Below are 115,008 nucleotides of genomic sequence, written 5' to 3' on the forward strand. Positions count from 1 at the left end.
CCCCCCCCGCCCCCCCCCCCCCCCCGCCCCCCGCGCGGCGCCCCCCCCCCCCCCGGGCGGCCCGCCCCCCCCCCACGCTGGTGACGTGTGGGGTCAGCGACCGATGGCGGCGGCCATCACGCGGACCGCGGAGATCAGGCCGTCGATCAGCTGACCCTGCCGGATCGAGCTGAGCGCGGCGGTGACGCCGAGCTGGCAGACGCGATCGTTCGCGCGGTCGGCCACCTCGTGGCCGGAGCGGACCTCGATCGCCTTCTCGTTGGGCGAGACGGCGATGAGCACCGAACGGGCCGCCTCGGGAGTCGAGGGGAAGAGCTGGTCCGCGCCCGCGGCCGTGTCGGCGCCGAGATCGCCGACGAAGACGTTGAAGCGCACCTTGGTCGCCCTGGTCGCCTCGGTCAGCACGTTGTCCATGGCGAGCCGCTCTTCATCGCTGAATGGGGCTTCCTTGAAGACATCGCCTGCCTCGTGCACACCGGACACGCGTCCGCTGCTGGTGAGGGCGTACCCGTGCGGGAGGTCGGCCTCGACCACCGCGGGCCAATTAGAACTTGCCACTTGCCCGGCCTCCGATCAGCTCAACCTGGGCGGATTCGATAGCCGCATGGCTGCCATGCGACTCAGCGGTGTGGTGGCCGTGTCCGGTCACCTCGTCGGTAGCACTCCACAGCACCGGCGCCGCGGTCCACTTCTGTCCCAGTTCGAAGTGAACCGGCTTCTCGCCGGGCAGCGGCTTACCGAGAAACGACAATCCGGCGATCGCCGCGTAGATCACCAGCGGGATGCCGACGAAGATCAGCACTGTCTCGAGAATGCTCACGGCCTTACGGTAGACGATGCTGTGTAGTAGACGCTCGACCGGTCGTCCACTCGCACCATGTCGAAACCCGGCCGCGGCATCCCGTTCACCGCGCGAGCCGGGATCAGACCAGCCAGGCCGCCGTGTCGGGCGGCAGGTGCCCGCTCGTCAGCGGCGCGCTGGCCAAGAGCAGCTCGCCGGGCGGCAGCGGGATCGGCGCCGTGCTCGCGTTGAGCACGCAGACCAGCCCGCCGGGCCTGCGGAAGGCGAGACATCCGGCGGGGCTGCCGTACCACTCGATCCGTGGCCCCGCGAATTCCGGTCGCAGACCGCGCAATTGGATCGCCATCCGGTACAGCGAGAGGGTCGATCCGACGTCCTCCAGCTGCGCCTCCACGCTCAGCGCGGCCCACTCCGGCGGGATCGGCAGCCACGACTCGCCCGCGGTGAACCCGAACGGCGGCCGCTCGCCCTCCCACGGGATCGGCACCCGGCAGCCGTCGCGCCCGCGTTCGGTGTGCCCCGACCGCTCCCACATCGGGTCCTGCAAAACGTCCTCGGGCAGATCGTCCACGTTGGGCAGGCCGAGTTCGCCGCCGTTGTAGACGAACACCGAGCCGGGCAGTGCCAGCTCGACCAGGATCATCGCCCTGGCCCGCGCCAATCCGGCCGCGCCGCCGCCGTAGCGGGTGACTTCGCGTTCGACGTCGTGGTTGGACAACGTCCAGGTGGGCGTGGCGCCGACCGGGGCGACAGCGGCCAGCGAGTTGTCGATGGCGTGGCGCACCGCGTCGGCGGTGAACGCGGTCTCGGCCAGCCGGAAGTTGAAGGCCAGGTGCAGTTCGTCGGATCGCACGTACTCGCCGAAGCGGGTGTTGTCGTCGACCCAGACCTCGCCGATGGACACCGCGTGCGGGTATTCGTCGATCACCTTGCGAATGCGCCGGTGGATGTCGTGCACGCCGGGGTTGTTGAAGCGCGGGTCGGCGTCGTCGTGGATCAGCATCTCGGTGGACACGGTCTCCATGTCCGGCAGCCCGGGCGGTTTGGCCATGCCGTGCGCCACGTCGATACGGAACCCGTCGACCCCGCGGTCGAGCCAGAAGCGCAGCGTGTGCTCGAAATCCGCGACGACCTCGGGGTTTTCCCAGTTCAGGTCGGGCTGCTCGGGTGCGAAAAGGTGCAGGTACCACTGGCCGGGCGTGCCGTCGGGCTCGGTGACCCTGGTCCAGGCGGGGCCGCGGAAGATGCTCGGCCAGTTGTTGGGCGGTTCGTCGCCGTTGGGCCCGCGCCCGTCGCGGAAGATGTAGCGGGCCCGTTCCGGGCTGCCCGGCGCGGCGGTCAGCGCCGCTTGGAACCAGAGGTGCTCTCGGCTGGTGTGGTTCGGCACCAGATCCATGGTGACCTTGAGTCGCCGGGCGTGCGCCTCGGCGAGGAGCTGGTCGAAGGCGGCCATGCCACCGAAGAGGGCGTCGATGTCACGCGGGTCGGCGACGTCGTAGCCACCGTCGGCCATCGGCGAGCGCATCACCGGGCAGATCCACAGCGCGTCGACGCCGAGCAGTTCCAGATAGCCGAGCTTCTCGCGGACGCCACCTAGATCACCGATGCCGTCGCCGTCGGAATCGGCGAAGGAACGCGGGTAGACCTGGTAGAACACGGCGGATCGCCACCACTCTCGGCCGCTGCGATCCGCCGGCGCCTGCGCGGCAGGTGTAGCTGTCACGTTCGTAATAGTGCCAAAGCGATGTGGCGAATTCCCCTCGGGCGAGGACATATCCCACCATCTGGCAAATTCACAGCGAATAATTCGCGGCCCGCCGGGTCGGCGCCGCGCCTCACATCGGCGCGTTCACCAGCGAGTACGCCGCCATCTGCAGGTAGTCGAGCAGCTCCTTGCGGCGCTGGTCGTCGAGGACGTCCGGCTCGATCTCGGCGACCGCGATCCGCATGCAGCGCAGCCAGGCGTCGCGTTCCAGCGGGCCGATGGTGAACGGCATGTGCCGCATGCGCAGCCGCGGGTGGCCGCGTTCGTCGGAATAGGTGCGCGGACCGCCCCAGTACTGCTCGAGGAACATCCGCAGCCTCCGCTCCGCGGGGCCGAGGTCCTCCTCCGGATAGAGCGGGCGCAGGATCTCGTCGGCGGCCACCTCGCGATAGAACACCGCCACGATCCGCCGGAAGGTCTCCGCGCCGCCGACCGCCTCGTAGAACGACGTCGTGGTCTGCTCGCCCGAACTCATCAGGTCCTCTCGATTGGTCGAATCCCGCACTCCATTGTGCCCGTCGCGGAGCGGGAGGCCACGGCAGGACGGACCGAGCGACGGCGGTCCAGATAGCGGAGCGGCGGCTCTTCAGCGGCAGTTAACCCAACATTGTGCGAAATCACCGTGCAATGAGGCGTGTTCCATGGTCATATTGGTGGCAGTCTCCGCGGGAGATACCACATGATCTTGAAGCTGACGAAATCGGGGCCACCCACATGAAGCAGCGGCACGGCCGGTCACACGAGGCCAGGACCCACCGACAACTCCAGCCCGCCGACGTCCACAATCGTGGGTCGGGGGCTACTCCGCTGCACATCTTGTCCGACCATCATCCGGGGACACCGCATCGCCCCGGTGAGGCTCCTCATCGCGTCGATTACGGCCACCACCTCACGCCGGTCCAGTCCGAGACCGCCAACTGGTTGAAGCGCCGGGTGTTGCTTCTGAACGCCACCTACGAGCCGCTCACCGCGCTGTCCGCCCGCCGTGCCGTCGTCCTGCTCATCTGCGACAAAGCCGACGCCGTGCACCACAATCCCGAAGGACCGGTCGTCCATTCCGCCGGGGCCGAGGTAGCCGTTCCCTCCGTTATCCGACTGCGCACCTATGTGCGCGTCCCCTATCGCGCCCGTGTCCCGATGACCAGGGCCGCGCTCATGCATCGCGACCGCTATCGCTGCGGCTACTGCGGCGGCAAGGCCGAGACCATCGACCACGTCATCCCGCGCAGCCGCGGCGGCGAGCATTCGTGGGAGAACTGCGTGGCCAGCTGCGCGCCGTGCAACCACCGCAAAGCGGACAAGTTGCTCAGCGAGCTGGGCTGGACGCTGCGGTCGCCGTTGATCTCCCCGAAAGGGCCGCACTGGCGGCTGCTGTCCACGACCTCGGACCTGGATCCGATCTGGTTGCAGTACCTCGGCGAGGGCGCGGCCTGAGGTTCAGCCGTACTCGATGACGAGCGTCGCCCAGGTTCCGGGTTCGAGCGCCTCGAAGACATGCGGCGCGTCGCCCGGGTACGCGATGTAGTCGCCCGGTCCCAGCTCCACCGGAGCCTCGATCGGTCCCACCAGCGCCCGGCCCGTCGCCAGCAGCACGTGTTCGACGACGCCGGGGATGTGCGGGTCCGATTCCCGGGGGTGGCCGGGTTCGGCGGTGATCCGGAACAAGTCGCGGCGCGCGTTCGGCATACCGGACGCGAGCAGCGTGGCACGGTATTCCGACTGCTCGGCCGCAACGACCGGACCCTCGCCTGCGCGGATCACCTGAACGGCGGGCCGCGGCGGGTCGAGCAGCCGGGAGAACGGCATGTCCAGCGCCACGCACAGCGCCCACAGCGTCTCCAGGCTCGGGTTTCCGCTCCCCGATTCCAGTTGCGACAGCGTCGATTTCGCGATGCCCGCCCGGTTGGCCACCTCGCTGAGGGAGAGCCCGGCGCGGGTGCGCTCGCGGCGCAGCGAGGCGGCGATCACCGCCTGCGGCGTCGCCGTCGTCGTGTGGTTCCGCGCCATTCCCAGCTCCCGTCGAGTCCGAACCGCCCAACAGAAAACCATATTGACGAACCGGCCTGCCATGTTCACTATAAGCTACATGCGTTCGATATGGCGAACACTGGACCGGGAGACGTTGTCCGGCATCGCGGCGGTCTGCCTCGCGGTCGGCGTCATCGGCGTGTCCTACGGTACGACCGCGGTGGCCGCGGGTTTCCCGGTGTGGTTGCCGGTCCTGCTCGGCACCGTGGTGCTCGCGGGCGGCGCGGAATTCCTGTTCATCGGCATCGTCGCCGCCGGAGGTAGTCCGATCGCCGCCACACTGGCCGGGCTGCTGGTCAATGCGAGACATCTGCCCTACGGGTTGTCGGTGCCCGACGTCGTCGGCACCGGATGGCGGCGTCTGATCGGCGTGCACGTCATGAACGACGAGGCGGTCGCGATGGCGCTCGCCGAATCCGCGCCAGACCGCCGCCGCGCCGTCTACTGGGCCTGCGGACTCGGCGTCCTGCTCGCCTGGCCGGGCGGCGCGGCGCTCGGCGCGCTCATCGGCACGGTGGTGCCCGACACCTCGGTGTTCGGCTTGGACGCGGTGTTTCCGGCTGTGCTGCTGGCGTTGGTCGTTCCCGCGCTGCGCGATCGAACCACGTTCGGCGCGGTCTGCGTCGGCACGGCCGTCGCGGTGCTCAGCGCGCCGTTCCTGCCCGCGGGGCTGCCGGTGCTGCTCGCCCTCTCCGGTGTGCTCTTCGCCGCGATCGCGCTGGGACGCACCGCGCGGGACGTGCACGGACCTACGAGCAACGGGCACGGTGTCGTCACCGACAGCTTCGGTGCCCATGGTCGACGCACTGCGAGCGACGACCGGCTCTCCGCGACCGACGCGAGCGGTGCGACAGGCGACTCCGTGCACGACGCCGGCACAGTGCCGGACAACACTGCCCGCGAATCCTGTGACTGCGGACCGGGGGAATCCCGATGATGCTGGCCGCCGGAGTGATCGCCCTCGCCGCGGGAACCTACGCGTTCCGCTGGGCCGGGCCCACGCTGCGCAGCCGTGTGCGCTTTCCGGAGCGCGCCCGCCAGCTGCTCGAGATCGGAGCGGTCGTCCTGCTCGCCGCGCTGGTCGCCGTCACGACCTTGCCGATCGGCACCGGGGACGTCGGCGTCGCGCTGCCCGCCGGGGTGGTCGCGGGCGGGTTCCTCGCGTGGCGGCGCAGTCCACTGCTGATCGTCATCCTGGCGGCCGCGGCGACAACCGCCGTGCTACGGCTCATCGGGGTGCCCTGACACCAGTCGCCCGTCGATGGCCGCTCGTCGCCAGTTGGCGGTCGGCGGTCGCGCGGTCGCCAGTCGCGCACTCGGCGGTCGGCACTCGGCGGTCGGCGGTCGGCGGTCGGCGGTCGGCGGTCAGCACTCGGCGGTCAGCACTCGGCGGTCAGCAGTCAGCAGTCAGCGACGAGGACGCCGCGGTTCGCGGATGCTCGGAAGCCCCTCGCGCGGCGGGTTCAACTGGGCAGCAGCGGGATGCTGCCCGCGCGGCGACGGGCGACCGAACCGTAGCGGGCGTCGAGACGCAGCCAGGTGGGTGTCGCGCGCACGCGCACGATCTCGGCGGGCGAGATGAGGCGGGACTCGGCCTTGTCACCGGAGTGCGGGATGAAATCCATTGCGGTGAGCGCGAAGACGACGCGCATCGGCACCTCCACCGCGGTGTCGGCGGCCGAGACGGTGAGCACGGTCTGGTCGAGCAGCGAGGCGGGCGGCCCGTGCTGGCTGCCGTGTTCCTTGGCCAATGCCGCACCGCGCTCGGCCAATTCGACGAGAGTGCGTGCTGGCACATCGTCGACGTGCGCGAATCCGTCGACCGGCGGTAGCGCACCGCGCCACGCCGAGTCCATCGAGTACCCCAGGTCGATCGGGCTGCCCGTCGTCAGTCCCGCCAGCACCAGATCGGCGCCGACCGTCACATCGTCCACGCCGAGTTCGGCGACCACCGTCCGCACCGCGAGCGCCTCGAAACCCGTAGCCACCCATGCGGATACGTAGCGTTCGCCGCGACGGCGCAGCCGCACCACCGCAGCGGGGTCCAGCCGCACCGCCCTGCTCAGGAAGGTGGCCAGATTCTCGCGCTCGGCCGGATCGGAAACGTGCAGCACGCGCTGCTCAGCCATCACAACCGTTCTGTCGTCAGAGGACCGGCGCTCAGCACGCCGCGGTCACTTGTCCATCCACTCGGCGAGGTACGCACGCTCCGGGTCGGTGAGACGACGCAGACGCTGGGTGTCGATGTCGAACGCGGCGAGCTGGGTGGTGGCGAGCACCGCGGGCGGCGAATCCGGCGCCGCGCCGTTGGCCCGCACTTCGTAGCCGACCGTGAAATCGACTGCCCGCAACTGCTCGATCCACATCGCGATGTCGAGCGGGGTGTCCTCGTGGCGCAGCTGTCCGCGATAGCGCACGTGTAGGTCGGCGAGGACACAACCGGTCCGCAGCGACACGGTCGGGCGGCCGTCGTCGAACAGCCACGGGATACGCGCCTCTTCCAGCAACGTCACCATTCGAGCGTGGTTGACGTGCTGGAACACGTCCATGTCGGACCACCGGATCTCGACCTTGGCGTGAAAACGCTTGGGCAGTAGCACGGAACTACCGTGAGCCTTCCGGTCACCGTTCAACGAATTCGTCACTGCGTGGTACCTCCGGTGGACGCCCAGTCACCCACCAGGACGCACACGCTGCGGCGCCGCAACAGGCAGACGAGGCGAGATCGTGGGTCTGGAAAATCCGACAAACTCCGACACTGCGACCCGGGGCGCGCCCGGACCGAGACCGATCTTCGACAACCAGTATCGCAATCTCGGCCGGACGAGTCCTGCCGGGGGAGGTCGGCGGGGTCTCACCGTCTCGGTGCAAACCCCGCCGTGCGCCATCGTCTACGCAGCGGAGGGACTCCTAGCGCGGCACCTCCGACTGCGCGCCGACACCGCTGACCATGCTGCGCACCTGCCGCGCCGCCACCGACAGCGTCGCCAGGTCGTGCGCGCCGGATTCGAACAGTTCCGCCAGCGCCGCCCGCGCACGACCCAGCCTGGACTGATTCTTCGATTCCCAGTAGGCGATCTTCTCGTCGGCGGTCTCCTCCGGTTCACCGGCGGACAGCACGTCCAGGGTGAGCGAGCGCAGCGAACCGTACATGTCGTCGCGCAACGCCAGCCTGGCCAGCGCGTGCCAGCGGTCGCCGCGCTCCAGATGACTCACCGCCTGGAGCAGCCAATCGATCTTGAGGTGGTCGTTCAGCGCGTAGTACAGCGCGCCGACCTCCTCGCCGTCGCGGTCGGTGATGTCGGCGATGTCGAGCACGTCGAGCAGCGGGAACATGTTGAGCAGGTCGAACACCTCGGTGGCCAGGTCGGTCGGCGCGCCGCGCGCGATCAACTCGGCGGACTGATCGGTCAGCGTCGCGACGTGGTGGCCGCGCAACCAGCCGGGCACCTTCGAGGACAGCTCGCGCACGCCCCGGCTGTACCGGTTGATCTCGGCGCCGACCGCGATCGGCTGCGGGCGGTTGCTGAGCAGCCATCGCGAGGCCCGGTCGAGGGTGCGCTTGGTCTCCAGCTCCATTTCGTCGCGCACCGAGATGGGGACGTCGGCCGAGCGGATCCGCGCCCACATGGTGTGCAGGTCGAAGATCTCGGCGGACGCGGCGAAAGCGCGCACCGCGTCGACGGTGGTCGCCCCCACTTCTTCGGTCAGCCGGAACACGTAACTGATTCCGCCGTAGTCGACCACCTCGTTGGCGATCATGGTGGTGACGATCTCCCGGCGCAGCCGGTGCTTCTTGATGGCGCCGCCGAAAAGGGTCCGCAGCGGCGTCGGGAAGTACTCCGGCAGCTGGGCCGCGAAGTAGGCCATATCCGGCAGGTCCGAGTCGAGCAGATCGACTTTGAGCGAAAGCTTCACGTGCGCCATGAGATTGGCCAGTTCCGGCGAGCACAGGCCACCGCCGTCCTCTTGCCGCCGTTTCATCTCCGCGTCGGAGGGCAGCGCCTCGAGCTCGCGATCCAGGCCGCGGCGCTGTTCCAGTTCGTCGACGAGCCGCATGTTGACGTTCATCATGCGCGGCGCCTCGAAGCGCGACATGCCCATCAGGAAGTTCTGGGAAACGTTGTCCCGCAACACCATCCTGGCGACCTCGTCGGTCATCGACGCCAGCAGCGGATTGCGCTCCTCCTCGGGCAGCAGCCCCCCGCTGACCACGCCGTCGAGCAGGACCTTGATGTTGACCTCGTGGTCGGAGCAGTCGACGCCCGCGGAGTTGTCCAGCGCGTCGGTGTTCATCTTGCCGCCGGTGCGGGTGAACTCGATGCGACCGAGCGCGGTGGCGCCGAGGTTGCCGCCCTCGCCGATCACCTTGACCCGCAACTGGTTTCCGTTGACGCGCACCGCGTCGTTGGACTTGTCGCCGACGTCGGCGTTGGATTCGGTGCTCGCCTTGATGTAGGTGCCGATGCCGCCGTTCCACAGCAGTTGCGCGGGCGCGAGCAGGATCGCGCGCACCAGCTCCGGCGGCGCAAGCGACTCGACCTCGTCGCCGAGGCCGAGCGCTGCCCGCGCCTGCGGGCTGATCGGAACGGACTTCACCGTGCGATCCCAGACGCCGCCGCCCGCGCTGATCAGTGAAGCGTCGTAATCCGCCCACGAGGACCGCGGCAAGGCGAACATGCGCTGGCGCTCCCGGTACGACCGCGCCGCGTCCGGATTCGGATCGAGGAAGATGTGCCGGTGGTCGAACGCCGCGACCAGGCGGATGTGCTCGGAGAGCAGCATGCCGTTGCCGAACACGTCGCCGCTCATGTCGCCGATCCCGACCACGGTGAAATCCTCGGTCTGGGTATCGATCTCCATCTCGCGGAAATGGCGCTTCACGCTTTCCCACGCGCCCTTGGCGGTGATGCCCATGGCCTTGTGGTCGTAGCCCGCGGAGCCGCCGGAGGCGAACGCGTCGCCGAGCCAGAATCCGTAGCGCTGGGCCACGTCGTTGGCGATGTCGGAGAAGGTCGCGGTGCCCTTGTCGGCGGCGACGACGAGGTAGGTGTCGTCGCCGTCGCGACGGATCACCCGGGCGGGCGGCAGCACCCGGCCGGTGGCCAGGTCGACATTGTCGGTGAGGTCGAGCAGGCCGGAGATGAAGGTGCGGTAGCAGGCGACGCCTTCGGCGCCGAGCGCCTGCCGGTCGGCGACCGGATCGCCGGTCGCGGCAGGCGGCTGCTTCACCACGAATCCGCCCTTGGCGCCGACCGGGACGATCACCGCGTTCTTCACCGCCTGCGCCTTCACCAGGCCCAGGATCTCGGTGCGGAAATCCTCGAGGCGGTCCGACCAGCGCAGGCCGCCGCGCGCCACCGGGCCGAAGCGCAGGTGCACGCCCTCGACCCGGGGCGAGTACACGAAGATCTCGAATTGTGGTCGCGGCTTGGGTAGTTCGGCGATCTCACGCGGCTCGACCTTCATCGAGACGAAGTCGCGCGACATGCCATCGGCGTCGGTCACATAGTAGTTGGTGCGCAACGTCGCCTTGACCAGGCCGAGGATGGCGCGCAGGATGCGGTCGGCGTCCAGGCTCACCACCTCGTCGATGCGCGCGCGCAGCTGGGTCCCCAGTTCCGCGGCGTACTCGGCCGAGACGGTATCCGGATCGAAGCGCGCGGTGAACAGGTCGACGAACAACCGCGCCACGTCCGGAGAGGTCAGCAGCACCCGGGCGATGTTGGCCTGACTGTACGGAAAACCGGCCTGCTGAAGGTATTTCGCGTAGGTGCGCAGGATCGACACCGCGCGCCACGGCAGCCGCGCCCGCAGTACGAGTTCGTTGAGTCCGTCGGCCTCGGCGCGGCCGTACCAGACCGCCTCGAAGGCATCGATGAAGCGTTCCCGCAGCCCGCGCACCTCCGCCTCCAGCGCGTCGGCCCGCGCCGGGGACTCCAGCAGTTCCGCGTCCAGGTCCCGGTCCAGGGAGCTGCGCAGCAGTTCGGGGCGGGCCACCAGGCCGAAATCGTAGATCCAGCGCTCCACGCTCGGGCCGCCGGGAACGGTCGGCTCCAGCAGGATCTGATAGGGCCGCTCGTCGACCACCTCGACACCGAGGCTCTGCAGCACAGGAAGCACCTGGCTCAGCGAAATGCCGGTGCCACCGATGTAGAGGGTGAAGCGCCACGAGCCGGGCTCCGATTCCGGCTTGCGGTAGAGGTGCTGAGCGATGGCCCCCTCGGCCAAGCGCTCCAGCCTGCCGATGTCGCGCAGGGCCCGGCCCGGGCTGAAGTCCTGCTTGTACCCCTCGGGGAAGGCGGCCGAGTAGCGCTGCACCACGGCGGGGTCGAGCACCGTCGAGGTGCTCACCTCGTCGTTGAGATGGTCGTCCCAGGTGTTGCTCGCCTCGGCGAGCAGGCGCTGGATGCGCAACCGGTTGGCTTCGGAGGTGTCGGCGACGGCGGGCTCCTCGTCGGGCACGGCGGGCGCGGTGAACTCGACATCGGGCATCCGCACGGTGAAATACACACTGGCGAGCTCGCTTTCGCTCACCCGCGCGGAGTAGTCGATGGAGACGCCGCCCAGTTCGCGAACCAGGATCTCCTGCATTTCCAGCCGCACCCGGGTGGTGTAGCGATCACGCGGCAGGTACACCATGCAGGCCACGAACCGGCCGTAGGTGTCCTGGCGCAAGAACAGGCGGACCTGGCGGCGCAGTCCCACATTGAGCACGGCGCTGGCGGTGCGCCGCATGGTCTCGGTGTCGGAGGAGAACAGCTCGGTGCGCGGGAAGCTCTGGATGACCTCGAGCATGGCCTGGCCGGAGAAGGAGTCCAGGTCGAAACCACTCTCCTCGATCACCGCGCGCACCCGGCGACCGATCATCGGGATGTCGAGCACGTTCTCGTGCATCGCCGTCACGGTGAACACGCCGATGAACAGGTGCTCGCCGATGATCGCTCCGGACGCGTCGAAATCGGCGACGCCGACGAAATACGGGTACACCGAGCGGTGCACGGTGGCGGGCACCAGTCCCTGGATCAGCGTCAGCAGCGGGCGATCGGCGCCGTTGACCGGGACACGGAAATCGGTGCCGACGTCCGGGCGCAGCACGCCGAGGCAGGTGCCGGGCAGCGGATTCGACACCGTCTTCTCGCCCTCGGTGCTGAGGCGGTAGCGGGCGTAGCCGAGCACCGTGAAATTACCCTCGCCGAGCCAGCCCAGCAGATTGGCGCAGTCGACCAGATCGGTCGCGGGGAACGGCGCGATGCCGGATTTCGCCGCCTTTTCCAGATCGTCGGCCAAGGCGCTCTGAACGGTCCTGATGGCCTCGGTGTCACCGATGACCTGCCGGACGTCGGCGACCACGTCCGGCATGGAGTCTTCGATGCGCTCGAGCTGACTGCGGCTGGTCGACGGATGCAGTTGCAGGTGCATCCACGACTCGCGCAGCGGCATCGAGCCGTTGGCGTCGACCTCGTGCGGCACCGCCCTGGTCAGCCGGCCGTCGGCGTCGCGCTCCACCTCGAAGATCGGATGGATGACCTCGCTGACGCTCACTCCGGTCCGGCTCAGCGACGAGGTGATCGATTCGACCAGCAGCGGCATGTCGTCGGTCACGACCTGGACTGCGGCGCCCAGCCCTGACCCGTCGTCCGGGTGATAGACCCGGACCAGGGCGCGACCGGTCTGGCGCGTCAAGGCCAATTCCAGGTGCCGCCGGAAAATCTGGGTGATGCCAGTGATCGCACAGTCCACATCGCCCGTGTCGACGTGGCGGAAATACGCCTCCTCGAGGATAGCGAGATCACCGCGCAGCGACTGCGGCAAACTCGCGACCCACGACGCACCGGACAATTCGGACGAGACCGTCATTTTTTCGCCAACTCCCTCGGATTCGGTTCCGCAACAAAGTGACGCCGGTCCGAGGGTAACTGTGCCGTGCTGACGCGCGGGTGAATTCCCTTCCAATTGCAGGGTGTTCACCGATACCGTGCGTTCGCCGCTGAATTGCCGAGGTCGATGATCTCGGCACAGCACCCGATCGGACCGGCAACGTCACGTAGACGCGATCGCGGTGGGAAGGACCCATTGCCCGGACAGCGCCTGCGCATGCACGGTTCCCACCCTATACGCGCCGGCGGTGGAAGTCCGCCTGAAACGGCGCATAGTCGCAGCAGAGACGAAAGTAAACGCAGCCGGTTTCGCGGGCGAGAGGGAGCGGACCGAATTTCCTTCGAGTGCGCGCGCCCCCGCGCCTTATTACTCCGCAGTTTCTTCGACGAAGAGGCCGTGCGACGGGGCGATGCGCGATGATCGCCCCGTCGACGGGAATTGCTCAGTCGCGGGTGAGCTTGCGGTGCGTCACCCGGTGCGGGCGGGCCGCTTCCGGGCCGAGGCGCTCGATCTTGTTGGCCTCGTACGCCTCGAAGTTGCCCTCGAACCAGAACCACTTGGCCTCGTTGTCCGAATCGCCCTCCCACGCCAGGATGTGCGTGCAGGTGCGGTCAAGGAACCAGCGGTCGTGGGAGATGACCACGGCGCAGCCGGGGAACTGTTCCAGCGCGTGCTCCAGCGAGCCGAGGGTTTCCACGTCGAGGTCGTTGGTCGGCTCGTCGAGCAGGATCAGGTTGCCACCCTGCTTGAGGGTCATCGCCAGGTTCAGGCGGTTGCGCTCACCACCGGAGAGCACGCCCGCGGGCTTCTGCTGATCCGGGCCCTTGAAGCCGAACGCGCTCACGTACGCGCGCGAGGGCATCTCCTGGCTGCCAACCTGGATGAAGTCCAAGCCCTCGGAGACCACCTGCCACACGTTCTTCGTCGGGTCGATGCCCGCGCGGTTCTGGTCGACGTAGCTCAGCTCGACCGTCTCGCCGACCTTCACCTCACCGCTGTCGGGCTGCTCGAGTCCGACGATGGTCTTGAACAGGGTGGTCTTACCGACACCATTCGGACCGATGACGCCGACAATGCCGTTGCGCGGCAAGGTGAACGACAGATCCTTGATGAGCTGGCGATCGCCGAAACCCTTGTCCAAGTGCGAGACCTCGACGACCACGTTGCCCAGACGGGGACCATGCGGAATCTGGATCTCCTCGAAATCCAACTTCCGCATCTTCTCGGCCTCGGCCGCCATCTCCTCGTACCTGCCGAGGCGCGCCTTGTTCTTGGCCTGGCGAGCCTTGGCGCCGGACCGCACCCAGGCGAGCTCTTCCTTCAGCCGCTTCTGCAGCTTCTGGTCCTTCTTGCCCTGCACCTCCAGGCGCTCCGCCTTCTTCTCCAGGTACACGGAGTAGTTGCCCTCGTAGCCGTGGGCCCGGCCGCGGTCGAGCTCGAGGATCCAGCCCGCGACGTTGTCCAGGAAGTACCGGTCGTGGGTGACGGCGAGCACCGCGCCCGGGTACTGGCCCAGGTGCTGCTCGAGCCACAGCACCGACTCGGCGTCGAGGTGGTTGGTCGGCTCGTCGAGCAGCAGCAGGTCGGGCTTGCTCAGCAGCAGCTTGCACAGCGCGACCCGGCGGCGCTCACCACCGGAGAGGTTGGTGACCGGCTCGTCCGGCGGCGGGCAGCGCAGCGCGTCCATGGCCTGCTCGAGCTGGGAGTCCACGTCCCACGCGTCGGCGTGGTCCAGGTACTCCTGGAGCTTGCCCATCTCGTCCATGAGCTCGTCGGAGTAATCGGTGGCCATGAGCTCGGCGATCTCGTTGAAGCGATCGAGCTTCACCTTGATCTCGCCGAGGCCCTCCTCGACGTTGCCGCGCACGGTCTTCTCCTCGTTCAGCGGCGGCTCCTGCTGGAGGATGCCGACCGTCGCGCCCGGCGCGAGGAACGCGTCGCCGTTGTTCGGCTGGTCCAGTCCGGCCATGATCTTCAGCACGCTGGATTTACCGGCGCCGTTCGGGCCGACGACGCCGATCTTGGCGCCGGGAAGGAAGTTCAAGGTGACATCGTCGAGCACGACTTTGTCGCCGTGCGCCTTGCGAACCTTCTTCATTTGGTAGATGAACTCAGCCATACGCGGAAGCCTATCGGTCTCGGGAACAGTGGAACGAAGCAGAGCCACTCACGGCACGCGGGCATCCTCGCGCCGGATTCACCGTGCTCGCGCCCGACGTTCTACGGGCGGGATCAGGCGTCGACGGGCTCGGGTGCGGCGCTTCCGGAAGGTGCGGAAGCCACAATCGCGGCACTCTCCCCCAATTCCTCGCCGACGCGTGCACGGTCTTCAGCGCTGGATCCGACACAAGTATTCCGCATCAGCGCGCCGGGCCCGCCTCCGGTCTCCGATCGGCGGCTGACGCGGGCCGTGCAGCGGGACAGATCGGGGCCGACCGCGGTGGCCCGCATCTCCAGATCGCGCCGCTCGACGCCGTCCTTGGTCCGGTACTCGTGCGAACGCAACTGCCCGTAGACGAGCACCGGGTCGCCGCGCCGCAGCGATGCGTCCACGCCGCCGACCAGGCGACGCCAGCAGGTCACCGTAAGGAAGAGCGTCCCGTTGTCGCACCATTCCCCCGTCGTGAAGTCCAGCCTGCGCGAGTTGCTGGCCATCCGGAAGGTCAGCACCTGTTCGCCGTTGCTCAGGTCCCGCTTGACCGGCTGGGTCACCACGGTACCGACCACCGTCGCCATCGCTTCGTACATGATCACGCCCCTTCACCTGTCGGACCCGGTGCGGATGCTCCGGGTGTCTCCTCCCCCTCCGCGAGGGCGTATCCAGCCTCGCCCGGACACGGGGTGTGAAGGAACCCCCGGTTTCGCGCCTGTGGACAACTCACCCGTATGTGGACATCCGGCGCTTCGCTCGTGCCGAACCGATACCGGCTACCCGCCCGCGCCGACCACCACGGACCCGCGCAACGGCAGATCCACCACGCTCGTCCCCGCGTGCACGGCGAACGCGCCCGGCTCGGTACGCCAGCCCCCGTCCCAGTGCGCGAACACCCTCGGCGGCAAGTCGATTCGCACCGGAACCGACGCTCCCGCAGGTGCGGCCACGGCGGCGAACCCCGCCAGCCACCGCACGGGCCGCTCGATCGCAGAATCGGGACGGGACAGATACACCTGGACCACCTGTTTCCCGGCCCGCGCTCCGGTGTTGTGGGCGGTGAGCGTCACCGTCACCGTCCCGTCCCGCTCCGGCGCGGACACCACGAGATCGGCGAGTTCCCAAGTGCTGTAACCGAGTCCGTGGCCGAACGGGTAGGCCGGGGTCAGGCCGGCGCGCAACCAGGCGCGGTAGCCGATGTGGATGCCTTCGCTGTAGCGCAGTACCCCGTCTTCCGGCGTGGTCGAGAGCACGGGCACGTCGGCCTCGGTGGCGGGCCAGGTGGTGGGCAGCCTGCCGCCCGGTTCGGTCCGGCCGAGCAGCACGTCGGCCAGCGCGTGGCCCGATTCCTGGCCGCCGAACCAGGTGAGCAACACCGCCGACACCTCGTCGCGCCACGGCAGCAGCACCGGTCCGCCGGAATTCACCACCACCACGGTGCGCGGGTTGGCCCGCGCCACCGCGCGCACCAGCTCGTCCTGCGCGCCGGGCAGCACGAGGGTACTGCGGTCGTAACCCTCGCTCTCGGTCTGCGAGCCGGTGCCGACCACCACGACGGCGGTGTCGGCGGCGCCGGCGAGAGCGGCCGCATCGGCGATCGCGTCCGCTGGATCGGTGTGCGCTGCCTCGGTGCCCAGCGTGATCGCGACCAGACCCGCTGCCGCGGCGTCGTTTTCGAGCAGCTGGCGCACGGTGACGGGGAGCGGCCGTTCGCGGTCGACGGCTATCGGCACCGCGGCGACATCCGGGCTGAACAGCGCGGCGCCGAGGATTTCGCCGCTGCCGCCGAGCACGGTGTCGATGACCGTGTCGCCGTCGATCTCCATGTGTATCCGCCCCACCCCGGCGACGCCGAGCCGTATCGCGGCGGGCTCGTCGGGGCCAGGCCGGTACATCGTGCTCAGCTCGAGCGTGGCCGCATCGGCGGGCACCGTGCCGAGGTAGACCAGCTGCGCCGCGTACCGCTGTTCGCTCAGCAGCTCGCCGCCGTCTGCGTCGAGGAAGCGGGCGCGCAACCCGGGTTCGCCGGTCTGCGGATCGGTCATCGATCCCAGCGGGAGCGCGTGGATTCCGGTCTGGACGGGCACGCCGGGATGCACGGTGACGGACGCGTCCGGCAGCGCGGCGCGCAGCCCGTCCACCGGACCGATCACCTCGGCGGGGACCACCGTCGCGCTGCCGCCGCCCTGCGTGCGCGGCCGGATCGCGGGCTCACCGATCACGGCGATCGAGCCGGGACCCGAGCTCGGCCAAGGCAATTCACCGCTGTTGCGCAGCAGCACCGTGCCCGCCGCCGCGACTTCGCGGGCGATCTCGCGCCCCTCACGGTCCGAGACGTCCGCGGCCTGCGACCGATCCGGTATCGAATCCGGTTCCCGCACAGGGACATTTCGCACGGCGACACCTCCGTGCGACGCCACCGCGGCGGTGTCGAAACCGTTGTCGCGCAAGGCGGAATCCGACAGATCGAGCGCGCCGACCCGCTGCGCCAGCCGCAGCAGGCGCAGCACCTTCACATCGATAGCGGCTTCCGGCACCGCACCGGAGCGCACCGCGGCGACGAGTTGCTCGCCCCACGGCCCCACCGGGCCAGGCATCACCAGATCCTGGTCGGCCTTGGCCGCGGCCTCGGTGCTGCGCACCGCCATCCAGTCCGACACCGTCACGCCGTCGAAATCCCATGAGGTGCGCAACGGCGTTGTCAGCAGCGGGTTCTCCGACATGGTGATGCCGCGAACCGAGTTGTACGCCGACATCACCAGCCACGCGCCCGCCCGCACCGCCGCCTCGAACGGCGCGAGATACAGCTCGTGCAGCGCGCGATCGTCCAGCTCGACGTCGGCGGTGTAGCGCTCGGTCTCGAAGTCGTTGGCCACGTAGTGTTTCGGCGTCGCGGCGACGCGATGCTCCTGCACCGCGCGCACATAGGCCGCGGCCAGTTCGCCGGTCAGCAGCGGGTCTTCGGAGTACGCCTCGAAATGCCTGCCGCCCAAGGGACTGCGCTGCAGGTTGATCGTCGGACCGAGCACCACGTCGACGCCCTTGCGCCTGGCTTCGCTCGCCGACACGGCGCCGTAACGGCGGGCCAGATCCAGATCCCAGGTCGCCGCGAGCGCTGTCGCCGAGGGGAGGTTGAGCGAAGGGTAGCGCTCGTCCCAGGCCGGGCCGCGCACGCCCGAAGGTCCGTCGGAGAGCATCATCGACCGCAGCCCGATCGCGGGCTCCGCCACGGTCGACCAGAGGTCGGCGCCGGTCAGCAGCCGCACCTTCTGTTCCAGGGTCAACGCGCCGACCAGCGCGCGCAGGGCTTCGTCCACCGTGTCGAGCATCAGCGCTCCTCCTCGGATCGTCGGCCGGGTTCACCTGCACCTCGCGCCAAATCTACGCGTCGGTTCCGCGGGCGACCCGGCTTCGCGACACCGCGCGAAGGTCGGCTCAGAGGGCGGCGAGGTCGGTGTTTGCGCCGCAGAGCACGACGACCGGCCGTTCTCCCGGCACGGGCGTGTACGCGCCGCTCATGATCGCGGCCAGCGCGCTCGCGCCCGCCAGCTCGACGACGATCCGGAATTCACGCCACAGGTACTCGCGTGCCGCGGCGATCGCCTCCTCGGTGACCAGCAGCGAGGGCACGTCGTGGCGTCGCGCGATATCGAGGGCGATCTCGCCGACCCTGGTCGCGCCGAGCGCGTCGAGACCGATGCCAGGCCTGCCGACATCCACCGGCCGGTTGGCCAGCAGCGCGGCGTGCAGTGCAGGCATACCGATCGGTTCGACGCCGACCACCTGCTGGCGGCGCCCGATCGCCGCCGCGATTCCGCCGACCAGTCCGCCGCCGCCGACCGCGACCAGCACCGGCGGTTTGCCGCGCACCTGGTCCTCGAGTTCCAGACCGACGACTCCGGCGCCCGCGACCACCGCGGGCAGGTCGTAGGCGTGCAGCTGCAACGCACCGCGCTCGGCCGCCAGCTCGGTGGCGTAGCGGGCCGCCTCCGCGTATGTCGTTCCGTGCCAGAGCACCTCGGCGCCGTGCGACCACATCGCGGCCACTTTCGTGTGCGGCGCGGACTCGGGAACGACCACGGTGCACGCCTTGCCGAGCCAGGCTGCCGCCAGCGCGGCGGCGATCCCCGCGTTGCCCGCCGACGCGATGATCACCTGATCGGTCCGCGTCGTCGCGGAGAGCAGCGCGTTGAGACAGCCGCGCACCTTGAAAGTGCCGCCGTGCTGGAGGTATTCGAGTTTCAGCGTGACCGGGACCGGACCGTCGGGCCCGGCCACCGAGGTGTGGAAGACCGGCGTCTTCCTGATCCGTCCCGTCAACCGGCGCCGCGCCGCGCGGACATCGGAGCGATACACCTGCCTGCAGTGCTCGGCGACGGCCACGCCGCCCCCGTCGTTCTCGCTAGAACTCAAGACCGCACTCCGCGGTCGCACGGCCGGGGCAGACCCGGCGGCGCGGCCTCACTCACTTGCGCACCTCTCCGTCACGTTTCGCCAGTTCGGCGAACATGGCGTTGTGGGCGGCCAGATCCGCGTCGTGGTCGCGGTCGGCGGCGCGGTCGATGCGCTTGGCCATCCGTTCGTCGCTCCGCGACCACTGGATGAGCAGCGCCAGCATCACCACGACCAACGGCACTTCACCGCTCGCCCAGGCAAGGCTACCGCCGGTGCGCTGATCACCGAGCAGGTCGCTGTTCCAGCCAAGGTCGAGACTGCGGAAGAACCAGCCACCCATGACCGTCGTCATGCTCATCAGCGCGACGCCGAAGAACGCGTGGAAGGGCAGCGAGCCGAACACCATGCCCAGCTTGGTGAGCGGTTCCACCTGGCGCGGTTTGGGATCGATGCCGATCACCACCCAGTAGAACAGGTAGCCGCTGAGCAGGAAGTGGATGTTCATCAGCAGATGGACGGCGTGCGAATCGACGAAGGTGTCGTAGATGCCGCCCATGTACAGCGCGTAGAAGCCGGCGACGAAGATCACCGACGCGATGATCGGATGGGTCAGGAAGCGCGACACCGGATTGTGCACGGCGGCCAGAATCCATTCCCGTGGACCGGGCGCGCCGGTGCGTCCTGCGGGCGGCAGCGCGCGCAACGACAACGTCACCGCGCCGCCGAGCGCCAACAGAATCGGCGCGAGCATGGACAGCGCCATGTGCTGGCCCATGTGCACGCTGAACACCGCGGGCGAATACCGCCCGACTCCCGATGACGTCGCGAGCAGCAGCAACGCGCAGCCGGACAGCCATGCGACAGTCCTGCCGACCGGCCACGAATCACCGCGCGAGCGCAGTCGGCGCACGCCGAGCAGATACAGCACCGCGAGCACGATCGCCGCCGTGCCGAAGATCAGATCGAAGCGCCAGTCGAACAGCAGCCGCGCGACCGTCGGCGGGCCCGCGAGGTCGTAGCCGAGTTCCACCTCGGCGGGCGACGGCACCGTCTTGGGCGGTGGCGGCGGCGTGCGGCCGAGCCCAACCGCCAAACCCATGGTCGCCGCGAACACCAGCGCCTCGACCGCGCCGAAACGAATCAGCGCGGCGCGGTCGCTCGGGTCCGCCGCGAGCGCGGGCACGGCGGCGCGGCGCTGGAGCCAACCGACGACGCCGAGCACGAGCAACGCCGCCGCTTTCGCCAGCACCAAACGCCCGTAGGTGCTGGTGAACAGCTCGTCGAGGGGCACACGCACCCACGAGTTGATCACGCCGCTGACGCCGATCACCACGAACGCGAGCGTCGCGGTGAGCGAGAACCTGCGGACGGCGACGTCGGTGTGCGCGCCGCCGCGCAGCGCGTGCGCGAGCACGGCGAACAGACCGCCGACCCACACCGCCGCCGACACCAGGTGCAGGATCAGGCTGTTGGTCGCGACGTCGTGCGAGCCGCCGGAGGACGAATGCCCGGTCAGCGCGAGCGGCATCATGGTCATGATCGCGCCGCCCAACAGCAGCGGCGTCCAGCCCCAGCGCAGCGCGAGACGGCAGCCGATCGCCACGATCAGCGCGAAGATCACCGTGGTGCGCCACGCCCCGGCCAGCTCCACCTGCCCGATCGCCCGCCACAGCTGTTCCGGACGCCAGACGTCGGAGACGGGCTGGCCGGTGGTGTCCGACACCGTCAGCGGGACGAGCAGCGCGGCGCAGCAGGCCGAGAGCACCGCGAAATTCGAGGCTCGCCGCACCGCGCGATAGCCGCCGACGTCGAGCAGTCCGTCCGCCTGCGGCGGCACCAGGAAGGCGGCGAACAGCAGCGAGCCGACGGTCAGCGCCGCGGCGAGATCGGACAGCGCGCGGAGGGCGGGCAGCCCGTAGGTGGTCAGCGGCCCCGGATCCGGAATGCCGAGCAGGCTCAGCGCCTGCGCCGCGGACAGGCCGACCACCAGCGCCGCGACGACGGCGGCGACGGCCCCTGCGAACACGGTCACTACGGCGGAGCTGCCCGTGGCACCCGACCGCTGGACGTCCGGCTCAGCGGGTGCGAGGGGCGTGTCCTGCGGTGACGACATACGACTCAGCGTAGTTGTCTCCATCGGGCGCGAGCGGGCCGGGCTCGAGCGGAGTTCGGCGGGAATGCACCGGGCCCGTATAAGGTAGGCGCGAATCACGGAGGTGGGATGTCGGTCGTGCTGATTGCCGTGGTGGCGCTCTTCTTCGCCGCCATGGGCGTTTTGGGACTGCTTCGCCCTAGCAGGCTGGCCGACACGGTCGGACTGCTCGCCGATCGGGCCGACGCGCACGCCGAAGTCCGCGCGGTCTACGGCGGCTTCGGCATCGCCGTGGCGGTGGTCCTCGGATTGGCCGCCGCCGACGTCGGCGATCTCAGATTCGGGGTGTGCGTCGCGGTGGCCGCCGCGCTGGGCGGGATGGCGTTCGGCCGGATCTGGTCGTCGTTCACCGAGCGCGCGTCCGCCTTCTACCCGGTGTGGTTCTACTTCGTCGTCGAAGTGACCTTGGCCACCATGCTCACCCTTGCTGTCCTGTTCGACTAGGTGAACGGAATGTTGCTGACGCTAAGAAGCTAGTATTTGGACAGTCGGTATACTTTCCGCGCTGGACAGCACGGCCGATATCGGCCATGGTGGAAACCGCTGCCTCCGTAGCTCAGTTGGATAGAGCAAGGGCCTTCTAATCCCTAGGTCGCAGGTTCGATTCCTGCCGGGGGCGCCAATGGACTCGACCCGTTTCCGCAGGTCGAGCCGGTACCCATATAACTACCCCTTTGCGGAATCACCGAAACCCCAGGTCGCACATCGGCGGCTTGGGGTGCCGGGGTCGGCGGGCGAGAACCACTACGGCACCGGACGATGCGCGGTGACCAGGTTCATCAGCGAGGGCACGAATCCGCTGCCCGACGGTCCCGGCCAGCCGAGAGAGAACAGATAGTCGATCATCTCCGTGCGGTCCGCAGACCAGCCACGCCGATCGAACCACTGTGCGGCATCGCTGCGCGGCCCGTGATAGATGAGGCCCGAATACTCCGCCATCACGTGGCGGGCCGCATTCCGATCGGTCGCCGCCACGTGTCGAGACGGATCCATCGTCTCCATCTGTTCCAGCGCGACGGAACTTCCTGGCGCCGCCAGCCGGTCGATGGCGTCGAACAATCTGTTCTGTTCGTCGGGGGAAAGGTAGACGAGCAGCCCCTCGACGATCCAGGCCGAGGGGCGCGCCGAGTCGAAGCCCTCGGCGCACAGTGCACTCGCCCAGTCCTCGCGCAGGTCGACCGCGAGTTCGTGGCGCCGCGCGCGCGGCTGGATGCAGTGCTCGGCGAGCACCTCGGCCTTGAATTCCAGCACTTGCGGGCGGTCGAGTTCGTAGACAGCGGCGTCGTCCGGCCAGGGCAGCCGGTACGCCCGCGAATCCAGTCCGGCCGCGAGGATGACCACCTGCCGCACTCCGGCGTCGAGGGCTGCCTGCACGAAATCATCGAAATATCTCGTGCGACCGGCCTGGTAGTCCTGAAAAGATGTTCCGAAGTCGGCCGAGCTCAATACATTGCCGCATTCGTCAGCGGAATCGAACAGGGCTTCCCATTCGCCGCCCGCCGCGCGGCAGAACAATTCGGCGATTCGATCGATCGCCATCGGCTCGGGTCGCCGCGCCGCCAGGCCGCGTGCGGCCGCGACGAACAAGGCGGTAGTACCGACACCTGTCTTGATATCCCACGAGTCGTTCTCGGTACGCACATGCCGACCGTACGCGAATGCGGTGGGGCCGGGAAGCCGGTCGCCCGACCTCCCGGCCCCGTTGTGCCGATGTCAATTACCCGGCGGATCTACGCGCATTCCGCGACGACCAGGCTGCAAGGCCCATCCGTTACCCGCGTATCGGCATGCCGCAGACCCGCTTCGGCGAGCAGTCCGGCCACGTGGGATTCCTTTCGCTCCGTTCCCGGATACCTGGACAGCAGGATCACATCCAGCAGTTTCGCGTAGTGGGGCACGTTGAGCTGTTCGGGAATCACCGCATCGAAGATGAGCAACCTGCTGCGCTCTCCCATGGCCTTGCGCACGTTCGTAAGGATCGACACCACGTCCTTGTCGTTCCAGTCGTGCAACACCCTCGACAGAATATAGATGTCAGCTCCGGGCGGAATTTCCGCGAAGAAATCTCCGGGCATGAATTGCACCCGTTCGGCTACTCCCGAATCACGCAGGCGCTCCGAGGCCGCCGCGAGTACCGCGGGCTGATCGAAGATGGCCGCCTCGACCTCCGGGTAGCTCTTCAACAGCATTTCGACCAGATAGCCTGCTCCGCCGCCGACATCGATGACCGATCGAACGTCGGTGAAATCGTAAGAACGCAGCGCGGATTCATTCATCTGCCGCGCCATACCGCCCATTGCCCGGTTGAAGATCAGACCGAGTTCCGTGTGTTCGGCGATGTACGAGTACCAATCCGTCCCGTGCAGGTGCTCGAAGGCCGGACGGCCGCTCTTCATCGACGGCAGGAACTGCGAACCCGCGATCACCGTCGCCGGGTGTCCGTACATGATGGCCAGGTCACGCAGCGAGCCCTCGGCGCTCGTGCGCAAAGTGTCCGACATATCGTTGGCGCCGAACACATTCGGTTCGACTTCCGTGAAGACGCCGAGGCTGGCCAGCATGGACAGCGCCCGGTAGAGCGCCGACGAATCGGATCCGGTGGCCTCGGCGAGTTCGTCGACCGTCTTCGGAGAATCGGCGACGAGGTCGGCCAGCCCGAGCTCGGCCGCGACGGCGAGCATCGGTCCTATGACGACCCCGCCGTACAGGATCGTAGCCATTTTCAGATTGGCGGATTCTCGATCGACAGTTGCTGTTTCGGTATTCACCGGCGACATTTTGCCTCCATTCGAGCAGTTCTCGACAGCGCCGTACCGACCGTACGCGAGTGCGGAAAGGTCGGGAAGCCGGTCGCCCCGGCCTCCCGACCCCGCCTTATCTATATCGCGTCTATCGAACGCTCACGCGAACTTCCCTTCGAAATCGCACGGACCGCGTCGCGCGCAGGCCCGGCCACCAGGCCGCGTTTCCGACGAGAACGGTGAGCGAAGGAACCAGCAGCGGCGACATCACGAATGCCGACAGAATGACGCCGAGCGTCACCGCGAAGCCGAGCTGAGTCATATAGGCGACACCGGCGCCGAGTAGCGCCGCGAAAGTGCCGCCGAGAATCAAACCCGCCGCGGCAACCGACGGGCCACCGTGTGTCACCGCGCGTTCGGCGGCCTGCCGCGGATTTACGCCGCGTACGACCTCCTCACGCAACCTGGAAATGATCAGAATGTTGTAGTCGGTGCCGATCGCCACCACGAACAGATAGAGCGTGATCGGCAGTGTGAAGTTCACGCCCGCCTTTCCCTGTATCTCGGTGACCAGAAATACGGTTGCCCCCATGGTGGCGAGGAAGGTGAGACCGACCGCCACCGTGAGATACAGCGGCGCGATCACACCGCGCAGCAGAATCACCAGGATCAGCAGAATGAAAGCCAAGGTGATCGGAAATATGAGAAGGAGATCTCGGTCGTTGACCGCCCGGATATCGGCGTACAGGGCCGTCGGACCGCCGACCAATATCTCCGTTCCCGGTGCGGCGAGCGCATGCGCGCGATCCCGCAGCGGTTCGATCACGTCCAGCGCGCTCTCGGTGTACGGACTGTCCTTCAGCAGCAGAGCGATCTGTGCCGTCGTCCCGTCCGCACTCGGCTGTCCGGCCGCACCGGATGCCGACGGCATGATTCCGTCGATCCCCGGCACGGACTTCAGCTCATCGGCAATGCGCGCGACCTCGGCCGGTTCGATCGGAGCGCCGTTCGTCGAGTGCACGTAGACGAGCGTCGGGCTGATGGCGCCGGCCGGGAAACCGTCCTGCAAATCCTTGAACCCGTTCGCCGATTCGGTGTCGCCCGGCAGCTGGCTGAACTGATCGAAATCGAGCTTGTAGCCGAACATGCCGAGCGCGAGGACGACGAGCACGCCGCCCGCCGCCGTCGCGACCAGGGCCGGCCTGCGCCCGACCAGACCACCGATCCGCGCGAAGGCGGTGCGCGAAGGCTGCTTGCGCCAGGACTTCGACGGCCAGAACACTCTCGGGCCCATCAGGGCGACGATCGCCGGCACGAGGGTCAGCGACGCGAGAGCCATGATCGTCACGGCAACGGCCAGACCTGGGCCGAAACCGCGAAGCAAGCCGAACGAGGCCAGTAGCAGGGCCAAGAACGTCACCACGATCGCGGCCACCGCCGAGGTGACCACCTCCGCCACTCGCCGCAGCGCTTGTTCCAACGCCGCCCGCGGCGACATGCCGTCGCGAAGCAGTTCGCGATAGCGGAACAGGAGGAAGAGGATGTAGTCGGTGCCGATACCGAACAGCACGACGGTGAGCATGACCTGCAGCGACTGATCGACCCGCAGCCCCGAGGCCTGCGCGACCAGCGCGATGGCTCCGGGCGCCATCATCGTTACCAAGCCGACCGCGAGGATCGGCAGCAACGCGGCGAGCGGACTGCGGTAGATCAGCAGCAAGAGGACGATGACGAGCAACACCGTCGCGGCGCCGACGACCGCATACGCTCTCGCGTACGCCTCCTGGTTGTCGACCACAAGCGCCGGGTCGCCGGTGAGCTCCATCTTCAGGCCACTGTCCGCGAGGGTCGTCGTGCCGGTGTCCCGGATCGCCTCGACCGCGTCGAGAACTCCCTCGTCGGTCACTCGACCGCGGAACTGCACTCCCACCAATTGCACCTGCTGATTCGGTGACAGCTGCTGCGGGCCGGTGACCACCCCGGTGAGGTGGTCGATCGCCGCCGCGTTCAGGCGGTCGGCCAAGCCCTGCACCCGCTGCTGGTCCTCGGCCGTCAGCGGGGCTCTGTCCGCGCGCCGCACCACGATGGTGCCGGTGGCGTCGTCGGACCCCGTGAAGGTCTTCTTCGCCAGTTCCTGCGCCTGCACCGACTCGTATTCGTTGGGCAGAAAGTCGGTTTGCTCGTAATTGACGACGCTGGTGAGCGGCGGCGCGAACAGGATGATGGCAACCGCGGCGATCAGCCAGGCGCCGATGACCTTCCACGGATTGTGTACGACAAACCTGGCCAGTTTCTCGAACATGGGTTCTCCAACTCAGTCACGAGTCTTGCGCCGGAACGCCGTCACGGCCCACAGGTATCCGCCGACGCCGATGCCGAGGCACCAGGCCACCGCGGAGATGCCGTGGGTTCCGATCTGACTACCGGTGAGCAGCCCGCGCAGGGTCTCGGTGATGGGGGTGAAGGGTTGGTATTTCGCGAATTGACTGACGCCGGCTGGCATTGCGTCGGTCGGCACGAAGGCGCTGCTGATGAACGGCAGGAATTGGATGATCATCGGGGTGTTGCTCGCGGTTTCCGGATTGCCCGCCACCAGCCCGAGCGCGACCGCCACCCAGGTGAGCGCCACCGTGAGCAGCGCGAGTAACCCGAATGCCGCGGCCCATTCGACGGCGTCGGCCGAGGGACGGAAGCCGAGCAGCAACGTCACGCCGATGACTGCCAGCACGCTGAGCAGCGTCTGGATGACGGTGCCGGTGGCCTGTCCGACGAGCAGGGAAGGATGGAAGATATCCATGCTGCGGAATCTGTTGACGATTCCCTTGGTCATATCGACGCTGATGGCGACCGACGCGACCATGCCGCCGGACGCGACGGCCATCAGGAAGATGCCCGGGGCAAGGTAATCGATGTATTTCGCGTCGGGCCCGAGGCCTGCCGCGATCGATTTCCCGAATACGCCGTTGAACAGCAGCAGGATGAGAACCGGAACGATCAGAATGCTGAGAGTCATCGACGGGTAGCGCCGCGCGTGAACCAGGTTGCGGCGCACCATCGTGAACGAATCCCTGGTGGTGTAGGGGATGACGCTCATCGGGAGGGCTCCAATTCGTTGACTGCGGTGGTGGTCGTGTGACCGGTCAGAGCGAGGAAGACATCGTCGAGGTCGGGTTCGTGTACGGAAAGTCCCTCGACAGGGACTTGCGCCCGGTCGAGGCGGTCGAGCACCTCGCGCAGCGATCCGACTTGGCCGTCGCTCGGCACCCGCAGGGTGAGCCCGTCGCCGTTGCGGAACGCCTTGTCCAGTACCCGGGTGGCGGATTCGAGGGCGGCCGCTTCCGCGAAATCGAGGCGGATATAACCACCGGGCACCAGGCGTTTGAGGTGGGCGGGGCTGCCTTGCGCGACGATCTTGCCGTGATCGAGCAGCGCGATGTGATCGGCGAGTTCGTCGGCCTCGTCCAGGTACTGGGTGGTCAGGAAGACGGTGACGCCGTCCACGACCTGATCGCGGACGATGTTCCAGACGGCGTGGCGGCTGCGCGGATCCAACCCGGTGGTCGGCTCGTCCAGGAAGATGATGCGTGGCTGGCCCAGCAGCGTCATCGCCAGATCGAGCCGTCTGGTCATCCCGCCGGAGTAGGTCGACACGGGCTTGCCCGCCGCGTCGACCAGGTCGAACTTCTCCAGCAATTCGGCTGCGCGACGCCGGCTTTCGCGGCGATCGAGGTGGTACAGGTCGCCCATCATGAGCAGGTTCTCGGTGCCCGTCAGCAGTTCGTCCACCGCGGAGAACTGACCGGTGACGCCGATGGACGCGCGAACCATCGCGGGCTCGGTCGCCAAGTCGTGTCCGGCCACCACGATCTCGCCGCTGTCGGCGGCCGTCAGCGTGGACAGAATCTGCACGGTGGTGGTCTTGCCTGCGCCGTTCGGACCGAGCAGCGAGAAGACGGTGCCTTCCGGGATGATCAGGTCGATGCCGTCGAGAACCTTCTTGTCGCCATAGGATTTGCGCAGCCTGTCGACCCTGATCGCGATTTCGGTCATATCGACTCCTTCGGAGCTCTAGTTCACTGGGAACCCGCCGTCGCCGAACGACGGACGGTGATGTCGCCACGACCGCTTCGCGCCCGCAGCTCCGCGGTCTCGTCGGATGGCTCGGGATTTTCGACGTTGTCCAGCGCGTTGCGCACGCTGCCGAATTTCGTGCGCAGGTCCAGCAGCACCGCGGTGCCCTTGCGGACGCCCACCTCGAGATCGCCGAGGGCGCACGCCAATGCCACCGAGCCACGGGTTATCTCGCCGATGCGTACGTCTCCGTTGGCGGTCCTGACATCGACTCCCGACCCGGCCTTTCCGACGGTGATGCTTCCGTTGGCCGACTTGAGCCGGAGATCACCGGTGACCGAACCGATTACGGTGTCGCCGTTGGAGTGTTTGATCTCCGCGGGTCCGTCGACTTCCCGGAGCCGCACTTCGCCGGATCCCATGGTTATCTCGACCTTGCCGACGGCCCGCTCCACCGCGATCACCCCCATGGCATTGGTCAACTGCAATTCAGCGGAGTGGTCCAGCTCGATATCGCCAAGGGCGGTTTTGAATCGGCACTCGCCGAGGCGACCGACGGTGCGGAACGTGCCCATCGCCGTATCTCCCCGGACGTCCGATCCAGCGGGCAGCTCGATGACGACGTCGACCGAACCGTGGTTACCCGCGGGGCCGTACGGCTTCCAGCGGAACTGCTTCGGCGCCTTCACCCGCAACCGGCCGTTGGAATACTCGACACGGGTGAGCTCGGCCGCCTTCACATCGGATTCGTTCGCCTCGTTGCTCGGATGAACCTCGACAATGGTGTCCACTCGGTCGCCGGCGACGATTCGGGTGTCACCGACGGACAGCTCGATGGTGACCGAAATCGGTTCCGGTGTTTCGAATTTTGGCATGGCTCCGCCCTCCCTCGAATATGGCTCGACATCCCCTCGGCGAGAATGCGCAGTGCGATCGGCGCTAACGCGCCCATCCGGTGTGGCGGTCCCCCCGCGGGGATAATCGCCGAGTCACGTGAACGGCTCCGCCATTGGCCGATTCGAGCGCCGCAGCGACCGCTCGAACCAGCCAGGCATTGACCGAAAGGCCCTCCATGGCAGCCGCGTCCTCGGCACGAGCCTTCAGCTGATCGGGCAGCCGGAGGTTGATCCGCGCGGTGCCGCCACTGTCGTCGATGATCGGTACGGCAGGGGCGGGCAGGTTTTCGACGCCCGGCTCCATCTCGTACGACTGCTCCAACGGCGCGGGAGTCACGACGAACCGCGGGTCGACGCCGCTCAGCCGCAACTCGACCGACCCCGGCGCCATGCTGCGGGTGATCTCGTCGGCCGCATTGGACAGCACGTTCAACAGGGTCAGCCGCACCGCCGACTCGAGCGAGCCGAGCAGGCGCCCGGCTACGGCTTGTGCCTGGTCACCACCTGCCTCTACCGCAACCGTCAGCTCGTGACGGAGGCTTTCGATGTACGGCCTCAGATCCATGGCACTACTATGGCACCATTTTGGCTCAGCCACAACCACCATTGGCACATGTTGGCACCATTGACGCCTTCGTGGCTCACCTGTCCTCGACGCGGCGGAGTTCGCGGTCCAACAGCGCGCCGATCACTTCGATCGCCGACGGCGTGAGCATGTCGCCGTGCGTCACCGCGACCTCGCACTCGCGCACCTCGCCGCCCACCAACGGGCGCCAATGCTCGGCGAAAGAAGCCCGCGGCTCCTCGGTCGCGGTGAACAGGACCGCGTCGCCACGCAGCGGCGAGGGCGCGAACCGCTTCAGCAGTTCGACGTTCTCCACCACCAGTTCCGCGGCCCGGCCGACCATCGACGTGAATTCGGACCAGTTCTCCGAGCCGGAGACGATCCGGGTCAGCTCGTCCTCGACGGTCTCCTTGCGCAAATCCGCCTTGTCGGCGTAATAGGTGCTCGGAGCGCTGTCGAGAATGCCGATCACGCCGACGTCGTACCCTCGCTTCTCCAGTTCGACAGCGACGGCGTGAGCCAGCGTCCCGCCGAAGGAGTAGCCGGCCAGATGGAACGTCCCGCCCGGCTGAATCGACAAGATCTGCTCGACGTAGTCGTCGACCATCTCCGCGAGCGATTCGGGGCGGCCGGCCAATTCCTTGCAACCGCGGGCCTGGATGCCGTACATCGGCCGGTCGTGCACATGGTCGGCGAAACCCATATAGGGCCAGCTGAAACCGAAAGCCGGATGGATCCACCACAGCGGCGCAGCGGCGCCGTCTTCGCGAATCGGCAACACGACGGCGTACGGGTCGGCGCCGAATACGCTGTCCGATCCGGTGGCCAACCGGTCGGCGAGGTCTGCAACGGTCGGTGACTGGAATATCGCGCGCAGCGGCAACCGGACACCGAGCCGTGCGTGAAGCCGGCTCAGCAGCCGGATCGCGCGCAGTGAATGGCCACCGATCGCGAAGAAGTCGTCGTGGATGCCCACTCGATCCGCACCGAGCGCCTCGGCGAACAGTTCGGTGAGCGTCCGCTCGACCGCGGTGCGCGGCGCGACGTACCGGGCGCCGAGGAACTCTGGGACCGGCAAAGCGCGCCGATCCAGCTTGCCCGTCGCCCCCAGCGGCAGCCGATCCAGCACCGTGATCGACGCGGGCACCATGTGCTCCGGCAACCGCTCCGCGACGAGCCGCCTCAGTTCGCGGGGGTCCAATGCCGAATTCGCCTGCTGGATTTCGGTATTCGGGCTGCCGGCCTCGGGCCGCGCAGCGGGCACCACATATCCGAGCAGGTGAGTGCCGGAACCGGCCTGGTCGCCGCGCACTACGGCGGCGGCTTGCGCCACTCCGGGGCAGGCCAGCAACGCGGTCTCCACCTCCGCGAGCTCGATCCGGATCCCCCGCAGCTTCACCTGATCATCGGCGCGACCCAGATACACCAGCACGCCATCGGCATTCCAGCGGGCCAGATCCCCGGTCCGGTACATCCGCGCGCCAGGGAGCCCGAACGGATCGGCCACGAAGCGCGATGCGGTCAACTCCGCCCGGCCGTGATAGCCGCGCGCGATCGAACCGCCCACGTACAGCTCCCCGATAGCCCCGACCGGAGCCGGCACGAGTCCGGACGCCAGCACATAGGTGTGCATGTTCGCGATCGGCCTGCCGATCGGGACACCGCCGGAGCCGGTACCGCCCTCCACACCGGGCAGCACGGTGGCGTGGAAACTCTCGGTCTGTCCGTAGGTGCTCACGACCCGCGCCGCGGGCCAGATCTCACCGATCCGCCGCACCAGCGACCGGGTCAAGCGATCACCGCCGAAGACGAAGGTTTCGACTTCGACATCCGCCGACACCTGATCCAGCGTCTCGGCGAACACGGTCGGCACGGTGTAGACGACGCCGCCCGGCCACGCGTCCAGCTCGCCGAGCGCCAGCACGTCCCGCACCACGTCGACGCATCCGCCCACCGACAGCGTGGCGAAGAATTCGAACACCGAGATGTCGAAGTTGATCGAGGTGCCTGCCAGCGTCCGCGACCCCTGGTCCATGCCGACGGCGCCCATCATCGCGAACACGCTGTTGACCACACATCCGTGCGTGACGGCAACGCCTTTGGGCACGCCCGTCGAACCGGACGTGTACATCACGTACGCCAGGTTCTCCGCCCGCAACGGAAGCGGATCCACGTCCACGTGCCGTGCGTAGACCTCGGAATCCTCTGCATCGACCCGGACGATCGGCACCCCGACCGAACACAGCCGGCCTGCGGAATCACCGTCCGCCAGAATCAGCACCGGATCGGCGTCGGCCACCATGAATTGGATTCGATCCGCAGGATAGCCCGGATCGATCGGCATGTACGCCGCCCCCGACTTCAAAACGCCGAGTAGCACCGCGACCAGATCGATCGACCGCGATACGGCCACGCCGACCAGCGTCTCAGGACCTGCGCCCCGCTCGCGCAACGAGCGCGCCAACCGGTCGGAGGAGACATGCAATTCGGCGTAGGTCATCACCTGGTCCGCGCAGACCACCGCCATCGCATCCGGGGTTCGAACCGCTTGCCGGGCAACGAGTTCCGGCACCGTCGCCACGCCGACCGGAGCCGCGGTGCTGTTGCGGTCCGCCAATTGCACATGCTCGGCGACCTCGAGGACATCGATCACACCGGCCCGGATCCACGGGTCGCGCACCACCTGCTCCAATACCCGCGCGAACCGAGCGGCGAGCTGTGCGGCGGCATCCGCGTCGAATACGGTGCGCTGGTATTGCAGGGCCAGCTGCAGATGCGGATCGCCGAACGCCAATACCGTCAGCGGGTAGTGGTTGCCGGAGACCGGCCGGAAGCCGACGACCGCGACGTCGTCCGCCACGCCTGCCTCGAGCAGCCCGATCCGATCGATCGGGTAGGACTCGAAGACGACGAGCGTGTCGAACAGCGTGGCTATGCCGGTGGCTCGCTGAATCTCGGCCAGGCCGTGGTGGTGATGATCGAGCAACGCCGCCTGACGGCGCTGCAGGTCGGCCAGCAGTTCGGCGAAGGACTGACCGGGCGTGAGCCGGACGCGCACCGGCAGGGTGTTGATGAACAGTCCGACCATGGAGTCGACGCCGGCCACCGCGGGCGGACGACCCGACACCGTCGCGCCGAACAGGACGTCGTCGCGGCCGGTCAACCGATTCAGCAGCACCGCCCAGGCGCCTTGGACCAGGGTGTTCATCGTGACGCCAAGCTCCGCCGCGACCCGGCCCACCGCCCTGGCCACCGCGCCGGGCAGTTCGACATCGATCTGGGCGAAGCCGTCGCCGGTGGCCGCGGCGCTCTGCGGCCCGGCCAGCAGGGTCGGGTCCTCGACCCCGTCCAGTTCCGCGGCCCAGGCCCGCGCTGCGGTGGCGGCGTCCTGCCGCGACAGCCACACCAGGAAATCCCGGTAGTCACCGGCCGATTCGCCGGTCACCGAATCGTCGTCCCGGTACAGCCGGAAGAGATCGCGCAGCAGCAGCGGAATGGACCATCCGTCGAACAGCGCGTGATGGGCGGTGAGCAGCAGATCCGATCGGCCATGGCCGCGATGGACCAGCGCCAACCGCAGCAGCGGCGCGACAGCGCTGTCGAAGTGGGCCTGCTGATCCTCGATCAGGAAACCTTCGTACGCCGCGTCCGGCATCCGGCTCAGATCGATCTCCTGCCACGGCAGCTCTACTCGGTCCAGCACGACCTGCACCTGTTCGCCGGACGCGGTGTCCGCGAAGGCGACTCGCAGATTCGAGTGCCGCTCGAGCAGGCGGCGGCCCGCCGCCCGCATCCGCGCGGGATCCACCTGTCCTTCCAGGTGCAGGATCAGCTGCAGGTGGTACGCGTCGAATCCGGATCCGGCGAGCATCGTGTGGAAGAGCAGCCCGGACTGCATGGGCGGCAGGGGCCAGATGTCGGTGACGGTTCGATAGCGACGTTCCAATTCGTCGACATCGTGCTGGGTCAGCGCGACCAGCGGCACATCCGACGGCGTCAACCCGCCCGCCGTAGCCGCGCCTGCGTGCTTGGCGATGGCGGTCAGCGCTGCGCACCACAGGTCCGCCAGTTCTTGTACGTCATCGCGGCTGATCACCTGCCCCGCGAAACCGAACGTCGCGTGCAACCGCGGGCCGGATGCGGTGTCGACGGCGACCACGCCGATTTCCACGGTCGACATCAGCGGCATCTCCGCGTCGAGCTCCGGACCGGCGTCGATCGTGTCGGCGGCCCTTGCCCAACCGGACGCCCGCGCCTCCTTGGGCAGATCGGCGCTGGAATACCGGCCCAGATAGTTGAACCCGATCTGCCCTGTCGACCCTTCGCGCAGCACCGCGGCGGTCTCCGGATTCAGGTAGCGCAGCACACCGAATCCGATGCCGCGGTCCGGCACCGAAAGCAGCTGCTCCTTCACCGCCTTCACCGCGGATCCAGCCGCCACTCCCCCGGCGAACGCGTCGTCCACATCGCAGCCGGCCATATCGATGGGGACGGGATACATGCTGGTGAACCAGCCGACGGTGCGCGAGAGATCGGCCCCGGGCAGCACGTCCTCCTCCCTGCCGTGCCCCTCCAGCCGGACCACCAAAGACGAAGCGGCACAACCGCGGCGGTCGCGCCAGCGGGCGACGGCCAGTGCCAGAGCGGCCAGCAGACCGTCATCGATCCCGCAGCGGAACACCCGCGGTACCGCGGTCAGCACCGCGGCGGTCGCCGATTCGGGCAGCTGGACCTGCAGCATCTCCAGGCTCGAGTACACATCCACCGACGGATTCAGCGGTCGCACACCCAACAGCGGATCCGGTGTGGTCACGATCGAACGCCACAGCTCTAGTTCGGCGACTCGGCCGGCCGACGTCGCGACATCGACCATGCCGTGCGCCCACCGGCGCAGCGAGGTGCCGACCGGGGGCAGCGCCACCGCCTCGCCCGCGTGCACCTGCCGCCACGCCGCGGCCAGATCCGAGAGCAGAATCCGCAGCGAGACGCCGTCCACCACCAAGTGGTGCAGCACGATCGCCAATCGGCCCGCCGCCTCGGCGCCCGCCTCGAACCAGACGAACTGCGCCATGATCCCGGCAGCCGGATCCAACCGCCCCGCCGCCGCGTTCAGCTCCGCGGTCGCCACCGCCGGATCCCATGGCTCCGGGCAGGGAACTCGGTGCAGCAGATCCGCGGCGGACACCGCGCCCGGCGGCGGCACCGACAGCACGTCCGTCTCGAGCCGCGCCCGCAGCGCGTCGTGGTGATCCAGCACCGCGTCGAGCGTGGCGATCAGCTCGGCGGCGTCGACGCCGGACGGCAACTCGAGCACTTCGGTCATCGAGAACCGGCCGAAGCGATCACCGGAGGCCACCAGCCAATGGGCCATGGGCGGCAGCGGAATCGAGCCGACACCGCCGCCGTCCAGCTCCTCGAGCACCGGTCTGCGGTCGTCGGTTCCCGCGTCGAGGGTCGCGGCCAGTTCGGCCACCGTCCGGTACTCGAAGATCTGGCGCGGCGTCAGCTTCAGCATGCGTTCGCGCGCCCGCGCGACCACCTGAATCGATCGGATGCTGTCGCCGCCGATCGAGAAGAAGTCGTCCAGGACGCCGACCCGGTCCAGGCCGAGGATCTCGGCGAACAGTTCGGCGAGAAGATGCTCGGTCGCGGTACGCGGCGGCTCGTACCGGCCGCCCGCGAACTCCGGCGCGGGCAACGCGCGCCGATCCAATTTCCCTGTCGTGCCGAGTGGCAGCTGGTCCAGCACCATGACCGAGCTCGGCACCATGTACTCCGGCAGCCGCCCCGCGACGAACCGCCGCAGCTCGCGCACGTCGAGTCCGAGATCGACGCCCCGTTCGCCCGAGCCGCTCGGCACGACGTACCCGACGAGCTGGGCGCCCATGCCGTCGCGGCCGGGCTGCACGACGGCGGCAGCCTGCGCGACACCGGGATACGCCGCCAGGGCGGCTTCGATCTCGGCCGGCTCGATTCGGAATCCGCGCAACTTCACCTGATCATCGACGCGGCCCAAATACTCCAGGGCGCCATCGAATCGCCAGCGCACCAGGTCCCCGGTCCGATACATCCGCGAGCCCGGCCGCCCGAACGGATCGGCCACGAACCGGGCAGCGGTCAAACCCGCTCGGCCGCGATAGCCACGGGCGATCGCGCCACCGACGTAGAGCTCGCCCACCACTCCCACCGGCACCGGCATCAATCCGGCCCCGAGAACGTAGGCGCGCATGTTCGCGATCGGCCCGCCGATGGGCACTCCACCGTCCCCGGTCGCCGCGAAATCCGATGCGCTGCCGCCGGGCGCGTAGGCGGTGGCATAGAAGCTTTCGCACTGCCCGTACGGGTTGACGATCCGCGCGTCGGGCCAGACTTCGCCGATCCGCCGCACCAGCGACCACGCCAGCCGGTCGCCACCGAAGACGAAGGCGTCCGCGGTGACCCGCCCGGCCGCGTGTTCCAGGGTCTTCGCGAAAACCGTCGGCACGCCGGAGATCACACCGCCGGTCCAGGAGTCGCGTTCACCGAGAACCAGTACGTCTCTGACGATCTCGACGCAGGCGCCGACCGAGAGCGCGGTGAAGATCTCGATGACCGATACATCGAAATTCACCGACGTACCGGCGAGCATCCGGGAATCGGCGCGCATGCCGAGCACATCCACCATGCCGAGCACGCCGTTCACCACGCAGCCGTGGCTGACGGCCACGCCCTTGGGCACGCCGGTCGACCCCGAGGTGTACATGACGTACGCCAGGTTCTCGGCCCGCAACGGCACACGATCACCACCGGCGGAATCCGGCAGCTCGGCGTCGACGATGCGAACCGTCGCCACATCCACGGCGGGCAGCCGGTCGATCGACTCCGCGTCCGTGAGAATCAGCACCGGATCGGCATCGGCGACCATGAAGGCGATCCGATCGGTCGGATACCCTGGGTCGATCGGCACATAGCCCGCGCCGGACTTCAGCACACCCAGCAGCACGACCACGAGATCGACCGTCCGCGACACCGCGACGCCGACCAGCGTTTCCGGTCCGGCTCCGCGTCCGGTCAGCCAGTGCGCCAACCGGTCCGACGCGCTCTCCAGCTCCGCGTAGCTGAGCCTACGGCCCGCGCACTCCACCGCGACGGCGTCGGGCGTTCGATTCGCCTGGTGGGCAACCAGTTTCGGTACGGCGTCAATCGTTCTGGCCACCGCGGCGCCGTTGAACTCGGTCATCAAACGGGAATGCTCGGCGGCGTCGAGCACGTCGATCACGCCGACTTGGAGCGCGGGATTCTCCACCATCCGCGTCAGTACCCGCAGGAACCGGGCGGCCAGGAGCTCGACCGATCCGTGGTCGAAAAGGTCGGTCGCGTATTCGATGCTGCCGAGCACGCCGTCCCCGGCCGGATCCTCGATCAGGTTGAACAGCAGGTCGAATTTCGCCGTGCCGGTCGAGTCGAAGTGGGGCGTGACGGTGATCCCGGAGCCGAGCGTGTCGAGCTCCGGCCACACATTGTTCTGCCACGCGAGCATCACCTGGAACAGCGCGTGGTACGAGGTGGAGCGTTCCGGGTTCAGCAATTCGACGAGCCGCTCGAACGGCGCATCCTGATTGTCGTATGCCAGCAGGGTTTTCGCTTTCACCTGACTCAGCAGCGCATCGAACGACGGATTGTCCGACAGATCAACCCGCAGCACCCAGGTGTTGACGAAGAAGCCCACCACGTCCGCCAGCGAGTCGTCCAGGCGACCCGCGATCGGCGATCCGATCGGGATGTCGTCACCGCAGCCGATCCGGTGCAGCAGCACCGCGAGCGCGGATTGCAGCACCATCGCCGCCGTCGCGCCCTTCCGCAGCGCGAGGTCGTCGATCGCGGCGTAGAGCCCGGGGTCGACGGAGAAATCGACGACGTCGCCCCGATGGCTCGCGGTCCGGGGTCGCGGCCGGTCCGTCGGCAGCGCCAACTGCTCCGGCAGCCCGGCCAACTCCTGACGCCAATGCGAAACCTGCTGCGCCAGCACACTTGCCGGATCCGATTCGCTCCCGAGCAACTCCGCCTGCCACAGCGTGTAGTCCACGTACTGCACTGGCAGCGGCGTCCATTTCGGTTCCCGGCGGCGCGATCTGGCCCGATAGGCCGTTGCCAGGTCTCGCGCCAACGGCGCCATCGATGCGCCGTCCGCCGCGATGTGGTGCACGAGCAGCACCAGCAGCCATTCGTCGTCACCGCAGCGAAGGATGGTGCAGCGCACCGGTATCTCGGCAGCCAGGTCGAAACAGTACGACACCTGGTCGTCCACCACGGCGGGTACGTCGGCCGCATCGACCGCGAGCACCGCGACCTCGCACACCGCCTCGGTGGCGGGCAGCACCCGCTGGAACGGAACGCCGTCCTCCTCCACGAACACCGTTCGCAAACTCTCGTGCCGGACGACGAGATCGCGGACCGCGGCGACCAGCGCGTCCGCGTCGACCGGACCCGACAGCCCGAGCACCAGCGGCACGTTGTAGGTCGCCGACGCGCCCTCGAACCGGGACCAGAACCACAACCGGCGTTGGGCGAACGACAACGGGATCCGGTCCGGCCGCGGCATCGGAGCCAGCACGGGGCGCACCACCGCGGCGCTGTCGAGTCGTTCGATCAGCTCGGCGACCGTCGGCGCCTCGAAGACCGTCCGGATCGGCACCTCGACGCCGAGCACCGCGCGGATCCGGCTCACCAGCCGGGTGGCCAGCAGCGAATGCCCGCCGAGAGCGAAGAACCCATCGTCGATACCGACTCGCTGCACGCCGAGCACCTCGGCGAAAAGGTCCGCCACTGTCTCCTCGTGCCGAGTCCGGGGCGCGCGATAGGCCGCTTCCGACTCGAAATCCGGTGCGGGCAGCGCGGCGCGGTCCAGCTTCCCGTTGGGCGTCAACGGGATTCGGTCCACCGCGACCAAGGCCGCGGGCATCAGCTGCGCGGGCAGCTCGCGCGCCAGCGCCCGGCGCAGCCGGTGCACGTCGAGCGTCGCGTCGCGAGCCTGCACCACGTAGCCGACCAGCCGTTGGTCGCCGGGCCGGTGCTCGCGCACGGTCACGGCCGCGGCGGCCACCTGCCGCCGACGCAGCAGCGCCGCCTCGATCTCACCTGGCTCGACCCGGATTCCGTGCAGCTTGATCTGGTCGTCGACCCGGCCTTGATATTCGATCGTCCTGTCGGTCCGCCAGCGCGCGAGATCACCGGTGCGATACATCCGATCGCCCGCGTGGCCGTACGGATCGGCGACGAACCGTTGCGCGGTCAAGGCCGGATACCCGGCGTAGCCGCGGCCGACGCCGGGACCCGCGATGTAGAGCTCGCCGACGACGCCGCGCGGCACCGGGCGCAGGTCCGCGCCGAGCACGTGCAGGCGCGTGTTCGCGATCGGGGTGCCGAGCGGCACTGGCTGCCGCCGGTACCGCTCGCGGTCGGCGTCGAGCCAATGGAACGCGGCCACGTCCGCTGTCTCGGTGGGTCCGTAGCCATTGGCGAATCGCGGACCACCGCCGTCGAACCCGGCGAGGTTCTCGATCGATATCGGTTCGCCGCCGAGGACGACCGCGTCCAGTCGTGCCAGCACGGCCGCGGTGTCGGCCTCGACGAGCGCGCCGAACGCCCTGGTGGAGATCCAGGTGACGGCCACCCGGTGGGTGGCGAGCTGACGGACGATCCGTGCCGGGTCGAAGTGCGGATCGGCCAGGAGGATCGGCCGTCCGGTCAGCAGCGCCACCCAGATGTTCTTCTGGGTCGTGTCGAAGCTCGGTGAGGAGGCGATGAACATCGCGCCGTCGCCGATGTCTCCCAGTTCCCGCTGGTACCAGCCCAGCGTGTTGGCGAAGCCCTCGGCATGCACCGCGGTGGGCTTCGGTCGGCCGGTGGACCCGGAGGTGAAGATGACATAGGCGAGCCGCTGTTTCGGCAGGGCTGACATTTGCGGCAGAGCGGTCGCCTGCGGCGACGGCGCGGTGCCGGGCTCGTCGATGACAAACGTCGGCAGCTCGACGGAGTGCGTCCGCGCCCATTCCCGGACGGTCACCACGCACCGTGCGCCGCTGTCGGCGATCATGCCCATGATGCGGTCGACGGGGTGGGCCGGATCGATGGGCGCGTACGCCGCACCCGTGCGCCAGGTCGCGAGCACCGCGACTACATACCAGACCGAGCGCGGAATGATCAGCGCCACAACCGTTTCCACGCCAACGCCGAGGTCGGCGAGTTGGCGGGCGAGCAGATCCGCCGCCTGGTCGAGCGCACCGCGATCGAGCTCTGCGTCCGGCGCGATGACCGCCGGTTCGCGGGGGGCGGTGCGGGCCTGGTTCGCCACCTGCTCGACGAAATCGAATCCGGGTTCCGGGGTCACCGGGCCCTTGCCGAGCGCGAGGAGTTCCGCTCGTTCCACGCCGACCAGCACGTCGAGCGCATCGACCGAGAGGCGGGGCCGCAGCGCCGCCTGCCGCAGCAGCTCGACGAAACGAGCCGCCATGAGCTCGACGGTTTCGCGATCGAACAGATCGGTGGAGTATTCGACAAACCCGCTCCAGCCCGCGCCGGCCGTGCCGTCGGCAACGGGGGCGTCGAGGATGCCGAAGAACAGGTCGAACCGCGCGGTCCGGGTGGAGACCGGCAGCCATTCCGCGCGCAGGCCCGCGAAATCGGTGACCGGCAGCGTGTTGTTCTCGAAGGTCAGCGCGACTTGGAAGAACGGGTGACGCGCGGTGGATCGGGGCGGGTTGAGCAATTCCACCAGCAATTCGAACGGCACGTCTTGATTCGAATAGGCCGCCAGCGCTTTGGTTTTCACCTGGGCCAGTACGTCGGCGAACGAGGCGCCCGCGCGCAGGGAGGTCCGCAGCACCCAGGTGTTGACGAAGACGCCGACCAGATCCGCCAACGCCTCATCGGTGCGACCCGCGATCGGCGACCCGATCGCAATATCCTCACCCGCACCCAACCGATACAACAACACCGCCAACCCCGCCTGCAAAACCATCGACACCGTCACCCCCTCCCGACGCGCCAACCCCTCCACCGACACCCGCGTCTCCCCACCCACCAAGAACTCCACCAACCCACCCCGATGACTCGCGACGCGGGGGCGGGTGCGGTCCGTCGGCAGCGCCAACTGTTCCGGCAGCCCGGCCAACTCGTGCCGCCAGTACGAAACCTGTTCGGCCAGAAGGCTCGTCGGGTTCGACACCGGCCCGAGCAGCTCCGCCTGCCACAGCGTGTAGTCCACGTATTGCGCCGGCAGCGGCGTCCACTGCGGATCTTCTCCCCTTGACCGGGCGGTGTATGCCGTGACCAGGTCGCGCAGCAGCGGCGCGAGCGACCAGCCGTCCGCGGCGATGTGGTGGACGACCAGCATCAGCACACTCTGGTCCGGCCCGGCCCGGAGGATCCGGGCCTGAATCGGGATCTCGGTGGCCAACTCGAATTCGCACTGCGCCGCCTCGGCCGCCGCCGCGGGCACCTCGCCGGCCGAAACGTCGATCACCGGTACGGTGACCGATACCCGCGCACTGTCGAGCACCAGCTGCTCCGGCGTCCCCGCGGATTCGACGAATACCGTGCGCAGACTCTCGTGCCTGCCCACCACGTCGCCGACCGCGGCGGCCAGCGCGGCGGAGTCGAGCGCACCGGTCAACCGCACCGCCAACGGAATGTTGTAGGTCGCCGACGCGCCCGCCAACCGGTGGAGGAACCACAACCGACGCTGCGCGTACGACAACGGAACCCGATCGGGGCGCCGCCGCGCGACCAGCGCCGGACGCACGGCAAGGCCGTCGTCCAGACGCGGCGCCAATTCCCGCGGCGTCGGCGCCTCGAATACCGTGCGAATCGGGACCTCGACGCCGAGCGCGGCGCGGATCCGGCTGACGAGCCTGGTCGCCAGCAACGAGTGCCCGCCCAACTCGAAGAAGCCATCATCGATACCGACCCGGTCGATGCCGAGAACGTCGGCGAACAGCTCGGTCAGCACCCGTTCGCGGTCGGTGCGTGCGGCGCGATACCGCGCACCGGAAACGAACGCCGGATCGGGCAGCGCCGCCCGATTCAGTTTTCCGTTCGGCGTCAGCGGCAACTCGTCGATCACCACGATGGCCGCTGGCACCATGTAATCGGGCAACCGCTCGGCGAGCAGCCTGCGCATATCCGCGACGAGCAGCGCTGCCTGTGGATTGTTCGCGTATCTGGACGCCTCGTCGAGTCGCGACGACGGCCGGTACAAGCCCGACGGCCGGTGTCCTTCGGCAAGCGACGGATGGACGAAGACCGCCTCCATCCTGCCGCGCCGCGCCGACCAGGTGACCGCGGTGGCGAACCCGGACAGCTCGCCGAGGATGTGCAGGTCCTCGGGCAGCAGGCCGACGCCGGACGGGCGCTGGCCGACATGCCCGAGCCGCACTTCGCCGCCGACGAGCCCGTGTTCTTCGACCGGGAAGCGGCCCGCCCTGAGCCGGTCGACGGCGAGCACCTCATCGATGAGCCCGATGTGCGGAATGTTCGTGACGCGGACCGCGCCGCCTCGGCGCTGTGGCAGCAGCGCCGCCAGCGCGTCGTAGCCGATGAATTCGATCGCATCGATATCCGTGAGAGTCAGCACCGGCGCCGGCCCCTTGTGCAGCGCGACGTCGTAGCGGTACTTCGACATCTCGTTGACCGACAGCCCCCGCTTGAGTTCGATGTCGACAGCCGCAATACCGCCCAGTTCGTCGGCCAACGCCAGGAAATACTCCGGCGCCAGCAGGAGCTCTTGCTCGGCGAGCATGCCGCGGCGGACCAGATCCTTGATCTTGGCGACGTCCTCGCTCGCCTGACCCGCGAGCACCGTGCCGGTGGTGAACTCCTCCAGCAGATCGCGGTTGCGTACATCCCCGACGAAAAGCACGCCACCGGGTGCGAGCAGCCGCAGCGCTCCTTCGACGACCCGGCGCAGGTACGTCTGGCCGGGGAAGTACTGGACGACCGAATTCAGTACGACCGCATCGAAATACGCCTCCGGCAGGCCCGCCAGGTCGTCGGCCGAACGGACGCTCGTTCTGACCCTGTCGGCGTACTCGGCGGCCGACTCCCGCAGTCCCGCCTCCAATTGCGCGATCGTCGCCGCGGAGAAGTCCGACGCCCAGTACTCGTCGCAGTCCACAGCCAGCCGGGACAGCAGCAATCCGGTTCCGACACCGAGTTCGAGCACCCGCTTCGGGCGCAGTTCGCGGAGCCGCTCCACGGCCGCGTCCCGCCACTCGCGCATGTGCTCGATCGGGATGGGCAGCCCGGTGTAACTGCTCTTCCAGATGCCGAAGTCGTCGCCGAAGACGACATCCGACGTGTCGTTCGAATACAGATCGTCGTAGACCCTGCGCCACTGGCCGACCAGTTCGTCCTCACCGCCGGTGGTACTCGCCGCGGAGTCGACCACCACGTACCCGATCAACTGCTTGCCTGCCGAGGCGTCCGACAGTTCGCGCGCGGCGACCGCCGCTTGCCGCACTGCCGGATGCGCCGCCAGCACCGCTTGGACCTCGCCCGGCTCCACCCGGAACCCGCGGATCTTCACCTGTTCGTCGACCCGGCCGCCGTATTCGAGCAACCCATCGGACGTCCATCGCGCGACGTCGCCGGTTCGGTAGAGACGACCGCCCGCGCCCGACGGATCGAACGGGTCGGCGACGAATCGTGACGCCGTCAGTTCCGGTCGACGGTGGTAGCCCCGCGCGACCTGGACGCCGGCCAGATACAGCTCACCGGTCACACCCGTCGGCACCGGCCGCAGCCGTGCGTCCAGCACATAGGCCCGGCAGTTGCCGATCGGCCGTCCGATCGGAATGGCGGTTGGGATCTCTGCCTCGGCGGGGATGGAGAATTCGGTGAAGTAGACGGTGGCCTCGGTCGGGCCGTAGCCGTTGACGACGCGGATGCCGGGAACGGCCGCGCGCGTCCGTTCGATCGTCGCCGCGGTCAGCGGTTCACCGATGAAAACGATCGTGTCGGCGGTGATCTCGGTATCGGGTCGCTCGAGCACGCCGCCGAAGGCGGACGGCACCGTGCTGACGACGTCCCCGTGCCAGTGCCCGCGCTCGGCGATGGCCAGCACGTCACGGACCAGCTCCACCACGCCGCCCGCGCAGAGGGTGCCGAAGATTTCGAGGACGGAGACGTCGAACGCGGTCGAGGTGCTCGCCAGCACCCGCCGCCGACCGCTGCCGAGCACCGAACCCGCGACGCCGACCAGGTTGACGACGTTGCGATGGGTGACCGCAACGCCTTTGGGCGTCCCGGTGGAGCCGGAGGTGTAGATCAGATACGCGAGGTTGTCCTCGTGCAACGTGCGGACCTGACCGGGAGCATTGTCCGCGTCATCGGCCTCCGCACCGTCCAGCAGCACACACGGGGTTCCGGTATCGGGCAGCACCGGCGCGGTCCCGGAATCGGCGACGATCACGGCGGGTCCGGCGTCGCGGAGCACGAACGCCAGCCGTTCCTTCGGGTAGGTGATGTCGATCGGCAGGTAGACGCCGCCGGCCTTCAGCACGCCGACCAGCGCGACGATCAGCTGCACCGACCGCGGCAGCGCCACCGCGACGACCCGGTCCGGTCCGACGCCCCTGGCGCGCAATGTTCGAGCGATCGCCTCGGCGCGGGCGTCGAGTGTCGTATACGTCAGCTGCTCCGCGTCCGCGACCAGCGCGATGTCCTCCGGTGCGCGCCGGACCTGTTCCTCGATCAGCTCGACGAGCGTGACTCCCACCGGCACAACAGCATCGGTCGCGTTCCAGTCCCGCAGAATGCGGCGGCGTTCGTCCGCCTCCAGCACGTCCACGTCGCCGACGCAGGTGTCCGGTGCCACGGCGAGCTGATGCAGCAGCCGGGTATAGCGGCGCGCGAGCAGCTCCACGGTTCGCCGGTCGAAGAGATCGGTCGCGTATTCGATCAGCCCCTCGTAGCCCGCCTCGCCGGCACCGGTGACGCCCGGGATATCGAAGAAATTGAGGAACAGATCGAATCGAGAGGCTCCGGTCGAAACCGGAATCCATTCGACGTCCACCCCCGGAAACATCAGGGCGGGAAACTTGTTGTTCTGGAAGACCAGCGCCACCTGGAACAGCGGATGGTGCGCCGGGGAGCGCGCCGGATTGAGCAATTCCACCAGCAATTCGAACGGCGCGTCCTGGTTCGAATAGGCCGCGAGCGCCTTCTCCTTCACCCGTGCCAGCACCTGGGTGAAAGTATCGTCCGGTCCTACCGCCGTTCGCAAAACCCAAGTGTTGACAAAGAACCCGACCAGATCCGCCAACGCCTCATCGGTACGACCCGCGATCGGCGACCCGATCGCAATATCCTCACCCGCACCCAACCGATACAACAACACCGCCAACCCCGCCTGCAAAACCATCGACACCGTCACCCCCTCCCGACGCGCCAACCCCTCCACCGACACCCGCGTCTCCCCACCCACCAAGAACTCCACCAACCCACCCCGATGACTCGCCACCCGCGGCCGTTGCCGATCGATCGGCAGCACCGTCAGCTCCGGCAGGCCCGCCAATTCCCCTCGCCAATAGTCCAATTGGCTCGCCAGGACACTCCCCGGATCCGACTCGTCCCCCAGCAATTCCAGCTGCCACAGCGTGTAATCCACGTACTGCACCGGCAGCTCCGGCCACCCGGGCGCCTCCCCCCTCCGGCGGGCCGCGTACGCCATCGCAAGATCCTGCGCCAACGGCACCATGGAGGCGCCGTCCGCGGCGATATGGTGCACCACGAGCACCAGGACCTGTTCGTCGTCGCCGCAGCGCAGCACGGACGCGCGCACCGGGATCTCGGTGGACAGCTCGAAGCAGTACGACACCTGGTCGTCCACGACTTTCTGCAGATCCGCCGAGTCCACAGCGAGCACAGGAACCGGACACGCCGCCTCGCTCACCGGCAGCACCCGCTGATACGGAATTCCGTCGGACTCAACGAAAATCGTCCGCAAACTGGCGTGCCTAGCCACCACGTCGCCGATCGCCGCCACCAGCGCGGACACGTTCACGACACCCGACAACCGCAAGACCAGCGGGATGTTGTACGTCGCGGACGGCCCTTCGAACCGATACAGGAACCACAAACGGCGCTGTGCGAACGACAACGGAATCACGTACTTCTCCTATACCTCTGAGGCATCGTCATCTCGGCACAATGCGCACAGTTCACTGAATTCTCGGGTCGATCGACGACAGCGGGAGCTCCGGATCTTCCGCGTACCGCCGCAGCGCGTTCGCCAGCCGGTCGACGATCAGCCCGATCGTCGCGGCGTCGTACTTTTCCGGATCGAAACGGACGTCGCCGCCGATTCCGGCGGGCAGGCCGCCGGAGGTGAAACGCTCGGACAAACGGAAGGTCAGATCCCCGAGAATCTCCGTCGGCAGTTCACCGGCATGCTGCGAAATCTCGAGCACATCGAGCGGAACGGACGAACTCGAGGCGAGCTCGTTGCGCCAGACGAGGGTCGCCGGGAGTCTCAGCACTCCCGGGCCGGGTCGCATCGCGGCGGCAACGTCCTCGAAGGGAACATCCTGATGCGCGAGGCCCTCGACGCATTCCTCGCGGATCCGGATCGCCAGCTCCAGGAACGTGGGGTCACCGCGCAGGTCGAGACCGGTGACCGCGGTATTGGCGAACAACCCGACGAGCTCGGCCGCGGCGGCGTCGGTCCGGCCCGCGACCCGATACCCGACGACGATCTCCTTGCCGTCGTGCAGCGCCGACAGCAGCGCCGCCACACCCGCCTGCACCACGGTGAATACGGTCAGGCCGTGATCGGCGGCCAGTCGCCGGATCGCGAGTTGTACTGAAACGGGCCATGCCACAGCGAATTCGGCAGGCGTCCGAGCGTCGCCTCGGTCGGCGACGAACACGTGCCGCAGATCGGCGAGCCGGCTCAGCCAGTATCCGGATTGGGCCGCCAGCCCGCTGCCGGGGTCGGCCGGGTCACCGAGCTCCGCGCGGCGCGACAGCTGCCAATCGATGTACCGCATCGGCGGTGCGGCCCAATGCGGTGCCGCACCACCCCGCCGGGCTTCGTAGGCGGCGCAGATATCCCGCGCGAGCACCGACCTCGACCAGTCATCGCAGAGGATGGGGTGCATGGCGAAGACCACGGCGTGCGACTGCGTGCCGAGCCGGTAGATCGCTGCCCGGACAGCGATTTCGGCGGCCGGATCGAACGGTCGCCCGACGACCTCTGCCCTGTGATCATCGAGCCGCCGCTCATCCCAGTCCGCCGCATCCACCACCGCGCTCTCGAAACGCGCTGCGACAGCGGCGATCACCACCTGACGCGGCTCGTCGACGGGCCCGGCGAAAATCGTCCGCAGCGCCTCGTGGCGGCCGACCGTGTCCCGCAATGCCGCCTGCAATGCCGCGATGTCGGCGGCACCGTCGAAGCGAATTGTCAGCGCCTGGTTGTGCACACCGGACGGCCCCGCCGCCCGCAGCGCCCGCCACGCTCGTCGCTGCAGCGGCGAGAGCGGAATTTCGGCCGGGCGCGGCGGTCGCGGCCGGTGCCGCGGTCGCGGCCGGTCCGCGATGATCGCGGCCAGCGCACCGATCGTCGGTGCGCGGAAGAATTGCTGCACGGTGATTTCGGTACCGAACGCCGAATTCACCGCGGCCACCGCCGACACCGCAGCCACCGAATCCCCGCCCGACGCGAAGAACGAGTCGTGCACACCCACTCGCGGCAGGTCGAGAACGCGGGCGAAGACGCGTTCCAGCGCTTCCTCGTCCGGCGTCACCGGCGACCGGTACTCCGATCCGCCGCGCTCCTGCGGCGCGGGCAGCCGCCGGGCGTCGAGCTTGCCGTTGATGGTCAACGGCAATTCGGGCAGGACGACGATGGCCGCGGGGACCATGTACCTCGGCAATCGGTCGGCCAAATGCCCGCGCAACACGTCCGGCTCGGCGACCGCGCCGACGGCGCTGGTCACATAGCCGACGAGGCGCTTGTCGCCCGGCCGGTCCTGCCGGACCACGACCACCGCGTCGGCCACCGAGGGATGCCCGGCCAGACCCGCCTCCACTTCACCGATCTCGATGCGGAACCCGCGAATCTTCACCTGGTGGTCGACGCGTCCTTCGAACTCCAGTTCACCGTCGCCGTTGCGGCGTACGAGATCACCGGTCCGGTACAGCCGCTCGCCGAGGCCGAAGGGATTGGCGACGAACCTCGACGCGGTCAGCGCCCGCCTGCCCCAATATCCCAGCGCGACATTGGGGCCCGCCACGTACAGCTCGCCGATCTCCCCGTCCGGCACCGGGCGCAGCCGATCGTCGAGCACCATCACCCGCGCGCCCGCCACCTCCGAGCCGATCGATGGCTTTCGCCGCGGATCGGTCAGCGGACGACTCATCGCCGTGTAGAAGGTCTCCGTCTGCCCGTAGGCGTTGATCACCGTGCGATCGCCCAGCCAGCGAGCGGCCAATGCCGGTGGCAGCGCCTCACCGGCGGTGAACACCCAGCGCACCGACGCGACGTCGCGCGGCGACAGCATGCCCAGCGCGGACGGCGTCTGGCACAGCACGGTCACCCGCTCCGAGACGAGCAGCCGGATGAGATCCCGCGGCGAACGGACCACCGCATCGGAGGCGACCACCAGGCGTCCGCCGTGCAGCAGCGCGCCGCACATCTCCCACACCGAAACGTCGAAACCGTACGAATGCGTTTGCGCCCACACCTGATCCGCGGTGAGGACAGGGCGGGCGCGGTCGTCCATGCCCAGGAATAGCTGGGTCACGCTCCCATGGGTGATCGCCACGCCTTTCGGTGTGCCGGTGGTGCCCGAGGTGTACAGGATGTAGGCGATCGACGCGGGTGACACGCGCGGCAGCTCGGCGACGGGCGCGTCATCGGTACCGGTGATGTCGAGAACCGGCGCCGCCGAGCCCAGCGACCGTTGCACCGCGACCGCCCGCGCGAGGTGATCGGCGGTGGTCAGCACCGCCGCCGGGCGTGCGTCCGAGAGCACAAGGCCGACACGTCCGTCCGGATGCGCTACATCGATCGGGGCATATGCCGCACCGGTTTTCAACACCGCGAAGATCCCGATGATCGCCTGGGCCGATCGCGGCGCCAGCACGGCGACGATGTCGCCCGCGCCGACGCCGTTCCGGATCAACAGCCCGGCGAGCCGGCCGGTGACCTCGTCGAGCTCCCGATAGGTCCACGAACGTCCCTCGAAGACGACGGCCGTGGCCTCGGGTGACCGCCGGACCTGAGCCGCGAAAAGTTCCGGTATCGCGTCCTGCTCGGCTACCGCGTCGGATGCGGGGTGACTCACGCGAACGCCCTCCCGATCGGGATCGCATCGTGCGAGCCGTACCGGTCCAACCGGAACTCCTGGCCCTCGTCGACCGCGAAGACGGTCCGCCCGATAACGGCCTCCGTCGGCCCGTAGTGGTTGTAGACCGACGTCGCCGGGAACAGCCGCCGCAGGGTCGCCACGTGGTGCGCGCGCAGCGTCTCGCCGCCTACCAGGAAGGCGCGCGGACCGGTCCGCTCGCGCGGATCTCCCGATGCCGATGCCATCGCCTCGATGTGGGAGGGCGTGAGCCGCACCAGATCCAGGTCGGTCTTCCGCATCAGATCGACCAGTTCGCCGACCTCGGTATCCCGATCGGCGATGGTCAGCCGACCGCCCGTGATCAGGGGCAGCAGCAGGCTCGCATAGGAGAAGTCGAAGGCGAGCGAACTGTGCGCCAGCGCGGATACCGGCCCCTCCAGTGCGAGCACGCCGCGCAGGCGGTCGAGGTAATTGGCCAGCGCGCCGAACGACACCATCACGCCCTTGGGCGCGCCGGTCGACCCGGAGGTGTAGATGAGGTACGCCAGATTCGCGGGAAAGACGCGCGGCTCGGCCAGCGCCGCGCCTTCCGCCGCGAGGTCCGCCCAATTCTCCTCTGTCACAACGACTTCGGCACCCGCATCGGTGAGGATGTGACGCACCCGCGCCGCCGGGTACGCCGGATCCACCGGCACGAATGCCGCACCCGCCCGCCACACCGCCAGCACGGTGACCACGGCCTCGAGCGAGCCGCCGAGCACGACGCCGACCACGGATTCCGGCGTGCCGCCGCGCTCGCGCAGCCGGTTCGCCATCCGGTTCACCAGCAGGCTCAGCTCGGCGTAGGACGTGGCGCGGCCCGCGGCGGACACGGCCGTCGCTTCCGGCGCCATGGCCACCGTTCGATCGAACAATTCCAAGATCGTCATGGCCACACCTTCAGGTCAACTCGGCGAGAACGCGGGCGCCGAACTTGCCGTCGCCGATCGCCGTTCGGCACCGGCTGCGCTGCACCTTCCCCGATGTCGTCCGGGGGATCGTGCCTGGCGAGACCACGAGGATGGGCGTCAAGCGAGTGCCCAGCGTCCTGGTCACCGTCGCCCGGACATGTTTGGCGAGCTCGGCCGGTGAAGCCTGCCCCTCGGGGGAACTGGGATCGGTTTCGATGATCAGTCCGAACCGTTGATCCTGCGCGGCATTTCGGAAGGCGGCGCAGACGTGCACCAGCCCCCGCGCTGCCTCGCGGGTGACCGACTCGATGTCCTCGGCGAAGATATTGCGTCCGCCGACGGAGAGAACCTCGGCCCGCCTGCCGACGACGAACAGCTCACCGTCGGCGGTGAATCCGTCGTCGCCGGTGTCGAACCACTCCTCGTCCTCCTTGGCGACGAAGCCGTTCTCGGTGTGATACCCCGAGAAGGCGGACATCCCTCGAATCCACACCGGCCCTGAGGATTCGCCGGTGGTCTGAACCTCCACCCCCGGCAACGGCCGCCCGAGCGCTACGTGACCATCCGGACCCTGAACCGGCCCCCGGCCGAGGGCATTCAACGTCACTGCCACGGTCCCCTCGGCCAGTCCGTACGCCGGGGCGATGGCTTCCCAGCGGAATCCCATCGGGCCTGCGACCGCGTGGAAATCCAGCAGCGTCTGCCAGTCGATTCGCTCACCGCCGTTGATGGACAGCCGCACGCTCGACAGGTCGAGCGGTGATTCGTAGGCCACTCCCGCGGCGAGCCGGTAGGCGAAACTCGGTGCGGCGGTGATGGTCGCGCGCTCGGCGGCGAGCATCGCGAGCCATGACCCCGGCTGCAGCGCGAAAGTCGCCGGGGGCGCGAGTACCTGTTCGGCCCGTCTGCTCAAGCCGGCCATGAACATCGCGACCAAACCCATGTCGTGGTACAGCGGCAGCCAGGACACGACCCGATCCCGGTCCCCGTCCAGTTCCACCGCCTGGGCCATCGATTCGAGATGGGCGGCCAGCGCGAACGCCGAGATCGCCACGCCCTTGGGCAATCCGACACTGCCCGAAGTGAACTGGATCAGCGCGGTGTCCGGCGCCCGCCAGTCGGCGGGTCCTCTCGGATCGTCGCCCTCGGCGACCAGGGACGCCCGCGACATCGACCGGAGTTCCGGGAACGCCGCAGGATCGGCGCCCGCGACCTCGTCGACGACGACGAACTCGCATCCCATCGTCCGCAGCACGGGGCTGAACCTGCGCACGTACCAGTCCGAGCCCTTCGCGGTGCGCGGCGGCAGTGAAACCGCCGTCGCGCCCGCTGTCCAAATGCCAAGCAGCACAAGGACCGATCCGAGATCGTTCGACAGGGAGACGGCGACCATGTCACCTTCGTCGACCCCGTGCCGGTGCAGCCGCTTCGCCACGACCGCGCTGCGCGCCGCCAGGTCCGCGTAGCCGACTCGCTCACGTCCCCCGGCGCCGAGGAAGGAGATGCCGCGGTCGCGTACATCGAATGTCCTGATTGTCTCGTCCAGCGGTCGCGGCGCGTTCCGCAATGCCGGGCCGGACAGAATTACGTCGTCGCTCATGCTCAACTCACTTGGATCTTTGTGCTGCGGCTCACCACGCTCGCCGCGACGTCTTCGACCGACCGGCCGAATATCTCGATATCCCGGAGCGCGCCGGGATCCAACTGCCAGCCGGTCTCGGTGTAGATGGCGACTACCAACTCCGCGGCGTCGATCGAATCGAAACCCAGGTCGTCCACCATGTTCGTGGCTTCGTTCACTTCGGACCGGTCGATACCGCGATAGCCGCAGATCGCCCCGATCACCAGCTCCAAGGCTTCCTCGTAGGTCATGACGCATCCAGTTCGACGATCATCTTCGAAATACCTCTCGTGGTCAGTCCGGCCTGCCACACGATCGCGTCGTCCGTCTTCGACAACGCGGCCCTCGGATATCGGTGCAGGAACTGCATCGCGGCCGTGGTGATCTGTTCGATCGAGAACTGCTCACCAGGGCATCGGTGCCGCCCGTATCCGAAGGCCAGGCCGTTCTCGTGGGCCGCGACCGGGACTTCCTCGTCCGACAGGTCGCGTTCACCCGCCTCGCCCAGCCCCGCGACGACCATGTCTCCGGACCGGAAGTCGTTGCCGTCCACCATCAGTGGCGCGGTCATCCGGCGCGGAAAACTCACGGTGGTGACCGGCATGGCGTGGACGAGTATCTTCACGAGCGGTTCCGGCGCCGCCGACTGCCGCATCAGGTCCCCGATCACCGGCGACGCCAGTGCGGCGTACAGGACAAGCGAAAGCTGGCCCGCCACCGTGTGATATCCGGCGGTGAGAAAGGCCAGTGTCAGCTCGACCGCCTCTTTCCTGGACAGCGCAGGATCCCGCTGGAAGTCGGCGATGGCGCCGTCGGATGCCTGCTCCGGATCGCCGAAGGTCCGCAGGCAGAAATGCAGCAGACGCGCCACCCGCTGCGCCGCCTGCTCCGGAGACAGCGAATCGAAGTCGAAGAACACCTCACCCGCTCCACCGAATTCCGCGATCGAGCTCTCCGGCAACCCGAGCAGATCGACCAGGTTCAGCAGCGGCAACTTCGCTGTAAAAGCGGGGACCAGATCGACGGTCGCGGCGTCGGGCATGCCATTCAGCAGGGTGCGGGTTCGTTCGAGGATGTTCGCGCACCGCGTCACCGCCGCGTGCTTCCCGAGCCGCTTCATCGCCGCACGCTTCAATTTCGCGTGCTGGGCGCCGTCCACGCTCATGATCGACCGCGGGGAGATGGTCGGGTTGGCGAGCAACGACGGTGCGCTCGGAGCACAGGCGGCGCTCCTGCTCACCGCCGCCTGGCCGAGAACGCTCTTGCAGGTCCCGCTGTCCGTCGCCATCCAGAAGGGAACTCCGGTCGGTGAGCGGCGCCGCTCGACACCGGCGGCGGTGGGCTCGCGGTCGGTGCCGAACGGGGTCGGCACACCGCGGTCGATCCGGGACAACTCCCGCAGGACGGTCCGCGCGACGAACTCGTCCTCGCTGGCCACGCCGGCGTTCATGGCCGCGCCTCGGCCGGTTCGGGATCGGAGTACTCTCCGCGGCGCCGCCGCGCCTTCACGATCGATTCCGTGATCTCCCCGCCGCGCACCGCGATACTCGACAGCAACGACGACGAGAGGCCATGCGTGTGCTCGGTGCCGCCCTGCAGGTAGATGCCACATTGCAGCTCCGGCGCGGTGACGATTCGATAGTCGCGATCGATCCGGTACCGGCCGTCGTCGTCGCGCAGCAGGTACGGGTCGAGCCGGTGCAGCAAACGGCCCGGATTCATCGGGCCGTAGCCGGTGGCGCAGACCAGAGTGTCGACGTTCATGTCGTAATCGCTGCCGGTCCGCACCGACCGCAGTCCCAGATGCACGCCTCCCCCGCTGTCGCGCGCCTCGGTGATCCTGGTCAGCGTGACGAAGGACAGCCGGTTCACCCCGGACACCTCGTCGTCGTATTTGCGCTGATACAACGAGTCGGCGACATCGCTGTCGACGACCGAATAATTGGTGTTCTTGTGGTATCGCCAGAACAGCGATTTCGAATCCGCGCTGCCGAAATAGTAGTCGTCCACCGCGACCGGATCGTATACCTCGTTCGCGAACGGGGTATTGTCCGCGATGCTGTATCCGTAGGCGGGCAATATCGCCGATATTCGAGCCTCCGGCAACGCGTCGTACAGGAACCGCACGATTTCCGCACCGCTCTGCCCCGCGCCGACGACCGCCACGTGCGACAGCTCGCCGCATTCCCGGAACCGCTCCAGAAATTCCGAACTGTGCCAGATCCGGCTCCCCCTGACGACCCCGTCGGGCAGCCGCGGCTCCAGGCCGGTGGAAACCACGATATTGGAGCACTCGACGAAGTCGAAGCCCTCCGCCGTGCGGACCTTCACGCGCAGGCTGCGCACCGGCCATTCGGCATCGCCCCCGGAGGCAGGCGTGACCTCGACGACCTCGGATCCGTAGGCGACCATGCCGGACAGTTTGGCCGCCGCCCACTCCAGGTAATCGTGGAACTCCCGCCGGGTCGGGAAGAAATCCTTCCGGTTCACGAACATCGGAAGTCTGCCCTTGGCGTGCAGGTAGGAGACGAAGCCGAAGCGTGTCGCCGGGTTACGGAAGGTCGCGAGATCCTTCAAGAAAGAGACCTGCATCTTCGCCGAGGGCAGCAGCATGTTCTGGTGCCAGCCGAACGACTGCTTACGCTCGAGAAATGCGGCCGTCACCGGGTCCGAGTTTCCCTCACCATGCTCGAGCAACGCGATGGCGAGAGCGATGTTCGAGGGGCCGAACCCGATACCGACGACGTCGTATTCGGTATGTTTCATGCGGATCCCCACGGTCATCCCCCGTTGTGCGCGCGACGGTGGAAAGCGCGATCAGCCATCGATATCACCCCGGTCCTCCGATGTAACCATCTTCCTGAGCGCGGGCCGGTTGCTCGGCCCGTCGTGGTCGAGCCGCTGGGACAGCTCGGCTACGGTGGGAAATTCGAAAACGGTGCGTATGGACAATTCGACGCCCAGATCCCGGCGGGCCCGCCCGATCAACCGGGTGGCATGCAGCGAGTTTCCGCCGAGTGCGAAGAAGTTGTCGTCGATCCCGACTCGATCCAATTCCAATATCTCCGCGAGCACGGAGCACAGCAGATCCTCGCGCGGCGTTCGCGGCGCGCGATACTCGGACGGCGCGAACTCCGGCGACACCGCGTCGACCGCCCGCAGGCGCAGGATCGCGCGCAACTCGTCGCCGACCGCGGGCAGCTCGCCGACCGGGGTCGCGGGACTCTCGATCAGCGCTCGAAGCACTCGGCCGAGCCCGGCCGAAATCCCTTCCACGAGCGTCGGATCGAACAGATCCTTCCTGTACTGGATGCCCAACCGCAGGTGTGGCTCGTTGTACGCGCCGACCACCAGCGGATAGTGCGTCCCGACGAAGCGGCGCAGATTCGCCACCTTGATGCCGGACCGGGCGTAGGCCGATTCCAGGCCGGCCGCATCGTTCGGATACGACTCGAAGACGACGAGCGAGTCGAACAGCCGCTCCATCCCGGTGGCCCGATGGATGTCGAGCAACCCGTGATGGTGATGGTCGAGTAGCGCCGCTTGGCGCTCCTGCAGATTCCACAGCGCCGCCGCGATGCTCTGTTCCGGATCCCATGTCACCCGCACCGGCAGCGTGTTGATGAGCAGACCGACCATCGATTCGACGGCGGCCAAGTCCGGCGGTCGGCCGGATACCGTTGTCCCGAAGACCACATCGGTCGTATCCAGCAGCCCGCCGACCACGACGGCCCACGCGCCTTGCACCGCGGTGTTCAGCGTGATGCCGCACTCGGCGGCGCGCTCGGCGACGGCCTCGGCCTCGGATGCGGTCAGCTCGATCTCGACGGTGCCGGTCTCGTGATCGCCTGCACTGTCCCGCGACGCGCTCCTCGGAGCCAGCGACGTCGGTCGCGTCACACCGGCGAGCTCGTCCTGCCACGCCCGCGCGGACGCGGTGCGATCGCGCGCCGCAAGCCACGTCAGGTAGCTGCGGTAGTCGGCCGCCTCGGGCAGCGCGCCGGGATCAGCGTGGGACGCGTACAGCAGCAGCAGATCTCGCTGCAGGATCGGTTCGGACCAGCCGTCGAACAGCGCGTGGTGCGCGGTCAGCACCAGTTCGTGCAGTTCGCTGTCGATCCGGATCAGCCCGAAACGCAGCAGCGGCGCGGCAGTGAGGTCGAACGGGCGCAGGCGATCCTGCGTCAACAGCCGTTCGATGGCCTGTTCGCGCCGCGCGCCATCGGCTTCCGCGACATCGGCCTGCCACCACGGCACCTCGATGTTGTCGAGCACCAGCTGGGCGAGTTCGCCACGGGTGTCAGGAAGGAAGACGGCGCGCAGGTTCGGGTAGCGGTCGAGCAGCGCCTGACAGGCCGCGCGCAGACGCGGCGGATCGATGTCGCCGACCATCCGGAACGCCGACTGGATCAGGTAGGCGTCGCGACCGGTCTCCGCCGCGCCCGCCATCGTGTGGAAGACCATGCCGAATTGCAGTGCGGTCAGCGGCCATACGGCGCGCAGGTTCGGGTAGCGGGTCCGCCACTCGGCGAGGTCCGCGGGATCGGCCTGCGGGAGCTCGGCGAGTTCGCCTGCCGCGGCGGTCCGGGCGGCCGCATCGGTGTCCGATATCGCGACGGCCGCGAGCGCACCGACCGTCCGGCACTGGAAGATCTGGCGCTGCGTCAGCACAAGTCCGTGCCTGCGCGCCCCGACCGCCAGGGCGATCGACAGGATGCTGTCGCCGCCCAATCGGATGAAATCGTCGTCGACGCCGACCCGCTCCAGCCCGAGGATCTCACCGTACAGATTCGCCAGCACCGCCTCGGCCGACGTGCCCGGCGCGCGGTAGGGCCCGCCCGCCCGCGCGGGCTCGGGCAGCGCACGGGTATCGATCTTGCCGTTCGTGGTCAGCGGAAAGCGCTCCAGGACAACGACATCCGCGGGAACCATGTGAGGCGGCAGGTGTTGCTCGAGATGGCGGTGCAGTTGCGTCCGATCCAGAACCGCGCCGTTCTTCGGCACCGCGTAGGCGACCAGCCGATTCGGGGATCCGTCCGCGTGGCCTTTGGCTACGACCACCACGCTGCCGACCGATTCGTGTTCTGCGGCAACAGCTTCGATCTCCTCCAGCTCGATGCGGTAACCGCGTATCTTGACCTGACGGTCGGCGCGGCCCGCGAACTCGAGCACACCGTCTTCGCGCGGCTTCGCCCGATCTCCGGTTCGGTACATCCGCGCACCGGGTCGGGCGGGATCGGCGACGAACCGCTGTGCGGTCAACGCCGGCTGGTTCCAATAACCGCGCGCCAGCTGGTCTCCGCCCAGGTACATCTCGCCGACGACGTCGGCGGGCACCGGACGCAACCGCGCGTCCAGCACATAGACGACCCGCGCGCCGCCCGCGTCGCCGGTCGGTGTTCTTTCCATCGTCTTCTCCTCGGTGAGAAACGCACAGCCGGGCGCGTGCGATTCCCGGGAATTTCTGTGCACCGGCCGACAATCCATTCTTCGTTCGGTTCTCGGCTCTCTTCGAGAACGAAATACATATCCCGCACAAACGGAATCATCACCACGTGGAGGCATTGCAGTCCGAATCCCCGAGGCGAAACTCTGCGGTGGTGAGCCTACCGCTCGGCGACCGATCGCAATAGGGTCGCGGACCGGTTCGGGCGACCTCGAAACAGGGCTACTCTCGCCGCGGGCGAGCCCGCTATCTTCGAAGCATGAAGCTTATGATGGAAAATCGCGCCTTCTGGCGTGCTCGCCGCCCGGATGCCCGCAATCGCTTGATTTGTTTTCCGCACGCGGGCGCGGGTGCGAGCGCATTCTCGGAGTGGGCGCAGCTGCTGCCCGACGATATCGAGCTCGCCGCGGTCCAGCTTCCCGGCAGGCAGAACCGCATCGCCGAGGATCCGGCTGTCGACGTAGCGCAACTCGTCGAATCACTGGTCAGTGAGCTGAGCCCGATCCTCGACGGCCGCTTCGCCTTCTTCGGTCATTCGTGCGGTGCGGTACTCGCCTTCGAAACAGCCTGCGCACTCCGGGACCGTGGACTGCCGACCGCCGACCACTTGTTCCTGTCCGCGCAACCCGAGCCGGGCATGCGGGACAGCGTGCGCAGGCTGCACGATCTTTCCGACGCGGAACTCGCCGCGGAAATGGTTCGGCTGGGCGGGCTCGATCCCGAAGTAGCAGCCAATGAGGCCGTCATGAGCATATTGCTGCCGAGCGTCCGGGCCGATTTCACTTTGTGGGAACTGCACCGGCCCGAACCCGGCGCGAAACTGACCTGCCCGATAACCGTGCTCACCGGTGAATCCGACCCCCGGACACCTCTGCACACCGTCGGCGGCTGGCGCGAATATACGTCCGGGGAATTCGATATCCGACTCTTTCCCGGCGGTCATTTCTACTTCCAGTCCTCGGGTTCCGATGTCGTACGGCTCATCGGCGACACATTGCTCGCACGGAATTAGCGGAAGACGGGCTACCCCGCCGCGCGCTGTGGCGGGGCAGCATCGGGCCCGCGGAGTTGGGTGAGCGTCAGCGTCCGCTGCTCGCGCACCTCCTCCTCCTCGGTGACCTCCGAACCCGCCATCGCCCGGCGCAGGATCGGCGGCGCCATCAGCGAGGTGGCCACGGCGACCAGCACCAGAATGGTGTAGGCCTCGGTGCCGAGCACACCCAGTCGCAGCCCGACTATCGCGATGACGACTTCGATGACACCGCGCGCGTTCATTCCCGCGCCGACGGCGACCGATTCCCGGCGAGTCAGCCCGCTCAACGCCCCGCCGATGAACGCGCCGACGAACTTGCCCGCGATCGCCAGCACCAGCACAACGAGCGCGGCGAGCAGCAGCGGCACGGTCGCCAGCGCGGACAGGTCCATTCGCAGCCCGGCGGTGGCGAAGAACAACGGCGCGAACACCGACATGACGACGGTGTTCAGCGGCGCGAGCGCGTTCAGGCGCACGCCGCTGGAGCCGATCAGCACCCCGCAGAGAAATGTGCCGAAGACCGCCTCCAGGCCCATACTCTGGGTTGCCGCGGCGCTCACCATCAGCAGCACGACGACCGCGGCGGTCACCTTCCCAGGGTCATCGGAGGCGTCGGCACGCCGCAGCACCGTCCGCACCAGGGGACGCCCGATCACCATCGCGAAGACGACGATCCCGCACAGCGCGCCCAGCGACGTGAACACCGTTTCCGCGCCGAGGCCCTGCGTGGCGACGGCGGAGACGATCGACAGCAGGAACCAGCCGACCGCATCGTCGAACATGCTGGCGGTCAGGATGAGCTGACCCACGTTCCGGTGGGTCAGCTTCAGTTCCATCAACGTCTTCGCGATCACCGGAATCGCCGATACGCAGATGGCGATGCCCATGAACATCGCGAACACCGCGGGAGAGGTGCTCGCGGGGCGCAGCGGCGTCGGTGCGAACCAGCCGATGCCGACGCCGATCGCCAGCGGAACGAGCAAGCCTGCGGTGCTCACCTTCATGGCCATGGGCAATCGTTCCCGGAAACGATGCAGATCCAACTGCATTCCCGCCAGACCGACGAGCAGCAGCACGCCGAACTGCCCGACCGCGTCCAGCAAATGCTGCTGCTCCGCCTGCGGCGGGAACAGCCAGCCGGAAACCGCGGGCGCCAGGTGCGCGAGCACCGAGGGGCCCAGCAGTACCCCGGCCAGCAGTTCGCCGATGATGGTCGGCATTCCCAGCCTGCTCGCCAGCTCGCCGAGCAACCGCGCCGACAACAACAACACCACCACCTGCACGAGAAACACGAGCAGGCCGTGCGCGGGCAGTGGCGAGACCGGGCCGGCGGCAGCAGCAAGCGTCATGATCGCTACCAGGTCTCGAAGGCGGTTCCGCGCCGGTTCACCGTGGCCACCTTGTTGAAGCCGGCCGTGTCCTCGCCTGCGACGAGCACCGCCGCCCAGTGCTCCAGCGAGACCGGACCGCCGTATTCGTCGATGAACTCGGTGTCCGGGTAGATCTGCACCGAGGTCGGCACGAACCGGCAGGCGAATCCCATCCGATAGTCGTTCTCCGTGGTATTCGGCAGCGACGCGTGCATGAGCGTGGACCAGAAGAAGACAGTCTCGCCCCGCTTCAAGACGATCGGCACGGCATTGCCTTCGTCCGGCTTCCAGTCCGGATCCTTCTGCAGTTCCCGGTAGTCGTAGCCGAAGAAGCCGCGACGTATGCCGTCCTTGTCCACCTTGTTGATCAGATCCGGCCGATAGGCCATCGTCTTGTTCTCGTCGTAGTTCATCTGGGTGTGGGTTCCGGGAATCAGTTGCAGACACCCGTTCTCGATGGTGGCGTCGGTGAACGCGGTCCACGCGGTCAGCGTGCCGCCGTGCGCCGACTCGTCCTTGTTGTCTCCCCACACCAGCTGCGGGCGGCCGCTGGCATTGGCGAAAGTGTCCGACTGATGCCAGTCGGTGCCTTCGTCGCCCGCGTACTTCGGAAAGAACTCGCTGCGCCAGCACAGCACGTCGGATCCGAGAATGGACGTCACCGGTCCGACGATCTGCGGCTTCATGATGTGCTCGCTGAGCAGGTCCACGTCCAGGTGCCGGTCGTAGTTGGAGATCGAGGCATTACTCCGGTCCTCGGCCAGCGTGTACGCCGCCACGCTGCGGTCGACCAGGCTCTTCCGGATACTGCGCCAACGCTGTTCGATATCGTCTTCGGAATACACCTTGATCGGGTGGATGAAGCCGTCTCGGTGAAACTGTGCGAGCTGCTCGTCGGTGAGCTGGAACTTCGTTATTTCATCGGACAGGGTGACCATGACATCCCTCTTTCTATCCGTTTTCGACGATCGGTGAATTCACTACGCCGATACTTTGGCGACGAGATCCTCCGCCACCCGTTCGATCGATTCGTTGAACAGCACGGCAAAACTGAGGTCCACACCGTACTTCTCGCGGATACTGTCCGACAATTTCTGCGCGAGCAGGGAATGCCCGCCGGCGTCGATGAAGTTGTCGTCCGGGCCAACCGTGGCATCGTTCAGAAGTATGCGACTCCACTCCAGCAGCGTGCCCGGAATGTCCGCCGCCTGCTGGGTAATCGAATCCGACATGACTGAAACTCCTCAATATCTGTCGCGATCTACCGATGATTCCGGCTGATCCGCTTCATGTACTCGGCGGTTTCGCGGTGCCTGGTCGATTCGCTGCTCGCGAAATGTCGCCAGACTCGATCCTGGATCTCCACGTCTTGTTCCTGGCTCATCTTGAACATGCCGCGGGCGTCCGTCACCGCGATCCGGAACGCGCCGACGCCGGGCAATATCTCGCGGAAGTAGTCGAGCGAATCGGACATATTCCAGTTGTCCCCGAATTCCGCCTCCAGCGCCCGCACGGTGGCTGTGACGACCTGCAGCGTCGCGGCCCCCGATTCGATTTCGTGCAGCACGCCGCGGACCTGGACGGCAGCGAAGTTCCAGGTCGGCGCCGCGGGTGTGGTCCGGTAGACGCACGGTGAGACGTAGGCGTGCGGCCCGGAGAAGCTCAGGACCACCGGCATTCCGGACCGCAAGGACCGCCACTGCGGATTCGCCCTGTTCATATGCCCGAACAGAGTGGCGCCCACCAGGTCCGCGGGCCGATCGTCCCCCATCGCGGGGTCCAGTATTACGGGAAGGTGCGTCGCGTACGGCCCGTCCGATTCGCTGCCGTTCGTGATCAACAACGCCAGCGGGTTGCGCACCATCAGCTCGACGACCCAGTCGGCGTCGGGCTCTCGATACATGTGCGGCACGAACATCTCGATCGGCCCCGTCAACCGCGACCGTCGGCAGTCATCGCCATCCGCAGACTCTTCGGCCGCATGTCGACCCAGTTCTGCTCGATGTACTCGAGGCAGTCGGCCCGCGACCGGTCGCCGAGAACCACCGCCCATCCGGCGGGCACCTCGGCGAAGACCGGCCACAGCGAATACTGCTCTTCATCGTTGACCAGAACGTGGAAGCTGCCGTCCTCGTCGTCGAACGGGTTGGTGCTCATACCCTCGTCTCTCCTGACTGAATTCGAAGCGCACGATTCGAGTTGTCGTGCACGGTTCATACGCGCTGGTCGAGCAGGTCGGCCAGCTGCTGCCAGCGGTGCGCCCGTTGTCGAACCAGGTCGGAGACACTGGGTACACAGTGGCCCGGAATGTTGTCGACAACGGCGCGCAACTCGGCGGGATCGTCGGGCGAGACTTCCAGCCAGCGCAACAGTTTTCGGCCGCTTTCGGTGAAGCGCAGCGACGGATCGCGGCGCAGCCGCTGCAACAGCTGCGCTGTGTCGAGCTGTTCTGTCACAGGTGCGGATTCGGCATTGCCCACGACCGTGGCCGCCGGCTCGGGCGCTTCGGCGAGCGGACGGCCGGACGGCATCGGCGACAGGCCGTTGCGCAGCCGCCTGCGTACGTCCTTTGCCGTGGTCAGTGAGATCCCCGCGGCCGCGGCCGCCGCCCGCGCCGAAATACCGGGCGAGGCCGTGAACAGTTCGGCGGCCCGCTGCCGGCCTTCCGATCCCGCGCGGTGCAGGACACCGTTGCGGGCGACCCGGTCGGTCGGCCGCGGAAATTCCGCAGTCGACCACTTGCGGATCGCGCCGACGGTCTTGTCGGAAAGCCCGGCGACGGCGGCGATCGCCCGGTCCGACCAGTCCGGATACGCCGCGAGGATGCGTTGCGCCGCGGCCTTCCGATCGGCCAGCGAGAGCGGCAGCCCATGTGTCGTATTCAATTTCACCGCCAGCACGAACGCCTCGGCGAGCACACCGTCGAAGAACACCGCCGCGATCGTGGCCTCGCCACGCATCTGCGCCGCCCGCAACCGATGCAGGCCATCGATGACCTGCATCGTGTCCCGATGGACGACGATCGGCGGAAATGCGGCGACCGATTCGGCCAATGTTCTGGTGTGCTCGGCGTTTTCGGCCACGGCACGCGGCGACACGGCGAATGGCACCACATCGGAGATCCGGAGCTCCACGATATTCGAGAGGAAGACCTGCGCGCCGTCCGGCTCGGCGGGCACGGGGGCGTCACAACTTATCGCACTGCTCACGGATTTCCTTCGTCGACGCGATCGAGTTCTGCACGGCGGCCTAGAAATAGGACTGCAGCGTGCCCCGGCGGCGTACGTCCAGCGTGGCGCAGTGGAACGATCCGCCGAAACTGTTGAAGTTCCGGAATCGGCAGGGAATCGGGGTGAGCCCGAATCCTTTGAGCGCCTGGATCATCGGCTCGTCCTCCCGCTCGACCATGACCCGCTCCTCGTCCAGCATGAGGATGTTCATGTTGATCCACTTGCTGGTCATGTAGAGGGGATGCTCGTCCGGGATGATCGGCTGCGGAGCCTCGAGGACGTCCCAGCCCTTGAACAGCTCCGGAACCTCGGGCACGCGCTCGGCGTTGATCAGCAGTTTGCCCGGCGCCAGCGGGACCAATGTCGCATCGATGTGCATCGGATGAGCGTCGGCGAATTCGAAGACGTGGATACGGTATTCGTCGCCCAGATGCCGCTGCAGCCATTCGATGCCGAAGGCGTTCGTGACATTGCTCATCTGCGCGATGATGTCGCGACCGCACCGGGTGAAATCCGCCGCGTCGAAGGTCGGCTCGAATTCCGTGACGACGAGCCGGGTGCCCTGGTCCGGGTGCTCGTCGGTCCAGTCCGGGTCGTACTGGGCATCGGTCAGCTCGGGCTTGGGCCCCGCGCTCCACCTCGCGCCCGCGTGGAAGTACTCCTTCAGCAGCGGCCGATAGGCCAGCGACTCGTAGTACCGGGAACGCCACGCCATCGGGCATTCGATGATGTCGGTGCCGACCACGAGCAGCGCGTCGCGCGGCATCGCCGCGTACATGCCGGTGCTCATCCAATCCAGCGTGCTGTAGGTCGTGCGCTGCGCGATCGGTTGCGGCCGGCGGACATCGACGCCCTCGGCCTCCAGGATGTGGACGAACTCCTCGAGGTCGCGGCGCGCGGCTTCGATCCGCTCGGCCGGGAACGGACGCCCGGCGTTGGCGCGGAACGTGTCGAGTTGCCCTGGCGGCAGGACCGGCGGCAGGCACTCGTGCCACGGCGGAAAGCTGGCGTCGTCGACGATACCGACGATGACTTCCTCCAGCAGATCCCACTCGTTGTAGGAACACACCGGGCTCGCGAGAGTCTGTTCCTCCTGGCCCTCATCGTGTGTCGTCTGCTGCGTTGCACTGGTCATAATCCGTTCCCCGTCTCGAGGTCGTGGTGCTCGCAGCCGATTGTGCGAAGTCAGGAGATCACCGATCCGGCGTTCGACGCGCTCGCAATCTCGAGCCGAATCCCAGCTCAGCGGCGTGATATCCACCATGGCGAGGATCCGCCGCCAGTTTGCCCGGGTGTGCGGGAGCCGATCCGCACAAACGGCCCGTGCCCCGTAGCGGAACCACGCGGCACCGCGTACCGACGCCGTCACATGCGCGGTCGCCCCTGCACGGCCGGTCGCGGGCCACCCGTTACGCGTCCGCGGACCAGGCCACCATCGAGATCTGGCCACCTATCGAAAGGACCGCCATGTCCCCTTCTCTGAGCGCGACCCTCGACGAGAAAGAGCGCGAGGTCGTCGAGCAGTTGTCCGATGTCGGCGAGTGCCTGGTTCCGAGCGACGAACTGTCCGCGGTGCTCGCGGTCGGCGACGACGACTGGGCCCGATTCGCCAAGAACTGGGAGGACTTGCACCTCGATACCTTCATGGCCGACGGCGGTGCGTACCGCTATCGCCGGTACGGTCAGTTCGAGCTCGACCCGAAGACCGGCGAGCTGACCGCGCTGCCGCACGAACCGTATCGCCAGGAGCGCTACTACAACCAGCTCAATGGCGGTGTCGACCGCGTCTACGATCCGCTTACCGAGGCGTTCGCCTCCGACCCGCTGCTGCGTGACCTGCTGGTGCGGCTCGGCCGGATCTTCACGACCGTCGACGACACCCAGCGCTGGCAGATCAAGCTGCACCCGGTCCGCATCATCGCCGGTGCGGCGATCGGCAAGCCTGCACCGGAAGGCAAGCATCGCGACGGCGTCACCTTCGTCGGCTCGCTGCTCATCGACCGGCTCAACATCACCGGTGGCGAGAGCTCGACGTACGACGAGGAGGGCACGCGGTTGCGCACCTGCACCCTCACGGAGCCCGGCGATCTGCTGCTCAACGACGACCAGCGCACCTACCACGCCGTGACGCCCATCGAGGCGATCGACGAGACCGCGCCCGCGCACCGGGACGTGCTGGTGCTGAACTACGCCGCTCTGCCCGGCCGGCTGTCCTGAGGGAACCGGCGATGGAAAAGCGAACACTCGGCCATGGCTTGGCCGTCTCGGCGATCGGGCTCGGCTGCATGGGGATGTCGCAGGACTACGGTCCCGCCGACGACACCCGGTCCATGGATACCATCCGGCACGCGATCGACTCGGGCGTGACGCTGATCGACACGTCCATGAGCTACGGCGCGGGCAGCAACGAGCAGCTGGTCGGGCGCGCGATCGCAGGCAGGCGCGACGAGATCGTCCTGGCCACCAAATTCGGCATCGTTCGCGACCAGCCCGGCGACCCGGCGCGGCTGTGCGCACGGCCCGATGACATCCGCCGATTCTGCGACGCCTCGCTGGCCCGGCTCGGCACCGATCGGATCGACCTCTACTACCTGCACCGGGTGGATCCGGATGTGCCGATCGAGGACAGTGTCGGCGCGATGTCGGAGTTGGTCGCCGCCGGAAAGGTGCGGTATCTCGGTATCTCCGAGACGGAACCGGCCGAGCTGGAGCGAGCGTCCGCCGTCCATCCCATCAGCGCCGTCCAGTACGAGTGGTCACTGTCCTGGCGTGAACCCGAGGACGACATCGTCCCGCTGGCTCGCAAGCTCGGTGCAGGCATCGTCGTGTTCAGTCCGCTCGGCCGCGGCTTTCTCACCGGCAAGCTCGACATCGGCGCGCTCGGCCCGGACGACGACCGGATGCCGGATCAGCGTTTCCACGGCGCGCATCTCACCCGGAACACCGAACAGCTGCACAGGCTGGCCGAGCTGGCCGAGCACCATGGGGTGACCCCAGGGCAGCTGGCGCTGGCCTGGCTGCTGCATCAGGGTGACGATGTGGTGCCCATTCCGGGAACCCGTAGCCGAGAGCGCGTGACGGAGAATGCCGCTGCCGCGCGAATCGAGCTGTCGGCCGAGGATCTGGCCCAGCTGGAGGCCACCGTGCCGCGCTCGTCCTGGTCCGGCGACCGGCATTCGTTCGCCGTGCCACGAACCAGCCGGACCGACTGACGATCGGAGGCCGCCGCGGACACCGCTCCGCGGCGGCTCGGGCGGCGGCCCGCCTGTCCGGTCCGGCTAGTCTTCGGCTCCTACCTCCGAGACCGGACCGCACCATATGCCGGTGGTCGCACTGCGCTGCGACGCCAGCTCCCTCGCGTAGGCGTGGACGAGAGGATGGATCGTGTAGTACCCGTGCTGCACCTCGTTGATGAAGTGAACCTTGACCAATTCGTTGAGGAGCCTGCCGATGCGGTCTCCCGGAGCTCCGCGCGATTCGTGGATGGTGAGGGCGCGGAAACTCGGTTCGGTCAATTCGCCGAACGTGGCGAACAGCTTGGCCGCCTCACTGCTGAGGGTGCGGTGGACCGCAGCGAAGATCATGCGCGGATCAGTGGCATCCTCACCGGTGCTGAACGCATCCAGCACCGCGGCGTCGTCACGCAGTTCTGCGACGATACCGGCCAGCGGAAGCTGCGGGTTGGTGATCGCCCTCGCGGCGGCGAGCGCCAGCGCGAGCGGCAGCCGGCCGGACCGGGCGATGATCTCGTCGACGATCTCCAATTCGCCGAGGAGGCGGCCCGAACCGATACGACGATGCAGCAAGGTGCGCGCCTCGTCCATGGAAAGCACGTCCAGTGGCAACGGTGTAGCGCCCTCGGCCGCGACCAGGCCCCGCATCTGATACCGGCTGGTCACCACCACGAAACAGCCTGCGCTGCCGGGCAGTAGCGACCGCACCTGATACGGGTGCGCAACGTTGTCGAGCACTATCAGCAGTCGTTTGTCGCAGACGATGCTGCGATAGAGGCCTGCGCGCTCGGACAGTTCGGTGGGCATCATCAGCGGTGAGATGCCGAGCGCGATGAGGAAAGCGTGCAGCACGTCGGCCGGGTCGTTGCCTGCGATGTCGGCGTAGAGGTGTCCGTCGGGGAACCGATCCGCCATCCGATGGGCCCAGTGCACGGCGAGTGCGCTCTTGCCGACTCCGCCGAGGCCGTGAATCGCGACGATCGGCGTGCTGTCGTGTTTGTGCGCGAGCACTGCGTCCAGATGCGCCAGATGGTGCTCGCGGCCGACGAAACCCGGCAGGTCCGCCGGCAGTTGTGCTGGTGGCAGCCGGGGGCGTACGTTCGCCTGTCCCGCGTCGAGGGTGTCGTCGGATTCGCTCAGCACCGCCAGATACGCCTCGGTTACCTCGCGGACGGGGTCGACGCCGAGCTCGTGCGCGAGATTCCGGCGCAGGTTCTCGAACAGTTCCAGTGCCGCGGCGCGTTGCCCACTGCGGGCCAGGGCGATCATCAACGAGGCGTGCGCCCGTTCGTGCAGCGGATTGGCATCGATGAATCCCCGAAGCGGTCCGAGCAGTTCGGCGTGCCGTCCGACCCGCAGCGCCACGTCGGCGTAGTCGAGCAGTACCGATTCCAGTTCCCGGTTCAGCTCGACCACGGCCGGATGGGTATGCAGCTCTGGCAGATCCGCCAAGGGCGAACCCCGCCGCAATTCGATCGCGGTGCGGTACTGGCGGGCGGCGAGCTCCAGGCGCCCCGCCTTCGCGTCGCGCCGGGCGCTGCCCGCGAGCTTGCGAAACGCGAGCAGATCCAGCTGATTGCTCTCCACCTGCAGCATGTAGCCGCCCACATTGGCGACGAGCACGACCGGCCCGCTTCCGTTGGGCTGCAACCGTCTACGGAGCCGCGACACCTGGGCCCGGACCACATCGACCGCGGAGGGCAGCACCTGCCCGTCACTCATGCCGTCGGCCAGCGCGTCCACGCTGACGGTCGTGTTCGGTGACAGGGCCAGCAGACTGAGGATGACACGCTGGCGCACCGAGTTCAGCTCGACCCGCGAACCCTCGACCCTGATCCCGAGTGGCCCGAGCACCAGCATCCGCAAGTCGTTCGCCAGCACCGATCCCTGCTGACCGCGCTGCACGAATTCCTCGGTCTCGACCGGCGAGAGCTCCAGCGCGGCGGCCAATCTCCGTAATGTGCTGGTGCGGGGACGTGCGACTCTGTTCTGTTCGATGTCGCGTAGGCCACCGACGCTGATTCGCGCCCGTGTCGCAACCTCGTGCTGGGTCAATCCAATTCGATTACGACCCCACCGAACAAATTCTCCCAATTCATGCTGCGTTTGGTTATACATAACCTGCACGTCCCCTTTTCGCAATCCAGCCGAACAATACCCCACAGGAATTATCCGCATCCGGGACAAGGCTCGTGAAATTCCCCGCGTCATTTGGAATTCGTGCGTCGCGTTGGCGCCCATCCCGATGCAGAATCCTAACCCTGACCTCTACGCTTATCAAGCGATACCAAGATTTCAATTGTCGAACTCCGCTACTTGATCCCTAATTTGCGCCTTCTACCCGTTCGCGCACAGCACATCGGGCGCTGGACGAGATCGACATCGACGGGAACCTCCTTGCCGCACGACCGCGCGGCCCCTCACCTGCTCGCCATCGTTCGCGCACAAGGCAATCGGCCAGCGAATCCCTCGCCATAGCGGAAGGGCATGGCGGGTGCGCCCCGGTGAACCCGAACCGGACCGCCACCGTCCGGCAACTTTCCAAAACTGGTCGGAAGGTATATTCCGGAAGTTGCGGGCACATCGACAAATACATACGGAATCTTTACGGCCGCCTGCCACGGCTCGACTCGCGGAAATTCGATTCGGCCAGCGGAAGACAAGAATACCTCCGGCCCACCGGAATCCCCGAGAAAGCGCCGAGCCGGCCGCACCGCTCGGGCGCACCCCGCGGCACCCGATCGCAATTTCGATCCGCGGGCGCGATCGACCGCTCCCGGTGCTCCCGCCGATATCGCGGGCCCCGGATTCGACCGCGTCAGACGTAGTTCAACTCCACATTGCGACGCTCATCGGAGAATCGGCCGGCGTGCAAGGACGCGACGTCGATGAACGGCTCGCGCCTGAGCACCAGATCGGTCACGATCTCGCCGATCGCGGGCGCCTGCATGAACCCGTGCCCCGAGAATCCGGTCGCGTAGAGGAAGCGGTCCACCTCGGCGGCTTCCCCGACGAGCGCATTGTGATCGGGCGTCACCTCGTAGAGTCCCGCCCAACCGCCGGTCAAACCGGCATCGAGCAGACCCGGCGCGCGCACGGCCAGTGCGTCGGCGACCTTGGCGGCCCAGGTCTCGGACGGCCGGGTCACGAAGCCGGGCTGTTCTTCCGGATCGGACAGCCCGATCAGCAAACCGCGTCCCTCACGCCGGAAGTACAGCGCCGAGGAGAAGTCGATCGTCATCGGGACCGGGATGTCGGTATCGATCGGGCTGGTGAAGGCGAGCTGGCGCCGGTAGGGCAGCACCGGCAGCGGCACTCCGACCATGTCGCCAACTGCCGCCGACCACGCGCCGGCCGCGCAGATCACCGTCGAGGTGGCGATCGGGCCCAGATCCGTTTCGACCGCGCGTACTTCGCGTCCCGCGCGCTGGATTCCGGTGACCGCGCATCCGGTGATCAGCCGCGCACCGCGCCTGCGTGCGGCCCGCGCGTAGCCGAGCACCACCGACTCCGGTGTGCAGTAACCATCATCGGGCGAGTACGCCGCCGCGAGCACATCCGCCGTCTCGACGAGCGGCGACAGTCGCCGCGCCTCCTTCGCGTCGACCATGCGGCTGGGCACCCCGTACTCGTTCTGCACGGCGACGCCGCGCTCGAAGGCGGCCACATCCTCCTGCCGCGTCAGCAGGAACAGATAGCCAACCGTGCGCAGGTCGATCTCCTGGTCGAAACGCGTGGCGAACTGCCGGTACTCCGCCATGCTTCGGGTGCTGATCCGGACGTTCACCGGATCGGAGAACTGGGCGCGGATTCCGCCCGCCGCCCGTGAGGTCGACCCGCTGCCGAGACTGCCGCGCTCGAGCAGTACGACATCACGGACACCGGCCTCGGCCAGCCGGTACGCGACGCTGACGCCGATTACGCCGCCACCGATGATCACTACGTTCGCAGACGAGGGAAGGGTCACGCGATTACCTACCGATCTTCCATAGCAAGTCGTGTAGACAGCATGGACTCGTGCGCAGGCCCGCGGCCGATGATCGACCGTGGCCCTCCGGCCCCGCAACGCCGCAGCAGAACCCTCTGTAGTGGGCTGACCGCCAGAATGGTACGGGAGCCGCTCGACCGCGCCGCGCCGTTTCGCCGGTGCGGGCGCGGTAGCCGCAGCTACGTTCCGATGAGCTGACCGTCGGCGCTCCGAACAGGACAATCGCCGTCCGCCGCCGCCGCTCGGACGCCCCGGCGATAATCCGCCGTCCTTCGATAATCGGCCTCATGGTCACTCGCACCGCTGACAACCGCCTCTGGAGACACACGCCCAAAGACGCTGCGCTGCTGGGATTCAGCGTGGCACAGCCGGCCGCGATGATCTGGCTGGCCCTGGTATGGGAAGGATCGGATATCGCGGCCCGGCTCGGCGGCTTCGTCCTGATCACCGCGATGATGACGTACCACATCATCGTCGTGTCGCACCTGTTCACCCATGTGCCTTGGTTCACCTCGCCGCGGTTCAATGCCGCAGCGTCGCTGTTGAATTCGATGTGCATCGGGCAATCCGTCCAGGCCTACCACCTGACCCACGTCCGCAATCACCACCGTTACAACAACGACCCGATCGGACCCGACGGCACCACCCGCGATACGTCGTCCACCTATCGCGACGGCCGTGACGGCGAGCACACGCCGTTGCTGCGCTACATCCTGTCCGGCGCCGTCGACAGCTTCGTCAACCGCGGCAAGGAGGTGCTGATGATCACCCGGCTCTGGCGGGTCGGGCCGGAAGAGTCCCAGCTGCTGTCGCTGGTTTCGCGCCGCGATGCCCGGCGTACCAGGGAATTGCGCCAAGTGCAGGCCGACCGGGCCGCGCACGTCCTGTCGTTGGCGGTGTTCGCGGTCCTGTCCTGGCAGTGGACGCTGTTCTGCTATCTGCCCGCGTTCTTCCTCGCGCTGACGCTCGTCAACGTGCAGAATTTCTACCGGCATTTCGGCGCCGACCCGAGTGAGCGCGGCGCCGATTCGGTGAGCTACTACGGCAAGCTGTACAACCTGCTGGCCTTCAACGACGGCTACCACCAGGAACATCACCTCAGTCCGTCGACCCACTGGTCGCAGCTGCCGCTGGTGACCGAACGGCGCCGCGCGCTGCTGGAAGCTCAGCCCAGGATCACCAGTCCCGTTCCGGCGATGCTCGGATTCCTGCATCGCGATCGGCCCATGCTGCACCGCTCGCCCGGCGGCCGTCCGGTCCGCCGGTGAACGGAACCGCCCGCCGGCCGATCAGGTCCACCAGATCAGGTCGCCCGCCGCGTCCACACCGGTGAAACAGGTGAGCAGCAGCCTGCCGCGTTCGACGCAGGCGCCACCGAGAACACCGTGGATCAGATTGCCGTTGATGACGCACAGATCGCCGGTTGCCACCGGGACGTCCAGGGACGGGTGCATCGTCAGCAGCCGAGGCGGATACGGGTAGCCGCTGTGCGTGACGCCGAGCCGAGCGCGCGTCGCGCCGTCGGGAATCACGTTCCAGATCCTGAGCGCGCCGCCACCACCCGGGACGTGGGGGTAGACATTGATCGCCATCACCCGCCGGATTCGCTGGATCTCGAATCCGGCCTGGATCGGATCGCTCAACTGCGCCAGATCGTCGTGCGGCAGCAGGAGGAATTCGCCGATGTTGTTCCAGCACACCGCTTTCGAGGAAGCCGCGATCCCGCGGGTGTGCGCGGCGGGCCGGGCGGCCCTTATCGCGCCGGACGCCACGAGCAGCGTGCGCACACGGCTCACCGGATCGCACGCGCCGCGGTACAACTCCGCCACCGCCGCCACTGTGCGCTCGACCTGCTCGAAATAGTCGGCGGTCGTCCGCTCGATATGCGATGCGCCGAGAATGTACGCCTCGACGCCATCGGCGCCTTCACCGTATCGCGGAGTCCGCGCGGCCGACGACCAGAAATTGGCGGTGATCGTCCGGCAGTCGGCATCGGGCACGAATCCGGTGACCCGGTACGCGGCGAGCCTGCCCTGCAAGACATCGATCACCCGCGTGACATCGAGATCGCGATCGGTCTGGTGCAGCCGAAACTGCTCGGCGGGCAGCGACATTCCGGTGACGGGTGCGGCGAGGAGTTCATCTGCGGTCATCGTGTCCTCGAAGTGATCGGTGGTGAACCCCCTCATCGTCGCGGGAGGCCCCGGCTCGTCACCGACGGGCGACATGCCGGCGGCCGGACTCGTCGGCGCAGCTAAACACCCGCGTGCACGGTCGCTACGGGTCGAGTACGGATGTGCTGGGCCCTCCTACCGCCGACCCCAATGGTTTCCAGGGACAGCGGCGGACGTCCGTCGACTCACGCCGCGGTCGTCACGGCACCGCCGGACGCGTCGACAGGATCGACGGCGCCACGTCGCGGCATGCCGCAAGCGGGCAGTTTCAGTAGGTGACCCTCGCGGCGAGACCGGAACGCTGATCGAGCCGGAACACGCACTTCGTCCCGGTGTAGATGCTCGGCATGCACAGGTTGCAGTGGGTGCAGGCCGAGCGAGTCGCTTCGTCGGATTGGATGCGGCGCAGCAGGTTCGGCTCACGAAGCAGGGCACGGCCCATCGCGACGAACTCGAAGCCCTCGGCCATCGCTTGGCGCATGGTGTCGAGGTTGGTGATGCCGCCGAGCAGGATCAGCGGCATGGACAGCTCGCGCCGGAACTGGCGGGCCCGTTCGAGCAGGTACGCCTCGTGGTACGGGTATTCGCGCAGGAAGCCGCGGCCGACCAACCGGAATCCCCAGCGGGCCGGTGCGGGAAGGACCTTCGCGAATTCGCGGCGCGGGGCGTCGCCGTGGAACAGCAGCATCGGGTTCAGCAGCGAGCTTCCCGCGGTCAGTTCCAGGGCGTCCAGCGCCCCGTCCTCTTCCAGCCACGCGGCGACCTGGAGCGATTCCGGCACCGTGAGGCCGCCGCGCACGCCGTCTTCCATGTTCAGCTTCGCCGTCACCGCCAGCCTGCCGCCCACGGCTTCGCCCACCGCGCGGGCGATTTCGCGGACGAACCTGGCCCGGTTGGCCGCCGACCCGCCGTAACCGTCGGTGCGGCGGTTCAGCAGCGGGCTCAGGAACGAACTGGCCAGGTAGTTGTGTCCGAAGTGGATTTCCACCGCGTCGAACCCAGCCCGCTCGGCCAGTCTCGCGGCGTCCGCGTGCGCGGCGACCAGCCCACGGATCTCGGATTCGTCGGGCACCTTCATCGGCCGCATGCCGAGCGGGCTGAACATGCGGCTCGGCGCGAGCGCGGGCAGCCGGTTGGAGGCGGCATTGGCCACCGGTCCGGCGTGCCCGATCTGCGCGCTGGCCGCGGCGCCTTCGGCGTGCACGACATCGGTCAGTCTGCGCAGGCCGGGCAGGGCTTCTTCGCGCATCCAGATCTGGTGCCGGTCGGTGCGGCCGCCCGGCGCGACCGCGCAGTAGGCGACGGTGGTCATGCCGACGCCGCCCGCCGCGGTCTCGCGGTGGAATTCGATCAGTTCGTCGGTGACCAGCGCGTCGGGTGTGCGGCCCTCGAAGGTCGCCGCCTTGATCACCCTGTTGCGCAGGGTGATCGGGCCCAATGCCGCCGGTGCGAAAACCTCGGTCATCGCGCACCGCCTTCCGGCGCGGAGAGTCCGGCGACCACGAAGTCGCGCAAGGTGGCGACGGCGTGCTCCGAGAGGTCCCGGTCTCCGGCGCCGAAGGCCATGATGACGAGGTCGAAAGCAAACGACCAGCGCCGCCTGCTCTCGGGTTCAGCGAGTTCGGGAAGCAGGCCGGCCCAGGAGTCCATCCGGAACCAGCGCTGCTGCCACAGCAGCGGGTGGCGTCCGAGCACCAGCTGGGCGAGCAGCCGCAGATGCAGGCGGCCCGCCGGGTCGGCGGACAGTGCGACGAAAGGCTCGATCACCGCGTCGACGATCTCGGGCACCGAACCGCGCTCGGCGCTCACCGCAGCGAGGCGGTCGGCCCACAGCGGTCCGAGCCGCTCCTCCAGCAACGCCGCGACCAGCGCTTCCTTCGATCCGAAGTGGTAGTGCACGGCGGCCGGATTGGCGCCTGCCTCCGCGCATATCGCCCGCACGGACACGTCTTCGTAGCGGTCGGTCAGCAACAAACGCTCGGCCGCGGCGAGCAGCCGCTCACGGGTGACCGCCGAAACTTTCTGAGCCATGGATGAAGTAAAACACGTTTCAAACGTCGATTCAATCACTGATTGAAATCACTACCGCGACGACTACGCGGCCCGCGCGGAACCCGCCCGCCCTCGGTGTGGCAACCCGACCCATACGGTTACCAATGGTTTGCTGACTTCGCACGAGCTGGTTCCGGAATCAGACCATCTGATGCGAAGGGAGCGAGTCGATGCTTCGGTATGCCTACTCCGCCGCCGCGGTCTGCTGCGCGGCGGCGATCGCCCTGGCCCCCGCCGCGACCGCGGCGCCACCACCCGAGGACCCCAACGACGCGCGCGGCACGGAGGCGGTGAACCCGGCGCTCTCCGCGGGCGTCGACCTGTTCCTGGCCTCGGCCCGCCTCGGCGCGAAAGCCTTGGCGCTGACCATCGTTCCGATCCACTATTTCCCGTCGTTCGACGCGATCATCACTCGGGAGAGCGGCTGGAATATGTTCGCGGTCAACCCGACCAGCGGCGCCTACGGCCTCGGCCAGGCGCTCCCGCCGGAGAAGATGTCCACTCACGGCCTCGACTGGCGGTTCAACCCCGTCACCCAGCTCCGCTGGACCTACGACTACATGATCGACCGCTACGGCAGCCCCGACGCGGCCTGGGCCTTCTGGCAGCAGAACAACTGGTACTGACGCGGCACGTCAGTCCTCGACGGCGAGCGCCTGTCGCATCGTCAGACGTCCCTGCGTCTGCATGAGCGAGCGCCGGTACATCTTCTCCGCGATCAGAACGGTTCCATAGGTCCCCGCCGCCATCAGGATCAACGCGACGACTGGCTCCCACCAGGCCGCGGCGCCCTCGGCCAGCCGGGCGGGCATGGCGACGATCGACACGACCGGGACGTAGGACGCGATCACCCGCCACGTATCCGTCAGGAAGATGCCCGCGAACAGCACGATCATGATGACCATCGACATGGGCATCGAGGTGGACTGCAAGTCCTCGCTGCGCGTCGCGAGCGCGCCCGCGACCGCCCACAAGCTGGCCAGGGCGAGGAAGCCGACCACGAAGAAGACGACGAACCAGCCCGCCGCGCCCGCGACCGTGGCGACCTGGTCGCCCCTGCCGGTCGCGGCCAATCCGATCAGGCCCGCGCCGACGAACAACGCGAGCTGGGCGAAGGCCATCACCGTGTTGCCGAGCACCTTGCCGATCAGCAACTGCCGCACCGGGATAGCGCTCGCGAGGATCTCCACGATCCGGTTCTGTTTCTCCTCGACCACGCTCTGCGCGATGCCCATGCCGAACAGGATCGACGCGGTGTAGAAGAGCAGCGCGAAGACGATGCTCACGATTCCGGCCAAGCCAGGTTCGATCGCGGACCGATCGAGCAGGTCGTAGGTCACCTCGCCGCCACGGCCCAGCTGCTCCAGGCTCACGCCCGCGGCGGCGGCATTGCGCTGCACCGCGAGCTGTTGCACGGCGGCGGTGAGATACGTTTCGGCGTCGTCGTTCTGGGCGGAATCGCCGACCAGCCGCCAGCCGCCCGGTTCGGCGGGCGTCAAGCCGACCTCGGCCTCCTCGTCGCGCACCCGCTGTTCGACGGCCGTCACATCGGGCTGCGGGTGCGCGGTGAAGACGACCTTCCGGTCCGCGCTCGCCGCCAGATCGTTGGCGGTCGCGACGATCCGATCGGCTCCCGCACCGACGACGGCGACGTCGATCTCGTCGGTGCGGTTGCTCATGAAACCCGTGATGGCCAGGGACGCGACGATGGCCACGATCGTGACCACCGTGGACACCAGGAAGTTTCGATCGCGCAGCTTCACCGCGATCTCGCGGGCCGCCACGATCCGCCATACCCCGCGCGGAGCGAAATCCGTACTCATGCCGTCGCCTCGCGGTAGATCTCCGACACCGAAGGTCGCACCTCGGCGAGTTCGCGCACCGGGCCGCGGGCCAGCGCTTCGCCGAGCAGCGCTTCGGTGGTCGTGCCGTCGAGTTCGAGCAGCACGCTGGAATCGTTGGTCTGTAGCACCCGCACGCCGGCGAAGGAGTGCAGCCAGCCCGGGTCGCCGCCGAGCGCGAGGCGATAGCGCGTCGCACCGGTGGAGCGGAGCTCGTCCACCGAGCCCTGCCCGACGACCCGCCCCGCCGCGAGAATCACCAGCCGATCGCACAGCCGCTCCACCAGATCGAGCTGGTGCGAGGAAAAGAGCACGGGCACGCCGATGGTCGCGTATTCGCGCAACAGATCGGCCATCGATTCGACGGCGGACGGGTCGAGACCGGAGAACGGCTCGTCCAGGATCAGCAGTGACGGCTGCGCGATCACGGCCGCGGCGATCTGCACGCGCTGCTGGTTGCCCAGCGAGAGGGATTCCAGCCTGTCCTTGGCGCGATCGCCGAGATCGAAGCGGTCCAGCAACTCTCGCGCGCGGATCCGGGCGTCGGCCGCCGTCCGCCCGCGCAGCCTGGCCAGGTAGACCAGTTGTTCGAGCACCGGCTGCTTCGGATACAGCCCGCGTTCCTCGGGCATGTAGCCGAACGACCTGCGGTCGGCGGCGGCCACCGGACTGCCCTGCCAGCGCAGTTCCCCGCCGTGCACCGCGAGCACGCCCATGATCATGCGCATGGTGGTGGTTTTGCCCGCTCCGTTGCCGCCGACGAATCCGGTCAGGGCGCCGGGCGTCACCGTGAACGACACATCGTCGACCGCGACGACGCCCCCGAACCGGCGCACCAGGTGCGCGACTTCCAACATCGAACTCCCCTGCCCTCAGCTGTTCCACCACACTAGCGGCGCACGAGGTGGAAGGTGGAGCGGTCAGCGCACCGTCATCGTCGTGAGCGGCGCAGAGCCCGACCAACCGCAAGGCAGTCCGCAGCTCGCCACGATCTCCGCGCGCACCATGCTGCCGGTCAGGTGCCGCTCGGCAGGCGACGCCTCAGCCGGGTAGCCGCAGTGGCGATACTCGGTAGCTCGACCCTCGCCCGCGCGGGGCGTCCGCCGCCAGCCGAAACACGCTGCGACACCGAGCATCCCAGCAGGCGTTCACCAGTCGACGAGGCCCAGCTCGTGCAGCTTGCGGAAGACGAGCATGGAGCCAGGGGCGACGTGGTCCATGGCGACGTACTCGCGCACCGTGAAATACCGGAGTTCGGCGATCTCCCCGCTGGGATGCGGGTCGCCGTCGAGTTCGGCGGTGAAGCAGGTCATGTGCAGCCGCGTACCCGGCGCGTGGCCGTACGCCTCGGCCTGGAAGACGCCGAGTTCAGTGCAGGAGGCGACGCCGACACCGAGTTCCTCCCTGACCTCGCGGTGCAGCGCCGCGACGGGCGTCTCCCCCGCGTCGATCTTGCCGCCCGCCATGTAGAAGACGTCCTTGCCGATGGATCGCGCCTGCAGCAGACGCCGATCCCGGACATGAGCCAACGCAGCTGTGCGAATCACCGGCCCACCCTACTGAGCGGCCAGGTCCGCCGGTCAACCGAATATCCCAGTGCGCGGGTCTGCCACATATCGGAACGAGTGGCCCGAGTGCGTCCGACGACGGCGCGCGGTGTTCTACAGTCGCCTCACACCGATCCGCATCCGGCTGACACGGCATGGTCGCGAGGAGGAATCGTGTCCGACGGTTCACGGTCCACCGTCCTGACGAATATCGGCACGCTGGTCACCAACGACCCGGGCGCGGGCGTCGGTCCGCTCGGCGTGCGACGCGACGCGGCGGTGGTGTTCGCGGACGGGCTGATCGGCTGGGTGGGTGATAACCGCGAGGCCCCCGCGGCCGATGTCTGTGTGGATCTGGCGGGCCGGGCGGTGCTGCCCGGATTCGTGGAAAGCCATGCGCATCTGGTGTTCGCCGGGGAGCGGGCCGAGGAGTTCGCGGCCAGGATGTCCGGGACCGCCTATGCGGCGGGCGGCATCCGCACCACCATCGCGGCGACGCGAGCGGCCGACGACGACCGGCTCGCCGCCAACGTCCGACGGCTGATGGACGAGTCGCTGCGCGCGGGAAGCACGACGGTCGAATGCAAAACCGGCTACGGCCAGACCACCGAAGACGAATTGCGCAGCGCGCTGGTGGCCGGACGCTTCACCGACGAGGTGACCTTGCTGGCCGCGCACGTGCCGCCGCCGGAGTACGCCGGACGAGCGGACGAGTACGTGGAGATGGTGTGCCGGGACATGATTCCGGCCTGCGCGCCGCACGCGAAGTGGATCGATGTGTTCTGCGAACGGGGCGCGTTCACCCGGGAGCAATCGGAGGCCGTGCTGCGGGCGGGCGTGGCGCACGGGTTGCTTCCCCGGGTGCACGGCAACCAGCTCGGCCTCGGCCCCGGCGTGGAGTTGGCCGTCGAACTCGGCGCGGCCTCGGTCGACCACGTCAGCTACGTCACCGCCGCCGATATCGACGCGCTCGCAGGCAGTGCCACGGTGGCGACACTGCTGCCCGCCGCCGACTTCTGCACTCGCAACAGTTATCCCGATGCTCGCGCACTGCTCGACGCGGGCGTCACCGTCGCGCTGGGTGCGGACTGCAATCCCGGCACCTCGTACACCACGAGCCTGCCGTTCTGCATCGCGCTGGCGGTGCGCGAGTTGCGGATGACGCCGGAGGAGGCGGTGTGGTCCGCCACCGCGGGCGGCGCGCGGGCACTGCGCCGCGACGATGTCGGCAGTTTGCGCGTTGGGACGCGCGCCGACGCGCTCGCGCTCGACGCCCCGTCCTATCTGCACTTGGCCTACCGGCCCGGCGTGCCGCTCGTGCGTTCGGTGTGGCGCGGCGGCGTCCTGGTCGCCGGAACGGAAACCGCATGAACTCGCGCCTCGCGGTCGATATTGCCCCGCGGCCGTGGACCGGCCGGGTCGACGGCGACGGGCCGGAGCACGCGCGGTGGCATCAGCTTGTCCGCCCCTACGATCCGGCGCGCACGGTCGGAAAGGGTTGTGTACTGATCGGTTTCGCGAGCGACGAGGGAGTCCGCAGGAACAAAGGTCGCCAGGGGGCGGCGGCGGGACCGGACGCGTTGCGCGGCGCGCTGGCGTCGTTGGCGCTGCCCGAACCGCTCGATCTGGAGGACGCGGGCACCGTCGTGGTCACCGGCACCGATCTGGAGTCGGGTCAGCGGCGGCTGGGCCGCGCCGTCGCGGCCGCGCTGGACGCGGGCCGCTTTCCCGTGGTGCTCGGCGGCGGTCACGAGGTCGCCTTCGGCACCTATTCCGGCATCGCGGCGGCACGACTGCGCGGCACGCTGCGGTTGGGGATCCTGAACCTGGACGCCCACTTCGACCTTCGCGCCGATCCGGAGCCGAGCTCGGGCACCCCGTTCCGGCAGATCGCCAAGGCCGAGCGGGCGGCGGGGACGTCTTATCGCTACGACGTGCTCGGCATCAGCCAACCCGGCAACACGGTCGCGCTGTTCGAGACCGCACGCGGGCTCGGCGTCCGCCATCTGCCCGACGACCGGTGCGGCGTGCTCGACCGCGCGGCCGTGGACGAGTTCGTCGATGCCTTCCTGAACGACGTCGACCTGGTCTATCTCACCATCGACCTCGACGTCCTCCCCGCCGCGGTGGCTCCGGGCGTGAGCGCTCCCGCCGGCTACGGCGTACCGGTCGAGACGGTGCAGCGCGTGTGCGACCGGGTAACGGCCAGTGGCAAACTCGTCGCCGCCGACGTCGCCGAACTCGCGCCGGTCTTCGACATCGATGGCCGCACCGTTCGCACGGCCGCGCGGCTGATCCACCGGATCGTCATCGGTCACCGAGCGGCGAGCTGAGGCCGTACCTCTGCCTGGGATCATCCGACGCTGCTCGGGCCAGAAGTTGAATGGCGGTTGCCCCCGGACAATCGCAGCAGACCACCCCACCGCTGCATCGGCGGCGGGAGGTGAAGCCCGGGTACTGCAACTGTTCGAGTTGCCTCGATCCGTCAGCCGCAGACGGTCTGCACGGCGGCGATCAGCAGATCCAAGCCGCGGTCGAGCTCGTCGTCGCCGATCGTCAACGGCGGCAACAACTTCACCACCTCGTCGACGGAGCCGGAGGTCTCCACCAGCAGTCCGCGATCGAACGCCACCTGGCAGACCTTGCCCGCCAGCGACGGGTCCTCGAAGACGATGCCGTGCACCAGACCTCGCCCGCGGGTCGAGACGCCTGGATAAGCGGCCACTCGAGCGAGCGCCTGCTCGATTCGCTCGCCCTTGGCGAGGGTGGCACGCTCGAGCGCGCCGTCGGACCAGTAGTGGCGCAACGCGACCTCCGCCGTGACGAAGGCGGGGTTGTTGCCGCGGAAGGTTCCGTTGTGCTCGCCGGGGGCCCACTGGTCGAGCTCGGATTTGAAAAGCACCAGCGCCATGGGCAATCCGTAACCGCCGATCGACTTGGACAGCGTCACGATGTCGGGCGTGATGCCCGCGGACTCGAAGGAGAAGAACGGACCGGTTCGCCCGCAGCCCATCTGCACGTCGTCGACGATCAGCAGGATGCCGCGCGCCCGGCACAGCTCGGCCAGGTCGCGCAGCCACTGCGCCCGCGCCACGTTGACCCCGCCCTCGCCCTGCACCGTCTCCACGATTACGGCCGCGGGCTTGTCCAACCCGGAGGAGGGATCGTCGAGCGCGCGCCGCATCCAGTGCAGCTCGTCGCCCGCGCCGAGGTAACCGTCGTAGGGCATCGGCGTGACGTGCACCAGCGGCACTCCCGCGCCCGCCCGCTTGGCGGCGTTGCCGGTCACCGACAGCGCGCCGAGCGACATGCCGTGGAAGGCGTTGGTGAAGTTCAGCACCGCCTGTCTTCCGGTGACCTTGCGGGCCAGTTTGAGTGCGGCCTCCACGGCGTTCGCTCCGGTCGGGCCGGGGAACTGCACCTTGTAGTCCAAGCCGCGCGGAGCCAGCACGATGTCGCGCAGCGTTTCCAGGAGCCTGCGCTTGGCCACCGTCGACATGTCGAGACCGTGGGTGATGCCATCGCCTGCGAGGTAGTCGATCAACGCGCGCTTGAGGACCGGATTGTTGTGGCCGTAGTTCAGCGCGCCCGCTCCCGCGAAGAAGTCCAGGTAGTCGCGGCCGTGCTCGTCGCGCAGCCAGACGCCGCTGGCCGTGTCGAACACCGTCGGCCAGGATCGGCAGTACCCGCGGACATTCGATTCGAGTGCCTCGAAAATGGTCGACTCGGCGACAGTCATCACGATCCTTCCTGTCGTGCGCGAGCACCGCGGATAATCTGAAGTGACTGTGTTTCTAACACTGGCGCGTCGGGTTCGTAGCACTTTCGGCGAAATCGCGCGGGAAGCTACCGCGCGTCGGCGACCGGACAGTAAAGTCGACTCCTTGTGCGCTGGAGTGCGGGAGGGGAGGAACGGCTGGCCGCGGCAACCCAGGCGCGACGCGAGGCCACGCTGTATTGGCGACTCGCGGTGGCGGGGTTCCGGCGGCAGTCGCAGTACAAGCTGGCGATGTTCGCGGGGCTGTTCACCAACTGCGTGTTCGGGTTGGTGCGCGCCGCGGTGATGCTCGCGGCGGTGCGTGGCGCGGGCGAATTCGGCGGCTACGACGAAGGCACCATCGGCGCTTACGTCTGGCTCTCGCAGGGACTGCTCGGCGCCATGCAATTCATGGGTCCGCCAACGGAATTGGCGGATCGCGTCAAGAACGGCGACATCGCGATCGACTTCCTGCGCCCGGTCGACATCCAATTCGGCTATCTCGCGGCCGATCTCGGGCGCGCGGCCTGCACCATCGTGCCGCGCTTCCTGCCGAGCGTGCTGTTCGGCTTCCTGACCGTCGGGCTCGCGATGCCCAGCGCGCCGGGACCCTATGCGCTCGGCGCGATCTCGGTGCTGCTGGCCGTCTCGCTGTCGTTCCTGCTGCTGTTCGCCATCGGGCTGATCGGCTTCTGGGTGGTGGAGACCCGTGGCATCCGGGTGCTGTACCAGATCTGCGGCACCTTTCTTGCCGGACTGTTCGTGCCGGTGCACATGTTCCCGGACTGGCTGCGCACGCTCGCGAACGCCACCCCGTTCCCCTCCATCCTGCAAGCCCCGATCGACGTGCTCTCGGGGCGAATCATCGGCTTGGACAGCGTGACGGTCGTTGGCACACAGCTCTTCTGGGTGGTCGCGGTCGCCGTGGCCGGACGGCTGATGCTGACGGCGGGCCGCCGCAAGCTGGAGGTGCAGGGTGGTTGAGGCAGCGCCGGTTTCCGCGCCATCGGGAAGATGGTTCACACCGTATGCCGCGGTGTTGCGCTCGCGCATCCGGTCCCAGCGCGCGTACCGGCTGTCCTTCGCCAGCGAGGTGTTCAGCGCCTTCCTCATCGGCGTCGTCGAATTCGCCGAAGTATGGGTCATCTTCCACAACGTGCGGGTGCTCGGTGGCCTCGATCTGCACGCGGCACTGCTGCTGTTCGGGCTGAGCAACACCACGTTCGCGCTGGCCCAGGTGCTGGTCGGGCATCTGGACACGCTGCCGACCCTGATCAGGATGGGCACACTCGACGCCTACCATTTGCGGCCGCAACCGCTGCTGCTGCAACTGATCACCGGCGACGTCTCGCTGCGCCGATTCGCCCGCGCCGCGGTCGCCATCGTGGTGCTGATCATCGGGCTGCTACAGAACGACATCGATTGGGACGCAGCCGCATTCGTCCTCGTGGTGATGACGCTCGGCTGCGGTATCCTGCTGTTCGGCGGGATCTTCGTCTGCGCGGCCGGGTTGCAGTTCTTCCTGATCGACGGTTCCGAGCTCACGAACAGTTTCACCTACGGCGGGTCGTTCGCCGCGATGCAGCCTGCCTCGGTATTTCCGCTGCCGCTGAAACTGTTGTTCGGATTCGCCGTCCCGGTCGCGTTCACGGCGTACCTGCCCACCATCGCCCTGCTGGAGTTGCCCGGCCCGCCGCTGCTGCCGTCCTGGCTGGTCTGGCTGACTCCGCTGGCGACGCTGTGGATATGGCTGCTGGCGCTCGGTTTGTGGCGGCTCGGGACGAGGCACTACCAGGGAGGCGGGGGATAAGCGTGGCGGACAGCGATTTATCCGATGCGATCATCGATATCGAGAACCTGACAAGGCAATTCACGCTGTATCGCAAGAACGGCCGCCGGTGGCGCAGGCAGCGCGACATCCTCACCGCGGTCGACGGGATGAGCTTCCGAATCGAACGCGGCGCGGCCGTCGGGTACATCGGCGCGAACGGGGCGGGGAAATCCACCACCATCAAAATGCTCACCGGCATTCTGGTCCCCTCCGCCGGGCGCGTGCGCACCTGCGGCCTGGATCCGGTCCGGCGGCGGCGCGAACTGGCGAGCCGCATCGGAGTCGTGTTCGGGCAGCGATCCCAGCTGTGGTGGGATCTGCCGCTGCGCGAATCGTTCACGATCCTGGCCGCCATCCACCGGCTGGAACCCGACATCACCCGTAAGCGCACTTACGAGCTGGTCGAACAGCTGGAGATGGCCGAGACGCTGGACACGCCGGTGCGTCAGCTCTCGCTGGGCCAACGAATGCGCGCCGAGGTCGCCGCGGCGCTACTGCACTCCCCCGAGCTGGTGATCCTGGACGAACCGACGATCGGCCTCGACGTGCTGTCCAAACAACGGCTGCGGGAGTTCCTGCGCGCCGAGCGGGCCGACCGCGGCACCACATTGCTGCTCACCACCCACGACATGGGCGATATCGAAAGGCTCTGCGACCGTGTGCTCGTCGTCGACCACGGCAGGCTGGTCTACGACGGTTCGCTCGCCGGACTCGGTGCGACCGTCGGCGCACGCCGGGTGCTTGTGGTGGATCTGACCGAGCCCGCCCCGGATCTGCGCGAGCTGCCACCCGGCGCGGAATTGCTCACCAGCGAGGCCGACGGCATGCGCCAGCGCCTGGCCTTCGACGCCGAATCCATCACCGCCGCACAGCTGCTCGCGGCCGTGTCGGACCGGGTCGAGGTGCGAGATCTGTCCATCGAAGAGCCCGGCATCGAAGACGTGGTCCGCCGCATATACGAATCCGCCCGCTGACGAGTCGGCGGGCGGATTCGCGGTATTCGGTTCGATCGGTGGTTACGGCTCGCGCGGCCCCTGATCGAGCCGGAACGGCGGGTACTCGTCACGCATGAGCGAGGCGTAGGCCTGCACCCGAATGGCCCACCGATTGATGCCGACGACGAAGTCGTACAACCCCTTCGGGTAGACCGCGGTGAACAGCAGCGCGATCAGCGCCACCGCCAGCAGCAGGTAGAGCACCGGCCAGGCCACCACCAGATCCCAGGCCTGTGAGCCGTCGTCCTGCGTCGCGCTGCCGATCGCGCCGCTCATGAGCGCGCCGATGATCAGATAGTGCGGAATGGCCAGCAACCACCATTTGATCAAAACCAGTCCGCGGTGCAGAGTCTCGGGATAGTCGACCTCGAGATCGGCCGGGTAGTCCGCGTCCGGCCGCAAATGGAACGGCGGATACTTGTCGGTGCCGAGCACGGTCAACGAATAGAAGCTGACCCGCCAATTCCAGCGCATGACACCGACATTGAAGTCGAACAGGCCGCGCGGATATTTTCCGGTGAACAAGATCGCGAAGAACGCGATCACCGAAACCACGAAGTACGCTATGTGCAGGAAGAAGAGCACGATGTAGTGCGGGATGGCCAGTATCCACTTCACCAGCCACATCCATCGCGACAAACCGGGATCGAGGTCACCGCGGACGCGGATCGGATGTGCTGCGACCACCGGCTTCTCGGATTCCATTTCCATGATCGACGCTCCTTCCGGGCTTCGAATACACAGCCCTTCCGGGCTTGGATTTCACAGGGCCCCTGTGAGGTATCTCATAATTCTCCGGCACTCCTCGTGCGGTAAGGGCACGATGCGATACCGACACGCCAACAAAAACGACCGACCAGCCTGACCGGTATGTTGCGAAAGGCAGGCGCGGCCGTGATACTTGCTGACGTTTGGATCGAAAACCGTTGTGTTTGGGGGGAATCCGATCATGCGTAACTCTCGTCGCCTCGTGTTCGTCGCCGGTCTGCTACTGATCGCGCTGGTCGCGATCTCGGTGACCGGCTGCGGCTCGAGCAAGAAACGGCGCCACTCGTCCTCAGGTCCGGTGGCCACGGCGACCACTACCTCGGCGGCGGCCTTCCACACCTGCGAGGACGCCTGGGCGGCGGGCAGGGCTCCGCTGCGCCGCCACGACCCCGGGTACTCGGCGCCACTGGACCGTCTGGACGGCAAGGAGGACGGCGTCGCCTGCCTGGTGCGCCCCAGCACCGCACCGCGCTGATTCGCACGCCGGAGCCGAACGGGCCCGGTACTGATTCACCGACCAACCCACCGGCGTAATCCGCGGCCGGCTCGGCTCGAGACACTGGAACAGGCCATCGTGCCCGCCACTGACTCCGGCATCCGAATCGAGGAGCTGGAACAGCGGTGACACGACGACCTCCGCGCGCCGACAGCGGTCGGGCCGGGGCGAAGTCTCGAGCTTGTACTATCGGCAGACGTGATGTTCGGTGCGATACGGGGCCCCGGTATGCGGGCGGTGATCGCCTGCGTCTTCGCCGCGTGGGCGCTCGCCATGGCGCTGCCGGAATGTCACCTGTTCACACCGGCCGCCGCCATCCACGCGCACATCGAATCCTCCGGTCCCGGCGTCGCGTCACAGGTGGTGCCGTGGGCGGGCGCCGACCTGCACCAGCACGCCGCCGAACCGGACCGCCATCTGTCCACCGACGCGGTGATCGCGACCCTGCCGCGGTCCGGTCCGTCGCTCCAGGAACTGCTGCTCGTCGGCGTCGCGCTACTGCTCGTGCTGCCGATGGCCGCCGGGCTCGGCGTCGGTCCGCGTGCGCCGCCCGTCGCCGCCCTTCCGGTCCGGCGCGGCCGGGATCTGCTCACTCGATTCGGCATCGATCGGAACTGATCGGTCAGCGTCAGGTCGTGGCCTGCCGGGCCCGGCCGGTGTTCGTGCGTTCCCGCACCACACCCCTCGCTGCCACAGCGACCGCACAGAATCGATGATTCCCCATGACTGCTGCACTGCGGAACGATGCCCTGCTGAATCCCGCTCTGCTCGAAACGACTTCGGAACCACTGCCGAGCCCGGCGAGTCTGCTCACCACCGCGGGCCGCTGCCCGCGCCCGGCCACCATGGTCGGCAACACCCCCGTCCTCTGGATCACCGAACCGCTCGCGCCCGCCGGCCGCGGATTCTGGGCCAAATTGGAGGGCGCCAATCCGGGCGGCATGAAAGACCGGCCTGCGCTGCACATGGTCGAACGCGCCGCCGCCCGCGGCGAGCTCACGCCAGGCGCGCCGATCGTCGAATCCACCAGCGGCACCCTCGGCCTCGGCCTCGCACTGGCCGGGATGGTGCACCGCCACCCGGTCACTGTGGTCACCGATCCGGGCTTGGAGCCGATCATGCACCACATGCTGGCGGCCTACGGCGCGCGCGTGGAGACGGTGACCGAACCGCATCCCACCGGAGGCTGGCAGCAGGCCCGCCGCGATCGCGTCGCCGAGCTGCTCGCCGCCGACCCGCGCGCCTGGTGCCCCGACCAGTACCGCAACCCCGACAACCGCGCCGCGTACGAATCGCTGGCCATGGAGCTCGTCGCGCAACTCGGCCGCGTCGACGTGCTGGTCTGCTCGGTCGGCACCGGCGGCCACTCCTCGGGCGTCGCCCGCGCGCTGCGCCGCTACTTCCCGCACCTGCGCCTGGTCGGCGTGGACACCGTCGCGTCCACCATCTTCGGACAGCCCGCCGGACCTCGGCTGATGCGCGGGCTCGGTTCGAGCATCCACCCCGGCAACGTCGACTATCCGGCGTTCGACGAGATCCACTGGGTCGCCCCCGCCGAGGCGGTGTGGGCCTGCCGCACACTGGCCGCCACCCACCACGCCAGCGGCGGGTGGAGCGTCGGCGCCGTCGCACTCGTCGCGGGGTGGCTGGCCCGCACCTGCGAGCCGGACGCACGCATCGCCGCCGTCTTCCCGGACGGGCCGCTGCGCTATTTCGACACGGTCTACAACGACACGTACTGCCATGAGCACGATCTGCTCGGCATCGAACCGCCGACCGAGCCGGCCACTATCGCGCACCCGTACGCCGAGGTGGTCGCATCGTGGACCCGATGCACGACCGTGCTCGATCCGAAGCAGCGTCGCCCGAATCCGACACCACACCACCCTGAGGAGCGCGCCGTGGCCACCGACGATCCGATCGCGGCCGGACGACCCGGCGCCACCGCACCGGGGGTCACCCGATGAAGGACGTCTACGCGACCTATCGCAGCTTCGGCAAACCGAGCCGCGTGCTGATGGTGAACCAATTCGCTATCAACACCGGCTTCTTCATGCTCATGCCCTACCTGGCCGGTTATATGGCGGGCCCGCTCGGTCTCGCCGCGTGGGCGATCGGGTTGGTGCTCGGCATCAGGAACTTCTCCCAGCAGGGGATGTTCCTGGTCGGTGGCACCCTGGCCGACCGGCTCGGCTACAAACCGCTGATCGTGGCCGGATGTCTGCTGCGCACTGGCGGTTTCACACTGCTCGCCTTCGCCGACTCGCTTCCCGCGCTGCTGATCGCCTCGGCCGCAACCGGTTTCGCGGGCGCGTTGTTCAACCCCGCGGTGCGCGCGTACCTCGCCGTGGATTCCGGTGAACGGCGGGTCGAGGCGTTCGCCGTGTTCAACATCTTCTATCAGGCTGGCATCCTGTTCGGCCCGATCCTCGGTCTTGCGTTGATGGCGTTCGATTTCCAGGCCACCGCCGCGGGTGCGGCCGCGGTGTTCGCCCTGCTCACCATCGCCCAGCTGCGCGCGCTGCCGCAGCACCGGGCGGAGCCGAAAACCGCTTCGGTGCTCGATGATTGGCGCATGGTGCTGGCCAACCGACCGTTCCTGCTGTTCTCGGCGGCGATGATCGGCTGCTACGTGCTCTCGTTCCAGGTGTATCTGGCGCTGCCGATGCAAGCCGCACGCGTCGTCGGCGAAGGATCGGCCACGGCGCTCATGACGGCGGTCTTCGTGGTCTCGGGCGTGATCGCCATCGCCGGACAGCTCCGCATCACCCGCTGGTTCGCCGCCCGCTGGGGCCGCCCGCACAGCCTGATCCTCGGCATGGCGATCCTGGCGGCGGCGTTCGTCCCGCTGCTGCTCGTCCCCGGCACCGCGCTCGGCGTACCGGCCGCGGTCGGCGCGATGCTGCTCACCGCCGCGGTGCTCGGTGTCGGTGCGGCCGCGGTGTTTCCGTTCGAAATGGACACCGTGGTCGCGCTCTGCGGCGACCGCCTGGTCGCCACCCACTACGGCCTCTACAACACCATCGTCGGCACCGGCATCCTGCTCGGCAACCTCGGCACCGGAACCGTCCTCGACATGGCTCGCTCCGCCGGATTGAGTTCCCTCGCCTGGGCCGCGCTGATCGCCATCGGGGCGGCGTCCGCCGCGGGTTTGTACGGACTCGCCCGCTCCGGGCGCCTGAACGCACCGGCTCCCACAGCGGCGGCGGCGTAACCCTCGCACGCCTTGTGCACGCTTCGCAGCGGTCATGCCTCTGCGAAGCGTGCACAACATCTGTGCGGCCGCGCCCCCGCGGAGCGGCTAACTCGGCGCCTCCCCCTGGGCGGAGTACAGGCTGACCTCGCCGTCCTCGCCTAGAAATGCGTTGACCAGCATGATCCGATTGACCCGCAGCTCCTCGGGATCGGGCGCGCTGGTGGTGACGGAGATCTGCGGGATGACGGCCCAGTTCACCACGTAGCGCTCCGGCGGGCCGTCGTCGTCGGACAGGCGTGCGAGCCGGAATACCGAGACCGTCTTGCGGACGATGAGGTTGCGCACGACTTCAGCAATTCGCTCGGGGTCTTCCAGCGCGAACATGAAGCCGAATGTCAGCTCCGGCGATGACACATAGGCGGGCACGAACATCGAGGCTAGTCCATCGCACCGGGGCGCGCAGCCGCCGCGCCGCAACGATAACTGGAGATGCGCCAACGCGTCAGTTCACTTTGAGCAAAGGTCGATTTCGGGTGACCGCACCGTAACGGACGGTAACAATTTCCGACCGGCCCGTGTATTTTTACACCATACTGTTGCGCCGATTCGGCTATCGCGCTTTCCTGAAAGTGTCCCGATTTGTCGGGCCGTCTTCCTCATCGCATCGTCGCGGATTTCCCGGTTACTTTGCCGTGCTGGTGGACTGTGTGTGGGGGGCGTCCCGGGCTCGGGGCTGCGCCGGAGCCGAGGGGTGCCCCTCCCCGAAATCCCCCTCGGCCCTGGCGTATCCACGATCGGATCGTTTCGAGCAGGGGCGTGCACCATGCCTACCGAATACGCCGGGAACCGTATCGGAGCCGGCGAGCTGCCACCGCGATCAGCGCTGTTGCGCGCGTTTCGCGAACCCGACGACCCGAATCGAAAGAAACACCGAGTCCTCGCCGCGGCACGCGAGCTGGTCGAATGCCACGAGCGCAGGCACCGCGCGCTCGCCGCGGCGCACGAGCCGGACGCAACCAATCGCAGGGTCGCGGCGTGCAGTCAGCTGGTGGAAGACATCGACGAGCGCCGCGCCGAGCTGGTCGGCCGCATCGACGACTGGGTGGCGACCAATGTCGCGCACCGCGCCGGCGCTTCGCTGCACACCGAGACGCTCGGCGCCGTCATCGATCGTCTGGCGGCGAAATGGATTGCGGCACAACAGGCTTTGGGCAAGACCAGCCCGGCGACGGAGCCACTGCGGGTAGACGGGGAAGCCCACCTGCTGTGGACGCGGCTCGCCGAGCTGGCCGACGGCTATCAGGACCTGATCACCGATGTCACCGAGCACCGGCGCAGGCTGCCGGTGTGGTGATCAGCGACGGTCGTCGAGGTCGGTCTCGACGACCTCGGCCTCGACGAAGGCGGAGCCCGCGGCAGGCGGCTCGGGCTCGGTCTCGTCGGGGACCTCGTCCGGCAGCGTCTCCCGATGGGCGGCGGCATCCTTGCGGGCCGCCGCGGCCGCCTCGTTCATCTCGATCGCGTCGGTGATCCACTCACCGATCTCCCGAGTGACCTCCTGAACGGTTCCGGTGATGATCGTCGCAATATTTCCGACGTGCTTGGCACCGGAGGCCGTCAATTCCTGGATCAAATCCTTGTTGCTTTCGAATTTCCCGATCATTCACACGCCCACTTCGGTTGCCTTCCGCTGACGCATCACGATAACACCGGGAGATGACGGCTTCTTCGTGAAGCGCGGCGGCAGCGCCAGCTTCAAAATCTTCAGCCACACATCGCCGATCTGCTTGCTCAACGGCCCGGTGTGGTACGGCAATCCGTACTTCTCGCACAGCGCCCGCACTTCCGGCGCGATCTCCGGATAACGGTTGGCGGGAATGTCGGGGAACACGTGGTGTTCGATCTGATGCGACAGGTTGCCGCTCATGATGTGGAACAGCTTGCCGCCGGTGATGTTCGCCGAGCCCAGCATCTGCCGGACATACCACTCGCCGCGGGTCTCCTCGGCGGTCTCCTCCTCGGTGAACGTCTGTACGCCGGAAGGGAAGTGGCCGCAGAAGATGATCGAGTACGCCCAGACGTTGCGCACCAGGTTGGCGGCGGCGTTCCCGGCCAGCGTGCTGACGAACAGCGGTCCGGTCAGCGCGGGGAACACCACGTAGTCTTTCAGCGCCTGCTTACCCGCCTTGCGCCACCAGCCCTTGACCAGCGGCTTCAGATCGGACCACTTGCGCTTGCCCTGAACGATGTTCTCGGCCTCGGCATCGTGCAGCATCACGCCCCACTCGAAGAACACCATCAGCAGGAACGCCCACACCGGGTTGCCCAGGTAGTAGGGATTCCACTTCTGGCCCTCGTCGATGCGCAGGATGCCGTAACCGATGTCGCGGTCCATGCCGTGGATGTTGGTGTAGGTGTGGTGCATGTAGTTGTGCGAGTGCTTCCACTGGTCCGCCGGGCAGACCGTATCCCACTCGAACTCACGGGAATTCAGGCCGGGCTCACGCATCCAGTCGTACTGGCCGTGCATGACGTTGTGGCCGATCTCCATGTTGTCCAGGATCTTCGACACGCTCAGCGCGGCCACCGCGGCCAGCCACACCGGCGGCAGGAAGCCCAGGTACATCAGTCCGCGGCCGGCGATCTCGAACCCGCGCTGCGCCTTGATGATCGAATAGATGTATTCGCGGTCGCGCTCGCCGAGATCCGCGACGACACGGTCGCGCAGCTCGTCGAGCGCCTTGCCGAGTTCCTCGACCTGATCCTGCGTCAGGATCAGCGGTCCGTTCTCGGTCTCGGTCAGGATGGTCATTGCCGGTCCCCTTCGTCTGGCTAGATTTCGATGTCGACGTCGCCCACCGCGGCACTGACGCAGAGCTGGATGGGCTGATCGGGATCGCCGCCGGTCTCGCCGGTGCGCAGGTTGCGGGTGCAACCGGAGCGGCGAACAGCGGTGCAGGAGAAGCAGATACCCATGCGGCAGCCGTACTCCGGCGTCAGGCCCGCGGCCTCGGCCTGTTCCAGCAGGCTGGCGCCGGTGTTCTCGGCGCTCACCCCACTGGCCGAGAAGGTGGTCGCGCCGTACGCCTCGTCCGCGTCGACGGGGGCGACCGAGAGCGTGAACTCCTCGGAGTGCAGCCGGTCGGCCAGCTCCTCGGCCTCGTACACCTTGCGCACCGCGTCCATCAGCGGCGGCGGGCCGCACACGTAGGTCTGCGCGTCGGCGAACCAGGGCGCGACGCGCTCGAGCTCGTCGTAGTCGAATGGGCCGCCGCCCTGTTCCGGGTAGCGCATCTCGATGCGGAAACGGGGGTTCCGCTCCGCGATGACCTCCAGCTCGGCCCGGTGCGGCACCGCCTCCGGCGAGCGGGCATAGTGCAGGAAGGTCAGCTCGCCGGGATAGCCCTCGCCGGCGAGGGTCCGCATCATCGACAGCACCGGCGTGATGCCGCTGCCACCGCTGATCAGCAGCACTCGGTCGGGCCGGACCTCGGGCAACCGGAAGACACCGGCCGCGGGGCTGAGGTCGACCACCATGCCGGGCACGGCCTTCTCGTGCAGATACTGCGAGACAAGGCCGCCCGGATGCGCCTTGACGGTGAGCTGGATGTGCCGGTCGCGTCTGCCCTCCGGATTCACCGGCGAATAGCACCTGATGTGCCGTACGCCGTCGATCACCACGCCGATCTGGACGTACTGGCCCGCGGCGTGGCCGCGCCACTGCCGGGTCGGGCGCAGGGTGAGCGTCACCGAGCCGGGCACCGAGCGGCGCACGTGGGTGATCTCGGCGCGCATCTGCCGGACGGTCAGCGTTGGGCGCACGAGTTCCAGGTACCGGTCGAGCGGATGGGGCGTGGTCAGGGTCTGCACCAGGTCGATGAGATCCACCATTCGGTTCTCCGTGCCTCTGCTTGTCGGTCGATCAGGGCTGTGGCGTGCCGCCTCTCACTCGATCGCGGTCACTCGATCAAATTTCAGTGCACGCCTGTACACTCATCCAGTGTGACCGATAGACGGGGCCCGGTGTCAACCGGCAATTCGTGTGACCCGAACTACACCTTCTGGATGAGTGAATGGTGAACGGATGTATGCTCACCGTGATGAGCGAGCAGGCAGCCACCCGAATCGAGCGCAAGGAGCGCACGCGACAGGCCCTGGTCGACGGCACCCTCGACCTCGCCGCCGACCGCGGTTTCGCCGCGCTGAGCCTGCGTGAGATCGCACGCTCGGCCGGGATCGTGCCGACCGCCTTCTACCGCCACTTCGCCTCGCTCGACGATCTCGGCGCCACCCTGGTCGACCGAGGCGTGACCGCGCTGCGGCTGGCGCTACGCGAGGTGAGGCGCAACCCCGAAGGCAGTATCGCCGACACGGTGCGGTTCGTCTTCGATCAGGTGGCGGCCAAACGCGCACTGTTCGGCTTTCTCACCCGCGAGCGTCACGGCGGCTCGGCGACGCTGCGCAAGGCCATCGCGCTGGAACTCCAGCTGATCGTGCGCGAGCTGGTCGCGGATCTGTCCCGGGTGCGCGCGCTGGACGACTGGAGCCCGCGCGATCTGGAGATCGCCGCGGACCTGCTGGTCGGCACCGTCGCCGACGGAATCGCCGCCTACGTCGCGGCCACCGAGCGCGATCAGCGGACCATCATCGACAACACGGTCCAGAAGATCCGCCTGATCGCCCTCGGCATGGACAACTGGTGGCCGCCCAAGGATCGGTGACCATCGGTTGCCCACCCATCGGCCGTAGCCCCGGAATCTGAACCGTCGGCTGACCTCGCAGCGCCTCCGCACGCCTCGCAACGGTTGTGTGCCCTGTGCGGCGTGCGGTAGGTCTGCGAGTGTCCGCGCGATGAGCGCGCCAGTAGTGTGCCGGACATGGGTTACGACACCAGCTTTCACGCCCTGGATATGCGACTCGTCGAGGAGCGGATCCTGCCGTACCTGGCCGGGCTAGGCGGCGACGGCGATCTGGACGACCTGATCGCCGCGGCGGTCGAGCAGGCCCGCGTGCGTTTCCGGGCCAAGGCGTGGGCGCTCGGCGCGATGAAGGCCGCCGACGACGAGTTCGACGACTCGCTGTACGTGTGGGGCAGGCCGTACCTGATCACCGCCGAGACGCCCGCCGATGTCGCGGAAACCGTTGTGCGATACCGGGATTGCACCGTCGGTACGGTGGACGACCTGGCGCGAGCCCAGCTCGGCCTTCTCGATCCCGCGCTGGCCGCCCGCACCGAACCCGATATGAGCGGCACACTGCCCGGCGCCGACGACCTGGCCATCGATATCGCGTGGAAGATTCGCCTGCTGCGCCAGGCCGCCCTCGCCCTGCGCTCCGGACAACCGACCGTCGACGACCCGCACAGCGCCGAAACGCACGACGCCGCCGACCTCTTGCGCAACAACGTCCAGTTCTGCCTGGTCGAATTCGCCGCACGACTGCTGCCGGGCTGGATGGACCGCGGCGTCGTCTGGCCGACCGCACTGGCCGAGGAAGCGGAAACCGGCTGGCCCACCGGCTTCGGCGGCAACGGTCCGCTGCTCGGCGACCTGCCGAGCATGTTCCCCGAGATCGCTTGGCGCACCGAGGACACCATCGCCGCGAACTACGCGGTGGGCGGATTCGTCGGCCCGGGTGACGCGGCCGCGGCGCGCGACTGGCTCGCCACCCACGCCGAGGCGCTCTCCGGTGGCGACGACCGGACGCGCCTGTCGCTGCGCAAGTGCGACGAGGCGCTGGCGCTGGCGGATCTGATCGGCGGCGGCTTCGCGGAGGCCACCGAGATCTACAGCGGCATGGAAGGCCGGATCAACTAGCGGGCGCGTCGGGCGGGCGCACCGGGAGCAGCACCGCCAAACCCGCGGCGAGGACGACGAGCAGGCCGACGATCCCGGCGCGGTCGGTGTCGAACGCCCAGACGAATAGGCCGAAAAGCGCGGGGGCGAGGAAGGATACGGCCCGGCCGGTCGTGGTGTAGAGGCCGAACAGCTGGCCTTCCCGCCCCGGCGGGGCCAACCTGACGAGGAACGATCGGGCCGAGGCCTGTGCGGGTCCGACGAAGATGGTCAGCAGCAGTCCGAACACCCAGAACATGAGCGGGCCCGACACGACGAGCAGCGCGAGCCCGCAGACCAGCATGGCGGCCAGCGACGCCACGATCACCGCCTTCGGTCCCACCCGGTCGTCGAATCGGCCGGCGACGATCGCCCCGAGCGCGGCGACCACGTTCGCGGCGACGCCGAACAGCAGCACATCGGAATCCTCGATGCCGTAGACGCGCACCGCGAGCACCGCACCGAAGGTGAACACACCCGCCAGCCCGTCCCGAAAGACCGCGCTGGCCAACAGGAACCAGACGGTGCGCCGGTCCACGTCCCACAGCTCGCGTAGATCCCGCCACAGCACCCGGTAGGAACCGAAGAACCCCGCGCTCGCCGCGCCGGGATCGGCGGCGGTGCGCGGCAGTTCCGGCACCGAGAACAGCACCGGCAGCGCGAATCCGGCGAACCACACCGCGGCGAGCACGGCGACCAGCCGGATGTTGAGCCCGTCGTCGGTCGGTATGCCGAGCAGTCCCCGGTTGTCCCCCTTTCCGGAGATGAAGCCGAAGTAGCAGATCAGCAGCAGGAAGATGCCGCCGAAATAGCCCATCGCCCAGCCGAATCCGGAGACCCTGCCGACCGTCTCCGGCGTGGAGACCTGGCGCAGCATCGCGTTGTACGGTACGTTGGCCAGCTCGAAGGCGGCCGAGCCGAAGGCGAGCAGCGCCAGCCCGAGCCACAGGTCGTGGTAGTCGTCGTGCACGAAGAACATCCCGGCCATGGCCAGCACGTTCAGCGCGGTCAGCACGCCAAGGGAGCGTTTGCGTTTCGCGGCCGCGTCGAACCACTGCCCGCTGATCGGCGCCGTCAGCGCGACGACCAGTCCGGCGATACCGAGCGACCAGCCCAGCCAGGCGCTGGCCGAGATACCGCCGGGCAGATCGTCGCCGACCGTGTCGGTGAGATACACCGAGAACACGAAGGTGAGGATCACGGCGTGGAACGCCGAGGAGCCCCAGTCCCACAACCCCCAGGCCGCTATCTGCCCGCGCCCGGCGGCGTCCCCGATCGTGCCGCGCGCGTCCACCTCGGTCATGCGCGCAGCGTAACCCGCCGGGTCACGGTGAGTCGGCCGAAAGCCGACGCCGGGCCGAGCAAGGCGGAGCCACCGCCAGATCGGCGGGTATCGGGAGCACGCGGCTGATCGAGTGGGCGCGCCGCGCCGATGACGACGCCGCCGGGTCCGCGCGGCCCACGCGCTATGCACTCAGTTGCATAGTACCGGCTGTACCGAGTACCGTGGCGCCATGGCTCTCGAGCACGCGTTGCTGGTATCGCTGACCGAGCGGGCCGGTTCGGGCTACGAGCTGGCGCGCCGGTTCGACAAGTCCATCGGCTTCTTCTGGAGCGCGACCCATCAGCAGATCTACCGCGTGCTCAAGCGGATGGAGGAATCCGGTTGGCTGGACAGCGAATCGGTCGTGCAGGAGGGCAAGCCGGACAAGAAGGTCTACTCGGTGAACGAGGCGGGCCGCGCCGAGCTGGCCCGCTGGATCGCCGAGCCCTCCAACACCGACCTGCCACGCGGCGAACTCGGGGTCAAGATCCGCGGCGCGGCCTACGGCGACCTGGACGCGCTGTGCGCCGAGGTCGTCCGGCACCGCGACCAGCACGTCCAGCGGCTCGAGGTCTACCGGCTCATCGAGAAGAAGGACTTCACCGCGCCGGATCAGCTCTCCGGCACGGCACTGCACCAGTACCTGGTCCTGCGCGGTGGCATCCGCGTCGAGTCCGGGTTCGTCGAATGGTGCGACGAAGTACTGCAAGCACTGCGACCGGACGCGTCAGCCCCGCATCCGGCCTGATGGAGAAAGGCGAGACTCCTTTATGAGCTCCTTCCCCCACCTCTTCGAGCCGCTGGACCTCGGCTTCACCACCCTGCGCAACCGGGTGGTCATGGGGTCGATGCACACCGGCCTCGAGGACCGCGCCTGGGACACCAATAAGCTGGCCGCCTACTTCGCCGAGCGCGCCCGCGGCGGAGTCGGGCTGATCATCACCGGCGGCTACGCGCCCAACCGCACCGGCTGGCTGCTGCCTTTCGGCGCCAAGCTGACCAACAAGACCGAGGCCTACCGGCACCGCAGGATCACCAAGGCGGTGCACGACGAGGGCGGCAAGATCGCCATCCAGATCCTGCACGCGGGCCGCTACTCCTATTGGCCGGGCAGCGTCTCGGCGTCCTCGATCAAGGCTCCCATCAACCCTTTCCGGCCGCGCGCCCTCTCCGCCCGCGGCATCGAGCAGACCATCGCCGACTACGCGCGCTGCGCGAAGCTGGCCCAGTTCGCCGGGTACGACGGCTGCGAGATCATGGGCGGTGAAGGGTATTTCATCAACCAGTTCCTCGCGCCGCGCACGAACAAGCGCACCGACAAGTGGGGCGGCTCGGCCGAGAACCGGCGCAGACTTCCGCTCGAGATCGTGCGGCGGATCCGTGCCGCGGTCGGGCCGAACTTCATCATCGTGTTCCGGCTGTCCATGGCCGAGCTGGTGGAGAAGGGCCAGACCTTCGACGAGATCGTCACGCTCGCCAAGGAATTGGAGCGGGCGGGCGTCACCATCATCAACACCGACATCGGCTGGCACGAGGCCCGGGTGCCAACCATCGTGACGTCGGTCCCCAGGGCGGCGTTCGTCGAGTTCACCGCGAAGATCACGAAGCAGGTCGGCATCCCGGTCTGCGCCTCGAACCGCATCAACATGCCGGAGATCGCCGAGGAGATCCTGACCCGCGGTGACGCGCAACTGGTTTCGCTGGCGCGCCCGTTCCTCACCGATCCGGAATGGGTGAACAAGGCCGCGCAGGACCGCGTCGACGAGATCAACACCTGCATCGCCTGCAACCAGGCCTGCCTCGACCACGCGTTCCAGCACAAGACGGTGTCCTGCCTGCTCAACCCGCGCGCGGGTCACGAGACCGAGCTGAAGCTGCTGCCGACGCGGCGCGCCAAGCGCATCGCGGTCGTCGGCGCGGGCCCGGCCGGGCTCTCCGCGGCGGTGAGCCTCGCCGAACGCGGCCACCGCGTAGACCTTTTCGAGGCCGACGACAAGATCGGCGGCCAGTTCGATATCGCCCGCCGGATCCCCGGCAAGGAAGAGTTCGACGAATCCATCCGGTACTACCGCCGGATGATCGAGCTGCGCGGAGTGAATCTGCACCTGAGCAAGCGCGTCACCGCCGACGAGCTCATCGCGGGCCGCTACGACGAGGTGGTGCTGGCCACCGGCGTGCGGCCGCGCATTCCCAACATTCCCGGCATCGACCACCCGATGGTGCTTTCCTACGCCGAACTGGTGCGCGAGGAGAAACCAGTCGGCAAGCGCGTCGCGGTGATCGGCGCAGGCGGCATCGGCTACGACGTGAGCGAGTTCCTCACCGTGGAGGGCCATCCCGCGCTCAAGCTGGACGAGTGGAAAGAGGAATGGGGCGTCGACGCCGACAACGAGCAGGCGCCGGGCCAGCTCGCCACCCCCAAGCCATCGCCTGCGGCCCGCGATGTCGTACTGCTGCAACGCAAGTCGTCGTCGTTCGGCAAGGACCTCGGCAAGACCTCCGGCTGGGTGCACCGCGCCGCGCTGAAGGCCAAGGGCGTCGAGCAGATCGGCGGGGTCAACTACGAGCGCATCGACGACAACGGCCTGCACATCAGCTTCGGCGAGAAACGCGAACGCCCGCAATTGATTCCGGTGGACAACGTGGTGGTCTGCGCTGGCCAGGAGTCGGTGCGCGAGCTGGCAGAGCCGCTGCGCGCCGCGGGCTTCACCCCGCACCTGATCGGCGGCGCCGAGCTGGCCGCCGAGCTCGACGCCAAGCGCGCGATCGATCAAGGCACCCGGCTGGCCGCCCGCCTCTGAGTGCCTCGCTAGCATCGCTCAGGTGAGCCTGCCCTCCCCCACCTCCGAGAACCGCGCCGTCGTCACCGGAGCCTCCTCCGGCATCGGCACCGCGCTGGCCGCCGAACTGGCCGGACGCGGCTATTCGCTGATCCTGGTCGCCCGCCGCGGCGACCTGCTCAACGAGCTCGCGCAACGCCTCACCCTGGCGCACGGCATCACCGCCGAGGTGCGCGCGGTCGACCTGTCCGACCGCGCGCAGCGGGGCCCGCTGGTCGAAGAACTGTCGGCGCGCAACATCTCGATCCTGTGCAACAACGCGGGCATCGCGACGTTCGGGCCGGTCGCGGAACTGGACATGGCGTACGAGCGCGCTCAGATGGAGCTCAACGCCGTCGCCGTGCACGATCTCACCCTGGCGGTGCTGCCCGGCATGATCGCGCGCGGCGCGGGCGGCATCCTGATCAGCGGCTCGGCCGCGGGCAACATGCCGATCCCGAACAACGCGACCTACGCCGCGAGCAAGGCGTTCGCCAACACCTTCTGCGAATCGCTGCGTGGGGAGCTGAAGGATTCGGGCGTGCACGTCACGCTGCTGGCTCCCGGCCCGGTCCGCACCGAACTGCCCGACCCGTCCGAATCCTCGATCGTCGACCGCATGGTCCCCGATTTCATGTGGGTCTCCTCGGAGTACACCGCGAAGGTCTCCATCGACGCCCTCGCCCGCAACAAGATGCGCGTCGTCCCCGGCTTGATCTCCAAGGGCATGAGCGTCGCGGGCCAGTACGGACCCCGCGCCCTCACCGCCCCCATCGCAGGCGCGTTCTACAAAAAGCTCGGCGGCTGACCCGTCCTACCCGGTCAGCGCTTCGCAGGGCGTTCACACGCTTCGCAGGGCGTACAACCTCTGCGAGGCGTGCGGAACCTCTGCGGAGACCACGCGCTTGTCGTTTGGTGTGCGTGGGGGCGGCATATCAAGGCTGCGGAGATCAGCGGCGACGGCGGGTGCCGAATAGGCTGCGGCTGATCTCGCGGCCTGCGGCGGTTGCCGCCGAGCGGAGGAAACTCTTCACCGCGGGGTTTTTCATGATGCGTTCCGCGGCCGACTCCTCGTCCTGGCGTGGCGACCGGCCGGGCACCGGGGCGGCCTCCGGTTGGTGCGGCTCGGCCGCGGCGAGTTCGGCGGTCAGCAGTTCGTAGGCGGATTCGCGGTCGAGGGTCCGACCGTACTTGGTGGCGAGCGCGCTGGACAGGGCACTGGACTTGATGGCGTCTGTGCCGATGGTGTCCATCAGCGAACGCGGGGGCTGAATCCTGGTCCACGCCACCGGGGTCGGCGCGCCCTGCTCGGACAGCACCGTCACCATGGCCTCGCCGGTGCCGAGCGAGGTCAGCGCCTTCTCCAGGTCGTAGACCGTGGTCTTCGGATAGGTGCGGACGGTCTTGGACAGCGCCTTCTGATCGTCGGGGGTGAAGGCGCGCAGCGCGTGCTGGATACGCGCACCGAGCTGGGAGAGCACAGGATTCGGGATGTCGGTGGGCAACTGGGTGCAGAAGAACACCCCGACACCCTTGGAGCGGATCAGTTTGACCGTCTGCTCGACCTGGTCGAGGAACGCCTTCGAAGCGTTGTCGAACAGCAGGTGCGCCTCGTCGAAGATGAACACCAGCTTGGGCTTGTCGACGTCGCCGACCTCGGGCAGCGTCTGGAAAAGATCGGCGAGCACCCACATCAGGAAGGTGGAGAACATCACCGGCCGGGCCGCCTGCGCGCCGAGCTCGAACAGCGTGATCACGCCTTGGCCATCGACGAGCCGGAGCAGGTCGGCCGGATCCAGTTCGGGTTCGCCGAAGAAGGTGTCGCCGCCGTCGGCTTCCAGGTTGACCAGCGCGCGCAGGATGACGCCCGCGGTCTGCGCCGAGACACCGCCGATGCCTTTCAGGTCCTCCTTGCCGTCAGGGCTAGTGAGGTGGGTGATGACCGCGCGCAGGTCCTTCAGATCGAGCAGCGCCAGCCCCTGCCGGTCGGCCCAGTGGAAGATCAGGCCGAGGGTCGATTCCTGCGTCTCGTTGAGATCGAGCACCTTGCTCAGCAGCACCGGACCGAACGAGGTGATGGTGGCCCGGATCGGCACCCCGATCCCGCCGGTGCCGAGCGAGACGAATTCGGCCGGGAAGCCACTGGGCGCCCAGTCCGGCGCTCCGGTTTCGCGCGCCCGCGCGCCGATCTTGTCGTTGGCCTCGCCCGGCCGGCTCAAACCGGATAGATCGCCCTTGATATCGGCGAGCACCACCGGAACGCCCGCGCGCGAGAGCTGTTCGGCGATGCCTTGCAACGTCTTGGTCTTTCCGGTGCCGGTGGCGCCGGCGACCAGGCCGTGCCGGTTCATCATCCGCATCGGAATCCGCACCCGCGCAGCGGAATCCACGACTCCGTCGACGACAACGGTGCCCAGCTCCAGAGCCGCGCCTTCGACGGCGTATCCCGCGGCGATCTCCTGCGTGGTCGCGTTCTCGGTGTCCTTCGGGGAAGTCCCGTCGGCGGGCTCCGGGGCCTCGGCATACGGCGTCTTCCCCGTGACCGCCGCTTGCTGCTCGGCCAGCTCACGTTCGGCAGCTTCCGCGGCGGCGGCCGCCTCCGCCGCCACCCGCGCCGCCTCGTCGGCGGCCTTCCGCGCCGCGGCCGCCTTCTCCTGGGGAGTGGTCATCGCACATCCTCCGTCTATCGCACCGAAACGCCACTGGGCACGCCGGACATAGCTCGCCGGAAGCCCGCGTGGCCGGAGCGAGGGCGACGGTCGATAGCCCGCGCACGGCCGGAGCGAAGGCGAAGTACGCCTGGCCGATCTCTGCCGAAACTGTATCCCCGCCGACGGCGCTCCGGCGGCGCACGGCGCGATGACGTCGGCGCGCACCACACGGGTGGTCTATCGCCCAAGTGTCGGCGCGCGGCCCGGTGACGTGGCGCACCGCACGATTGTGGCGCGCATGGCGCGGTGATGTCGACGCGCTCCGCACGGTGCCGTAGCGCGCATGGTGCGGCGGTGTCGGCGTGCACCCCGCGAGGACGCGGCACGGCGGTGTGGCGCGTGCTGCGCGGCGGCACCGGCACGGCGGTGTGGCGTGTGCTGCGCGGTGGGATCGGCGCGGTGGCGAGCACAGGGCGGCGGTCTCGGCGGGGCGGCACGCTTGTGATGTGGCACGCACGGCGCGGCCGTATCGGCGCGCGGAAGGCGAACGCGCTTGTCCGCGGAGGCTGGGCGCGGCGGTGGCAGTAAGGTTGCCTGAGTGTCCGACAAACTTGTGGTGTGGATGGATTGCGAGATGACCGGCCTGCGCCTGGACAGCGACAAGCTGATCGAGGTGGCCGCCCTCGTGACCGACAGCGACCTCAATATCCTCGGTGACGGCGTCGACATCGTCATCCACGCCGATGACGAGGCGCTGGCCGCGATGCCTCCGGTGGTCGCCGACATGCACGAGCGCTCCGGGCTGACCGAAGAGGTTCGCCGGTCCACGGTCACCCTCGCCGAGGCCGAGCAGCAGGTGCTCGACTACATCCGCGCGTACGCTCCCACCGCGGGAACCGTTCCGCTGGCGGGCAATTCGATCGCCACCGATCGCGGTTTCATCGCCCGCGACATGCCCGCGCTGGACAGCCACCTGCACTACCGGATGATCGACGTGAGCTCCATCAAGGAACTGTGCCGCCGCTGGTACCCCCGGATCTACTTCGGCCAGCCGGAGAAGGGTCTCACCCACCGCGCGCTCGCCGACATCAAGGAATCCATCCGCGAACTCGAGTACTACCGGCGCACCGCGTTCGTCGCGCCGCCCGGCCCGTCCACCACGGAGATCGCCGCGGTCGCCGCCCAGCTCAGCGGCGGCGCCAAGCCCGCGGCCGCGGCGCCGCGAAACGGCATGTTGGAGGCCGATTAGGGAATCGCGGGTGCGGCACGTTAGTATCTAGCGCGCCGGTGATTCACCGGCGATGGTGAGTGTAGTTCAGTTGGTAGAGCACCAGGTTGTGATCCTGGATGTCGCGGGTTCGAGTCCCGTCACTCACCCCACGTGAAATGCGCGAGTCCCATGGGCTCGCGCATTTCGCTTTTCCAGGCAGTACGGGCCCCGAGCACGGTTCGCGCCGCAGGAACCGGTCGACAGCAGTACCGCGTCCAAACCCTCCCGCACTCAGCAACTGCGGGTGTCGCGCCGGTCCGGGGTCCTCGATGGCCACCCGCGCGAGTTCCCCTGCCGTGCGAGCACCGCCGACACCCGAACCGTGGCACGACAGCACGCCACAGGGCTGAAATGCGTTCTGAAACACAGATACTTCCAAATGTGTCTCAGATCTCCCCGAGCGGTCGTAAACTGCGGCCCCAGGGTGTGCCGCCGTGGCATCACCCGGTCGAGGAGAAAGAAAGCACTCCGTGAAGCGTTCCGCCGTTCTCGCAGCTCTCGTCGGCGCCACCCTGCTCGGCGGGTCCGCAGGCACCGCCTCGGCGGCGCGCGAGGCGACTCCGATCGACCTGCCCGCCGACTCCGGTTCCGCGGGCATCACCAGCGGATCCTCGTCCAGCACCGGATCGTCGGGCGGCGCGACCACCACCGGCTCCGGCTCCGCGCTGGAGCAGATCATCTTCGGCGGTCCACTGCTCTGCGCCGCGGTGGGCAGCGCGATGAACGCCAACCTCACCTGCGCGGGCACCCCCGGACCGAATATTCCCTAGTCCGCCAACGGAAAAGGCCCCCGACGCTTGCCGGGAGCCTTTTCGCTGTCACTGTGGACCCACAGTCGCCGACGCGCTAGCCGACGTCCGCGTTGCCCGCCTTCCACTCCGACCACGGGATGTTCCAGTCGCCGAGTCCGTCGGTGCCGGACAGCGTGCCGCCCACGGTGTTCTTGACGATCGTGATGTCGCCGCGCTTGGCGAAGTTGAACACCCACTGCGCGTTCGCGGGGCTGAGGTTCAGGCAGCCGTGACTGGTGTTCGAGTAACCCTGCGCGCCCACCGACCACGGGGCCGAGTGGAAGAAGATGCCGCTGTAGGAGATTCGGGTCGCGAAGTCGACCGGGGTGCGGTAGCCGTCCGAGGAGTTCACCGCGACGCCGTAGGTCGAGGAGTCCATGATGATCTTCTCGTGCTTGTCGGCGACGATGTAAATGCCGTTGTCGGTGGGCGTGCTGCTCTTGCCCATCGAGGTCGGCATGGTGCGCACCACCTGTCCGTTCTGCTCGACGACCACCTGGTGCGTGTTGTCGTCAGCGGTGAAGATCACAGCATCGCCGACGACGAAGTGCGAGGTGATGTTGTCCTGGCCGTACAGCCCATTGCCGAGGTTCTTGCCGTAGACGTTCACCTGGATGTCGACCCGGGTGCCCGGCGCCCAGAAATGCTCTGGCCGCCAACGGACTTCGCGGTTGTTCACCCAGTAGAACGCGCCCTCGACCGGCGGATTCGTGGTGATCTTGATCGCGTCCTGCGCCGCCTTGCGGTCCGGAATGTTCTCGTCGAACTGGATCGCCACCGGTTGGCCGATGCCGACGACTTCCCCCTCCCCGGGGATCAGGTACGGCTTGGTCTGGTTGTTCGGCGAGCTGGTGGTGAAGCTCAGCGTGGTGGTGTTGGCACCGCCGAGACCGATCGCGTCGGCGGTGAGCCGGTAAGTCTTGCCGTAACCGAGCACCTCGGCGGTCTCCCAGGTCCGGCCGTCGGCGGCGAGAGTGCCCTCGACCGGGTTGCCCTGCTGATTGACCAACGTCACATTGGTGAACTTGCCGTCGTCGACCTTGAAGGTCATCGGCATGCCAGGCGACACACCCTTGTCACCGTCCTTGACGGGAGCGAGCAGCTTCGGCTTGATCAATTCGGTGATCGGGTTACGGTCGATGGCGACCGCGGCGTCCGCGCTGCCGGATGAGGACGAGCATCCTGTCGATGCCAATGCGATCACGGCGAGCGCTACCAAAGGTGCGCTGAGTATTCGAATCGAACGCCGCCGACCTCGACCAATGCTCATAATCAACCCCGTTTCAAGTCTCGGCGCGCGTCCAGTCATGCGCCGATGGCTTCGGATCCAACCGATAACAGAAGCTCAACCCACCGCGCCGGCGGGATCGGTCGAGACCACGTCCTGCCATTCTGCCAGTCCGTCCGAGACCGATCCAACGCGAACACCGTCGCGACATGTGCCGAGTTCCATCGGATAGATCAGGTTTGAAGGGCCCGGTGTTAACATCCGCCGCCGACCACGCGAAACCGCTCCTCACCAGGCGATTTCACTTCTGCGGGTCTGGCCTGTTAATGTTTGTCCCGCACCGGAACACCGGGGCAGGCGCCATTAGCTCAATTGGCAGAGCAGCTGACTCTTAATCAGCGGGTTCGGGGTTCGAGTCCCTGATGGCGCACAGTACAGGCCGTGCTTCGTCCCAGCTACGTTTGGGCAAGGGCACGGTCTTTTCTTGTCCGAACAGTGTCCAAACGTTGTTCGGCGGGTGGTCTCGCGAAGGTAACGACGCCGTGATCTGGGCCGTTATCACGATCCGAATCCGACCGGAATCAGGCCGAGAACACCCGATGGGACCCAGGTCACTACATCAATTTTGTGACCTCGGGCACAACACGTTTAAGAGCAAACTCCCTGCATACATCGCGTTTGGGTAACGATCCGGTATGCATTCCAAGATCGACAGCTTCTATCATTCAGCTCTCGTTCACCTTCCGTTAACCTTCCGTGACCATTCTGCAATCAGGTCGCAAAGAGACCTGAGGTTTGGTTAGACCGAGGTGTTGTTTACACGCATTCGGAAAACGGCCGCACGGACCTGATCCAGGTTCACCCGGCCCCCGGGTGCGAAGCCGCAACAGATCCCGATCGCCGACCTTCCGCATATCGCTCCACGCGCCGTGGAGTTCCGCGCGACGCCGCGGCCCGGGCCCCGACCCGGTACCCGCACACAGCCCGTCGCGTTCCGAGGACCGGAGTGTCCTCCACAACCAAATCCACAACAGCACACCGACTTTTCTCGGCGAACACCACGAGCGTCCGCCGCCGGATCCGCGCTGCCCGAGTGCGGCCGGAGCCCCCTGTCCCCTAACAAGGAACTCAGAAATGCCTCACAGCCGCCTTTCCACCCTGCGCCGCAGCACCACCCTCCGCGAGGGCCTGACCTTCGCCGTGGCCGCGGCCGGCATCGTGGCCGTCGCCGCTTCGTCGGCGGTGTCGGTGGCCGATGACAGCGTTCCGGCACGCGTCGCGATGGTCGCCGAGGAGCAGCCCGCGGCCGCTCCGGTCCCCGCCCCCATGCCCGAGGTCGTCCCGGCCCCGGCTCCCGCGCCGGAAGCCCTTCCGGTGCCCGCTCCGGAAGCCCTGCCGCTGCCCGCTCCGGCGCCCGAGCCCGCTCCCGCTCCTGCTCCCGCTCCCGCACCGATGCCCGCCCCGGCCCCGCCGGTGTACGAGAACAACCTGGACGGCTGGATCCGCCAGGCCCTCGACATCATGGCCGCCAACAACATTCCGGGCTCCTACGAGGGCATCCACCGCAACATCATGCGCGAGTCGAGCGGCAACCCCCAGGCCATCAACCTGTGGGACTCCAACGCCGCCATGGGCATCCCGTCCAAGGGCCTGCTCCAGGTCATCGACCCGACCTTCGCGGCCTACCACGTCGAAGGCACCCCGTTCGACGTCTGGGATCCGGTGGCCAACATCGTCGCGGCCTGCAACTACGCCGCGCACCGCTACGGCAGCATGGACAACGTGAACAGCGCGTACTGATCCAGGTCCAGCACCACGGACGCCCCGCCTCCGGTCACGACGACCGGGTGCGGGGCGTTCGTCGTAGGATGCCCGCGTGGCCGATTACGCGCACTCCGACGCGTCGGTCAGCCGCAGGGCCGAGAAGGCCCGCCGCTTGGCCGTCTACCTGTGGGACCGCGATGTCAGCGGCGCCGAACTGCTCGGCATGCCCGCGGCGACCCGTCGCAAGCTGGCCCGCGCTGCCGAGTCGAACCCGCCGAGCACCGACGAGACCTGGCTGGCCGTCGCCCGCCTGCTCGACGAGAAGAACGCATGGGCCACGCGCAACCCCGGCCATCCCGCGGCACGGCGCGCGCACGTCGACGAGAAGCTGCTGTGGGTGAAGCCCCCGATCACGCCGTGGTCGTAGCGGTCAGATCGCGAGATCGGTGACGCGCTGCGCGGTGGCGCTGACCTTGTCGGACAGCGACCGCAGCGCGCCCGCCTCCGCGTCGGTCATCGGATCGATGAAGACACGGCGGACCAGGTCCACATGATTGGGCGCCGCGTGCTCGAGCGCGGTGCGACCCGTGGCCGTCAGCTCGACGACGATCCCGCGCGCGTCCTCCTCGGACGGCCGTCGCTCGACCAGCCCGCGCGCCGCCATCCTGGCCAGATGCTTGGACAGCCTGCTCTTCTCCCAGCACACCTCCGCCGCCAGTTCCTTGGCGCGCAGGCGTCCCTCCGGCGCGGCGGAGAGCGGGACGAGCAGCTCGTAGTCGGCCAGCGAGAGTCCGTCGCGGGCCAGCCCGGCCATGATCGCCGCGTCCATCCGCTGGCGCAGCCGGACGTAGGCCTGCCAGGTCTCCTGCTCGTCGTCGCTCAGCCATCGCACCACGGGAATGATCCTAATCCCCCTTTGGTTGACATGGACACCAACAGGCCGAGACCGGTCTTCCGAACAGGAGGTGCTCCCCATGCCCGCCATCGCCGCCGACAACATCCTGGTGCTGCCGCGCCTGCCCCGCCCCGACGAGACCATGCGCGAACGGCCGGTCCGGCAGGTCGTCACCGCGCACAAGCAGCGCGAGGGCGCGGGCTTCGAGGTGACTCGGCCGTTCCCCAGCATGGATCTGCGGACGGCCGACCCGTTCATTCTGCTCGACCAGATGGGCCCGGTGACCTACGAACCGCACGAAGCCAAGGGCGCTCCCTGGCATCCGCACCGCGGCTTCGAGACCGTCACGTACATGCTCGACGGCACCATGGTCCACCACGACTCGAACGGCGGCGGCGGTGTCATCAGCGAGGGCGACACCCAGTGGATGACAGCGGGCTCGGGCATCCTGCACGACGAGGTGCCGCCCGAAGAGCTCGTGGTCACCGGCGGGCTGTTCCACGGCGTTCAGCTGTGGGTCAACCTGCCGCGTGCGATGAAGTTCGCCGCGCCGCGTTACCAGGATCTGCGCGGCAGCGAACTGACCCTGGTCAGCTCGCACGACGGCGGCGCCCTGGTGCGGCTGATCGCCGGCGAGATCGGCGGATTCGCCGGTCCCGGTTCGACTTACACGCCGATCGCCTACGCGCACGCGTCGATCACCCCTGGCGGCCGTTTGGAAACACCTTGGCCGCAGCATTTCTCGGCGATGGTTTTTGTGCTCGCGGGCAACGGGACGGTCGGCGCAGAGCGCAGGCCGATCGAGGCGGGTCAACTCGCGGTGTTCGGGCCCGGCGATTCGATTTCCGTCGAGGCGGATTCGAAGCAGCACGGGCATCCCGGCGATCTCGAGGTGCTGCTGCTCGGCGGGCAACCGATCCGCGAACCCGTCGTTCAGTACGGCCCATTCGTCATGAACAGCCGCGCGGAGATCATCCAGGCCATCGAGGACTTCCAGTCCGGACGCATGGGCAACATTCCGGCAGAACACCTCTCCGGCACCCGTCCGACGCACTGAGCCGGGCCGCCCTATAGCCCCTAATGGCCCTAATTCGGGTGACGCGCGGTTGACAACTGGGCGGCCCCTCGCAACAGTGGGTGCGGCGTCGCTCGTCAAGGCGCCACATCCACCGCAGAACATAGAGGAATACATGAACGTTCGCCGGCTTACCGTCAGCGCCGCCGTCGCTGGACTGACCATCCTCGCGGCGCCCGCCGCCCTGGCCGCCCCGACCGGTTCTTCCGGAACCGGCTCCTCCGCCATCGATACCGGTTCCGCCGCGACCGGTTCGGCCGGCGTGTCCCAGACCGGCTCGGCCGGTGGCGCCTTCGCCAACTGCGACGACGCCCGCGCGGCGGGTCGCGCACCGATCTTCCGCGGCGAGCCGGGCTTCGGCCCGCACCTGGATCCCGACGGCGACGGATTCGCCTGCCCGACGGTCTGATACCGCCGATAGACGAAAACACCCGGTGTGGCCATGCCACACCGGGTGTTTTTCGCTTGCCGGAAACTCAGCGGAAGATCTTCACCAGCACCAGGCCGACGATCACCGCACCCGCGCCGATCAGGCTGTACTTGACCTTGGGTTCGTTCAGCTTGGCGACGACCAGGCTCTTGGTATCGTCCGCGATCCGCTGCGGATCGGCGCGCACGGCGATCTCGTCGAGAGTGCTCGCCAGCCGGGTGCGGGCCGCCTCGATCTCCCGCTCGATCCGCTCGGTGTCCTTCGCCACGTATGTCCTCCTGTCGATGGGTGTGCCGCCGGGCGCGAAGCGGGGCCGGGGACGACGTCCCCACCGGCCGTTCGCGAGTCACCAGGGCTCGCGGACGAGTGTATCCGCCCGGTCGAAGGCCGTTCGGTTACCGTGCAGGACGTGACCAACCAACGACTCTCCCCCGGCGATACCGCCCCCGCGTTCACACTGCCCGACGCCGACGGCAAGGAGGTCTCGCTCGCCGACTACCGCGGCCGCAAGGTGATCGTCTACTTCTACCCCGCCGCGAGCACGCCGGGCTGCACCAAGCAGGCCTGCGATTTCCGCGACAACCTCGCCGAGCTGAACGAGGCAGGCATCGACGTCCTCGGCATCTCCCCGGACAAGCCCGCCAAGCTGGCCAAGTTCCGCGACGCGGAAGGGCTGTCGTTCCCGCTGCTGTCCGATCCGGAGCGCGCGGTGCTCACCGCATGGGGCGCCTTCGGCGAGAAGACGATGTACGGCAAGACCGTCACCGGCGTCATCCGTTCCACCTTCCTGGTGGACGAGCAGGGCAAGGTCGAGGTCGCGCAGTACAACGTGCGCGCCACCGGTCACGTCGCGAAGCTGCGCCGCGACCTGTCGGTATGAGCGAGCGGAGCGAGCGAATCGTGAGCCAGCGCGCTTCGCGCATGCCGGAGCCGAGTGCCAGCGAGGCGCAGGCATGAGCGGGGCTCAGCGCTCGAAGGAGCGGATGAGGGTCTCGTAGCCGTCCAGCATCCGTGCCAGGCCGAACTCGAAATCCCCCTTCTCCCAGTCGATGTCGTCCTGGTCGAAGGCACGGTTGGTGAGGGCGGACACTATCGCGGGAAACCGCTGCGGATCGAGCACCCGTTGCAGCGCCGCGGTGAAGTCCTCCTCACCGTCGGCTCCTTCGGCGATGTCCCTGGCCGCCCAGCGCCTGCCGATGACGTAGAGCGACAGGTTCATCACCAATTGCAGCCGCAGAGGCTCGGGCACCGGGGTGTCGGCGAGCGTGGCGAGTCCCGCCTCCAGCCAGGCCATGTTGTTCGGACCCATCGGCGGCGCCTTGAGCGGGATGTCCAGCCACCACGGGTGCCGTCCGATCACCTCGAACTCGCTGCGCGCCCAGAACTCGAGACCCGTCCGCCACGGCGTGCCGGGCGGGATGTGCGGCGGTTCGCCGACCACGCGATCCAGCAGCAGTTCGACCAGGGTGTTCTTGCTGTCGACGTACCGGTAGAGCGACATGGCGGTGAAGCCGAGCTGCTTGGCGACCCGGTTCATCGACAGCGCCGCGTAGCCCTCCGCGTCGGCCACCTCGATCGCGACCTCCAGGATCTGGTCCAGCGTCAGGCCGCGCTTGGGACCGCGCCCGCCCGGCTGATCGAGCCGCCACAACAGTTCCACCGACTTCGGTAGCGCCGCGTCGTCCGACGTCGTCATCTGCGCTTCAGCCTCCTTCACTCGCCTCGACTCTAGGCGTACCTCCGCCTTCGCTCCGGCCATGCGCGGTCTATCGACGGACTCCGTCCGACAGCGCCCCTCGTGCGTACTCCACCTTCGCTCCGGCCATGCGCGGTCTATCGACGGACTCCGTCCGACAGCGCCCCCTATGCGTACTCCGCCTTCGCTCCGACGATGCGGCCACTCCCCCTTGCGCCCGCTAACTGTTTACTATATAAACTCTGTTTATTATATAAACAGTTTTGGATCGGAGATCCCATGTCCCCCGAACCACTCCCAGCCCTCGCGGTGCACCGGCTCGGCAAGTCCTTCGGCGCGCACACCGTGCTCACCGACATCGATCTGAAAGTCGCCGCGGGAACGGTCTTCTCGCTGCTCGGACCGAACGGGGCGGGCAAGACCACCCTGGTGCGCATCCTCGCGACGCTGAGCAAGCCGGACCGCGGTGAGGCCCGCGTCTTCGGGCACGACCTGGCGCGCGAGCCGTACGCCGTCCGCAGGCTGATCGGCGTCACCGGCCAGTACGCGGCGGTCGACGATGTGCTGACCGGCACCGAGAACCTGCGGCTCACCGGCAAGCTGCTGCACCTGGGCGCGGCCGAGACGCGCCGCCGCACCGCCGCCCTGCTGGAACGGTTCGACCTGGTCGACGCGGCCGATCGGCCGGTCGGCTCCTACTCCGGCGGCATGCGCCGACGCCTGGATCTCGCCATGAGCCTGATGGGCGAACCGCGCATCGTCTTCCTCGACGAACCGACCACCGGCCTCGACCCCCGCAGCCGTCGTGACTTGTGGTCCGCCATCAGGGAACTCGCCGCCGACGGCGCGACCATCTTCCTCACCACGCAGTACCTGGAGGAGGCCGACCAGCTCGCGGACCGCATCGCCGTGCTCGACGACGGACGGATCGTCGCCCAAGGCACGCCCGAGGAACTCAAACGCCTCGCCCCCGGCGGCCACATCCTGCTCCGTTTCGCCGACCGGCACCTGCTGGCGTCCGCCGCCCGCGCCGTCGACGAGCACTCTCTCCCCGCCGTGGTCGGCCAAGTGGATCCGGAGCAGCTGACCCTCCAGGTGCCTTCCGACGGCAGCGCCGCCGAGGTCAAGCGCCTGCTGGACCGTTTCGCCGACTTGGACATCGCCGTCGAGCGGCTGACCGTGCACACCCCCGACCTCGACGACGTCTTCTTCGCGTTGACCGGCCACCAGAGCCGCTCCGAATCGGCCGCATGAGAAACGAGACCACGCCCATGACCACCCCCTCCCCCGCCCTGCGCGCGCTGCGCACCGTCCAGGACTCCGGCACCATGCTGGACCGCAACCTGCGGCACACGCTGCGCAGCCCAGACACCATGATCATGACGATCGCGCTGCCGGTCGTGATCCTGCTGATGTTCGTCTACGTCTTCGGCGGCGCCATGGATGTCGGGCCCGGCGCCTACATCGACTACGTGGTGCCCGGAATCATCCTGCTGTGCGCGGGTTTCGGCGCCGCCACCACCGCCGTCAGCATCTCCACCGATCTGACCGAGGGCATCGTCGACCGGTTCCGCACCATGGCCATCGCGCGGTCGGCGGTGCTCACCGGGCACGTGGCGGAGAGCCTGATCCGCAACCTGATCACCACGGGGCTGGTGATAGTGGTCGCGATCGCGCTGGGTTTCCGCCCCACCGCCGACCCGCTGCGCTGGCTCGCCGCGTTCGGCGTGATCGCCATGTTCGTGCTCGCGCTCTCCTGGCTGGCGGCCGCTCTCGGCCTGCTCGCGCGAAACCCGGAGGCAGCCAACGGTTTCACCTTCTTCTTCATGTTCCTGCCCTATGTGAGCAGCGCGTTCGTGCCGACCGGCTCGATGCCGAGCTGGCTGCACGGGTTCGCCGAGAACCAGCCGGTGACACCGGTCATCGAGACCGTGCGCGGCCTGTTGATGGGCACCCCCATCGGCGACAGCGCCCTGCTCGCGGTGCTGTGGTGCGCGGGCATCGCCGTGATCGGCTACCTGGCGGCCGGCGCACTCTTCCGTCGCCGCACCCGCACCTGAGCACGAACGAAAAGGGCCCGGCGCCACTGCGGCGCCGCGCCTTTCGCGCTTCGCGTCAGGCCTGCGTCACCTGCTGCGACGCCCACTGCGCGAGCAGGCGCAGGTGGTTGTCCCACCACTGGTAGAACTCCGCGGTGAAAGGTGCGGGCGGGGGTGCCTCACCGGGGAACAGCATGGCGTCGTTGGGCGCTCCGACCTTGGTGGTGGACGGAATGCCGGTGCCGGGAAGGACCGGTGCGGCGGCGGGCTCGGACTCCAGCGCCGCTTCGTACTCCTCCAGCGTCAGCGGGCCGATGCGACCCGCTGCTTGCGACGACGCGGCAGGCAGGTCGAAGGCCTGCGGGACCGCTGCCGGGTCCTGATCCTGGCGCGCGCCGTCGGGGTGGAATTGCCCCGGCTCCACCGAGGAGCGGACGACCATCCCACTGGAGGACCCGGTGTCGAAGACCACGCGCGCATCGGCGGTGTTCCGCGCGTCGGCCGCGACCGACCTCGTCGAATTGTTGACCGCGTACACACCGCCGACGATCAGGCCGGCCGCCACCACGCCGGCCGCCACGAACACCGCCGGCATGCTCCTGCGGCCGCGCGGCTCCTCGATGACGTCCACCAGTTCAGGCACGTCGTCCATGGCGAACATCGCGGCGCCGAGCGCCGCGGCCGACGACGCGATCCGGCAGGGCAGCACGGGCGCGCCGAAGCGGTCGACGGCCGCGCGCACGACCGGTGCGTCCGCGGCGGAACCGATCAGCACCACCGCGTCCGGCCGGACGGCCGCCGCCTCGAACTGGTCCCACGCCGCCATCACCGCGACACCGAGCGACTCCTCGCTCACGGGCCCGGTCTGGGCTATCGCCGCCAACACCCGATCGCGACCGCGATCGACCAGCGTGAACGCCTGGTGGCCTCGCACCACCTCGCAGACGAGCAGATCGTCGAACTCACGAAGCCAGGTCATCGCCCTGGCCGCGCTCAGGTGCGCGGATTTCGCCGAGAGGAGCGAGGCGGTGCGCCACGGACCGGACGCGAGCTGGGTCACGATGGCCCGGCGCTCGGCGGCGTCACGGTACGCGACCGCGGTGCCGACAATCTCCATTTCCGGTCCGATGTCCGCGGCGACTTCGTCCATCGCGGTCTCGACCGCTGCCGCCACATGCGCCTTGGTGTCGCCGTACGTCCTCGCCACCCGGTGGGCGAGCACGCGGTCGCGCAACTTCTCGCCGGTGTCGGCGAGCGCTACCGCGTGCACAGCGCCACGTTCGGTGGAAACGCCGAGAGTTACCACAGATCGAGCTACCACAGATACGCCCTCCCAGTGACTGTCCGGAACGGATGGCCCGCCCGGCGAGCGCGTCCGGACCGAGTCCGTCCTCAGCCCGCGCACGGCCGTAGCGAAGGCGGAGGTGCGCCGAGGTGGGCGAACACCCTTGGCAAAACGTGCCTGCGGATGCACGCACGCTCGGTTAGTGTTCGCGGCCACAACCGCTACGGATGGGTGGTGAAATGTGACAGAACCGAACACGCAAACCAAGTGCGCGTGTCGCGCGCATGTCGGTACCGCTAGCCTGGATACGTGGAAGTAAACACGGAGGCCAGGGCGAAGCCGTCGAAGCGACACCTGGACCCCGCGTTGGAATTGCAAGATGATCCGCAAGAGCTGATGCCGCGCAAGCGGCCCACTCAGGAACGCAGTAAGCGCAAGTTCGACGCGCTGCTCCAGGCCTCCCGCGAGCTGCTGGTCGAGGTCGGTTTCGAATCGTTCACCTGTGAAGAGGTCGCGGCACGGGCCGAGGTCCCGATCGGCACGCTGTACCAGTTCTTCGCCAACAAGTACGTGATCGTCTGCGAGCTGAATCGCCAAGATCTGGTTGCCGTTTCCCAGGAACTGGCCGACTTCCACGGCGAGGTGCCCTCGCTGGACTGGCTGCGGCACATGAACCAGTTCGTCGACCACCTGGCCAACCTGTGGATGACCGACCCGTCCCGGCGCGAAGTGTGGCTGGCCATGCAGTCGACGCCCTCCACCCGTGCCACCGGCGCGATCCACGAGAAGCAGTTCGCCGAGGTCGTCTCGCAGATGCTGCGTCCGCTCACCCCGCGCACGCCGCGGGTGCGGCGCACCATGATGGCCGAGGTCCTGGTGCACGTCGTGTACTCGATGCTCAATTTCTCGGTGCAGGACGAGCAGTCGCACGCCGAGGCCGTCGCCGAGCTCAAGCGGCTGATGGTCGCGTATCTGCTTGTCGCGGAGAAGGAATCGCGCACCGCGAGCGAGCGCTGACGGCGGCGCCCGGCGCTCAGCCGGAAGTCTCGCGCCCCTCGATCAGATCGGCGAGCTCGCCCGGATCTTCCAGCACGACCATTGCCGCCGCGGTGTCACCGTCGTGGGTCAACGACAGGTGAACCCTTGCCCTCGGCAGGAATTCGGCCGCGAGACCGTGCAATTTGATGCTCGGCCTGCCCCATGCGTCGTTGACCACCTCGATCAGGGGGTACGGGTTGTCGCCGATCTGCGGACGCCGGGCGAAGCGCGACGACGCCCACGCCTTGAGCACCGCCTCCTTCGCCGCCCAGCGCGCGGCGAAACTGCGCGCAGGATCGGTGCCCTTGCTCTGGCAGTAGCGCCGCTCACCCGCGGTGAAACTCTCCCTGAGCATGGTGGTTCCGGACCGTTCGAGCTGTTCGGCGAACTCGGAGATGGTCACCAAGTCCAGGCCGATCCCCAGGATGGTCAATGCGTCGCAGCTCCTCAACCCTCGTGGAGTGGGGGGGGGGGGGGCCGCCCACCGCCGACCGGGCCCCGCGGGCCCGGCGGCCCCCCCCCCCCCCCCCCCCCCGCCCCCGAGAAGGGGAGTGGTCGCAGT

General features: G+C 68.0%; 91 protein-coding genes and 3 tRNA genes. 37 read left to right on the top strand and 57 right to left on the bottom strand.

Annotated elements, in window-relative coordinates:
• Positions 1-93: 93 nt before the first annotated feature.
• The 4 genes from AB0H50_RS20800 to AB0H50_RS20815 all read right to left on the bottom strand — a co-directional run bounded on the left by AB0H50_RS20800 (position 94) and on the right by AB0H50_RS20815 (position 3,042).
• Positions 94-558, bottom strand: coding sequence for a DUF5130 domain-containing protein (locus AB0H50_RS20800; RefSeq protein WP_357454897.1), 465 nt, complete (start codon positions 556-558; stop codon positions 94-96).
• The gene (locus AB0H50_RS20805) at positions 545-820 is read right to left on the bottom strand and encodes a hypothetical protein (protein WP_068062429.1); all 276 of its coding nucleotides are present in this window, start codon (positions 818-820) and stop codon (positions 545-547) included. The genes AB0H50_RS20800 and AB0H50_RS20805 overlap by 14 nt, the downstream gene beginning before the upstream one ends.
• A 103-nt stretch (positions 821-923) precedes the next feature.
• Positions 924-2,459, bottom strand: coding sequence for a glycoside hydrolase family 13 protein (locus tag AB0H50_RS20810; protein WP_357455357.1), 1,536 nt, complete (start codon positions 2,457-2,459; stop codon positions 924-926).
• Positions 2,460-2,637: 178 nt separating this feature from the next.
• Positions 2,638-3,042, bottom strand: a complete 405-nt coding sequence (locus AB0H50_RS20815) for a globin (RefSeq protein ID WP_357454900.1) — start codon at positions 3,040-3,042, stop codon at positions 2,638-2,640.
• A 239-nt stretch (positions 3,043-3,281) separates the two neighbouring features.
• Between AB0H50_RS20815 and AB0H50_RS20820 the strand changes: the two genes are divergently transcribed.
• On the top strand, positions 3,282-4,001 hold the full coding sequence (locus tag AB0H50_RS20820) for an HNH endonuclease (RefSeq protein ID WP_357454903.1): 720 nt from the start codon (positions 3,282-3,284) through the stop codon (positions 3,999-4,001).
• Between the two features lie 3 nt (positions 4,002-4,004).
• Here AB0H50_RS20820 and AB0H50_RS20825 read toward each other — a convergent pair whose 3' ends face one another.
• Positions 4,005-4,574, bottom strand: a complete 570-nt coding sequence (locus AB0H50_RS20825) for an XRE family transcriptional regulator (RefSeq protein WP_357454906.1) — start codon at positions 4,572-4,574, stop codon at positions 4,005-4,007.
• Positions 4,575-4,653: 79 nt separating this feature from the next.
• On the opposite strand from AB0H50_RS20825, the gene AB0H50_RS20830 reads away from it, so the two are divergent.
• Positions 4,654-5,532 (top strand): AzlC family ABC transporter permease, encoded by an 879-nt coding sequence (locus AB0H50_RS20830; protein WP_357454909.1) that lies wholly within the window; start codon positions 4,654-4,656, stop codon positions 5,530-5,532.
• The gene (locus AB0H50_RS20835; RefSeq protein WP_357454912.1) at positions 5,529-5,840 is read left to right on the top strand and encodes an AzlD domain-containing protein; all 312 of its coding nucleotides are present in this window, start codon (positions 5,529-5,531) and stop codon (positions 5,838-5,840) included. Before AB0H50_RS20830 ends, AB0H50_RS20835 begins: the two co-directional genes overlap by 4 nt.
• A gap of 218 nt (positions 5,841-6,058) precedes the next feature.
• Here the strand turns inward: AB0H50_RS20835 and AB0H50_RS20840 are convergent, their stop codons facing one another.
• From AB0H50_RS20840 to AB0H50_RS20875, 8 genes are all read right to left on the bottom strand, one after another.
• Positions 6,059-6,724, bottom strand: a complete 666-nt coding sequence (locus AB0H50_RS20840) for a hypothetical protein (RefSeq protein WP_357454915.1) — start codon at positions 6,722-6,724, stop codon at positions 6,059-6,061.
• 45 nt (positions 6,725-6,769) lie between these two features.
• The gene (locus tag AB0H50_RS20845) at positions 6,770-7,144 is read right to left on the bottom strand and encodes a thioesterase family protein (protein WP_357455359.1); all 375 of its coding nucleotides are present in this window, start codon (positions 7,142-7,144) and stop codon (positions 6,770-6,772) included.
• A gap of 361 nt (positions 7,145-7,505) precedes the next feature.
• Positions 7,506-12,455, bottom strand: a complete 4,950-nt coding sequence (locus tag AB0H50_RS20850) for an NAD-glutamate dehydrogenase (RefSeq protein ID WP_357454918.1) — start codon at positions 12,453-12,455, stop codon at positions 7,506-7,508.
• A gap of 463 nt (positions 12,456-12,918) precedes the next feature.
• On the bottom strand, positions 12,919-14,595 hold the full coding sequence (gene ettA, locus AB0H50_RS20855; RefSeq protein WP_357454921.1) for an energy-dependent translational throttle protein EttA: 1,677 nt from the start codon (positions 14,593-14,595) through the stop codon (positions 12,919-12,921).
• A 113-nt stretch (positions 14,596-14,708) separates the two neighbouring features.
• Positions 14,709-15,224 (bottom strand): single-stranded DNA-binding protein, encoded by a 516-nt coding sequence (locus tag AB0H50_RS20860; protein WP_357455362.1) that lies wholly within the window; start codon positions 15,222-15,224, stop codon positions 14,709-14,711.
• A gap of 180 nt (positions 15,225-15,404) precedes the next feature.
• Positions 15,405-17,957 (bottom strand): glycoside hydrolase family 3 C-terminal domain-containing protein, encoded by a 2,553-nt coding sequence (locus AB0H50_RS20865; protein ID WP_357454924.1) that lies wholly within the window; start codon positions 17,955-17,957, stop codon positions 15,405-15,407.
• A gap of 106 nt (positions 17,958-18,063) precedes the next feature.
• The gene (locus AB0H50_RS20870; protein WP_357454927.1) at positions 18,064-19,041 is read right to left on the bottom strand and encodes a serine/threonine dehydratase; all 978 of its coding nucleotides are present in this window, start codon (positions 19,039-19,041) and stop codon (positions 18,064-18,066) included.
• A gap of 52 nt (positions 19,042-19,093) precedes the next feature.
• Complete coding sequence (locus tag AB0H50_RS20875) at positions 19,094-21,136, bottom strand: cytochrome c oxidase assembly protein (protein ID WP_357454930.1); 2,043 nt, start codon at positions 21,134-21,136, stop codon at positions 19,094-19,096.
• A 108-nt stretch (positions 21,137-21,244) separates the two neighbouring features.
• On the opposite strand from AB0H50_RS20875, the gene AB0H50_RS20880 reads away from it, so the two are divergent.
• Together AB0H50_RS20880 and AB0H50_RS20885 are read left to right on the top strand one after the other, a co-directional pair.
• The gene (locus AB0H50_RS20880; protein ID WP_357454933.1) at positions 21,245-21,619 is read left to right on the top strand and encodes a DUF4345 family protein; all 375 of its coding nucleotides are present in this window, start codon (positions 21,245-21,247) and stop codon (positions 21,617-21,619) included.
• A gap of 101 nt (positions 21,620-21,720) precedes the next feature.
• Positions 21,721-21,797, top strand: a tRNA-Arg gene (locus AB0H50_RS20885).
• A 122-nt stretch (positions 21,798-21,919) separates the two neighbouring features.
• Here AB0H50_RS20885 and AB0H50_RS20890 read toward each other — a convergent pair.
• The 15 genes from AB0H50_RS20890 to AB0H50_RS20960 all read right to left on the bottom strand — a co-directional run bounded on the left by AB0H50_RS20890 (position 21,920) and on the right by AB0H50_RS20960 (position 56,759).
• The gene (locus AB0H50_RS20890; protein ID WP_357454935.1) at positions 21,920-22,816 is read right to left on the bottom strand and encodes a class I SAM-dependent methyltransferase; all 897 of its coding nucleotides are present in this window, start codon (positions 22,814-22,816) and stop codon (positions 21,920-21,922) included.
• A gap of 89 nt (positions 22,817-22,905) precedes the next feature.
• Positions 22,906-23,895: a methyltransferase gene (locus AB0H50_RS20895; RefSeq protein WP_357454938.1), complete on the bottom strand. Its 990-nt coding sequence runs from the start codon at positions 23,893-23,895 to the stop codon at positions 22,906-22,908.
• A 169-nt stretch (positions 23,896-24,064) separates the two neighbouring features.
• The gene (locus AB0H50_RS20900) at positions 24,065-26,218 is read right to left on the bottom strand and encodes an MMPL family transporter (RefSeq protein ID WP_357454941.1); all 2,154 of its coding nucleotides are present in this window, start codon (positions 26,216-26,218) and stop codon (positions 24,065-24,067) included.
• Between the two features lie 12 nt (positions 26,219-26,230).
• A complete protein-coding gene (locus AB0H50_RS20905; protein WP_357454943.1) occupies positions 26,231-27,010 on the bottom strand; it encodes an ABC transporter permease in 780 nt (259 codons plus the stop codon).
• On the bottom strand, positions 27,007-27,966 hold the full coding sequence (locus tag AB0H50_RS20910) for an ATP-binding cassette domain-containing protein (protein ID WP_357454946.1): 960 nt from the start codon (positions 27,964-27,966) through the stop codon (positions 27,007-27,009). The genes AB0H50_RS20905 and AB0H50_RS20910 overlap by 4 nt, the downstream gene beginning before the upstream one ends.
• Before the next feature lie 23 nt (positions 27,967-27,989).
• A complete protein-coding gene (locus AB0H50_RS20915; protein ID WP_357454949.1) occupies positions 27,990-28,862 on the bottom strand; it encodes a DUF4097 family beta strand repeat-containing protein in 873 nt (290 codons plus the stop codon).
• 64 nt (positions 28,863-28,926) lie between these two features.
• Complete coding sequence (locus tag AB0H50_RS20920; protein ID WP_357455365.1) at positions 28,927-29,448, bottom strand: toxin-antitoxin system HicB family antitoxin; 522 nt, start codon at positions 29,446-29,448, stop codon at positions 28,927-28,929.
• Between the two features lie 76 nt (positions 29,449-29,524).
• A complete protein-coding gene (locus AB0H50_RS20925) occupies positions 29,525-45,595 on the bottom strand; it encodes an amino acid adenylation domain-containing protein (RefSeq protein WP_357454952.1) in 16,071 nt (5,356 codons plus the stop codon).
• Positions 45,596-45,647: 52 nt separating this feature from the next.
• The gene (locus AB0H50_RS20930; RefSeq protein ID WP_357454954.1) at positions 45,648-48,776 is read right to left on the bottom strand and encodes an amino acid adenylation domain-containing protein; all 3,129 of its coding nucleotides are present in this window, start codon (positions 48,774-48,776) and stop codon (positions 45,648-45,650) included.
• Positions 48,773-49,708 carry an AMP-binding protein gene (locus AB0H50_RS20935; protein WP_357454957.1) on the bottom strand — a complete coding sequence of 312 codons (936 nt, stop codon included), beginning with the start codon at positions 49,706-49,708 and terminating at the stop codon, positions 48,773-48,775. Before AB0H50_RS20935 ends, AB0H50_RS20930 begins: the two co-directional genes overlap by 4 nt.
• A gap of 10 nt (positions 49,709-49,718) precedes the next feature.
• Complete coding sequence (locus AB0H50_RS20940; RefSeq protein ID WP_357454960.1) at positions 49,719-51,329, bottom strand: AMP-binding protein; 1,611 nt, start codon at positions 51,327-51,329, stop codon at positions 49,719-49,721.
• Between the two features lie 2 nt (positions 51,330-51,331).
• Positions 51,332-51,601, bottom strand: coding sequence for an acyl carrier protein (locus AB0H50_RS20945; protein WP_357454963.1), 270 nt, complete (start codon positions 51,599-51,601; stop codon positions 51,332-51,334).
• On the bottom strand, positions 51,598-52,800 hold the full coding sequence (locus AB0H50_RS20950; RefSeq protein WP_357454966.1) for a hypothetical protein: 1,203 nt from the start codon (positions 52,798-52,800) through the stop codon (positions 51,598-51,600). Before AB0H50_RS20950 ends, AB0H50_RS20945 begins: the two co-directional genes overlap by 4 nt.
• The gene (locus AB0H50_RS20955) at positions 52,797-54,116 is read right to left on the bottom strand and encodes a SidA/IucD/PvdA family monooxygenase (RefSeq protein WP_357454969.1); all 1,320 of its coding nucleotides are present in this window, start codon (positions 54,114-54,116) and stop codon (positions 52,797-52,799) included. Before AB0H50_RS20955 ends, AB0H50_RS20950 begins: the two co-directional genes overlap by 4 nt.
• 51 nt (positions 54,117-54,167) lie before the next feature.
• Positions 54,168-56,759 (bottom strand): condensation domain-containing protein, encoded by a 2,592-nt coding sequence (locus tag AB0H50_RS20960; protein WP_357454972.1) that lies wholly within the window; start codon positions 56,757-56,759, stop codon positions 54,168-54,170.
• A gap of 296 nt (positions 56,760-57,055) precedes the next feature.
• Here AB0H50_RS20960 and AB0H50_RS20965 point away from each other — a divergent pair, with 296 nt between their 5' ends.
• On the top strand, positions 57,056-57,808 hold the full coding sequence (locus tag AB0H50_RS20965) for an alpha/beta fold hydrolase (RefSeq protein ID WP_357454975.1): 753 nt from the start codon (positions 57,056-57,058) through the stop codon (positions 57,806-57,808).
• A gap of 11 nt (positions 57,809-57,819) precedes the next feature.
• Here AB0H50_RS20965 and AB0H50_RS20970 read toward each other — a convergent pair whose 3' ends face one another.
• Genes AB0H50_RS20970 through AB0H50_RS21000 form a run of 7 tightly spaced genes read right to left on the bottom strand, consistent with a single transcriptional unit; the run spans position 57,820 to position 63,564 of the window.
• Positions 57,820-59,178 (bottom strand): cation:proton antiporter, encoded by a 1,359-nt coding sequence (locus AB0H50_RS20970; protein ID WP_357454978.1) that lies wholly within the window; start codon positions 59,176-59,178, stop codon positions 57,820-57,822.
• Positions 59,179-59,183: 5 nt separating this feature from the next.
• Positions 59,184-60,137 carry a chlorinating enzyme gene (locus tag AB0H50_RS20975; protein WP_357454981.1) on the bottom strand — a complete coding sequence of 318 codons (954 nt, stop codon included), beginning with the start codon at positions 60,135-60,137 and terminating at the stop codon, positions 59,184-59,186.
• Between the two features lie 42 nt (positions 60,138-60,179).
• Positions 60,180-60,431, bottom strand: coding sequence for a phosphopantetheine-binding protein (locus AB0H50_RS20980; RefSeq protein WP_357454984.1), 252 nt, complete (start codon positions 60,429-60,431; stop codon positions 60,180-60,182).
• Positions 60,432-60,460: 29 nt separating this feature from the next.
• Entirely contained in the window at positions 60,461-61,135 is a 675-nt protein-coding gene (locus tag AB0H50_RS20985) for an FMN-binding negative transcriptional regulator (protein WP_357454987.1), read from the bottom strand.
• Positions 61,132-61,356, bottom strand: coding sequence for an MbtH family protein (locus AB0H50_RS20990; RefSeq protein WP_357454990.1), 225 nt, complete (start codon positions 61,354-61,356; stop codon positions 61,132-61,134). The genes AB0H50_RS20985 and AB0H50_RS20990 overlap by 4 nt, the downstream gene beginning before the upstream one ends.
• A 56-nt stretch (positions 61,357-61,412) precedes the next feature.
• Positions 61,413-62,408, bottom strand: coding sequence for a ParB/RepB/Spo0J family partition protein (locus AB0H50_RS20995; RefSeq protein ID WP_357454993.1), 996 nt, complete (start codon positions 62,406-62,408; stop codon positions 61,413-61,415).
• Between the two features lie 40 nt (positions 62,409-62,448).
• Positions 62,449-63,564 carry a hypothetical protein gene (locus tag AB0H50_RS21000; protein ID WP_357454996.1) on the bottom strand — a complete coding sequence of 372 codons (1,116 nt, stop codon included), beginning with the start codon at positions 63,562-63,564 and terminating at the stop codon, positions 62,449-62,451.
• Between the two features lie 332 nt (positions 63,565-63,896).
• Between AB0H50_RS21000 and AB0H50_RS21005 the strand changes: the two genes are divergently transcribed.
• Complete coding sequence (locus tag AB0H50_RS21005; protein ID WP_357454999.1) at positions 63,897-64,646, top strand: 2OG-Fe dioxygenase family protein; 750 nt, start codon at positions 63,897-63,899, stop codon at positions 64,644-64,646.
• A gap of 11 nt (positions 64,647-64,657) precedes the next feature.
• Complete coding sequence (locus AB0H50_RS21010; protein WP_357455002.1) at positions 64,658-65,641, top strand: aldo/keto reductase; 984 nt, start codon at positions 64,658-64,660, stop codon at positions 65,639-65,641.
• Positions 65,642-65,707: 66 nt separating this feature from the next.
• Here AB0H50_RS21010 and AB0H50_RS21015 read toward each other — a convergent pair whose 3' ends face one another.
• The gene (locus AB0H50_RS21015; RefSeq protein ID WP_357455004.1) at positions 65,708-67,903 is read right to left on the bottom strand and encodes a BTAD domain-containing putative transcriptional regulator; all 2,196 of its coding nucleotides are present in this window, start codon (positions 67,901-67,903) and stop codon (positions 65,708-65,710) included.
• A gap of 577 nt (positions 67,904-68,480) precedes the next feature.
• The gene (locus AB0H50_RS21020; protein ID WP_357455007.1) at positions 68,481-69,629 is read right to left on the bottom strand and encodes an FAD-binding oxidoreductase; all 1,149 of its coding nucleotides are present in this window, start codon (positions 69,627-69,629) and stop codon (positions 68,481-68,483) included.
• Positions 69,630-70,009: 380 nt separating this feature from the next.
• Between AB0H50_RS21020 and AB0H50_RS21025 the strand changes: the two genes are divergently transcribed.
• The gene (locus AB0H50_RS21025; RefSeq protein ID WP_357455010.1) at positions 70,010-70,918 is read left to right on the top strand and encodes a fatty acid desaturase; all 909 of its coding nucleotides are present in this window, start codon (positions 70,010-70,012) and stop codon (positions 70,916-70,918) included.
• A gap of 21 nt (positions 70,919-70,939) precedes the next feature.
• On the opposite strand, the gene AB0H50_RS21030 is transcribed toward AB0H50_RS21025, so the two are convergent.
• The 3 genes from AB0H50_RS21030 to AB0H50_RS21040 all read right to left on the bottom strand — a co-directional run bounded on the left by AB0H50_RS21030 (position 70,940) and on the right by AB0H50_RS21040 (position 73,855).
• Complete coding sequence (locus tag AB0H50_RS21030; protein WP_357455013.1) at positions 70,940-71,803, bottom strand: hypothetical protein; 864 nt, start codon at positions 71,801-71,803, stop codon at positions 70,940-70,942.
• A gap of 289 nt (positions 71,804-72,092) precedes the next feature.
• Entirely contained in the window at positions 72,093-73,289 is a 1,197-nt protein-coding gene (locus AB0H50_RS21035; protein ID WP_357455016.1) for an NADH:flavin oxidoreductase, read from the bottom strand.
• Positions 73,286-73,855 (bottom strand): TetR/AcrR family transcriptional regulator, encoded by a 570-nt coding sequence (locus AB0H50_RS21040; protein ID WP_357455019.1) that lies wholly within the window; start codon positions 73,853-73,855, stop codon positions 73,286-73,288. The genes AB0H50_RS21035 and AB0H50_RS21040 overlap by 4 nt, the downstream gene beginning before the upstream one ends.
• A 191-nt stretch (positions 73,856-74,046) precedes the next feature.
• Here AB0H50_RS21040 and AB0H50_RS21045 point away from each other — a divergent pair, with 191 nt between their 5' ends.
• Positions 74,047-74,502 (top strand): lytic transglycosylase domain-containing protein, encoded by a 456-nt coding sequence (locus tag AB0H50_RS21045; protein WP_357455022.1) that lies wholly within the window; start codon positions 74,047-74,049, stop codon positions 74,500-74,502.
• A gap of 9 nt (positions 74,503-74,511) precedes the next feature.
• Here AB0H50_RS21045 and AB0H50_RS21050 read toward each other — a convergent pair whose 3' ends face one another.
• The 3 genes from AB0H50_RS21050 to AB0H50_RS21060 all read right to left on the bottom strand — a co-directional run bounded on the left by AB0H50_RS21050 (position 74,512) and on the right by AB0H50_RS21060 (position 77,264).
• Positions 74,512-75,699 carry an ABC transporter permease gene (locus AB0H50_RS21050; protein ID WP_357455025.1) on the bottom strand — a complete coding sequence of 396 codons (1,188 nt, stop codon included), beginning with the start codon at positions 75,697-75,699 and terminating at the stop codon, positions 74,512-74,514.
• Positions 75,696-76,574: an ATP-binding cassette domain-containing protein gene (locus tag AB0H50_RS21055; protein ID WP_357455028.1), complete on the bottom strand. Its 879-nt coding sequence runs from the start codon at positions 76,572-76,574 to the stop codon at positions 75,696-75,698. The genes AB0H50_RS21050 and AB0H50_RS21055 overlap by 4 nt, the downstream gene beginning before the upstream one ends.
• A gap of 291 nt (positions 76,575-76,865) precedes the next feature.
• On the bottom strand, positions 76,866-77,264 hold the full coding sequence (locus AB0H50_RS21060) for an NUDIX domain-containing protein (protein ID WP_357455031.1): 399 nt from the start codon (positions 77,262-77,264) through the stop codon (positions 76,866-76,868).
• Positions 77,265-77,435: 171 nt separating this feature from the next.
• Here AB0H50_RS21060 and hutI point away from each other — a divergent pair, with 171 nt between their 5' ends.
• Both hutI and hutG read left to right on the top strand, forming a co-directional pair.
• Positions 77,436-78,635 (top strand): imidazolonepropionase, encoded by a 1,200-nt coding sequence (gene hutI, locus AB0H50_RS21065; protein WP_357455368.1) that lies wholly within the window; start codon positions 77,436-77,438, stop codon positions 78,633-78,635.
• Complete coding sequence (gene hutG, locus AB0H50_RS21070; RefSeq protein ID WP_357455034.1) at positions 78,632-79,597, top strand: formimidoylglutamase; 966 nt, start codon at positions 78,632-78,634, stop codon at positions 79,595-79,597. Before hutI ends, hutG begins: the two co-directional genes overlap by 4 nt.
• A gap of 152 nt (positions 79,598-79,749) precedes the next feature.
• Here hutG and ectB read toward each other — a convergent pair whose 3' ends face one another.
• Positions 79,750-81,003: a diaminobutyrate--2-oxoglutarate transaminase gene (ectB, locus tag AB0H50_RS21075; protein ID WP_357455037.1), complete on the bottom strand. Its 1,254-nt coding sequence runs from the start codon at positions 81,001-81,003 to the stop codon at positions 79,750-79,752.
• 147 nt (positions 81,004-81,150) lie between these two features.
• On the opposite strand from ectB, the gene AB0H50_RS21080 reads away from it, so the two are divergent.
• From AB0H50_RS21080 to AB0H50_RS21090, 3 genes are read left to right on the top strand one after another with little or no spacing between them, the layout of a single operon-like run.
• Complete coding sequence (locus AB0H50_RS21080) at positions 81,151-82,005, top strand: ABC-2 family transporter protein (protein WP_357455040.1); 855 nt, start codon at positions 81,151-81,153, stop codon at positions 82,003-82,005.
• Complete coding sequence (locus AB0H50_RS21085) at positions 81,998-82,831, top strand: ABC-2 family transporter protein (RefSeq protein WP_357455043.1); 834 nt, start codon at positions 81,998-82,000, stop codon at positions 82,829-82,831. Before AB0H50_RS21080 ends, AB0H50_RS21085 begins: the two co-directional genes overlap by 8 nt.
• A gap of 2 nt (positions 82,832-82,833) precedes the next feature.
• Entirely contained in the window at positions 82,834-83,826 is a 993-nt protein-coding gene (locus tag AB0H50_RS21090; protein ID WP_357455046.1) for an ATP-binding cassette domain-containing protein, read from the top strand.
• Positions 83,827-83,868: 42 nt separating this feature from the next.
• On the opposite strand, the gene AB0H50_RS21095 is transcribed toward AB0H50_RS21090, so the two are convergent.
• Positions 83,869-84,558, bottom strand: coding sequence for a DUF4389 domain-containing protein (locus AB0H50_RS21095; RefSeq protein WP_357455049.1), 690 nt, complete (start codon positions 84,556-84,558; stop codon positions 83,869-83,871).
• A 238-nt stretch (positions 84,559-84,796) separates the two neighbouring features.
• Here AB0H50_RS21095 and AB0H50_RS21100 point away from each other — a divergent pair, with 238 nt between their 5' ends.
• The 4 genes from AB0H50_RS21100 to AB0H50_RS21115 all read left to right on the top strand — a co-directional run bounded on the left by AB0H50_RS21100 (position 84,797) and on the right by AB0H50_RS21115 (position 88,325).
• Positions 84,797-85,090, top strand: a complete 294-nt coding sequence (locus AB0H50_RS21100; protein ID WP_357455052.1) for an excalibur calcium-binding domain-containing protein — start codon at positions 84,797-84,799, stop codon at positions 85,088-85,090.
• Between the two features lie 219 nt (positions 85,091-85,309).
• Positions 85,310-85,729: a hypothetical protein gene (locus AB0H50_RS21105; RefSeq protein ID WP_357455054.1), complete on the top strand. Its 420-nt coding sequence runs from the start codon at positions 85,310-85,312 to the stop codon at positions 85,727-85,729.
• Between the two features lie 227 nt (positions 85,730-85,956).
• Positions 85,957-87,078, top strand: a complete 1,122-nt coding sequence (locus AB0H50_RS21110) for a PLP-dependent cysteine synthase family protein (RefSeq protein ID WP_357455371.1) — start codon at positions 85,957-85,959, stop codon at positions 87,076-87,078.
• Complete coding sequence (locus AB0H50_RS21115; protein ID WP_357455057.1) at positions 87,075-88,325, top strand: MFS transporter; 1,251 nt, start codon at positions 87,075-87,077, stop codon at positions 88,323-88,325. The genes AB0H50_RS21110 and AB0H50_RS21115 overlap by 4 nt, the downstream gene beginning before the upstream one ends.
• A gap of 87 nt (positions 88,326-88,412) precedes the next feature.
• Here AB0H50_RS21115 and AB0H50_RS21120 read toward each other — a convergent pair whose 3' ends face one another.
• Positions 88,413-88,739 carry a hypothetical protein gene (locus AB0H50_RS21120; protein WP_357455060.1) on the bottom strand — a complete coding sequence of 109 codons (327 nt, stop codon included), beginning with the start codon at positions 88,737-88,739 and terminating at the stop codon, positions 88,413-88,415.
• Between the two features lie 391 nt (positions 88,740-89,130).
• Here AB0H50_RS21120 and AB0H50_RS21125 point away from each other — a divergent pair, with 391 nt between their 5' ends.
• Positions 89,131-89,661 (top strand): DUF4254 domain-containing protein, encoded by a 531-nt coding sequence (locus tag AB0H50_RS21125; protein WP_357455063.1) that lies wholly within the window; start codon positions 89,131-89,133, stop codon positions 89,659-89,661.
• On the opposite strand, the gene AB0H50_RS21130 is transcribed toward AB0H50_RS21125, so the two are convergent.
• From AB0H50_RS21130 to AB0H50_RS21140, 3 genes are read right to left on the bottom strand one after another with little or no spacing between them, the layout of a single operon-like run.
• The gene (locus tag AB0H50_RS21130; protein ID WP_357455066.1) at positions 89,662-89,970 is read right to left on the bottom strand and encodes a hypothetical protein; all 309 of its coding nucleotides are present in this window, start codon (positions 89,968-89,970) and stop codon (positions 89,662-89,664) included.
• Positions 89,971-91,119, bottom strand: a complete 1,149-nt coding sequence (locus AB0H50_RS21135; RefSeq protein WP_357455069.1) for an acyl-CoA desaturase — start codon at positions 91,117-91,119, stop codon at positions 89,971-89,973.
• Between the two features lie 20 nt (positions 91,120-91,139).
• Complete coding sequence (locus tag AB0H50_RS21140) at positions 91,140-92,198, bottom strand: FAD-binding oxidoreductase (RefSeq protein ID WP_357455072.1); 1,059 nt, start codon at positions 92,196-92,198, stop codon at positions 91,140-91,142.
• Positions 92,199-92,407: 209 nt separating this feature from the next.
• Here AB0H50_RS21140 and AB0H50_RS21145 point away from each other — a divergent pair, with 209 nt between their 5' ends.
• Together AB0H50_RS21145 and AB0H50_RS21150 are read left to right on the top strand one after the other, a co-directional pair.
• Positions 92,408-93,028 (top strand): TetR family transcriptional regulator, encoded by a 621-nt coding sequence (locus tag AB0H50_RS21145; protein ID WP_357455074.1) that lies wholly within the window; start codon positions 92,408-92,410, stop codon positions 93,026-93,028.
• A 156-nt stretch (positions 93,029-93,184) separates the two neighbouring features.
• On the top strand, positions 93,185-94,123 hold the full coding sequence (locus tag AB0H50_RS21150; protein WP_357455076.1) for a hypothetical protein: 939 nt from the start codon (positions 93,185-93,187) through the stop codon (positions 94,121-94,123).
• On the opposite strand, the gene AB0H50_RS21155 is transcribed toward AB0H50_RS21150, so the two are convergent.
• Positions 94,116-95,444, bottom strand: coding sequence for an MFS transporter (locus AB0H50_RS21155; RefSeq protein WP_357455079.1), 1,329 nt, complete (start codon positions 95,442-95,444; stop codon positions 94,116-94,118). The genes AB0H50_RS21150 and AB0H50_RS21155 overlap by 8 nt on opposite strands.
• A gap of 211 nt (positions 95,445-95,655) precedes the next feature.
• Between AB0H50_RS21155 and AB0H50_RS21160 the strand changes: the two genes are divergently transcribed.
• From AB0H50_RS21160 to cmrA, 3 genes are read left to right on the top strand one after another with little or no spacing between them, the layout of a single operon-like run.
• Positions 95,656-96,213: a PadR family transcriptional regulator gene (locus AB0H50_RS21160; RefSeq protein WP_357455083.1), complete on the top strand. Its 558-nt coding sequence runs from the start codon at positions 95,656-95,658 to the stop codon at positions 96,211-96,213.
• A gap of 22 nt (positions 96,214-96,235) precedes the next feature.
• Entirely contained in the window at positions 96,236-98,266 is a 2,031-nt protein-coding gene (locus AB0H50_RS21165; RefSeq protein ID WP_357455086.1) for an NADPH-dependent 2,4-dienoyl-CoA reductase, read from the top strand.
• Between the two features lie 22 nt (positions 98,267-98,288).
• Positions 98,289-99,092 carry a mycolate reductase gene (gene cmrA / locus AB0H50_RS21170; protein ID WP_357455089.1) on the top strand — a complete coding sequence of 268 codons (804 nt, stop codon included), beginning with the start codon at positions 98,289-98,291 and terminating at the stop codon, positions 99,090-99,092.
• A gap of 142 nt (positions 99,093-99,234) precedes the next feature.
• Here cmrA and AB0H50_RS21175 read toward each other — a convergent pair whose 3' ends face one another.
• Positions 99,235-100,953, bottom strand: coding sequence for a helicase HerA-like domain-containing protein (locus tag AB0H50_RS21175; RefSeq protein WP_357455092.1), 1,719 nt, complete (start codon positions 100,951-100,953; stop codon positions 99,235-99,237).
• 580 nt (positions 100,954-101,533) lie between these two features.
• Here AB0H50_RS21175 and orn point away from each other — a divergent pair.
• From orn to AB0H50_RS21190, 3 genes are all read left to right on the top strand, one after another.
• Positions 101,534-102,184, top strand: coding sequence for an oligoribonuclease (gene orn / locus AB0H50_RS21180; RefSeq protein WP_357455095.1), 651 nt, complete (start codon positions 101,534-101,536; stop codon positions 102,182-102,184).
• A gap of 55 nt (positions 102,185-102,239) precedes the next feature.
• A tRNA-His gene (locus AB0H50_RS21185) sits at positions 102,240-102,315 on the top strand.
• 360 nt (positions 102,316-102,675) lie between these two features.
• Positions 102,676-102,975, top strand: a complete 300-nt coding sequence (locus tag AB0H50_RS21190; RefSeq protein WP_357455098.1) for a hypothetical protein — start codon at positions 102,676-102,678, stop codon at positions 102,973-102,975.
• Between the two features lie 76 nt (positions 102,976-103,051).
• On the opposite strand, the gene AB0H50_RS21195 is transcribed toward AB0H50_RS21190, so the two are convergent.
• Positions 103,052-104,266, bottom strand: coding sequence for an Ig-like domain-containing protein (locus AB0H50_RS21195; RefSeq protein ID WP_357455100.1), 1,215 nt, complete (start codon positions 104,264-104,266; stop codon positions 103,052-103,054).
• 315 nt (positions 104,267-104,581) lie between these two features.
• On the opposite strand from AB0H50_RS21195, the gene AB0H50_RS21200 reads away from it, so the two are divergent.
• The 3 genes from AB0H50_RS21200 to AB0H50_RS21210 all read left to right on the top strand — a co-directional run bounded on the left by AB0H50_RS21200 (position 104,582) and on the right by AB0H50_RS21210 (position 106,415).
• A tRNA-Lys gene (locus tag AB0H50_RS21200) sits at positions 104,582-104,654 on the top strand.
• Between the two features lie 704 nt (positions 104,655-105,358).
• On the top strand, positions 105,359-106,024 hold the full coding sequence (locus AB0H50_RS21205; protein ID WP_357455103.1) for a transglycosylase SLT domain-containing protein: 666 nt from the start codon (positions 105,359-105,361) through the stop codon (positions 106,022-106,024).
• Positions 106,025-106,100: 76 nt separating this feature from the next.
• Positions 106,101-106,415, top strand: coding sequence for a hypothetical protein (locus AB0H50_RS21210; RefSeq protein WP_357455106.1), 315 nt, complete (start codon positions 106,101-106,103; stop codon positions 106,413-106,415).
• A 3-nt stretch (positions 106,416-106,418) separates the two neighbouring features.
• On the opposite strand, the gene AB0H50_RS21215 is transcribed toward AB0H50_RS21210, so the two are convergent.
• Positions 106,419-106,883 carry a MarR family winged helix-turn-helix transcriptional regulator gene (locus AB0H50_RS21215; RefSeq protein ID WP_357455109.1) on the bottom strand — a complete coding sequence of 155 codons (465 nt, stop codon included), beginning with the start codon at positions 106,881-106,883 and terminating at the stop codon, positions 106,419-106,421.
• A gap of 79 nt (positions 106,884-106,962) precedes the next feature.
• Here AB0H50_RS21215 and AB0H50_RS21220 point away from each other — a divergent pair, with 79 nt between their 5' ends.
• On the top strand, positions 106,963-107,940 hold the full coding sequence (locus AB0H50_RS21220; RefSeq protein ID WP_357455112.1) for a pirin family protein: 978 nt from the start codon (positions 106,963-106,965) through the stop codon (positions 107,938-107,940).
• 133 nt (positions 107,941-108,073) lie between these two features.
• Positions 108,074-108,367, top strand: a complete 294-nt coding sequence (locus AB0H50_RS21225) for an excalibur calcium-binding domain-containing protein (protein ID WP_357403068.1) — start codon at positions 108,074-108,076, stop codon at positions 108,365-108,367.
• Positions 108,368-108,434: 67 nt separating this feature from the next.
• Here AB0H50_RS21225 and AB0H50_RS21230 read toward each other — a convergent pair whose 3' ends face one another.
• Complete coding sequence (locus AB0H50_RS21230) at positions 108,435-108,656, bottom strand: DUF3618 domain-containing protein (protein WP_357455115.1); 222 nt, start codon at positions 108,654-108,656, stop codon at positions 108,435-108,437.
• 141 nt (positions 108,657-108,797) lie between these two features.
• On the opposite strand from AB0H50_RS21230, the gene bcp reads away from it, so the two are divergent.
• Positions 108,798-109,268, top strand: coding sequence for a thioredoxin-dependent thiol peroxidase (gene bcp, locus AB0H50_RS21235; protein WP_357455117.1), 471 nt, complete (start codon positions 108,798-108,800; stop codon positions 109,266-109,268).
• A gap of 84 nt (positions 109,269-109,352) precedes the next feature.
• Here the strand turns inward: bcp and AB0H50_RS21240 are convergent, their stop codons facing one another.
• Positions 109,353-110,105, bottom strand: coding sequence for a TetR/AcrR family transcriptional regulator (locus tag AB0H50_RS21240; protein WP_357455120.1), 753 nt, complete (start codon positions 110,103-110,105; stop codon positions 109,353-109,355).
• Between the two features lie 258 nt (positions 110,106-110,363).
• Here AB0H50_RS21240 and AB0H50_RS21245 point away from each other — a divergent pair, with 258 nt between their 5' ends.
• Both AB0H50_RS21245 and AB0H50_RS21250 read left to right on the top strand, forming a co-directional pair.
• Positions 110,364-111,338: an ATP-binding cassette domain-containing protein gene (locus AB0H50_RS21245; protein ID WP_357455123.1), complete on the top strand. Its 975-nt coding sequence runs from the start codon at positions 110,364-110,366 to the stop codon at positions 111,336-111,338.
• A 17-nt stretch (positions 111,339-111,355) separates the two neighbouring features.
• A complete protein-coding gene (locus AB0H50_RS21250; protein ID WP_357455126.1) occupies positions 111,356-112,144 on the top strand; it encodes an ABC transporter permease in 789 nt (262 codons plus the stop codon).
• A 55-nt stretch (positions 112,145-112,199) separates the two neighbouring features.
• On the opposite strand, the gene AB0H50_RS21255 is transcribed toward AB0H50_RS21250, so the two are convergent.
• Positions 112,200-113,393, bottom strand: coding sequence for a hypothetical protein (locus AB0H50_RS21255; RefSeq protein ID WP_357455129.1), 1,194 nt, complete (start codon positions 113,391-113,393; stop codon positions 112,200-112,202).
• A 411-nt stretch (positions 113,394-113,804) separates the two neighbouring features.
• Here AB0H50_RS21255 and AB0H50_RS21260 point away from each other — a divergent pair, with 411 nt between their 5' ends.
• Positions 113,805-114,425 carry a TetR/AcrR family transcriptional regulator gene (locus tag AB0H50_RS21260; protein WP_357455373.1) on the top strand — a complete coding sequence of 207 codons (621 nt, stop codon included), beginning with the start codon at positions 113,805-113,807 and terminating at the stop codon, positions 114,423-114,425.
• 16 nt (positions 114,426-114,441) lie between these two features.
• Here AB0H50_RS21260 and AB0H50_RS21265 read toward each other — a convergent pair whose 3' ends face one another.
• A complete protein-coding gene (locus AB0H50_RS21265; RefSeq protein WP_357455131.1) occupies positions 114,442-114,879 on the bottom strand; it encodes a holo-ACP synthase in 438 nt (145 codons plus the stop codon).
• Positions 114,880-115,008: the final 129 nt, after the last annotated feature.

This window comes from Nocardia sp. NPDC050793, from assembly GCF_040654065.1.
Classification (GTDB): Bacteria; Actinomycetota; Actinomycetes; order Mycobacteriales; family Mycobacteriaceae; genus Nocardia.

Coding starts and splice junctions, on each gene's coding strand:
- AB0H50_RS20910 (WP_357454946.1), bottom strand. CDS start 27,966: ATGACCGAAATCGCGATCAGGGTCGACAGGCTGCGCAAATCCTATGGC.
- AB0H50_RS21195 (WP_357455100.1), bottom strand. CDS start 104,266: ATGAGCATTGGTCGAGGTCGGCGGCGTTCGATTCGAATACTCAGCGCA.
- AB0H50_RS21115 (WP_357455057.1), top strand. CDS start 87,075: ATGAAGGACGTCTACGCGACCTATCGCAGCTTCGGCAAACCGAGCCGC.
- AB0H50_RS21250 (WP_357455126.1), top strand. CDS start 111,356: ATGACCACCCCCTCCCCCGCCCTGCGCGCGCTGCGCACCGTCCAGGAC.
- AB0H50_RS21055 (WP_357455028.1), bottom strand. CDS start 76,574: ATGTTGGAAGTCGCGCACCTGGTGCGCCGGTTCGGGGGCGTCGTCGCG.
- AB0H50_RS20880 (WP_357454933.1), top strand. CDS start 21,245: ATGTCGGTCGTGCTGATTGCCGTGGTGGCGCTCTTCTTCGCCGCCATG.
- AB0H50_RS20940 (WP_357454960.1), bottom strand. CDS start 51,329: ATGAGCGACGACGTAATTCTGTCCGGCCCGGCATTGCGGAACGCGCCG.
- AB0H50_RS21050 (WP_357455025.1), bottom strand. CDS start 75,699: ATGAGTACGGATTTCGCTCCGCGCGGGGTATGGCGGATCGTGGCGGCC.
- AB0H50_RS21005 (WP_357454999.1), top strand. CDS start 63,897: ATGTCCCCTTCTCTGAGCGCGACCCTCGACGAGAAAGAGCGCGAGGTC.
- AB0H50_RS20835 (WP_357454912.1), top strand. CDS start 5,529: ATGATGCTGGCCGCCGGAGTGATCGCCCTCGCCGCGGGAACCTACGCG.
- AB0H50_RS20825 (WP_357454906.1), bottom strand. CDS start 4,574: ATGGCGCGGAACCACACGACGACGGCGACGCCGCAGGCGGTGATCGCC.
- AB0H50_RS21035 (WP_357455016.1), bottom strand. CDS start 73,289: ATGACCGAGGTTTTCGCACCGGCGGCATTGGGCCCGATCACCCTGCGC.
- AB0H50_RS20895 (WP_357454938.1), bottom strand. CDS start 23,895: ATGGCTACGATCCTGTACGGCGGGGTCGTCATAGGACCGATGCTCGCC.
- AB0H50_RS20975 (WP_357454981.1), bottom strand. CDS start 60,137: ATGGTCACCCTGTCCGATGAAATAACGAAGTTCCAGCTCACCGACGAG.
- ettA (WP_357454921.1), bottom strand. CDS start 14,595: ATGGCTGAGTTCATCTACCAAATGAAGAAGGTTCGCAAGGCGCACGGC.
- AB0H50_RS21095 (WP_357455049.1), bottom strand. CDS start 84,558: ATGGAAATGGAATCCGAGAAGCCGGTGGTCGCAGCACATCCGATCCGC.
- AB0H50_RS21160 (WP_357455083.1), top strand. CDS start 95,656: ATGGCTCTCGAGCACGCGTTGCTGGTATCGCTGACCGAGCGGGCCGGT.
- AB0H50_RS20850 (WP_357454918.1), bottom strand. CDS start 12,455: ATGACGGTCTCGTCCGAATTGTCCGGTGCGTCGTGGGTCGCGAGTTTG.
- AB0H50_RS21155 (WP_357455079.1), bottom strand. CDS start 95,444: ATGACCGAGGTGGACGCGCGCGGCACGATCGGGGACGCCGCCGGGCGC.
- AB0H50_RS20935 (WP_357454957.1), bottom strand. CDS start 49,708: ATGACGATCTTGGAATTGTTCGATCGAACGGTGGCCATGGCGCCGGAA.
- AB0H50_RS21175 (WP_357455092.1), bottom strand. CDS start 100,953: ATGACCACTCCCCAGGAGAAGGCGGCCGCGGCGCGGAAGGCCGCCGAC.
- AB0H50_RS21040 (WP_357455019.1), bottom strand. CDS start 73,855: ATGGCTCAGAAAGTTTCGGCGGTCACCCGTGAGCGGCTGCTCGCCGCG.
- AB0H50_RS21140 (WP_357455072.1), bottom strand. CDS start 92,198: ATGGTGGATCTCATCGACCTGGTGCAGACCCTGACCACGCCCCATCCG.
- hutG (WP_357455034.1), top strand. CDS start 78,632: ATGAACTCGCGCCTCGCGGTCGATATTGCCCCGCGGCCGTGGACCGGC.
- AB0H50_RS20980 (WP_357454984.1), bottom strand. CDS start 60,431: ATGTCGGATTCGATTACCCAGCAGGCGGCGGACATTCCGGGCACGCTG.
- AB0H50_RS21100 (WP_357455052.1), top strand. CDS start 84,797: ATGCGTAACTCTCGTCGCCTCGTGTTCGTCGCCGGTCTGCTACTGATC.
- AB0H50_RS20875 (WP_357454930.1), bottom strand. CDS start 21,136: ATGTCGTCACCGCAGGACACGCCCCTCGCACCCGCTGAGCCGGACGTC.
- AB0H50_RS21225 (WP_357403068.1), top strand. CDS start 108,074: ATGAACGTTCGCCGGCTTACCGTCAGCGCCGCCGTCGCTGGACTGACC.
- AB0H50_RS21000 (WP_357454996.1), bottom strand. CDS start 63,564: ATGACCAGTGCAACGCAGCAGACGACACACGATGAGGGCCAGGAGGAA.
- AB0H50_RS20905 (WP_357454943.1), bottom strand. CDS start 27,010: ATGAGCGTCATCCCCTACACCACCAGGGATTCGTTCACGATGGTGCGC.
- AB0H50_RS20970 (WP_357454978.1), bottom strand. CDS start 59,178: ATGACGCTTGCTGCTGCCGCCGGCCCGGTCTCGCCACTGCCCGCGCAC.
- AB0H50_RS20915 (WP_357454949.1), bottom strand. CDS start 28,862: ATGCCAAAATTCGAAACACCGGAACCGATTTCGGTCACCATCGAGCTG.
- AB0H50_RS21010 (WP_357455002.1), top strand. CDS start 64,658: ATGGAAAAGCGAACACTCGGCCATGGCTTGGCCGTCTCGGCGATCGGG.
- AB0H50_RS20965 (WP_357454975.1), top strand. CDS start 57,056: ATGAAGCTTATGATGGAAAATCGCGCCTTCTGGCGTGCTCGCCGCCCG.
- AB0H50_RS21135 (WP_357455069.1), bottom strand. CDS start 91,119: ATGACCATCCTGACCGAGACCGAGAACGGACCGCTGATCCTGACGCAG.
- AB0H50_RS20945 (WP_357454963.1), bottom strand. CDS start 51,601: ATGACCTACGAGGAAGCCTTGGAGCTGGTGATCGGGGCGATCTGCGGC.
- AB0H50_RS20865 (WP_357454924.1), bottom strand. CDS start 17,957: ATGCTCGACACGGTGGACGAAGCCCTGCGCGCGCTGGTCGGCGCGTTG.
- AB0H50_RS20860 (WP_357455362.1), bottom strand. CDS start 15,224: ATGTACGAAGCGATGGCGACGGTGGTCGGTACCGTGGTGACCCAGCCG.
- AB0H50_RS21045 (WP_357455022.1), top strand. CDS start 74,047: ATGCTTCGGTATGCCTACTCCGCCGCCGCGGTCTGCTGCGCGGCGGCG.
- AB0H50_RS20840 (WP_357454915.1), bottom strand. CDS start 6,724: ATGGCTGAGCAGCGCGTGCTGCACGTTTCCGATCCGGCCGAGCGCGAG.
- AB0H50_RS21120 (WP_357455060.1), bottom strand. CDS start 88,739: ATGTTCGTGCCCGCCTATGTGTCATCGCCGGAGCTGACATTCGGCTTC.
- AB0H50_RS20955 (WP_357454969.1), bottom strand. CDS start 54,116: ATGAAACATACCGAATACGACGTCGTCGGTATCGGGTTCGGCCCCTCG.
- AB0H50_RS21150 (WP_357455076.1), top strand. CDS start 93,185: ATGGGTTACGACACCAGCTTTCACGCCCTGGATATGCGACTCGTCGAG.
- AB0H50_RS20845 (WP_357455359.1), bottom strand. CDS start 7,144: ATGGACGTGTTCCAGCACGTCAACCACGCTCGAATGGTGACGTTGCTG.
- AB0H50_RS21145 (WP_357455074.1), top strand. CDS start 92,408: ATGAGCGAGCAGGCAGCCACCCGAATCGAGCGCAAGGAGCGCACGCGA.
- AB0H50_RS20900 (WP_357454941.1), bottom strand. CDS start 26,218: ATGTTCGAGAAACTGGCCAGGTTTGTCGTACACAATCCGTGGAAGGTC.
- AB0H50_RS21015 (WP_357455004.1), bottom strand. CDS start 67,903: ATGGGCGCCAACGCGACGCACGAATTCCAAATGACGCGGGGAATTTCA.
- AB0H50_RS20990 (WP_357454990.1), bottom strand. CDS start 61,356: ATGAGCACCAACCCGTTCGACGACGAGGACGGCAGCTTCCACGTTCTG.
- AB0H50_RS21130 (WP_357455066.1), bottom strand. CDS start 89,970: ATGATCGGGAAATTCGAAAGCAACAAGGATTTGATCCAGGAATTGACG.
- AB0H50_RS21125 (WP_357455063.1), top strand. CDS start 89,131: ATGCCTACCGAATACGCCGGGAACCGTATCGGAGCCGGCGAGCTGCCA.
- AB0H50_RS21260 (WP_357455373.1), top strand. CDS start 113,805: ATGCCGCGCAAGCGGCCCACTCAGGAACGCAGTAAGCGCAAGTTCGAC.
- AB0H50_RS21030 (WP_357455013.1), bottom strand. CDS start 71,803: ATGACCGCAGATGAACTCCTCGCCGCACCCGTCACCGGAATGTCGCTG.
- AB0H50_RS21205 (WP_357455103.1), top strand. CDS start 105,359: ATGCCTCACAGCCGCCTTTCCACCCTGCGCCGCAGCACCACCCTCCGC.
- AB0H50_RS21220 (WP_357455112.1), top strand. CDS start 106,963: ATGCCCGCCATCGCCGCCGACAACATCCTGGTGCTGCCGCGCCTGCCC.
- AB0H50_RS21110 (WP_357455371.1), top strand. CDS start 85,957: ATGGTCGGCAACACCCCCGTCCTCTGGATCACCGAACCGCTCGCGCCC.
- AB0H50_RS21165 (WP_357455086.1), top strand. CDS start 96,236: ATGAGCTCCTTCCCCCACCTCTTCGAGCCGCTGGACCTCGGCTTCACC.
- AB0H50_RS20830 (WP_357454909.1), top strand. CDS start 4,654: ATGCGTTCGATATGGCGAACACTGGACCGGGAGACGTTGTCCGGCATC.
- AB0H50_RS20815 (WP_357454900.1), bottom strand. CDS start 3,042: ATGAGTTCGGGCGAGCAGACCACGACGTCGTTCTACGAGGCGGTCGGC.
- ectB (WP_357455037.1), bottom strand. CDS start 81,003: ATGACTGTCGCCGAGTCGACCATTTTCGAGGCACTCGAATCGAATGTC.
- AB0H50_RS21245 (WP_357455123.1), top strand. CDS start 110,364: ATGTCCCCCGAACCACTCCCAGCCCTCGCGGTGCACCGGCTCGGCAAG.
- AB0H50_RS20820 (WP_357454903.1), top strand. CDS start 3,282: ATGAAGCAGCGGCACGGCCGGTCACACGAGGCCAGGACCCACCGACAA.
- AB0H50_RS20950 (WP_357454966.1), bottom strand. CDS start 52,800: ATGAACGCCGGCGTGGCCAGCGAGGACGAGTTCGTCGCGCGGACCGTC.
- AB0H50_RS20960 (WP_357454972.1), bottom strand. CDS start 56,759: ATGGAAAGAACACCGACCGGCGACGCGGGCGGCGCGCGGGTCGTCTAT.
- AB0H50_RS20920 (WP_357455365.1), bottom strand. CDS start 29,448: ATGGATCTGAGGCCGTACATCGAAAGCCTCCGTCACGAGCTGACGGTT.